85 protein-coding genes, 2 tRNA genes and 2 pseudogenes (2 of these 89 running past the window's edge) are annotated in these 115,343 nt (G+C 64.6%); 45 read left to right on the top strand and 44 right to left on the bottom strand.

Annotated features, from left to right (window positions below; translation table 11 throughout):
• Window positions 1-939, bottom strand: the 5' portion of a protein-coding gene (locus OG203_RS35485) for an oxygenase MpaB family protein (protein ID WP_405161568.1). The gene continues 303 nt to the left of window position 1, outside the view; 939 of the gene's 1,242 nt are visible here — the first part of the coding sequence; its start codon is at window positions 937-939; its stop codon lies beyond the left edge, outside the window.
• Window positions 940-1,328: 389 nt separating this feature from the next.
• Here OG203_RS35485 and OG203_RS35480 point away from each other — a divergent pair, with 389 nt between their 5' ends.
• Window positions 1,329-1,760: a pyridoxamine 5'-phosphate oxidase family protein gene (locus OG203_RS35480; protein WP_405161567.1), complete on the top strand. Its 432-nt coding sequence runs from the start codon at window positions 1,329-1,331 to the stop codon at window positions 1,758-1,760.
• Between the two features lie 51 nt (window positions 1,761-1,811).
• Here the strand turns inward: OG203_RS35480 and OG203_RS35475 are convergent, their stop codons facing one another.
• Entirely contained in the window at window positions 1,812-3,842 is a 2,031-nt protein-coding gene (locus tag OG203_RS35475; protein WP_405161566.1) for an FAD-dependent oxidoreductase, read from the bottom strand.
• 24 nt (window positions 3,843-3,866) lie between these two features.
• Entirely contained in the window at window positions 3,867-4,424 is a 558-nt protein-coding gene (locus tag OG203_RS35470) for a PadR family transcriptional regulator (protein ID WP_405161565.1), read from the bottom strand.
• A 110-nt stretch (window positions 4,425-4,534) separates the two neighbouring features.
• Between OG203_RS35470 and OG203_RS35465 the strand changes: the two genes are divergently transcribed.
• The 5 genes from OG203_RS35465 to OG203_RS35445 all read left to right on the top strand — a co-directional run bounded on the left by OG203_RS35465 (window position 4,535) and on the right by OG203_RS35445 (window position 10,240).
• Window positions 4,535-4,858 (top strand): muconolactone Delta-isomerase family protein, encoded by a 324-nt coding sequence (locus tag OG203_RS35465; RefSeq protein ID WP_405161564.1) that lies wholly within the window; start codon window positions 4,535-4,537, stop codon window positions 4,856-4,858.
• 209 nt (window positions 4,859-5,067) lie between these two features.
• A complete protein-coding gene (locus OG203_RS35460; RefSeq protein WP_405161563.1) occupies window positions 5,068-6,414 on the top strand; it encodes an MFS transporter in 1,347 nt (448 codons plus the stop codon).
• A 71-nt stretch (window positions 6,415-6,485) separates the two neighbouring features.
• Window positions 6,486-7,289, top strand: coding sequence for a mycolate reductase (gene cmrA / locus OG203_RS35455; RefSeq protein WP_405161562.1), 804 nt, complete (start codon window positions 6,486-6,488; stop codon window positions 7,287-7,289).
• Between the two features lie 153 nt (window positions 7,290-7,442).
• Window positions 7,443-8,786, top strand: a complete 1,344-nt coding sequence (gene lysA, locus OG203_RS35450) for a diaminopimelate decarboxylase (RefSeq protein ID WP_405161561.1) — start codon at window positions 7,443-7,445, stop codon at window positions 8,784-8,786.
• A gap of 185 nt (window positions 8,787-8,971) precedes the next feature.
• Window positions 8,972-10,240, top strand: a complete 1,269-nt coding sequence (locus OG203_RS35445) for a diaminopimelate decarboxylase family protein (RefSeq protein ID WP_405161560.1) — start codon at window positions 8,972-8,974, stop codon at window positions 10,238-10,240.
• A 72-nt stretch (window positions 10,241-10,312) separates the two neighbouring features.
• On the opposite strand, the gene OG203_RS35440 is transcribed toward OG203_RS35445, so the two are convergent.
• On the bottom strand, window positions 10,313-12,127 hold the full coding sequence (locus OG203_RS35440) for a helicase HerA-like domain-containing protein (protein ID WP_405161559.1): 1,815 nt from the start codon (window positions 12,125-12,127) through the stop codon (window positions 10,313-10,315).
• A gap of 215 nt (window positions 12,128-12,342) precedes the next feature.
• Here OG203_RS35440 and orn point away from each other — a divergent pair, with 215 nt between their 5' ends.
• Both orn and OG203_RS35430 read left to right on the top strand, forming a co-directional pair.
• A complete protein-coding gene (gene orn / locus OG203_RS35435; RefSeq protein ID WP_405161558.1) occupies window positions 12,343-12,993 on the top strand; it encodes an oligoribonuclease in 651 nt (216 codons plus the stop codon).
• Between the two features lie 55 nt (window positions 12,994-13,048).
• Window positions 13,049-13,121: transfer RNA gene (locus OG203_RS35430), tRNA-His, on the top strand.
• Between the two features lie 324 nt (window positions 13,122-13,445).
• On the opposite strand, the gene OG203_RS35425 is transcribed toward OG203_RS35430, so the two are convergent.
• Window positions 13,446-14,654, bottom strand: coding sequence for an Ig-like domain-containing protein (locus OG203_RS35425; protein ID WP_405161557.1), 1,209 nt, complete (start codon window positions 14,652-14,654; stop codon window positions 13,446-13,448).
• Between the two features lie 305 nt (window positions 14,655-14,959).
• Between OG203_RS35425 and OG203_RS35420 the strand changes: the two genes are divergently transcribed.
• The 3 genes from OG203_RS35420 to OG203_RS35410 all read left to right on the top strand — a co-directional run bounded on the left by OG203_RS35420 (window position 14,960) and on the right by OG203_RS35410 (window position 16,610).
• Window positions 14,960-15,032 (top strand) — tRNA-Lys (locus OG203_RS35420).
• Between the two features lie 229 nt (window positions 15,033-15,261).
• Window positions 15,262-15,588: a hypothetical protein gene (locus OG203_RS35415; protein ID WP_405161556.1), complete on the top strand. Its 327-nt coding sequence runs from the start codon at window positions 15,262-15,264 to the stop codon at window positions 15,586-15,588.
• Window positions 15,585-16,610 (top strand): tyrosine-type recombinase/integrase, encoded by a 1,026-nt coding sequence (locus tag OG203_RS35410; RefSeq protein WP_405161555.1) that lies wholly within the window; start codon window positions 15,585-15,587, stop codon window positions 16,608-16,610. The genes OG203_RS35415 and OG203_RS35410 overlap by 4 nt, the downstream gene beginning before the upstream one ends.
• A gap of 723 nt (window positions 16,611-17,333) precedes the next feature.
• Here OG203_RS35410 and istB (OG203_RS35405) read toward each other — a convergent pair.
• Window positions 17,334-18,089, bottom strand: a complete 756-nt coding sequence (gene istB / locus OG203_RS35405; RefSeq protein WP_405159506.1) for an IS21-like element helper ATPase IstB — start codon at window positions 18,087-18,089, stop codon at window positions 17,334-17,336.
• Between the two features lie 64 nt (window positions 18,090-18,153).
• Window positions 18,154-19,695 (bottom strand): IS21 family transposase, encoded by a 1,542-nt coding sequence (istA, locus tag OG203_RS35400; protein ID WP_405159507.1) that lies wholly within the window; start codon window positions 19,693-19,695, stop codon window positions 18,154-18,156.
• Window positions 19,696-19,991: 296 nt separating this feature from the next.
• Between istA (OG203_RS35400) and OG203_RS35395 the strand changes: the two genes are divergently transcribed.
• Entirely contained in the window at window positions 19,992-21,005 is a 1,014-nt protein-coding gene (locus OG203_RS35395; protein ID WP_405161554.1) for a tyrosine-type recombinase/integrase, read from the top strand.
• Between the two features lie 661 nt (window positions 21,006-21,666).
• Window positions 21,667-25,386 carry a tetratricopeptide repeat protein gene (locus tag OG203_RS35390; protein WP_405161553.1) on the top strand — a complete coding sequence of 1,240 codons (3,720 nt, stop codon included), beginning with the start codon at window positions 21,667-21,669 and terminating at the stop codon, window positions 25,384-25,386.
• 39 nt (window positions 25,387-25,425) lie between these two features.
• On the opposite strand, the gene OG203_RS35385 is transcribed toward OG203_RS35390, so the two are convergent.
• Together OG203_RS35385 and OG203_RS35380 are read right to left on the bottom strand one after the other, a co-directional pair.
• Window positions 25,426-25,857 carry a restriction endonuclease gene (locus OG203_RS35385; RefSeq protein WP_405168111.1) on the bottom strand — a complete coding sequence of 144 codons (432 nt, stop codon included), beginning with the start codon at window positions 25,855-25,857 and terminating at the stop codon, window positions 25,426-25,428.
• A gap of 218 nt (window positions 25,858-26,075) precedes the next feature.
• On the bottom strand, window positions 26,076-26,978 hold the full coding sequence (locus tag OG203_RS35380; protein WP_405161552.1) for a hypothetical protein: 903 nt from the start codon (window positions 26,976-26,978) through the stop codon (window positions 26,076-26,078).
• A gap of 142 nt (window positions 26,979-27,120) precedes the next feature.
• On the opposite strand from OG203_RS35380, the gene OG203_RS35375 reads away from it, so the two are divergent.
• From OG203_RS35375 to OG203_RS35315, 13 genes are all read left to right on the top strand, one after another.
• A complete protein-coding gene (locus OG203_RS35375; protein WP_405161551.1) occupies window positions 27,121-27,327 on the top strand; it encodes a hypothetical protein in 207 nt (68 codons plus the stop codon).
• Between the two features lie 245 nt (window positions 27,328-27,572).
• A complete protein-coding gene (locus OG203_RS35370; RefSeq protein ID WP_405161550.1) occupies window positions 27,573-28,676 on the top strand; it encodes a DUF4192 domain-containing protein in 1,104 nt (367 codons plus the stop codon).
• Entirely contained in the window at window positions 28,673-28,939 is a 267-nt protein-coding gene (locus OG203_RS35365; protein WP_405161549.1) for a hypothetical protein, read from the top strand. Before OG203_RS35370 ends, OG203_RS35365 begins: the two co-directional genes overlap by 4 nt.
• Before the next feature lie 595 nt (window positions 28,940-29,534).
• Window positions 29,535-30,500, top strand: coding sequence for a DNA-processing protein DprA (dprA, locus tag OG203_RS35360; protein ID WP_405161548.1), 966 nt, complete (start codon window positions 29,535-29,537; stop codon window positions 30,498-30,500).
• Window positions 30,497-31,036: a magnesium chelatase domain-containing protein gene (locus OG203_RS35355; protein ID WP_405161547.1), complete on the top strand. Its 540-nt coding sequence runs from the start codon at window positions 30,497-30,499 to the stop codon at window positions 31,034-31,036. The genes dprA and OG203_RS35355 overlap by 4 nt, the downstream gene beginning before the upstream one ends.
• A 781-nt stretch (window positions 31,037-31,817) precedes the next feature.
• The gene (locus OG203_RS35350; protein ID WP_405167826.1) at window positions 31,818-32,897 is read left to right on the top strand and encodes a tyrosine-type recombinase/integrase; all 1,080 of its coding nucleotides are present in this window, start codon (window positions 31,818-31,820) and stop codon (window positions 32,895-32,897) included.
• Window positions 32,894-33,220 (top strand): helix-turn-helix domain-containing protein, encoded by a 327-nt coding sequence (locus OG203_RS35345; protein ID WP_405161546.1) that lies wholly within the window; start codon window positions 32,894-32,896, stop codon window positions 33,218-33,220. Before OG203_RS35350 ends, OG203_RS35345 begins: the two co-directional genes overlap by 4 nt.
• Window positions 33,217-35,496, top strand: a complete 2,280-nt coding sequence (locus tag OG203_RS35340) for an XRE family transcriptional regulator (protein WP_405161545.1) — start codon at window positions 33,217-33,219, stop codon at window positions 35,494-35,496. Before OG203_RS35345 ends, OG203_RS35340 begins: the two co-directional genes overlap by 4 nt.
• 156 nt (window positions 35,497-35,652) lie before the next feature.
• Entirely contained in the window at window positions 35,653-36,336 is a 684-nt protein-coding gene (locus OG203_RS35335) for a hypothetical protein (protein ID WP_405161544.1), read from the top strand.
• 128 nt (window positions 36,337-36,464) lie between these two features.
• Window positions 36,465-38,180 carry a DNA cytosine methyltransferase gene (locus OG203_RS35330; protein WP_405161543.1) on the top strand — a complete coding sequence of 572 codons (1,716 nt, stop codon included), beginning with the start codon at window positions 36,465-36,467 and terminating at the stop codon, window positions 38,178-38,180.
• Between the two features lie 410 nt (window positions 38,181-38,590).
• A complete protein-coding gene (gene ssb, locus OG203_RS35325; protein ID WP_405161542.1) occupies window positions 38,591-39,085 on the top strand; it encodes a single-stranded DNA-binding protein in 495 nt (164 codons plus the stop codon).
• Between the two features lie 87 nt (window positions 39,086-39,172).
• Entirely contained in the window at window positions 39,173-39,481 is a 309-nt protein-coding gene (locus OG203_RS35320) for a hypothetical protein (RefSeq protein ID WP_405161541.1), read from the top strand.
• A gap of 28 nt (window positions 39,482-39,509) precedes the next feature.
• Window positions 39,510-39,821, top strand: coding sequence for a hypothetical protein (locus tag OG203_RS35315; protein ID WP_405161540.1), 312 nt, complete (start codon window positions 39,510-39,512; stop codon window positions 39,819-39,821).
• Between the two features lie 241 nt (window positions 39,822-40,062).
• Here the strand turns inward: OG203_RS35315 and OG203_RS35310 are convergent, their stop codons facing one another.
• Window positions 40,063-40,779, bottom strand: a complete 717-nt coding sequence (locus OG203_RS35310; RefSeq protein WP_405161539.1) for a hypothetical protein — start codon at window positions 40,777-40,779, stop codon at window positions 40,063-40,065.
• Between the two features lie 239 nt (window positions 40,780-41,018).
• On the opposite strand from OG203_RS35310, the gene mobF reads away from it, so the two are divergent.
• The 3 genes from mobF (at window position 41,019) to OG203_RS35295 (ending at window position 48,608) form a co-directional block, all read left to right on the top strand.
• The gene (mobF, locus tag OG203_RS35305; RefSeq protein ID WP_405168110.1) at window positions 41,019-45,668 is read left to right on the top strand and encodes a MobF family relaxase; all 4,650 of its coding nucleotides are present in this window, start codon (window positions 41,019-41,021) and stop codon (window positions 45,666-45,668) included.
• A 109-nt stretch (window positions 45,669-45,777) separates the two neighbouring features.
• Window positions 45,778-46,077, top strand: a complete 300-nt coding sequence (locus OG203_RS35300; protein WP_405161538.1) for a hypothetical protein — start codon at window positions 45,778-45,780, stop codon at window positions 46,075-46,077.
• 251 nt (window positions 46,078-46,328) lie between these two features.
• A complete protein-coding gene (locus OG203_RS35295; RefSeq protein ID WP_405161537.1) occupies window positions 46,329-48,608 on the top strand; it encodes a hypothetical protein in 2,280 nt (759 codons plus the stop codon).
• Between the two features lie 113 nt (window positions 48,609-48,721).
• Here the strand turns inward: OG203_RS35295 and OG203_RS35290 are convergent, their stop codons facing one another.
• The gene (locus tag OG203_RS35290) at window positions 48,722-49,024 is read right to left on the bottom strand and encodes a hypothetical protein (protein ID WP_405161536.1); all 303 of its coding nucleotides are present in this window, start codon (window positions 49,022-49,024) and stop codon (window positions 48,722-48,724) included.
• A 337-nt stretch (window positions 49,025-49,361) separates the two neighbouring features.
• Between OG203_RS35290 and OG203_RS35285 the strand changes: the two genes are divergently transcribed.
• Window positions 49,362-50,282 carry a hypothetical protein gene (locus OG203_RS35285; RefSeq protein ID WP_405161535.1) on the top strand — a complete coding sequence of 307 codons (921 nt, stop codon included), beginning with the start codon at window positions 49,362-49,364 and terminating at the stop codon, window positions 50,280-50,282.
• Between the two features lie 40 nt (window positions 50,283-50,322).
• Here the strand turns inward: OG203_RS35285 and OG203_RS35280 are convergent, their stop codons facing one another.
• The 18 genes from OG203_RS35280 to OG203_RS35195 all read right to left on the bottom strand — a co-directional run bounded on the left by OG203_RS35280 (window position 50,323) and on the right by OG203_RS35195 (window position 74,504).
• A complete protein-coding gene (locus OG203_RS35280) occupies window positions 50,323-51,219 on the bottom strand; it encodes a hypothetical protein (protein WP_405161534.1) in 897 nt (298 codons plus the stop codon).
• 32 nt (window positions 51,220-51,251) lie between these two features.
• Complete coding sequence (locus tag OG203_RS35275) at window positions 51,252-52,631, bottom strand: hypothetical protein (protein WP_405161533.1); 1,380 nt, start codon at window positions 52,629-52,631, stop codon at window positions 51,252-51,254.
• Window positions 52,632-52,729: 98 nt separating this feature from the next.
• The gene (locus tag OG203_RS35270) at window positions 52,730-55,516 is read right to left on the bottom strand and encodes a hypothetical protein (RefSeq protein WP_405161532.1); all 2,787 of its coding nucleotides are present in this window, start codon (window positions 55,514-55,516) and stop codon (window positions 52,730-52,732) included.
• Window positions 55,509-56,777 (bottom strand): DUF1173 family protein, encoded by a 1,269-nt coding sequence (locus tag OG203_RS35265; protein WP_405161531.1) that lies wholly within the window; start codon window positions 56,775-56,777, stop codon window positions 55,509-55,511. The genes OG203_RS35270 and OG203_RS35265 overlap by 8 nt, the downstream gene beginning before the upstream one ends.
• 47 nt (window positions 56,778-56,824) lie before the next feature.
• Complete coding sequence (locus OG203_RS35260) at window positions 56,825-57,502, bottom strand: hypothetical protein (protein ID WP_405161530.1); 678 nt, start codon at window positions 57,500-57,502, stop codon at window positions 56,825-56,827.
• Window positions 57,499-58,893, bottom strand: coding sequence for a type IV secretory system conjugative DNA transfer family protein (locus tag OG203_RS35255; RefSeq protein ID WP_405161529.1), 1,395 nt, complete (start codon window positions 58,891-58,893; stop codon window positions 57,499-57,501). Before OG203_RS35255 ends, OG203_RS35260 begins: the two co-directional genes overlap by 4 nt.
• Window positions 58,893-59,384: a hypothetical protein gene (locus OG203_RS35250; RefSeq protein ID WP_405161528.1), complete on the bottom strand. Its 492-nt coding sequence runs from the start codon at window positions 59,382-59,384 to the stop codon at window positions 58,893-58,895. The genes OG203_RS35255 and OG203_RS35250 overlap by 1 nt, the downstream gene beginning before the upstream one ends.
• A complete protein-coding gene (locus OG203_RS35245; protein ID WP_405161527.1) occupies window positions 59,381-60,754 on the bottom strand; it encodes an ATP/GTP-binding protein in 1,374 nt (457 codons plus the stop codon). The genes OG203_RS35250 and OG203_RS35245 overlap by 4 nt, the downstream gene beginning before the upstream one ends.
• 104 nt (window positions 60,755-60,858) lie before the next feature.
• Window positions 60,859-62,433: an SCO6880 family protein gene (locus OG203_RS35240; RefSeq protein WP_405161526.1), complete on the bottom strand. Its 1,575-nt coding sequence runs from the start codon at window positions 62,431-62,433 to the stop codon at window positions 60,859-60,861.
• Window positions 62,430-64,589 (bottom strand): hypothetical protein, encoded by a 2,160-nt coding sequence (locus tag OG203_RS35235; RefSeq protein ID WP_405161525.1) that lies wholly within the window; start codon window positions 64,587-64,589, stop codon window positions 62,430-62,432. The genes OG203_RS35240 and OG203_RS35235 overlap by 4 nt, the downstream gene beginning before the upstream one ends.
• Before the next feature lie 24 nt (window positions 64,590-64,613).
• Window positions 64,614-65,240, bottom strand: coding sequence for a hypothetical protein (locus tag OG203_RS35230; RefSeq protein WP_405161524.1), 627 nt, complete (start codon window positions 65,238-65,240; stop codon window positions 64,614-64,616).
• Window positions 65,241-65,382: 142 nt separating this feature from the next.
• Entirely contained in the window at window positions 65,383-65,778 is a 396-nt protein-coding gene (locus OG203_RS35225; RefSeq protein WP_405161523.1) for a hypothetical protein, read from the bottom strand.
• A gap of 50 nt (window positions 65,779-65,828) precedes the next feature.
• Entirely contained in the window at window positions 65,829-67,235 is a 1,407-nt protein-coding gene (locus tag OG203_RS35220) for a MinD/ParA family protein (RefSeq protein ID WP_405161522.1), read from the bottom strand.
• A complete protein-coding gene (locus tag OG203_RS35215; protein ID WP_405161521.1) occupies window positions 67,232-68,776 on the bottom strand; it encodes a peptidoglycan DD-metalloendopeptidase family protein in 1,545 nt (514 codons plus the stop codon). The genes OG203_RS35220 and OG203_RS35215 overlap by 4 nt, the downstream gene beginning before the upstream one ends.
• An 11-nt stretch (window positions 68,777-68,787) precedes the next feature.
• Window positions 68,788-70,812: a cutinase family protein gene (locus tag OG203_RS35210; protein ID WP_405161520.1), complete on the bottom strand. Its 2,025-nt coding sequence runs from the start codon at window positions 70,810-70,812 to the stop codon at window positions 68,788-68,790.
• Window positions 70,809-71,576, bottom strand: a complete 768-nt coding sequence (locus OG203_RS35205) for a hypothetical protein (protein WP_405161519.1) — start codon at window positions 71,574-71,576, stop codon at window positions 70,809-70,811. The genes OG203_RS35210 and OG203_RS35205 overlap by 4 nt, the downstream gene beginning before the upstream one ends.
• Complete coding sequence (locus OG203_RS35200; protein WP_405161518.1) at window positions 71,573-72,310, bottom strand: hypothetical protein; 738 nt, start codon at window positions 72,308-72,310, stop codon at window positions 71,573-71,575. Before OG203_RS35200 ends, OG203_RS35205 begins: the two co-directional genes overlap by 4 nt.
• Window positions 72,311-73,925: 1,615 nt before the next feature.
• Window positions 73,926-74,504, bottom strand: coding sequence for a YbaB/EbfC family nucleoid-associated protein (locus OG203_RS35195; protein WP_405161517.1), 579 nt, complete (start codon window positions 74,502-74,504; stop codon window positions 73,926-73,928).
• Window positions 74,505-74,626: 122 nt separating this feature from the next.
• Between OG203_RS35195 and OG203_RS35190 the strand changes: the two genes are divergently transcribed.
• The 7 genes from OG203_RS35190 to OG203_RS35160 all read left to right on the top strand — a co-directional run bounded on the left by OG203_RS35190 (window position 74,627) and on the right by OG203_RS35160 (window position 80,411).
• Window positions 74,627-74,941 (top strand): hypothetical protein, encoded by a 315-nt coding sequence (locus OG203_RS35190; protein WP_405161516.1) that lies wholly within the window; start codon window positions 74,627-74,629, stop codon window positions 74,939-74,941.
• A complete protein-coding gene (locus OG203_RS35185) occupies window positions 74,938-76,725 on the top strand; it encodes an alpha/beta hydrolase (RefSeq protein WP_405161515.1) in 1,788 nt (595 codons plus the stop codon). The genes OG203_RS35190 and OG203_RS35185 overlap by 4 nt, the downstream gene beginning before the upstream one ends.
• Entirely contained in the window at window positions 76,722-77,315 is a 594-nt protein-coding gene (locus tag OG203_RS35180) for an LppA family lipoprotein (RefSeq protein WP_405161514.1), read from the top strand. The genes OG203_RS35185 and OG203_RS35180 overlap by 4 nt, the downstream gene beginning before the upstream one ends.
• Window positions 77,252-77,929, top strand: a complete 678-nt coding sequence (locus OG203_RS35175; RefSeq protein ID WP_405161513.1) for a DUF3558 domain-containing protein — start codon at window positions 77,252-77,254, stop codon at window positions 77,927-77,929. Before OG203_RS35180 ends, OG203_RS35175 begins: the two co-directional genes overlap by 64 nt.
• Before the next feature lie 93 nt (window positions 77,930-78,022).
• Entirely contained in the window at window positions 78,023-78,448 is a 426-nt protein-coding gene (locus OG203_RS35170; protein WP_405161512.1) for a hypothetical protein, read from the top strand.
• Entirely contained in the window at window positions 78,445-79,635 is a 1,191-nt protein-coding gene (locus OG203_RS35165; RefSeq protein WP_405161511.1) for a hypothetical protein, read from the top strand. The genes OG203_RS35170 and OG203_RS35165 overlap by 4 nt, the downstream gene beginning before the upstream one ends.
• Window positions 79,635-80,411, top strand: a complete 777-nt coding sequence (locus tag OG203_RS35160) for an ESX secretion-associated protein EspG (RefSeq protein ID WP_405168109.1) — start codon at window positions 79,635-79,637, stop codon at window positions 80,409-80,411. The genes OG203_RS35165 and OG203_RS35160 overlap by 1 nt, the downstream gene beginning before the upstream one ends.
• Window positions 80,412-80,426: 15 nt before the next feature.
• On the opposite strand, the gene OG203_RS35155 is transcribed toward OG203_RS35160, so the two are convergent.
• The 3 genes from OG203_RS35155 to OG203_RS35145 form a co-directional block, all read right to left on the bottom strand.
• Window positions 80,427-81,419 (bottom strand): pyridoxal-phosphate dependent enzyme, encoded by a 993-nt coding sequence (locus OG203_RS35155; RefSeq protein WP_405161510.1) that lies wholly within the window; start codon window positions 81,417-81,419, stop codon window positions 80,427-80,429.
• Window positions 81,420-81,835: 416 nt separating this feature from the next.
• Complete coding sequence (locus OG203_RS35150; RefSeq protein ID WP_405161509.1) at window positions 81,836-82,171, bottom strand: hypothetical protein; 336 nt, start codon at window positions 82,169-82,171, stop codon at window positions 81,836-81,838.
• Window positions 82,172-82,619: 448 nt separating this feature from the next.
• A complete protein-coding gene (locus tag OG203_RS35145) occupies window positions 82,620-83,021 on the bottom strand; it encodes a hypothetical protein (protein ID WP_405161508.1) in 402 nt (133 codons plus the stop codon).
• Between the two features lie 411 nt (window positions 83,022-83,432).
• Between OG203_RS35145 and OG203_RS35140 the strand changes: the two genes are divergently transcribed.
• The 3 genes and pseudogenes from OG203_RS35140 to OG203_RS35130 form a co-directional block, all read left to right on the top strand.
• Window positions 83,433-84,332 carry a helix-turn-helix domain-containing protein gene (locus OG203_RS35140; RefSeq protein WP_405161507.1) on the top strand — a complete coding sequence of 300 codons (900 nt, stop codon included), beginning with the start codon at window positions 83,433-83,435 and terminating at the stop codon, window positions 84,330-84,332.
• On the top strand, window positions 84,329-84,535 hold the full coding sequence (locus OG203_RS35135; protein ID WP_405161506.1) for a DUF397 domain-containing protein: 207 nt from the start codon (window positions 84,329-84,331) through the stop codon (window positions 84,533-84,535). Before OG203_RS35140 ends, OG203_RS35135 begins: the two co-directional genes overlap by 4 nt.
• Window positions 84,536-84,695: 160 nt before the next feature.
• Window positions 84,696-84,833: pseudogene (locus tag OG203_RS35130) on the top strand (hypothetical protein); the annotation flags it as partial.
• Window positions 84,834-85,458: 625 nt separating this feature from the next.
• Here OG203_RS35130 and OG203_RS35125 read toward each other — a convergent pair.
• Entirely contained in the window at window positions 85,459-86,202 is a 744-nt protein-coding gene (locus tag OG203_RS35125; RefSeq protein ID WP_405161505.1) for an alpha/beta hydrolase, read from the bottom strand.
• A 145-nt stretch (window positions 86,203-86,347) separates the two neighbouring features.
• Between OG203_RS35125 and OG203_RS35120 the strand changes: the two genes are divergently transcribed.
• The 3 genes from OG203_RS35120 to OG203_RS35110 are packed head-to-tail and all read left to right on the top strand — an operon-like array spanning window position 86,348 to window position 88,914.
• A complete protein-coding gene (locus tag OG203_RS35120) occupies window positions 86,348-87,151 on the top strand; it encodes an NRDE family protein (RefSeq protein WP_405161504.1) in 804 nt (267 codons plus the stop codon).
• A 51-nt stretch (window positions 87,152-87,202) separates the two neighbouring features.
• Window positions 87,203-87,790: an inner membrane-spanning protein YciB gene (locus tag OG203_RS35115; protein WP_405161503.1), complete on the top strand. Its 588-nt coding sequence runs from the start codon at window positions 87,203-87,205 to the stop codon at window positions 87,788-87,790.
• Window positions 87,791-87,840: 50 nt separating this feature from the next.
• Window positions 87,841-88,914 (top strand): GAF domain-containing protein, encoded by a 1,074-nt coding sequence (locus OG203_RS35110; protein WP_405161502.1) that lies wholly within the window; start codon window positions 87,841-87,843, stop codon window positions 88,912-88,914.
• Here the strand turns inward: OG203_RS35110 and OG203_RS35105 are convergent.
• Window positions 88,903-89,955 (bottom strand): DUF3068 domain-containing protein, encoded by a 1,053-nt coding sequence (locus OG203_RS35105; protein ID WP_405161501.1) that lies wholly within the window; start codon window positions 89,953-89,955, stop codon window positions 88,903-88,905. The two genes, OG203_RS35110 and OG203_RS35105, sit on opposite strands and share 12 nt — an antisense overlap.
• A gap of 338 nt (window positions 89,956-90,293) precedes the next feature.
• On the opposite strand from OG203_RS35105, the pseudogene OG203_RS35100 reads away from it, so the two are divergent.
• Both OG203_RS35100 and OG203_RS35095 read left to right on the top strand, forming a co-directional pair.
• Window positions 90,294-90,782 (top strand): annotated as a pseudogene (locus tag OG203_RS35100) (GAF domain-containing protein); the annotation flags it as partial.
• 252 nt (window positions 90,783-91,034) lie between these two features.
• Window positions 91,035-91,490: a hypothetical protein gene (locus tag OG203_RS35095; protein ID WP_405168206.1), complete on the top strand. Its 456-nt coding sequence runs from the start codon at window positions 91,035-91,037 to the stop codon at window positions 91,488-91,490.
• Between the two features lie 174 nt (window positions 91,491-91,664).
• Here the strand turns inward: OG203_RS35095 and OG203_RS35090 are convergent, their stop codons facing one another.
• From OG203_RS35090 to OG203_RS35045, 10 genes are all read right to left on the bottom strand, one after another.
• Window positions 91,665-92,273, bottom strand: coding sequence for a hypothetical protein (locus tag OG203_RS35090; protein WP_405161500.1), 609 nt, complete (start codon window positions 92,271-92,273; stop codon window positions 91,665-91,667).
• A gap of 119 nt (window positions 92,274-92,392) precedes the next feature.
• Complete coding sequence (gene istB / locus OG203_RS35085; RefSeq protein WP_405160819.1) at window positions 92,393-93,166, bottom strand: IS21-like element helper ATPase IstB; 774 nt, start codon at window positions 93,164-93,166, stop codon at window positions 92,393-92,395.
• Window positions 93,163-94,635 carry an IS21 family transposase gene (gene istA / locus OG203_RS35080; RefSeq protein ID WP_405167889.1) on the bottom strand — a complete coding sequence of 491 codons (1,473 nt, stop codon included), beginning with the start codon at window positions 94,633-94,635 and terminating at the stop codon, window positions 93,163-93,165. The genes istB (OG203_RS35085) and istA (OG203_RS35080) overlap by 4 nt, the downstream gene beginning before the upstream one ends.
• A gap of 148 nt (window positions 94,636-94,783) precedes the next feature.
• Window positions 94,784-95,260 carry a hypothetical protein gene (locus OG203_RS35075; RefSeq protein ID WP_405161499.1) on the bottom strand — a complete coding sequence of 159 codons (477 nt, stop codon included), beginning with the start codon at window positions 95,258-95,260 and terminating at the stop codon, window positions 94,784-94,786.
• A 1,255-nt stretch (window positions 95,261-96,515) separates the two neighbouring features.
• Window positions 96,516-97,301 (bottom strand): 2-keto-4-pentenoate hydratase, encoded by a 786-nt coding sequence (locus OG203_RS35070; protein ID WP_405168108.1) that lies wholly within the window; start codon window positions 97,299-97,301, stop codon window positions 96,516-96,518.
• Between the two features lie 241 nt (window positions 97,302-97,542).
• On the bottom strand, window positions 97,543-98,607 hold the full coding sequence (gene dmpG, locus OG203_RS35065; RefSeq protein ID WP_405161498.1) for a 4-hydroxy-2-oxovalerate aldolase: 1,065 nt from the start codon (window positions 98,605-98,607) through the stop codon (window positions 97,543-97,545).
• A 2-nt stretch (window positions 98,608-98,609) separates the two neighbouring features.
• On the bottom strand, window positions 98,610-99,503 hold the full coding sequence (locus tag OG203_RS35060) for an acetaldehyde dehydrogenase (acetylating) (protein ID WP_405161497.1): 894 nt from the start codon (window positions 99,501-99,503) through the stop codon (window positions 98,610-98,612).
• A gap of 27 nt (window positions 99,504-99,530) precedes the next feature.
• Window positions 99,531-100,574, bottom strand: a complete 1,044-nt coding sequence (locus tag OG203_RS35055; protein WP_405161496.1) for a methyltransferase — start codon at window positions 100,572-100,574, stop codon at window positions 99,531-99,533.
• Window positions 100,575-100,655: 81 nt separating this feature from the next.
• Window positions 100,656-101,744: a branched-chain amino acid aminotransferase gene (locus OG203_RS35050; protein WP_405161495.1), complete on the bottom strand. Its 1,089-nt coding sequence runs from the start codon at window positions 101,742-101,744 to the stop codon at window positions 100,656-100,658.
• A gap of 133 nt (window positions 101,745-101,877) precedes the next feature.
• On the bottom strand, window positions 101,878-115,343 hold the 3' portion of the coding sequence (locus OG203_RS35045; protein ID WP_405168107.1) for a non-ribosomal peptide synthase/polyketide synthase. The gene runs 6,595 nt beyond the window's last position; 13,466 of the gene's 20,061 nt are visible here — the last part of the coding sequence; its start codon lies off the right edge, out of view; it ends in the stop codon at window positions 101,878-101,880.

Genomic DNA, 115,343 nt, shown 5'->3' with positions numbered 1-115,343 from the left:
GTCGAGGTTCACGCCGAGCCGAAGCAGCCGGTCGGCCAGCGCGACGCCCTCGGGGGTCGGTGCCAGAATCGGGTCGAGGACCTGTGCCGCTTGGGAATTGGCCTCGGCCCACGAGTTGGGGATGTACTCGTCGCGAACGCCGAGCAGGTGCGCGCACACCTGCCACGAATGCAGGAACGCCTCGGATTCGTTGCCGGGGATGGGCACCTGCCATGCGGTCAGCTGCTTCATGACCGTCGTCGGCAGGCTGTGCCAGGTGACCATGAGGTCGTTCTGGCTGATCGGAACGTCCTCCTGGGCGGAGTGCACCCATTGCGGGGACTGTGGCAGCAGGTGCCGCACCGCGGCGTGCACCAGCCGCGTTTTGACGCACGTCACGATCATCTCGCCGTCGGGGGCATAGGCGTTCGCGGTGCCGATGTCGTAGCCGAGTTTCGCGGTCTTGGAGATGCGGTCCTTCAGGTCTTCACCGCCCTTGGAGTAGTAGACCGCCCGCGCCTCCTTGGGAATGACCGTGCTCATCATGCCGCTGGCCAACCCGTACAGCACGCCGAGATACAGGCCACGTTTCTTGTTGAAGTCGACCGCGGCGGCCAGTTTTCCCTGATCGGTCCACGGGGGCAGCTGGCGGGCGTACTCCATGAAATCCCTTAGCTCCGTTGGCAATTCAGCTGGTAGCGGTTGACCATTTCTGGTCCACGTCCGGAGCAGGTCGTTGACCCTCGGCACTTCGCCACGGTCGAGCAGCCCGGCGACCAGAGGGTCCGCTTCGGCGTCCCACACCGTCAACGGGTCGGCCCCCGACCCGCTTCCCGCCACCGAGCCGTTCGGTGACCATGTCCACGGCTCCGCGCGGGCGGGCGTCACCATCGCGAGTGCGCCGAACGCGCCCAATGCGCCGCCTGCCTTCAATGCGTTGCGCCTGCTGAATCCGCCCATGTCGCTACTCCTCGCCGAGCCATGACGCCATCGCGTTGACGCAGGGTCGGCCGGTAGCGCCGATTCGCGCCTTTCGATGGAAGAATAGTCATTAACTTAGCAAGCTGGCCGATGTGCCGCACCGACTTTGAGGAACTGACTCGAAGTTTCTCTCACTGTCCAATCGCCACCTTGGCCATACGGCGGCGATGAGCCGTTGAACAGGTATTTAGCACACACCATCAAGCTTCGTTGCGACCGGAAGGTGGCGGAGATGCGAGCGCCAAGAGGACACCACACATGCCGAGTCCAACTCATAAGCATCGATAACCATTAGTCACTTCAACGTCCCGCCGGCGGTGCTAGCGGGGTGCGGGAATAGCACCGTCGGCAGGAGTGTTGCAGCCCACATGCCGAGACCCTTCACGGAGACCGAAAGTCAGGAATTCCTCACGGGCAAGCACATCGGTGTGCTGTCGGTGGCGGCGAAGGGCGGCCGCCCGCCGTCGTCCGTCCCTATCTGGTACGACTACACCCCCGGCGGAAACATCCGGATCAATACCGGCGCCGAGCGCCGCAAGGCCAGGCTCATCCGCGAGGCCGGGGTGGTGACCCTCACCGTCCAGCGCGAAGAACTGCCGTACCAGTACGTGATCGTCGAGGGCACCGTCATCGACGCCGCGACGCCCTCGCCGCTGGACGCGCGCGAGGCGATCGCCATCCGCTATCTCGGTCCGGAAGAGGGCCGTGCCTTCGCCGAGCGCATGGACGGCAACACGTCCGTCCTGTTCACCATCCGTCCCGACCGCTGGATCAGCCAGGACTACTCGGACGGCGTCTGACTGCTGACTCGGTGTCGTTGCCCGCCAAGGGATAACGACACCGAGCCGACCTCAGAGGCGAGCGGCCAGGCGGGTGCCCTGATCGATGGCGCGCTTGGCGTCCAGCTCGGCGGCGAGCTCGGCGCCACCGATGAGGTAGAGGTTCATGCCCGCGGCACGCAGCTCGTCCTCGAGATCGCGGACCGATTCCTGGCCAGCGCAGATGATCACGTTGTCGACCGGAATCAGTTGCGGCCGTTGGCGTTTCTCACCGAAACTGATGTGCAGACCGTTGTCGTCGATGCGCTCGTAGTTCACGCCGCCGATGTGATCGACGCCCTTGGCCTTCAGCGCCGCGCGGTGCACCCAGCCGGTGGTCTTGCCGAGGTCCTTGCCGAACGGGGTCGTCTTACGTTGCAGGAGCACGACTTCGCGCGCGGCGGGCGACGGCTTCGGCTTGGCGAGCTGACCGCGAACCTGCTCGTCGTCGGCGGTGACGCCCCACTCTTCCTTCCACTCGTCGAGCTTCAGCGTCGGATGCCCTTCGACGGTGAGGAATTCGCTCACGTCATAGCCGATGCCGCCCGCGCCGATGACCGCGACGCGCTTGCCGACCGGCCGCTCCTCACGAACCAATTCGGCGTAGGACAGCACCATCGGGTGGTCGATGCCGGGGATGTTCGGAATGCGCGGCTTCACGCCGGTGGCGAGCACGACCTCGTCATACCGCGCGTCGATCAGCTCGGCCGCGCTCACCCGCTTGTTCAAATGCACTGTCACGCCGGTGATTTCGAGCATCCGCCGGTAGTAGCGGATCGACTCGTTGAACTCTTCCTTGCCCGGAATGCGGCGGGCGATGTCGAACTGGCCGCCGATCTTGTTGTCGGCCTCGAACAGGTCGACGTGATGGCCGCGCTCGGCCAGATTGACCGCGGCGGACAGCCCGGCCGGACCGGCACCGACCACCGCGACGCGCTTGGTGCGCCTGGTCGGCAGCAGCTTCAGCTCGGTCTCGTGTCCGGCCCGCGGGTTCAGCAGGCAGGACACGGTCTTGTGCTGGAAGGCGTGATCGAGGCATGCCTGGTTGCAGGCGATGCAGGTGTTGATCTCGTCGGCGCGATCCTGCTTGGCCTTGTTCACCCACTCGGGGTCGGTGAGGAACGGGCGGGCCAGCGAAACCAGCTGCGCGTCACCGCGAGTCAGGATCTCCTCGGCGATCTCCGGCATGTTGATCCGGTTGGACGCGCAGACCGGAATGTTCACCTGCTTGGTGATTTTCGCGGTGAACTCGACGAAAGCCGCACGCGGCACCGAGGTAACGATGGTCGGCACCCGTGCCTCGTGCCAGCCGATATCGGTGTTCAGGATGTTCGCGCCCGCGGCTTCGAGTTCCTTTGCCAGCGCGATGATTTCGTCGAACGTCTGGCCCTTCTCGACCAGCTCGGCCATAGACAGCCGGAACACGATGATGAAGTCAGGGCCGACCGCGGCGCGGGTGCGGCGCACGATCTCCACCGCGATCCGGCGCCGGTTCTCCGGCGAGCCACCCCACTTGTCGGTGCGCTTGTTGGTGCGCGGCGCGAGGAACTGGTTGATGAAATAGCCTTCACCGCCCATGATTTCGCAGCCGTCGTACCCGGCGAACTTGGCGAGCTTCGCGCAGCGCGCGTAGTCGTCGATGGTCTGCTCGACGCCCTTGGCCGAGAGCTTGCGCGGCCGGAACGGGTTGATCGGCGCCTTGATCGAGGACGCGGAGACGCTGCCTGGCATGTAGGAATAGCGCCCGGCGTGCAGGATCTGGATGGCGATCTTGCCGCCCTCGTTGTGCACCGCCTTGGTGATCGCCCGGTGCCGGTAGGCCTCGGACTTGTTGGTCAGCTTGGCGCCGAACGGCAGCAGCCAACCGGTGCGGTTGGGCGCGTAGCCGCCGGTGATGATCAGACCGACACCGCCGCGGGCACGTTCGGCGAAGTAGGCGGCCAGCTTGTTGGTGTCCCAGGCGCGGTCCTCCAGGCCGGTGTGCATCGACCCCATCACCACGCGATTGCGCAAGGTGGTGAAGCCGAGATCAAGAGGCTCAAAAAGATGGGGGAAGGAGCTCATCGACGAGTCTCACCTTTCTCCGGTTCAATCCGCGCGCGGGGCTGTCGCACGCGGGTGCAGGGCGTTCAGAACTTCGTCGCACCATTCGACGAACCCCGCCTCCACGCGGACACCCGCGCGCAGGACGAGGTACTGGTGCAGAGCGGTACCGGAGAGCTGATCCGGTGCCGGAAAGTCGCGTTTCTCGATGAGGCGATACACCTCGAGGCGTTGGGAGTGTTCGTCGCGGTGGCGGGCGACCTCGGTGCGCAGCGCGCCGATATCGCCGTAGGCGGCGGCGCGGATCTTGACCGCGAGTTCGTTGCGCGGGGTGCCGGTGTCGGAGGGCTCGGCGATCCAGCGGGCCAGCTCGGCGCGGCCCGCGTCACTCACCGCGTACACCTTCTTGTCCGGTCTGCCCTCCTGGGTCACCGACTCACTGTTGAGCCAGCCGGATTCCTCCATACGCTTGAGCACGCGGTAGATCTGCTGATGCGTCGCGCTCCAGAAGTACCCGATGGACTTGTCGAAGCGACGTGCCAGCTCATACCCCGAACCGGCCCGCTCGGTCAGCGATACCAGCAACGCGTGCTCGAGAGCCATCCGGCAAGAATAACCGTGACACCCAGTACTATGCAACTGAGTGCATAAGGTTGGCTTAGGCCCGCGTGCCGGGTATTGCCGACGGACGTTGTGCGGCGCACGATAAGACGGTGTCGGACGCACGCGGCGAACGGAGCACCATCATGCGGGAATTCCTCGTCGAAATCACCACGACGATCCCGGACGGGACGGATCAGGCCGAGGTCGCGCAACGTCGTGCCGCCGAGGCGGTCCGCGCGAAGGAACTCGCCGCCACCGGCCACCTGTTCCGGCTGTGGCGCCCGGTCGGGGAAAAACGCAGCATCGGCGTCTGGCGCGCGGACGATGAAGCCGACCTGCGGGCCAATGTCCTTGGCACACTGCCGCTGCACGGTTGGATGAGCTTCATCATCACCGCGCTCGAACCGCACCCGAACGACCCAGGTACCAGCTGACCCTGCGCGACCGCGCCTCGGACGTGTGCCCACATGTTTATCGGCCACCCGAAGTCGGCTCCGCCGGATAGGCTGCGCGGCAATGAGCGAGCGTAGCGGGCGAACATCGAACACAGTCGGGTCCTCGGTCATGTCGAGCGCCGGTGGGGCGCGGGCATGAGGGACCGAATCATGGTGCGGCGCACCTCGCGCGTGCCGGCGGCGCTGGCATGAACGAGGTGGATGCGCGGGCGACCGTCGGGCAGGCCGCCGGACGCGGGCACGTGCTGGCGTGGGGTTTCTGGGACTGGGGATCGTCGGCGTTCAACGCGGTAATCCTGACGTTCGTGTTCTCGGTATATCTGACCGACAAGGTCGGTGACGATCTGCCGGGCGGGGTTTCGCCGAGCGCGTGGCTCGGGTGGGCGCTCGGACTCGCCGGGCTGGTGGTTGCGGTGACGGCGCCGGTCAGCGGGCAGCGGTTCGACGCGTCCGCGAAACGTAAACGCTCCCTTGCCGTTTTGACCGGGCTCTGCATCGTCTCGATGACGCTGATGTTCTTCGTGCACGACGACTACCACTATCTGTGGCTCGGACTGGCGCTACTCGGGTTCGGCTCGGCGTTCTTCGAACTGGCGAGCGTGCCGTACAGCGCCATGCTCCGGCAGGTATCGACACCGGCGACGGTCGGCCGGGTGTCCGGATTCGGCTGGGCGATGGGCTATTTCGGCGGCATCTTCCTGCTGCTGATCTGCTACTTCGGCTTCATCTCCGGTAGCGGCGACAGTCGCGGGCTGCTCGGCATACCCACCGATGACGGGCTCAATATCCGCCTGGTAGCCATCGTTGCGGCGGTCTGGTTCGCCGCGTTCGCGCTGCCGGTGCTGTTCGCGGTGCCCGAATTGCCGCGCACCGACGCCGATCCCGGCGCGGCGAACGCGGGGTTCTTCGCGTCCTATCGGGTGCTGACGCGGGATCTGCGCGAGCTGTGGGCGACCGACCGGCGCACCGCCGGATTCCTGATCGCCAGCGCGGTATTCCGCGACGGCCTCGCGGGGGTGTTCACCTTCGGCGCGGTGCTCGCGGTCCGGGTGTACGGGATCGCCGACTCCGACGTCCTGCTGTTCGGCATCGCCGCCAATGTGGTTGCGGCACTTGGCGCGATCGTCGCCGGCCGGTTCGACGACCGAGGCGGCCCGAAGATCGTCATCGTGGTCTCGCTCGTCTCGATGATCATCTGCGGCCTCGCCCTGCTCCTAGTCTCGGGCCCGCTGATGTTCTGGATCTTCGGCCTGCTGCTGACCGTTTTCGTCGGCCCCGCCCAATCGGCCGCCCGCTCCTTCCTCACTCGCCTGGCCCCACCCGGTCGCGAGGGCCAACTCTTCGGCCTCTACACGACCACCGGGCGAGCCGTATCCTTCCTCGCCCCAACCCTTTTCGGCATATTCGTGTCGATCTTCGACAGCGACCGCGCTGGCATCATCGGCATCATCCTGGTCCTCGCCATCGGGCTTGCGGCCCTGCTCCCCGTCCGCTCACCGGACCCGGCCGAGATCGCCACCACCCCCTCGCGCTGATCCGAGCGCCCGCCATATAGCCAGCGATGGTGCGCGTCGAGGCGCTGAGCCGTATCGCATAGGCTCCAGTCGTGAGCTTGCCCTCCCCTACCTCTGAGAATCGCGCGGTGGTCACCGGCGCCTCCTCCGGCATCGGCACCGCGCTGGCCGCCGAACTGGCCGCGCGCGGCTATTCGCTGATTCTGGTTGCCCGGCGCGGTGAGGTGCTCACCGAGCTGGCGCAGCGGTTGACACTGGCACACGGGATCGCCGCCGAGGTGCGGGCGGTGGACCTTGCCGACCGGACCAAGCGCGGGGGGCTGGTCGAGGAGTTGTCGGCCCGCAATATCGCGATTCTGTGCAATAACGCGGGTATCGCGACATTCGGCGCCGTCGCCGAGCTCGATCTGAGTTACGAGCGCGCGCAGATGGAGCTGAATGCCGTTGCGGTGCACGACCTTACGCTCGCGGTACTGCCGGGGATGATCGCCCGCGGCAGTGGCGGCATCTTGATAAGCGGGTCGGCGGCGGGGAACATGCCGATTCCGAACAATGCCACTTATGCGGCAAGTAAGGCCTTCGCCAATACCTTCTCCGAGTCGCTGCGCGGCGAGCTGAAGGGATCCGGCGTCAACGTCACGCTGCTCGCGCCGGGTCCGGTGCGCACCGACGTGCCCGATCCGGCCGACGCGTCGATCGTCGACCGGCTGGTTCCCGACTTCATGTGGGTGTCCTCGGAGTACACCGCGAAGGTGTCCATCGACGCGCTTGCCCGCAACAAGATGCGGGTGGTTCCCGGTCTGATCAGCAAGGGAATGAGCGTGGCAGGTCAATACGGTCCGCGCGCGGTCACCGCGCCGATCGCGGGCGCGTTCTACAAGAAGCTCGGCGGTTAGGGAGACCCCCGTCACGGCCGGGTCAGGAATCCGTCAAGATCGGGCCTCCGGTCGTCAAGCACTCGTAAGCTGGACGTTTGCCCAAGAGAAAAGCGGCGTAGTCCTGACAACGGCCCCGCATACGGAATAGCGGGGGCGCACACAGGAGACACCGTGACGCTGCTGGAAATCTTCCCGTCGCTGAAGTCGGGGATGCCCTCACGCCTCGACTCGGCCGTATGGCCGCGCGACACGCATTACGACGACGCGGGCCGGATCACGATCGGCGGGGTCGCCCTCGCCGACATCGCGGATCAGTACGGCACTCCGACCTATGTCCTCGACGAGCGGGAGGTCAGGGAGCGCTGCCGCGCTTACCGCAAGGCCTTCCCCGAGGCCGAAATCATCTACGCGGGTAAGGCATTGATGATCCGCGCGGTTGCCAACTGGGTTTCCCAGGAGGGACTTTCGGTAGACGTGTGCTCGTCTGGCGAGCTCGCCATCGCGCTGGCCGCCGGGGTCGCCCCGCGCCGAATCATCATGCACGGCAACGGAAAATCCTTCGATGAACTGACCGCCGCGATCAAGGCCGGGGTCGGCCGGATCGTGGTCGACTCCCTTGCCGAGATCACGCTGCTCTCGGCGCTGGTCACCGACTCGCAGAACGTGCTGCTGCGGCTGTCCCCCGGCATCGACGTGCACGGACATCCCGCGGTGCGGACCGGTGTCACCGATCAGAAGTTCGGCTTCCCGCTCGGCGGCGACACGGCCGCCGAGGCCGTCGCCCGGATTCTGCGGCAGCCGAAGCTGAACCTGGTCGGCTTCCACTGCCACCTCGGCTCACAGATCAGCGACCCGGACTACTACGGCGAGGCCGTGCGCCGGGTGGTCGCCGAGATGGCGCGGGTCAGGCAGGACCACGGGCACATCCTCACCGAACTCGACCTCGGCGGCGGGCACGCGGTCGCCTACCGCACCGGCGACGCCGAGATGAACCTCGGCGAGCTGGCCGCCATCATCGAGGACGCGCTCGACGCGGCCTGCGCGCGGCAGCACTTCCCGCGCCCGCACATCTCGCTCGAGCCTGGCCGTGCCATCGTCGCGCACGCGGGCGTCACGCTGTACCGGGTGCTGTCGGTCAAGCACATCGAGGGCGGCCACACCTACGTCACCGTGGACGGCGGGATGAGCGATAACCCGCGCGTCGCGCTGTACGGCGCGCGCTACAGCGTCGTCGTCGCGAACCGGCACCCCACCTGCGCGAGCATGACCGCGACCGTGGCAGGCCGGTTCTGTGAGGCGGGCGACATCCTGGCCACCGACGTGCAACTGCCGGTCGATCTGCGGCCCGGTGAGGTGCTCGCGGTGCCGTGCACCGGCGCGTACCACCACAGCCTCGCCTCGTCCTACAACAGCGTCGGCCGTCCGCCGATCGTCGCGGTGCGGCACGGGCAGTGCCGGGAGCTGGTGCGCCGGGAGACCATCGCGGATCTGATGTGCCGCGACGTCGGCTGCTGACCTGAGCAACCCCCCGGACCGCGCGGCATTTCGGGCCGCGCGGCCGGAGCGTCAGCGATCCGTCAAGATCAGGTCGAGGGTGGTCAATGTTGCGCTAAGCGGCCTATGCGCGCCCGTCGCCGCGGCGTAAGTCTTGATAGGCCCCGCAGATAGAGAAAACGGGGGAGCGGATCAGGAGAGCACCCGTGACGCTAGTGGACTTCTTCTCGCCGACGCGGCCGGGACCGGCCGCGCACCTGGATTCCGCGGTATGGCCCTCCGACGCGCGGTATGACGCCGAGGGCAGGATCATGGTGGGTGGCGTCGCGCTCGCCGACATCGCCGAAACCTACGGCACCGCGGCACGGGTGCTCGATGAGCGCGAGGTCAGACAGCGCTGCCGCGCCTATCGCAAGACCTTCCCCGAGGCCGAGATCGCTTACGCCGCAACAGCTCTACTGATCGGCGCGGTGGCCGACTGGGTCACCGGCGAGGGGCTCTCGATAGTGGTTCGCTCGTCCGGCGAGCTGGCCGCGGCACTGGACGCGGGGGTCGACCCGAAGCGAATCATCCTGCACGCCAACGGGTTGCCCCATGAGACGCTGGTGACCGCCGCCGCACGGCGGGTCGGCCGGATCGTAGTCGGCTCACTCGCCGAGATCACCCTGCTTGCCGCCGTCGTCACCCGCCCGCAGCGGGTACTGCTGCGCGTGTGCCCCGGCATCGAACGAGACTCGGCATCCGACCTCGACCAGCCGGGCTTTCCGCTCGGCGAGGTCGACGCCGCCGTGGCGCAAGTGCTCGGCGCGCCGATGCTCGATCTGATCGGCTTCCACTGCCACCTCGGCTCGCAGATCTACAACCCCGATCACTATGGCGAGGCGATTCGTCGGATGGTCGCCGAGATGGCGCAGGTCCGTCACGACCACGACCGCATCCTCACCGATCTCGACCTCGGCGGCGGGCACGCGATCGCCTACCGCAACGGCGACGCGGAAATGAATCTCCCCGAACTGTCCGCGATCATCGAGGACGCCCTCGACGCGGCGTGCGCCCGTCAGCACTATCCACGGCCGAACGTCGCACTCGAACCGGGTCGCGGGATCGTGGCAAGGGCCGGGGTGACCTTGTATCGGGTGTTGTCGGTCAAATACAGCGATGGCGGATATATGTCCGTCGTCATCGACAGCGAGACCCGCACCAAGACAGGCACTTTCGCGGGTATGGCGGTGGCGAATCGGCGGGCGACCGGCCCCATGGTGACCACGACCGTCGCGGGGCGGGCCGGGGATGTCATCCTCGCCACGGACGCCAGGCTCCCCGCCGACCTGCGGCCGGGCGAATTGCTCGCCGTGCCGTGCACCGGCGCCTACCAGCATGGGTCACCGCGCACCCGCGTGATCGCGGTGCGCGAGGGTCACTTCGCGCAACTCGTTCGTCGCGAGCCGACCCTGCTCGACCGCGACGCGAGCTGAATATCGCCGCGTCCCTATCGATTTCCCGCACACTGAGTCGTGGTGTGCGGGAAATCGCGGGTTTGTTGGCCGTCAGCGCTTCCGGGTGCCGAAGATGCTGCGGCTGATCTCGCGGCCGGCGGCGGTGGCCGCGGAACGCAGGAAACTCTTGACCGCAGGGTTTTTCATGATGCGCTCGGCCGTGGAATCGTCGTCGCCCTTCGACGAACGACCAGGCGCCGGAGCGGACTGCGGGCTCTGGTCTGCCGCAGCGACTTTCGCGGCCAGGATCTCGTAGGCCGATTCACGGTCGATGGTCTGGCCGTATTTGCTGTGCAGCGAACTGGACAGTGCGCGCGACTTGATCGCGTCGTCGCCAATGGTGTCCATGAGTGAGCGCGGCGGCTGAATCCTGGTCCACGCCACCGGAGTCGGCGCGCCCTTCTCCGAAAGGACCGTCACCACGGCCTCACCGGTGCCGAGCGAGGTGAGTGCCTTCTCCAGGTCGTAGGTGCTGGTCTTGGGGTAGGTGCGCACCGTCTTCGACAGCGCCTTCTGATCGTCCGGGGTGAAGGCGCGCAGCGCGTGCTGGATGCGCGCACCCAGTTGGGACAGCACCGGATTCGGGATATCGGTGGGCAGCTGGGTGCAGAAGAACACGCCGACACCCTTGGAGCGGATCAGCTTGACGGTCTGTTCCACCTGGTCGAGGAATGCCTTCGACGCGTCCGCGAACAGCAGGTGCGCCTCATCGAAGATGAAGACCAGCTTGGGTTTATCGATATCGCCCACCTCGGGCAGCGTCTGGAACAGGTCGGCGAGCACCCACATCAGGAAGGTGGAGAACATCACCGGGCGCGACGCCTGCGCGCCCAGCTCGAACAGCGTGATGACGCCCTGCCCGCCCGCGACGCGCACCAGATCGCTCGGATCCAGTTCCGGCTCACCGAAGAACGTGTCGCCGCCGTCGCCCTCCAGGTTAACCAGCGACCGCAGGATGACGCCGGCGGTGGCCGCGGAGACACCACCGATGCCCTTGAGATCCTCCTTGCCCTCGGCGCTGGTGAGATGCGTGATGACCGCGCGCAGGTCCTTGAGGTCGAGCAGCGCGAGGCCGTTCTTGTCCGCCCAGTGGAAGATCAGTCCGAGGGTGGATTCCTGAGTCTCGTTGAGCCCGAGCACTTTACTGAGCAATACCGGGCCGAACGAGGTGATGGTCGCGCGGATGGGCACGCCGATGCCGTTGGTGCCGAGCGAGACGAATTCGGTCGGGTAGCCGGTCGGCTGCCAGTCCTCGGCGCCGGTTTCGGCCGCGCGGGCACTGAGCTTGTCGTTGGCCGCGCCCGGCTGCGACAGACCCGACAGGTCGCCCTTGATGTCGGCGAGCACCACGGGAACGCCTGCGCGCGAAAGCTGTTCGGCGATGCCCTGCAGGGTCTTCGTCTTACCGGTACCGGTCGCACCGGCCACCAAGCCGTGCCGGTTCATGGTGCGCATCGGAATGCGCACGCGCGCAGTGGAATCCACCTCGCCGTCGACCACGACGGTGCCTAATTCCAGCGCCACCCCGTCGAACGCGTATCCGGCGGCGATCTCCTGTGCGGCCGCGGCTCCCCCGCTCGCCTTTCCGCCCCCGTCCGCAGTGGCGTCCGCTTTCTTCTGCTCCGCCTTGCTTGCGGCCTCGGCGGCGGCAGCGGCGGTCTGGTCGGCCTTGGCCGCGGCTTTCTCGGCCTTCGCCTTCTGCGCCGCGCTGTCACCGCCCTCCTGCTCGGCCAGCTCGCGTTCTGCGGCCTCCGCGGCAGCCGCCGCCTCTGCCGCGACCCGAGCCGCCTCCTCCGCAGCCTTACGCGCGGCCGCAGCTTTCTCCTGGGGGGTGGGCCCACCCGCCGCCCGACCGCCGCCCCTCATCGAATCGCTTCGCGATCCTGAGTCCATCGCACGTCCTCCGTCTGGTCTGACTCGAACTGCTAACGCAGTGTTTGCTGTCGTACCGAAAACGCCTGTGCCGATCTGCAGAAACTGTATCCCCGTTGGCCCTGCTCGCGGGCTTGCCACCCAGTAAGAGGGCCGTGAACTCGCCGTGCCGCAGACATCGCAAATCAGACAGAGCTAATGTTGCTGCCGTGTCGGACAAATATGTGGTGTGGATGGATTGTGAGATGACAGGCCTGCGCCTGGACAGCGACAAGCTGATCGAGGTGGCCGCGCTCGTCACCGACAGCGATCTCAACATCATGGGCGAGGGCGTCGACGTGGTCATCCACGCCGACGACGCGGCGCTGGCCGCCATGCCCCAGGTGGTCGTCGACATGCACGCGCGCTCCGGACTCACCGAAGAGGTGCGCCGCTCCACCGTCACCATGGCCGAGGCCGAGCAGCAGGTGCTCGACTACATCCGTCAGTACGTGCCGACCGCGGGCACCGTGCCGCTGGCCGGTAACTCGATCGCCACCGACCGCAACTTCATCGCCCGCGACATGCCCGCGCTGGACGCCCACTTGCACTACCGGATGATCGACGTCAGCTCGATCAAGGAGCTGTGCCGCCGCTGGTACCCGCGCATCTACTTCGGTCAGCCGGAGAAGGGCCTCACCCACCGTGCGCTGGCCGACATCAAGGAATCCATCCGCGAGCTGGAGTACTACCGCCGCACCGCCTTCGTCGCGCCCCCCGGACCGTCGACCACGGAGATCGCCTCGGTCGCCGCCGAGATCAGCGGCACCGCGGCACCCCTCGAATCGGCCCAGGTCAACGCCGTGCCGGAAGCCGATTAGGGAGACGACGGGGTAACACGCTAATATCGACGGCGCCGGTGTTCAGCCGGTAATGGTGACCGTAGTTCAGTTGGTAGAGCACCAGGTTGTGATCCTGGCTGTCGCGGGTTCGAGTCCCGTCGGTCACCCGGATAGCCCGGGAGGCTCCGAGAAATCGGACCTCCCGGGCTTTTTCTTTGCCCGAAGTGTGGAAACGGCCCTTCTGCCGATTGCCGGGCGGAGCGCGACGCCCTCTAGACCGCAGCCAACGGGACCTGCCGGACTCCGGCTCCGCGTAGAGCGGGTCGGCAGGTGGCCTCGTCGGCACACCGGCTCCAGGCCTCGCGGGAGACTGGCGGCGCATAGCGACGGGTAACGCGATGGCACTGCGACGCTCATCTCGGTCACAAGACGCTCCCCCGAGACAGCGAACGGGCCACCAGTTCTTACTGGCGGCCCGTTCCCGTTGCCGCTCAACGCGGGTCGGCGTTACCCGCCTTCCACTCCGGCCACGGGATGTTCCAGTCACCCAAACCGTCTACGCCGGAAAGGGTTCCGCCGACGGTGTTCTTGATGATGGTGATATCGCCGCGCTTCGCGTTCTGATACACCCACTGCGCGTTCGCGGGGCTCAGGTTCAGGCAGCCGTGGCTGGTGTTGCTGTAGCCCTGCTGACCGACCGACCACGGCGCGGAGTGAAAGAAGATGCCGCTGTAGGAGATTCGGGTCGCGAAGTCGATCGGCGTCTTGTAGCCGTTCGGGGAGTTCACCGGAACGCCGTACGTCGAGGAATCCATGATGATCTTGTCGAACCGGTCGCTGACGATGTAGACGCCGTTGTCGGTGGGCGTGCTGTCCCTGCCCATCGAGGTCGGCATGGTCCGCACCACCTGACCGTTCTGCTCGACCACCACCTCTTTGGTGTTGTCGTCGGCGGTGAAGATCGTGGCGTCGCCGACGGTGAAGAACGACTGCAGATTGTCCTGGCCGAACAGACCGTTGCCGAGATCACGGCCATACACGTTCACATCGATGGTGACCTTGGTCCCAGGTGCCCAGAAGTGCTCGGGGCGCCACCGGACCTCACGATTGTTCACCCAGTAGAACGCGCCCTCCACCGCGGGCTCTGTAGTGATCTTGATCGCATCCTGGGCCGCTAGGCGATCGGGAATGGTCTCGTCGAACGAGATAGCGACCGGCTGGCCGATGCCGACCACCTCGCCCTCGCCCGGCAACAGATAGGGGTGCGTCTGTTTGTTCGGCGAACTGGTGGTGAAACTCACCGTGGCCGAGCTCGCACCGCCGAGACCGACCACGTCCGCCTGCAACCGGTAGGCCTTGCCGTACCCGAGCACCTCGGTGGTCTCCCACGACTGCCCGTCAGCGGCCAGCCTGCCACCCACCGGGCTGCCCTGCGCGTTCACCAGCGAAACGTTCGTGAACTTGCCGTCCTCGACCCGGAACGCCAGCGGCACGCCCGGCGAAACCCCCATCTCGCCATCCTTGATCGGGGACAACAACTTCGGCTTGATCAGCTCGAGCATCGGATTACGGTCGATGACGACCGACGACGCGTCCGGCTTCTTCGACGAGGAGCACCCCGATAGCACCAGCGCGGCCACCGCGAACACGACGACAGGTCCGCTGATACCTCGTACCCACCGACCACGACCAACGCTCATCACAACCCCGTTTCAAGTCCCGGCGCAACCAGAAGCGCACCGATGGCTTCGGATCCCAACCGCATACAACTCAACCCGCCGTGCCCGCGGAGCGGTCTAGACCACGTTCGGCCATTCTGCCAGTGCGAGGACCTCACACCAACGCGAATGCCGCATCGACACAGGCGTGTTACACGAATAGATCCCCACTGCCGGTTCCCGCGTTAACACCCCAACCGACACGCCCATCACCCCCGGTCAGGAGGCGATTTCACAACTGCCGCCTCGGCCTGTTAAGGTTTGTCCCGCACCGGAACACGGAGCAAGCGCCATTAGCTCAATTGGCAGAGCAGCTGACTCTTAATCAGCGGGTTCGGGGTTCGAGTCCCTGATGGCGCACACTTTCTCTGTCCGCGAACAGAATTCACGTGCTACGTGCTCTAACACACTAGAGCACGGTCCAGATAGCCCCTCTACCGGCGGTTATCTTTCGTCTCCCCAGGGCGTACCTTCCGTGTCGACCGCCTTCGATATCCCACCTTCGTCCGGACCTCTGCGTCTGCGTGGCGGACGGCTGGCGGCGATGCCGTCCACCTCCGACTGTCGAGGTCATACGGTTCTCGGCTCCGTGTTGGTCAACCACAATGGGCGGATCGCCGAACGGTCGGTGCTCGGGGCGCTGAGATGGGTGCCCGGCACCCGGATCGACATCCGATCGGTGACTGAGGGCGTGCTGGAGATCACCGCGGATCCGGGCGGGGCGTACGCGATCGCCCACAACGGCCAACTCCAGATACCCGCGGCGATCCGCCGCCGTGTCCGGCTTCGTATCGGCCACCGCGTACTGCTGGCCGCCCACCCGGATCGCCACCGTTTGATCATCGTCGGCGAGTCCGTCTTGCAGCAGGTCGTCAGCGATGTCGCGGCGTTGATCGACGGAGGTGAGCAGCAATGACGACCTCTGCGCCTGCGGTCACCGACGCCGAAATCGACGCCGCCCGCACCCTGCTGGCCCGCATGGGCATCACCCCCGCCGACCTGCTCGATATCCGCCCCACCGCACCGACATTCGCCCAATACATCCCCGTCATACGCGCCCGGGTGGCCGCACCCGGAACACTGAAGACCTACGACACCCATTGGAAGCGCCTCGAACGCCTGTGGGGCACTCGCCGTATCGACGAACCGACCGTCGCTGAAGTCGCCGAGATGCGCGACGCCGCGCGCCACAACGCCAAATGCGACCGCAACAGCCGCGACGGACGCGGCGCTGCCGAGGCCATGATCAGCGCACTGCGCTTCCTCTACCGCCACGCCGAGAGCGACGGACTCATCCGGCCCGCAGACAACCCGGCACAACGGGTCGCCAAACCACGCCGGGTTCCCTCCACCCGGCGAGGACTGCCACTGACTCAGCTCGCCGAGATCACCCGCGTCGCCGCGACCACCGGCAACGATCCCGAACTCGACACGCTGCTGCTTCGGTTGCATTCGGAAACCGCGTGCCGTCGCGGCGGTGCACTGGCACTACGGCCCGCCGACCTCGACCCCCAGCAATGCCTGATCTTCCTGCAGGAGAAGGGCAAGATATCGCGCTGGCAGCCGGTTTCACCGACGCTGATGGCGAACCTGCTCCACCACGGCCAAACCCGCGGCGCCCGATCTGGCGAGCAGTTGCTCCGCTACCGCCGCGGCAAACCGATCACGCGGCGCCGCTACGACGGACTGTGGACCCGCATCGGTTACGAATTGCCCTGGGTGGAAAAACAGCAGATCACCACCCACTGGATCCGGCACACCACCTTGACCTGGGTGGAGCGAAACTTCGGGTTCGCCGTCGCCCGCGCCTACGCAGGGCACGCCGAGGGCAAGTCCGACGGCTCCACCACCACCTATGTCCGCGCCAGCCTCGAAGAGGTAGCCCTCGCACTGGCGACCCTGACCGGCGAACCACACCCACTCGCAGCCGCAGCCTGAACTCCGTCGTCGCTCGGTTCGCGCTCCGGCACTCGTCACCCTTCGACGGTGCCAGAGCGCGCCCCAGCATTGCCCCGAAGGCGGGCCTCGTTATGGGATATTCCGAACTCGGTGATGGGATATTTCGAACCGGGTCGGTTGATGTTGCGATCGCGGGAACTGCCGGATTACCGTGGTTCTATCCCCGCGCGGGAGCTTCCCGGTAACTGCGACTGCCGAGCCGGATGAATATTCGTTTATCGCTCTGATTCCTGCGAATCAGGAGGTACACAATGCATCCTCCGGTCTCACTCCCTCGGCCCTCGGCCCCCACTTCCCCTGATGCGAATCCCCTCCCTGTTCCCGCATTGAGGCTCCTCGCCCCCACCACCGTGAAGTATCTGTACAGCGTCACCACGATCTGCTGCCACGGCCAACTCAATGACCGTGCCCCCGCCAAACTCCTGCAGTGGCAACCCAGCCGGCGAATTCGCCTGGCAGTCAACGGGCACGCCGTCGTAGCCATCGACGATCCGAACGGTGATGCTCATATCGGACGGGAAGGCCACATCCGGCTCCCGGCAGCTATCCGCCATCAATGTGGCATCGCACCAGGAGACCGGCTGCTCATCGCAGTATCCCTCGCTCGGCTGTCGACCGTCAGGCAATTCCCCCAGGCTGCCGTCACGGAATTCCTCCAGTAGACGTGCCTCGCTGCGAGCGTAGCGAGCCGCTTCGAGGTGGTCAGCTGGCGGGTCGGCCTGGCCGTTTGCGGGGCCGGAACGAGGGTCCGTCCATCAAGACCTGATGGCTGGTGTTGATCAGTCTGTCGAGCAGGCTTTCGGCGACGACCGGGTTCGGGAACAGGGCATACCAGTCCTTCGGAGCGCGGTTGCTGGTCAAGATCAGCGGCTTGGCGCTGAGCGCGCGTTCGCTGATCAACTCGTAGAGGTCATCGGCGTGCAGGGCGGTGTGCTCGCGCATCGCGAAGTCGTCGAGGATCAACACGTGCGGGCGAGTGTATTCACGAATCCTTTTGCCCCAGGACCGATCCGCGTGACCACCGGCCAGATCAGCCAGAACGCGACTGGTCTTCGCGAAGCGGACGTCACCGCCGCGGCGGGCGACGGCATGGCCCAGTGCTTGTGCGACATGGGTTTTCCCGACTCCGACCGGGCCGTAGAGGATGACCGATTCCCCGGAATCGAGCCAGCGCAGCGCGGCCAGGTCGCGGATCATCGCCGAGGGGAGTTTCGGGTTCGCGGCGAAGTCGAAGTCCTCGAAAGTGGCTTGTTCTTCGAACTTCGCTCGCCGGATCCTCCTTGTCAGGGCATTGGTTTCGCGGCGGGCGATCTCGTCTTCGCAGAGGACCTGCAGGAACTCGAGGTGCCCGAGTTTCCCGTCGCGGGTTTGGGCCAGGCGGGCGTCGAGAGTGTCGAGCATGCCGGTGAGTTTCAGCGCGCGTAGAACATCGCGCAGGGCGGGGTCGCTGATGGACATGAGTGTGTATTTCCTTGCTGGAGTGAAGAATTAGGAAAGAATTGTTGGCCGGGTGGCGGGCGGGTCAGTTATTGGCGAACTGGTCGGGACCGCGCAGGAACGCCGGGACCTCGGCGATATCGCTGGTAGCGGTGCCGCCGAATGGGTCTTCGGTCTCGGTGCCGACCGCGAGGATGCCTTTGACGGTGCGGTAGGACGGGTCGCCGACCTCGATCGCGCGTGAGCAGGCCGCTTCGAGGCGGTCGAGACCGTATTTCTCGCGTAGCCGAAGGATGCCTTGCGCGGCGCGTAGATGGTGGATCGCGTTGGGTGACAACAGATCACCGATCACCAGCTCGCAAGCCGGGCCGACATCGATGGCGATCTTGCGGCACCAGGTCGGGCCTTGCAGGTGGAACGCGATGGTCTCGGGCGGATAGTGCTCCATATTCGTCGCCCGCCCCGCCAGGCGGCGGACATGGGTCGCGACGACGTGCTGGTCGCGGAAGATCTGCACGATGTCACCGCTGGTGCGGGCGTGCAGGGTTTGCCCGATCAGCCGCCACGGCACCGAATACAACGCTTTCCCGATCTTGATGTGGGTGTCGAGCCCGACTTTCCCGGTCGACCACACCGACAACACGAACGGCGCCGCCGGCAATGGCATCAGCGCGTCGCGTTCTGTCGCTTCGAACACCGGCAACGGTTGCCCACCGTCGAGCGCCCGCGAATTCCGCAACCCCGCGACGTCGCAGCACCACCGGATGGCTTCACCTTGCATCTGGGCCAGGGTGCTGAATTCCCTTCCACGCCAGAAGGAATCGCGAATGTACTGCATTTGACGTTCGACGCGTGGTTTATCCTTCGGTTTGCGGACCCGAGCCGGGTCGATCAACGTCTGGTAGTGGACGGCGAGTTCGGCGTAGGTGCGGTTGAGTTTCGGGTCGTAGAGATCGGGTTTGTCGACGCCGGTGCGTAGGTTGTCGATCACGAGCCGGGCGGGGACTCCGCCGAAGAACTCGAATGCCGCGACATGGGAAGCGCACCACGATGTTTGATCCATCGACAGCACCGGTTGCAGGAACGGCATCCGCGAGCACGAGAGCACCATCACGAACGCCTGCACCGTCACCCGCCGCCCCGAGGTCGGATCGAACCACGACCCGAGCCGGCCGTAATCGATCTGGGCTTCGCTGCCCGGTGGCACCGGCGGGCGCATCACCGTCACTTTGGCCCGGGCGGCCTCGTCAGCGAAATGTGTTGCTATCCAACGGCGTACAGATGATTCCGATACGTCCACCCCGTGGTCGTCGCGTAAGCGTTGCGCGATCGTGGCGACCGTGACACGGTGACCCAGCCAGGACTTGATCCGCTCAGCGTGCGGGTCGATCAACGACCATGTCACTGCCCGCGCGCCCGGATCATGCAGTGCGGGAAACCATTCCGCGACTCGCTCGGCCCACTGCTCAGCAGAAAGGGGTGGGCTCGCGCCCGGTGTTATGCCAGCGGCAACCGCTGGCGCGACGTACTTCCGGATCGTTTTCCGGTCGATCCCCAGCGATGCCGCCAGTTCGCGTTGTCCGCGACCGGCCTGCCAGTGGGTGTAGAGCTCGACAAGATCGAACATCGAGAAACTCCTCCTCGCCATCTCTTTCTCGCTCTCCTCGCCGGAACAACCGTCGAGGACAAGCGAACATGTGTGCGAGACACGCCGACCGGCGACACACCGCCAGGTGGGGGAATTACGTGACGGCCGGTGGAGGAATTGAGTGACGGACAGTGGGGGAATTCCGTGACGGAACTACCCCTCACCTGGGGGAATTACTTGACGGCTGACACTCGGCGAGCGATGTTCGTCTATCCATTTTCGGTTGTCGACGACAATCTCGCCTCTCTTCACCAACAAACATCACGCATCGCGTCATGACAGCGGCAGCCGAAATCGAGGCGGCGCGACTGCTCCTCGAACGTCTGGGGTTCACCCCCGAACAGCTTCTCCAAGCCACGGCAGCGACCGTACCTACCGTCGGCGAGTACATCGCCACCATCACGTCCTCGATGCCGCACAGCACTCTTCGCGTCTACGGCACCTACTTGCAACGCATCGAAGACGCCTGGGGTGAGCGCGTCCTCACCGAACCCACGGCACCAGAACTCAGGCAGCTCGCTGAACAGACCAAACACAACGCCATCGTCCGCCGCAACTCCCGCGGCGGCCGCAGCGCGGCCGAAACCCTTATCGCCGCCGCACGCTACCTCTACCGCCGGGCCGAAGAAGACCGCTACATCCGCCCCGACAACAACCCCGCGCGCCAAGTAGCCAAACCGCGCCGCCTGGCCAGCACCAGACGAGCGATCTCCCACAGCAAACTCGCCGAGATCGTCCACGTAGCGGCCACAACCGGAAACGACCCACACCTCGACGCACTGTTGCTGCGACTACACATCGAAACAGCCTGTCGCCGCTGCGGAGCCCTCGCCCTACGTCCGAAGGACCTCGACCCCGAGCAATGCCTCATCTTCCTCCGCGAGAAGGGTGAAACAGTGCGGTGGCAGCCCATCTCCCCCACCCTGATGCAGGCATTCCTCAACCATATCGCCGAACGACACCCAACCCCGACCATCAAAACCGGTCCTTTGCTCCGTTACCGCAACGGCCAGCCTGTCACCCGCCGCCGCTACGACTCGCTGTGGAACCGAATCGGTCAACACTTGGAGTGGGTTGCCCGCCAACAGATCAGCACGCACTGGCTACGCCACACCACCCTCACATGGGTAGAACGCCACTACAGTTACGCCGTCGCCCGCGCCTACGCCGGACACACAGAACCCGACAGCCGAAGCGGACAGACAGCTACATACATCCGAGCCAGCGTCCAGGAAGTAGCCGATGCGCTCGCAGCACTCACCAGCGAGCCCCACCCCCTCGCGGCCTGATGAAGTCCGCTGTACGACCTTAGAAAAGCGCCTCGTGCGTCAGTCCAGCCACAAGCCTCCGAAGCAAAGAGGTCGCAGGTTCGATTCCTGCTGGGGGCGCGTATCCCAGCACGGGCCATATGGCAAATATGGCGCCCTACCAGGCGCTTTCCTCCCACGATGAACTTGCCATATGGCCCGTTCTGGGGCCTTATGGCAACCAATGTGGAGAGTAAATGGAGAGCCGTTATGGCAGGTTGTGGCTCATCTGTAGCTGGTAGGCCCGTATCACCCCAGTCGGATCCGGCCGCGGCGCGCGGCCCTGACTGCAACGTCCCTCTCTCTACCCGCAGGGCTCGGACGACAAACCTTCTCAACCACCCCACCGGCGTGTCGCCCCAGCAACACGCCGACAAATCTGTCCGTCAGCATCCCGTCAGCAAATACCCGCTACGTGGCGCACCTGAGTAGGTGAAGCGCCTGGAGCCACAGTCAGGAGACCTCGCCGGTCACTAAACGCGTCGGGTCCGGCATCGACCTCTTAACAAGGTCCAGCGTAGCCCTACTCCGCCCCTGACCGCCAACAGCTCATCAAGCACCATCGAGGGGCCAGGAAGCCGCAGGTCGCAAGCCTTCGCGAGAAGAGCCATCAAGTGTCGGACCACAGTCGTACTCTTGCAGTGTGACGGACACGGGGGAAGGTCTCGCCCAGATTCGCCGTTTGCCGAAAGACCAGGTCAACACTGGTCCACAGACGGAGGACTGGATCCGCTTCGAGAAACATATAGCCGCGCTCGCCCTAGTTCGGGAACTGGTAGCGGGAACCGATATCGAGGGAATCGCGCTCCAGCACTCCGCCGATCTGATCATGCTGTATCACGGTCGCCGACCGAAGCTGGTGTCCATCAAACACAAAGAACCTCATCAGCGCAGCGGGGACAGTGGGTGGAGTCCAGCACAACTGGTAAAGGTGATCGATAGCCTATACAGACAGTGGACCGAGGCTGACCGAAACTGCCAGCCAGCGTTCTGGTCCAACGCCGGCTTCGTCAAAGAGGCACGTGAATATCACGCGCACGTAGTCGCAGGAAGTGACCCTCCACCCTCATTCGTTGACTGGGCAATCAAGAATACGAAAATCCCATCCGCACAGGCCCGTTGCTTCCTTCGGGACCTGGAACTTCTTTCAGAACCGTTGCCACGGAAGAACGAGGCTCTCGCCGTGGGGGCCGAGGCCACTGCCAAACTATTGGAGAAGCATGACCGAGGGGCAAGCCCTCGATTTGCGAAGGAAAGCTTTGAGGCTCTGTGCTCACGAATCATCGAACTGAGCGTGGGATCTCCCCTCGCCCCGGCCCCTGACACACGGCTACAGCTGGTCACCAAACTATTTCCCCGCCTCGACGCTAAGGACGCTGCGGCACTCGCCAGCAGGGTCCTTCCTGCCGCCGAGGCCGAGACTATAGTCCTGCACGAGCACGACCGTCTGATCGCCCGCGACCTTCCCGAAGCTGGATTCAGGTGGGAGGCCGACGATAGATTTGTTGGCCGATCCCAGGCACTGGCCGATCTGACAACGCTGCTCGATCCGGGAGGCGTCAAGCCGGTTGCCCCAGTCAGCATTCGAGGCATGACTGGCGTCGGAAAAACTAGTGTGGCAACACAATTCGCTTCCCAGTGCTCCGACATAATGCAGCCTATATTCGTCAGCGCTAATAGCCGCGCTGACGTCGTAACAGCCCTGCAGCAGCTGAGTCACACCCTCAATAATCCGGACAGCACCGGGCTTGTAGAAGCCCGTGTTCCAGTGACCCCCGCTTTGCCCGCGACCTCGGGAACATTGCTGATCCTTGACGGAGTCACCGACTCCGCGACTTTAGAGGGCTTGATACCCCGGCGAGCGCTGTGCCGCATCTTGATCACCACAACAGTGGCCAATCTTGATATCGGATACCGAGAGCTGGTCCTCGGCGCTTGGAAGCACGGTGAGAGCAAACACTTTCTCGAAGAGCATCTTGCCCACGAACGCACCGATGCTCACGACCAACTCCGCCGGGAGCTGCACGACCATCCCCTGGCGCTGAACCAAGCCGTAGATCATTGCCGTGTGGTGGAACGATCGATCGCCGAGTACATTACGCGGCTCCACGAAGCTCCGACCGAAACCTTACAGCTGGGCCGAGCATCGGGCCATCCGGTGTCAATCATTGAATCCATACGGCTGAACATCGAAGCGGTTGAGGTCAAATCACCTGACTCGATAACCTTGCTTACCCTCATGGCATTTCTCGGGCCGACCCCGATCCCCGAATCAATCTTCGACGCACCCATCACAATTGCGACGATCCAACCCCCTCACCAGACACGCCTCGCCGATAGCCCCAAAAATAGCTCTTGGTGGCATCGCTTGCGGCGCACTCCGTCCCATCCTCCCGAAACTCCCAACCCCTTGGCCGACCCCGCCGCTCGCGAAATGCGAAAGACACTCCGCAACAAAAGTTCTCGTGATCGAGCTATCGAGGGTCTAGCGAGAATGTCATTAATCACGGTGCGGAGAGGCCAACTGTCAATCCACCCCCTCATTGCCCTGGTCGCACAATGTCGTACGCAAGACCCGCGACCGTGGCTTGAGGCAGGAATTGGACTGTTTGTTCCTCAAATACAACCGGATTCGTTCTTTGGCTCCGCGCCCGAGCTCCGCGACTACCTCAGTCCAGCAGCCTACGTAACCTCAGCAGCATTCGACCACGGTTTCGTTGGGTCGGCCCCGATCTTTGTCGCAATGCTACTAGCACAGAGACTTGCGCTCGTGGGGCCGAATGAGGCCGCTACGCCACATGGCTGGACAGCGGTCGACTTCGGGAAGCGTGGAGTGGAATCTGCGATGAAAAACGCAGCCGTCAGCGGAGACCCGATGTGGCTGCTAGTCGCAGCGCAAGTCCGTATACAACTAGTACAAGCATACTCCCTAGGGGGTCAGGTTGACGAAGCTCTAGATGCGATCGCCGAGAACATCGAATTTGGCAAACAGCTCGGCAAGCCACAGCTAGTCGTATCAGCGGTAGCTGCCGCTGAGTCAGTAGCGACGGATCATGGACGCTCAGACATAGCACAGAAGATACTCATACAAGTCGCAGAGTTGTATGATATAAATTTTGAGGACGACTTCCGAGCAGCGCTTTTCATTACTCATGCGAATGTCCTGCGGATGTTGCATCGCCCCGACGATGCAGCCACAGTAATCGAACAGGCGTTGCAAATCGTCGATAACCCCAGGTCGGATATACCGGCTGTTATAAAGGTGAGAGCGTACGGCGCTGCCTCGACTGTTTATCGCGACCAGGGGGACATGCAAGCCTCGCTGAACTATGAGTTGGCCATCGTGGACCTCCAGCGCCGCTCCGATGGAGTCGCAGATATCCCACCCAAAGCACGTATCGCCCATCTCCTGAGCGGCGGCGACGCCGCCATCTCAGCCTATAACCTAGAGCTGGCCCAGGCGTTGGTGACCGAGGCAGAGCAACTTGCGACCGAATGCGAATTCGGTCACACTTCACAGGTATATGCTGATGTATTCGCGATCCGAGGTCGGCTCCACCACGCTCAGGGGCATTACAACGACGCGCGGGCAGACCTGGAAAAGGCAATCACGATATTCCGCATTATGCCGTCGAGCTTCCGCCCTCGACTTCCCGCCCCTCTCCTCCATCTCGCGCAGACCTTGTATGCCTTAGGCGATCAGAAAAAGGCAGCGACCCTCGCGCGGGAGGCGTACAATATAGACTGCGCAATCTTCGGCCCCGACCATATCGAAACCCGAAGAGATGAAGCGATCCTAAACTTTGTTACGGGGGCCCAACCAATGGAAGACCTCGGTACATTACTATCACTATTCGGCTCGAATTACTCCAGCGACACTACCGCACTGACGTCAGAGAATCGACAGTTAGTCGACATCACAAGATTCCTTGGTAACATCCATGAAGGCATGAAAAGGATCGGTGCCGATCCCAATCTCGAATGGGGCATACTGGACTTCGTCTCAGAAGAAGAAATCCTAATAATGTTCCAAAAGCTGTCCCTCGGTCGAACCGTTATTGCTTCGACGTTGGAATCGGCTACATATTTGCTGACCTGTCGATTCGGAGAGGAGCGTCTCGCTCGGCCGATAGGCCCGAGTTTCGACATAAACACGGCTGCACACCTCAGCTTTTCGTACAGTCGTGAAGAGCACGAGCTGGCCCGAACACTGTTGAACGCTGCGCTCGTGGACCGTGTCGAGATTGAATCGGATTCCCAACTCTTCGGTGACCATACGGATTCCAATTCCCTGATTCAGACATGGCTGGTCGTTTTGACCAGCTATTCGTTCATGAACGCTGCCCTTCACGCAGGATTTTAGTTCCCACCGCCACACCGACCCCCCGTCAGTAGCCGCCGTCTACCTGTTTGCCACCGGTCCATCCCCGTCAGTCGTCGTAACAGTCGTAGCACTGGGTCGCGGTGGGACGACGACCGGTATCCCAACAAAAGTCGTGTTCAAGAAGTGCATAACGTACTGGTGGGGTTTGGAATCCGCATCAAGATGCACTTCTACGATACCCTCCTTACCGGCAATCAGCTGCGCGCCCCTTTGAAAACCCAGCGGACTAACAAGGATTCCGCCTGCGGCGCCGAGATCTTTTATCCGGTAGGCAAAACCCCCGACAGTCTCTTGATCGACTCGCTTCGTCGGATATCGCTTGCACTCGACCAGCACGATCCCTTCATCACCGAGCTTTACTCCTTTGGCATCGACTTCCCACTCGGTACCCGCCTCGCCGACCAGATGCTGCTTGCCCTCAACCCGTTCGAGTCCCAACTCGGCAGCCATCTCGTTCAGGAGAAAGCGCGCAACTTCTTCATAGTTTCGCCACCGGCTGCCCTGCTTGCCCATCAGCTTCAATTCCTTCCGTCAGAACCTTGCTAGTAAGGTGTCGCCCACATACCGCCGCACGCCCGGAAGATGCCAGATTCAGCGATAGGTCGCGAGAAGCATCATTGCGGCTCGTACGCTGAACCGGCACGTACGCCCGGATCGTCGAACGCGCATCACCATAGCCTGGTCAGTCCAGACGGCAGCGGAAACGCCGCCTCGACAACGTCACCGGCCAGTGCGATGGTCGTGGCGCTCTCGGTGCGCGTCGTTTCCCGTTGTCCTGTTCCGTTATCGAGGTGCACAGCACGGTTCCGGACTGCAACAAGATCTCTCGTAAAGTTCGCTGGCAACCCGCTATACCCAGTCGCCCTCAAGATCTCAACGCTCGCACCAAGAGTAAGCTCTCGGCGAGTCAGTCGGTCTGCGATTCCTTGGGGCACTGTTACGGACAATTGTGCATTCAGAATATTCTTCACGGCCACTTCTGCTGCACCGCTCGCATCGATCACGGCACGTCGGTATTGGCCCGCCGCATGTAGTGATCGCGCCTCCCTGACAAGGGGCCACGGAAACGCCGGCATCGCACTCGCAGCTGCGAGCGTGAAGCACCGCTGCAGAACTTCCTCTGTCACCAGTGGCATATCTGCCCCAATTGGCAAAACGACTCTACTCACAATCGGGAACGGTTTCGAGAGTGAACCATCCGGCATCACCTGCCACACCGGCGTCTTATTCCCAACTTTTACGACGGGACGCTGGCCCTCTAGCGTCAGGCGTTGTCCGGTAACGATCTCCAACCACGCTTCTGCGGAGGACCACCAAGAGTCCATTGCTGCAACGATACGCTCGACAACAGCTTGTAGTTTTCCTGCCGAGTATGACAGCTCCGCGGTAAGCGCCAGTCGCTCGATCTCCACAAAATACTCGCCCGTCACCGTCTTTCCAACGACGTCTCCCCAGGAATTAGTCGTCGAGATCGTCACATCCACCGGCGGGCGCAAGCCTTCACCCACAGTGACAACGTCGGACGCGGACGGCAAATGAACCATCACGTTCTCACCGGCAACGGTGCTCAAGAATGTCTTCCCAGTCACGCTAGCCAGGCATAGCAGAGCCGAATCCAGCACCCAAAACCACTCAACCCGAACTGTCATGTGATACCTCCTATCACTCGACATTGTCCGACCGACTGGTAGCGCCAGAGTGAGCGTAACCGCAGTGGCGACGACGGTAGCGTCTGGCATCGATTGCGCGGCGGGTGCAGCTGTCAACACGAGCCAGTCTTCTTGGCACGGCTGGCGCGACCAGCACCGCAACCATCCTCCGATCACCGAATCAATCGTTTCTGCCGACGAGGCGGCCCTTTTCTCGCTGTTCGCTGGCGTAATCGCCCAGCAGCGGATTGCAACACTCTCGTCGTCCTGACGCGTTCCCACGAGCCGTTGGGCGGCGGGCGGGCGCACTCTACGCCGGTGGCAACGGGGTCAAGGCGCGAAGAGCGTGCGCCTTGACGCCCGTCAGCGCGCCACCGGCGTAGCTGGAGTGCGCCCACCGCCCAACGACTCATAGCGAGGTCTGGGGTGGGTTGATCGCTCGCCGTCGGCGAGCGGCGACGAACCGATGGTCTCGGTTTGGTCGCTCCAATCCTGTTCTCCAGCAAAGGAGTTCCCGTGTCCTATCTTGATGAGCCCGGCGATCTCGTCGCCGCAGTTCCGGCCATGCTCGGCTTTGTTCCTGAACGGTCCCTGCTTGTGGTGGTGCTGACAGATTCCGCGTGTGAGCCCCAGATTGGTTCAGCATTCGTGTCTGCTGTCCTGCGATTCGACCTTGAACTGCCCGCTGAATTCACCGGCGATCTTGCTGAAATCATTGCTAACGCTGTCATCAGGATCTGTGATTCTGCCGATTCCACCGAGGTCCTGGCGGTCATTGTCGATGACCGAGTTACCACCCCTCCCCCTCCGTGGGTCACAGCTGAGCCTCAAGCAAACGTCGCGCTGATCACTGCCCTCGCCCAGCATCTCGATGATGCTGAGATCGGACTGGTGGGCGGCTGGGCGACAGCGGCGATCGAGTCAGGGCAGCTGTGGTGGAGCGTGCTCGGGGACCGTGACCAGGGCGCGATTCCGGACCCAGAAACCTCGGTGGCCGCGGTCGCCCTGAGCGGCGTGGACAACCAGGTCTTTGCGTCCCGTGCCGAGCTGGTCGCCTTGGTGGAACTGGATCCGGAAAAGGCCGAACAGGTCGGCCGGTCGTTGCCGTCGGCGAGGGCCACAGTCCAGCGCCGCTATGCAGCGAAACTCTTAGACGGAGACCCCGATGGCGGCACCCGGTGGGCACTCAAGCGCGTACTCAAGGTGATCGCCGCACTCGATTCCGGTTGCCTGCCAACGGATTATCGAGCCGCCGAGCTCGCCGTCATACTGGCTGATCGCCGTGTTCGAGATGGATTGTTGGCGACTGCGCTAAGTAACTACGCGCGTCCAGCTGAGGCGTTGTGGACACATCTGACCCGAACGCTGCCTAGTCCCGAACGCGCCGAGGCCGCGACGCTGCTGGCCTACAGCGCCTACGTTCGCGGCAACGGTCCCCTGGCCGGGATCGCCGTGCAGACAGCACTGGATGCCGTTCCCTATCATCACTTCGCACTCTTGCTCGAGGCGTCGCTCGAAATCGGCTTGGACCCACTGACCGTGCGCCGACTCGGTCGATCTGGTGCCGAGGCAATGCGGGGGCTCGGTATCGAGATCGACTTGCCCGAGGCCTCGTCATGAACCCGATACCGACCGACGAGCAGTGGTTGCGGGCGATCGAAAACCGTCAGGCTCAGTTGATGTGCTTCGAAGCAATCGGCTACGCACGAGGGTTTTGCGACGCCGCCGGTATCAGCTCTGGTGACGCGATCGATTTCGGCCGTGCTTACGCGGTCTTGGTCGCCTCGGACACCTCACGCCCCTCGATCGAGGGCGCGTGGCGGAACTGGCAAGCAAGCCTCGACATCGCCAACATGTCGGCCTACGCCGAACCAGAACCCTAAAGTTCCCCCGGGTTCTCCGGAAAGGTTCGACTCCAACATAATTCGCGAGATTGATCAATGACACATTGGCTTCTCGCTGGCTGGCCGGTCGGGGCGGTGGGCGGGCGCACTCTACACCGGCGGCCGCGGAGTCAAGCTCCGCTTTGACCCCGCTACTACGCCGCCGGTGTCGGTTGAGTGCGCCCACCGCCCCACCGGCCCGCACAGCAGCCGATTCGTTTACCGCGCCCCTGCCAGAACGGCATCGTCCAATTCACTTCTACGTCAGCGGTTTTGCCCTATCGCCGCCAGTAGACGTGCAGCGTCCGGTACGCGCACCACCTGTAGGTGTTCGAACGCGTCACGCATCCGCGAAAGCCCGTCAGGTTCATCGACTGATCGGTCCAGGCCCGCCGCCGGGCTACTACATAAGGAGCTACGCCATGAATCAGCTTTTGTTCGTTCATCTTTCGGTGACGGGCCGAATCGGCCTGACACCTACGGTCACCCACCGCATCACACCCGGTCGTCGCCGAGCCAGGCGCAGGCTCGGTGTCTGTTTCGGTGCCGGGCAGCGCTACCGTGCCTGGTTCTCGTTGTGCGGCAGGGCGAGGCGATGAGCGCCGATGCGCGGCGCCGGGCCTGGGCATTGTTGTCGCGTGCGGCATCGGGTCCGTGCCGCCCGCTGCAGAGCCTGATCGCACAGTTGGGTGTCGAGCAGGCCGCTACCGCGGTGGTGGCCGGTGATGTCCCGGTCGCGCTCGACCGTCGTGTTCTCGAACGGGGCCACAGCTTCGACACCGCAGCACGGGACCTGGATCACCTCCATCGCCTCGGCGGCCGTCTGATCACCCCCGACGATAACGAGTGGCCAGCCGATCTCCTCCGCGCATTCGACGCTGACTGCGAGAACCCGGAATTCGTTGCTCCAGTGGCGTTGTGGGCTCGTGGACCACTGTCATTGCGTGTCGCGACCGACCGTGCGATCGCGGTCATCGGTGCTCGCGCGAGCACCGAGTACGGAAACCAAGTCACCTGCGAGATCACCAGCGATTTCGCGGCACGCGGCTGGAGCATCGTTTCCGGTGCCGCGTTCGGTATCGACGCTGTCGCTCATCGTGGTGCGCTCGCCACCAATACCGCGACAATCGCGATCCTTGCGTGCGGGGTCGATCGCGCCTATCCCGCTGCCCATGAGCGGCTCCTTGCCCAGATTGCCGAGTCCGGGTTGATCCTGAGTGAATACCCGCCCGGGACGATCCCGTACAAGGGCCAGTTTCTGGCGCGGAATCGGCTGACCGCGGGGCTTTCGTCTGCGGTGATTGCGGTCGAAGCCGGGTTACGCAGCGGCACCGCCAACACCATCGGCTGGGCCAACCGGCTCCAGCGTCCGACGTGGGCGGTGCCAGGACCGGTCATGTCGGCGGCGTCGGTGGGTTGCCATCGCATGATTGCCGATGGTCGTGCCCGTTTGATGACGTGCGCCGACGATGTCATCGCCGCTCTGCCCGCCCTCTCTTCGACCGCGCATCCATCAGCCACTGTCACCGAAGCTCTGGCTGTAGAGCGGGGTCTGCGATGAACCGGGGAGTGGCGTGGTCGGTCACGTTGGCAGCTCAGCACGCCGAGCCATTGCCGGTGACAGCCACGCTCAGCGTCTGCTCCCCTACCGACGCGCTGTGTACGAACGTGACTCGGGAGTGCCGGGATCGCGTGCGGGCCGCGCTGTTCAACAGCGGCGAGCGGTGGCCTGATGCCATGGTTTGCTTGTCGATTCCCTCTGTGCCACAGCCTGCCGGGATCGCTGATCTGGCGGTAGGTGTATCGGTCCTGGCGGCTAGGGGGGCAGTTCGTTCACCCTGTCTGGACAAGATCCTGTTCGCAGCCGCGCTCGGTCTCGACGGCTCGCTTCGCTCGGTCGAAGGGACCTGGGCGGCGTTCGATCCTGCTCCGGCGCTAGGTATCACCCACGCTGTCGTGCCGGAGCCGCTGCTGCCCGAGTTCGGCGCAAGCACAGGCGTCACTGTTGTGGGCGCACCGACCCTGACTGCCGTGCTGGCCTGGCTACGCGGCACCCACCCACTCCCCTGCGCGGGCACCCACCGGTGGGCCCTATAGACCCCGCGACGGTACTACTCGCCGAAAGTCCGATAACGACATTTCGTTGCCCGGGGCAGCTGAACAGGGTTGCTCCACAACATATTTCGTGCCGTTGAAGTCTGCTCTCAGAAAGGCTTTCTCATGTCGAATCCACAGTTCGTTCGTCATGCCGATTTCGGTGACATGGTCGCCATGCTGCAACAGCAGCAAGCGAGCAAGGTCGATGTCGTCGCACCGGCTACGTCGATGTGTGCCCGTGACGGCATGCTCGAACTCCTCGATGTGCCACCGGTCATCGACGACAACGGCGTCACTGACGTCGCCGGACTCTATCTACCTACCGCTGCGGCTGATTCCCAGATCGGCACGAAACTCAAGATCCCCGTGAGCTATCTGCGCTGGCTGCGCGAGGAAGACCGGCTCGATCTCTACGACACCAACATCAACGGCCTCCTTCACGGCCCCCTCGGCCGTAACGTCGCCCCCGATCCCGATGACAAGCCATTTCTGTTGCGGCTGTTCACTTCCGGGCACCCGAACCGGCCCGGCGTACTGCGTGCCTGCCTGTCGAACCGTTACGGAATCGTCGATAACCTAGACCTACTCAAATGGGCGGAATTGCATTTGATGCAACATATCGCCGAGGGCGTGGATCACCGTATCCGCTGGGTGGGGGCGGTCTGGTCGCCTGGTGTACGAGTGTGGATGGATCTGCTGATCTGGGCTCGTTTCCCTGCCGCATCATTGTTGCGTCTGATACAACAGTCCGGTGACTGGTGCTCCGGGTTCGGTGCAGCTTGTGTTGGCCGACAACGTCGTTCATCTCGATCCGGCTCCGGCGATGTTCGAGGCGATGTTGGAGGGGTGGCGACGGAATCAGTCGGCTCGGTTTCTACGGTCGTCGACGATCGGGTCACGGGTGCGCACGATTCGGCGGTTGGAGCGGTTCACCGGGTTGTATCCGTGGCAGTGGACTCCGGCCGAGGGCGAGGCGTTCATCGATCATTTGCGCGGGTCGACGGTGAAGGCGGTGTCGACGGCGCGGTCCTACGAGGTGACGATCAGTCTGTTCGTGGAGTTTCTGCTCGATCCTCGCTATGGATGGGCCGGGGTGTGTGCCGAGCGGTTCGGGCAGGTTCCGCAGGCGATCTTCCACGAGGGCAACTCGATTGCGCACAAGCTCGACTACGAGGGCGATCCGCGGCGGCGGCCGTTGACCTACGACGAGGTGCAGATGCTGTTCGACGCCGCGGACGCACGTCCGGGCAGGATCGTCGGGCGTGGCGTCAAGGGCGGGTTGTGCGCGGCCCGGGATGCGGCGGTGTTGAAGACGATCTACGCCTTCGGGATGCGGCGGACCGAGACCTCGCGTCTGGATGTGGTGGATTTGCGCCGGAATCGGAAAGCGCCGCAGTTCAAGGATTTCGGGTCGGTGATGGTGCGGTTCGGGAAAGCGCCGAAGGGTTCTCCACCCAAGCGGCGCACGGTGCTGCTGGTGCCGGAGATGGATTGGGTGATCGACACCCTCGAGCAGTGGATCACCGAGTTGCGGCCGCGGTTTCATCCGGGCAGTCATCCGGCGTTGTGGGTCACCGAGCGGGTGGGCAGGCTGTCGCCGCGCTCGATCAACGAGGCGTTCGTCGCTGCCCGCGTCGACGCCGGGCTCGATCCGAGGCTGGATCTGCACTGCTTGCGGCATTCGGCGGTCACGCATTGGATCGAGTTCGGTTATCCGGCACGGTTTGTCCAAGAACAGGTCGGGCATTCACACGCATCGACGACCGCGATCTATACCGGCGTCTCCGACGAATTTCGAAATACGTTGCTGGAGGCGGCATTACGGGATCGTCTCGGCGAGGATTGGGATGGTGGGCGATGATGCGGAAGATGGGGTATCGGTGGCGGCTGCGGGATCTGATGGCCGACCGGCAGATGTTTGCGACCACCGATCTGGTGCCGCTGCTGGCCGAACGGGGGGTGGTGCTCTCGCGTGAGCAGGTGTATCGGCTGGTCACTGCGCCGCCGCAACGGTTGAGCATGGACACCCTGGTCGCGTTGTGTGACATCCTCGACTGCACCCCCAATGATCTGATCGAACCTGCGGTGGTCAGTCAGCAGATCTCTAAACCTGTTGGTGCACAATCGGACCCGGCGCCGATCACGCCGCGCCGGTCGGTGGTGAAACGGCCGGGTAGGCAGTGAAGCGCCGAGGGGAGCGTGCTCACCGTGAACTGGCCCAGACCAGAGCCGCTCTGGTCGCACGGCTGCGCAGTCTCCTCGGCCCGGCGGTCACCGCCGATGCGGCGACGGCGTTGTTGCAGCAGGCTCGTGCGTGGGCTCCCGGATCGGCGCGCAGGCTCGAGAGCTATCTGTCGGCCAATCCGGACGCCTTCACCACCTCGCCGACACATCACCCCGCCTGCCTGGACACGCTCATGCGGCTACTCGATGCCGCCGGTCACGGGCATCTGATCACGCTGCCGGCATGCGTGACCTGCGGTCACCAGGGCCGCCCCTTGCCCTTGGTGACCGATGCGGGCCGCTGCTGCCACCAGTGCCATCTGCGCCGGACCCGCCACCCGTGTGACCGGTGCGGTCGCGTCGGCAATCTGGTGGCGCGCCGACCCGAGGGCCGGATCTGCTCGCGCTGTTACCGGCGTGATCCCGCCACCCAGCGGACGTGCGTGCAATGCGGACGTCGGCGACCAGCACGGCAGCGCCGCGACGACGGCACATACTTGTGCGAGATCTGCGGGCGACCGCGGGAGGAATGCGCCGGCTGCGGCCGGGTCGCGCCGGTCCTGGCGCGAACAATGAACGGGCCGTTGTGTTCTCGATGCCACGACTCCCCGCCACGACGATGCGGGATCTGCGGCAACATCGCCTCGATCCATGCGCGCGCCACCGCGGACCGGCCCGACACCTGCACCAAGTGCTACCGCAACATCGGCCGCTGCGTCGTCTGCGGCCACCAACGCAACGGAGGCCGCTACCGCGGCGGTGAGTTCCACTGCGCGACCTGCTGGCCCCGCACGTCCCGCACCTGCGCCGACTGCGGAAAAGACGCGCCGGTCAAGACGAGCGCCTGGCCGATCGGCCCGGTCTGCGCCGGCTGCTACAACCTGCGCCTGCGTAACCCGAAGCCCTGCACGGGATGCGGGGCGGTGCGCGTGCTCATCGGCACAGACGCGACCGGAAACGGCCTCTGCGGGCCCTGCTCGGGCGTCGACCTGGACTACCTGTGTCCCCGATGCGGCAAGGCCGGAAACATCCACACCACCGGCAGCTGCGCATCATGCGTGGTCGGTGACCGCGTCAACGAATTACTCAGCGGCACAGACGGATACATCAACGAGCAACTGCGGCCACTGGCACGGGTACTCGCCGGCACCGACCGGCCGTTCGAGATGTTGACATGGCTCGCGCGCAGCCGTTCCGCGACGCTGCTGGCACGCCTGGCGCGCCAGCACACCGAGATCACCCACGACAGTCTCGACGAACTCGCCCAGGATCGGGGCACCCGCTACGTTCGCGCGCACTTGGTGGCCACCGGAATCCTGCCCGCCCGCAACGAAAACCTGGCACAGCTGCGGTTATGGGTCGACACGACGCTGACCGGCCTGCCCGCACACCACACCCGCCTGCTGCGGCCCTTCGCCGAATGGCACGTCCTGCGTGATGCCCGACGCCGCGCCGACCGCGGAACCTACACCGAGCACGCCGCCTCCGGCGACCGCACCGATATCCGCGCCGCCATGTTGTTGCTGCAGTGGCTCGATGCGCAGAACCTGACGCTGGCCGATCTCGAGCAAGCCCACCTCGACACCTGGCTGAGCGCGAACCCGACCAAGCAGCGAGCCCTGCGGTCGTTCGCCCGCTGGATCGTCGCCCGAGGAGTCACCGCCAAACTGGAAGTTCCGATCAGAAAGCGGACTGAGCCAACACAATTCGTCGACGACACCGAACTTCGTCGACAACTGCACCGCTGCCTCACCGACGAGAAACTCCCGATTGCGCTCCGAGTTGCCGGCACCTTGATCCGTCTCTACGCCATGCCGGTATCACGCATCGTCGAACTGACCGTCGACCAATACCGACGAGAGGAGAACAACGCCTACCTCACCATCGATCGCCACCCTGTCCTGCTCCCTCCGAAACTGGCCCAGCTCATCGAAACCCTTGCAGCACAACGACCTCGGTCGCTGATCGATCACCCATCCGGGTCGACTCACTACCTGCTGCCCGGCCACATCCCGAACCATCCCCGCCAGGCACTGGCGCTGACCGCGATGCTCCGGCAATACGGTCTGCCCACCATCGCCGCACGCAACACCGCCATGATCGAAGCCGTCACCCAGCTCCCCCCGATCGTGGTCAGCGACCTGTTCGGCCTGAACCCGAACACCGCCACCGCCTGGGCTCGCTACGCCCAGGACAGCTGGGCCGCCTACCTGGCCGCCCGCTCACTTAACGGCTGAACCCGCCAGCCCACTCCACCGCAGCAGACCTCAAGATGGCCGGGAATAGCGCACGATTCAAATATCTGCCGTCCCCCAGGGACCGCCGTTCTCGACGGCATCAACCAGGCAGGCACCCCCGTCACCATCCGCTCCTGTGACCTGACCGACTCCGCGATGCACGTCAAGGTCTACTCACCCGCCGTCGCCCAACTGGCTCCGGCTCTGCTCGCCAACTACCGCAACCCGTTCGCCACATCGCAACTCGCCCACGACCGCACCGCCGTCACCACCCCGCCCGGCCAACCCACGCACGACGCCCTGCCGCCCAGCGATCCGGATCTGCCCGTCATGTTCGCCGGTTTCCGCTTCTCCAACTCCGAGACGGGCCATGGCGCGGTTGTACTGAAACCCGAACTCTACGTCCAGGTATGCGGCAACGGACTGACCCTGCCGATGCTGGCCGTTCGCGACGTACACCTCGGCAGCCGACTCAAGGCCGGCGCTGTCGCCTGGTCCCAGGACACCTACGACAAGCAATTGGCCGTCGTGACGGCCAAAACCCGCGACACGGTCCAGCATTGGCTCTCGCCTGAATTCCTCGCCGAACAGATCGCGCTTCTGGATGCCACCGCGACGACTCCGGTGACCGAACCGGACAAGACGATCACCGTCATCGCCAAACAGATGCGTTTCTCCGATGCAGAACGCACCGGAATTCTCAGCCATTTTATCGCCGGTGGCCAGCTCAATGCAGCGGGGATCGCCAATGCAATTACCAGCTTTTCCCAAACACTCGCCGATCCCACCCGGGCTGACACCCTCGACGACCTGGCCATCGAAGCCATGGCATTGGCATGACCTGATCCGCCGACGGATGAAGAAATTGTCTCGGCATCAGATTTTCGGTCCACCAGCAGCTTTCCGATGCCTATGCGGCGCGGGTCGCCTTCCGTCGTCGTTGTCTTCCGAAAGGACCTGTGATCCCCATGCTCGAATTGATGGATTGGTTCTGTGGCGCCGGTGGCTCCAGTCAAGGCGCGCACGCTGTTCCCGGCGTTCAGGTCACTCGCGCCGCGAATCATTGGGAACTGGCAATCGAGTCGCATTCCAGAAATTTTCCAGCTACCGATCATTATCTCGGTGACATCCGCACCGCGCCGGTGCACCGCTGGCCGGTCGCCGATCTCCTGTGGGCGTCCCCGGAGTGCCCGCAATGGTCCTCCGCGCGCGGAGCACGCCGCGACTTCCACAACAGCATGCAAACCGATCTGCTCGACCTCCCTCGCGACGAGGAGGCCGAACGCTCCCGCGCCCTGATGGAAGAGGTCCCCCAGTACCTGCGCGGTGTCATCGACCGCGGCGGCAGGGTCCGCGCCGGAATAGTGGAAAACGTTGTCGAGGTCAGGGGGTGGGACCAATGGAGTCGCTGGATCGGGGAAATCCGCGCACTGGGCTACAAGACCCGGTTGATCGCGATGAACTCCATGCACGCCCAGCCCGCACGCACCCCGGTCGCCCCACAGTCGCGCGACCGGCTCTATCTGGCCTACTGGGACACCGCGTTGCAGCGGGAACCAGATTGGGACAAGTGGTTGCGGCCTTTGGCGTATTGCGAGGTTTGCGACGAGTGGGTGCAGGCGCTGCAGGTGTTCAAACAGCCCGGCATCGACATGGGCCGCTACCGGCAGCAGTACACCTACCAGTGCCCGCACGTGACCTGCCGGAACTCCGTGCTCGAGCCGCCCGCGTCCCCGGCGGCGACTGCGATCGACTGGAGCTTGGAAGGTACCCGCATCGGTGATCGGGATCGGCCGCTGGCGGAGAAGACGATGCAGCGCATCCGCGTCGGACTCAAGCGCTACGCCACTGTCACGCCGATGATGGTTCCCGCAGGCGGGACCTGGCGCGACGCGGCGATGCCGGTCACCGTGCCGATGAGCGCCCGCACCACCCGCGAAAACGACGGCATCGCCATTCCGGCCCCGTTCCTCGCGTTGCTGCGGTCGGATAGGGCGCGCACCGTCGGATTGCATGAGCCGATGGCCACCGTTGTCGCGGACGGATCCAATCACGGCCTCGTGGTGCCGCCCCTGCTGGTGCCGATGGAGGGCCGCGACGGCAAAGAAGCCGTGCCCGCCACGATCCCGATGCGCACCCAGACCACCCGCGCCGAAACCGCCGTGTGCTTCCTGCCGTTCGTCACCGAATTGCGCGGCGGATCCTCCGATGCCCGGTCCGTGAACGAAGCCCTGGCCACCGTCACCGCCTCCGGGAACCACCACGGCCTGGTTACTCCCCCGGCGACCACGCCGGATGCGTTGTGGGAGTCGATGTTGTTGCCGTACTTCGGCAAGAGCGTCCCGCGTCCGGTCGCCGAGCCCATGGGCACGCTGACCACCCGCGACACCTACGCCCTCGTGGACGTCCTCAGCGAGGAATACATCAACGATGTCCGGTTCAGAATGCTCGAGCCCCACGAAATTTCACGGGCGATGGCATTCGGCACCGAGTACGTCGTGGTCGGCAACAAGCGCCAGCGCGTACGCCAGCTCGGCAACGCCGTCACCCCGCCTGTCGCGGAAGTCCTCATTTCCGCGCTGGTCGAGGCCATCACCGGCGAAGAGATCGACCGCTGGCCTACCAGCCCGGCTCCCCACCAGCGCACCGCGGCGCCGAGCCGCTCCCTACCGCTGGCGGCGTAGACCGGCCTGTACGACGACCTGCTCATCACACGGCACGAGCGTCTTTCACCAACAGCGCCCGTCGCTCCGAACCAAACTCGACACTCACCGGTGCCTACTTCAGGACATTCCCAGCATCCAACCTGGCTGGAAAGCCTTGCGGCATTGTCGCGTCGATGCATTGAAGGTGCGGTCGGTAGGCGGGATCGGTGCCGGGGGGGCTGTCGATCTACCCCAAGGGGATCAGGCCGGGGCAAGGGCGTCAAGCCTGCGGAAAAAGCGCCCCAGGCTTGACGCCCTTGCCGCAGCCCGATGGCGGAGCCATAGATCGACAGCCCCCGGGCACCGATCCAGCTCTTGTCGCTTTCGAGCTGCCAGGGCCGGGGCGGGTCGGTCGTCCTATCCACTCACTTCACCCGAGGAGACTCACCATGTTCGGAGCAATTACTCCCACTATCATCGGCAACCTGACCGCCGACCCCGAACTGTTCTTCAGCAAAAATGGCGAAGCCGGCGTTCACTTCACTGTCGCGTGCAATGACCGCTACTACGACAAGGACGCCGAACGGTACAAGGACCTGCCCGCGGTGTTCATGCGCTGCACCGCGTGGGGTGCGCTGGCAGAGCACATCTCCGACAGCGTCAGCCGCGGCATGACCGTCATCGGCTACGGACGTTTGAAGCAGTCCAGCTACACCGTAAAGGACACGGGCGAGAAGCGCACCGTCATGGAGATGACCGTCGATGTCCTCGGACCATCGTTGCAGTACGCGACCGCGGTGGTCACCAAGGCGTCGCGCGCCGCCACCGTGATCGGCGAGCCGATCGAGGATCCGTGGGGCGCTGCCGCCGACGAGACCCCGGTCTCGGTCGGCGCGGGCGAGCAGTCGGCCCCTGAGAGCGACGACGACAAGCCGCCGTTCTGACACTCATCTCCCATCGCATGTCCCGGTCCCGTACGGCGGGACCGGGACATGCGTTGTTTCCATTCCCTCGTCCTGAAAGGCAAGACGATGACTGTTGTGACTGCGACCGCGCACATCGATGGGTGGGTCGGTGACCTCACCTACGACCCGGACCAGTGGGAACGCATGGAGGGCTCCTGGGCCACCCGCTATCCGACGATCGACCAGCGCGCGCATCAGCTGATGGAAAAGATCGCCCGCAGCGTCTTGGCTCACGATCACGCTGCAGCCCAGGGCCGTCTCGACCGCTATGTCGCGGGGTTGGCTGATCGTGGTGTCCGTGTCGCTGCCGCCGATTTCCGGCGGGCGCAATTCGAGCACTATCACCGTCGTCCGGTAACCCCGCTGCCCGACTGAGTCGGGTGCACCGACGGATGCGTGCGTCATGTCCGAGCCACTCCTACGAGTTGACCTGGAGGCCGAGAATTCTCGGCTACGTGCTCTGGTCGCCGAACTCTCGGACCGCTGTCGCGCTCTCGAAGTAGTCGTCCACGATCTGACCGTGATCGTGGACGACTGTCTCGATCGCGAGTCCGAACAGCTCAACGACGTGCGCCGCGAGCGACTTGCCACCACCGGAATGTCGCGCGTCGCACCCCATCCCGGCAGCTCCTACGGCTGGAGCCTGCCGAATACGCAACCCTCGCCCGGCAACGCGGGCGACATCGCCACCTCCGGCGAGCAGCACGGCATCTGACGGCGGTCAACCGCCGCGCCCGGCGCGGATTGCCAGACCGTGTCGGCACTTGACTCTCCCGCCTATCCCGTAGGTGCGCGGTGACCCGCCGACACGGCCCTGGCAGTCCACGCCGGACCCACAGCGACACTCGCGATCCCTCACATTCCCGTCGGCCCCGGCCGCGCAAGAGAAAGGCTCAGCCGTGGCACTGATCTGGTTGGCTGCCATCGCCGTTGCAGGGTTCCTGATCTTCTGGCCCCTATTTCCCACCCTCGCCAGGCTCGCCGGAATCCTGCTGATATTCGACTCCGTCCTCACGTTGATCCTGTTTCCCGACCGGGCGCCCGCCGCGCATGTCGGCTGGCTGCTGGCTGGCATCGTTCTGTGGCTGGCCGGGCACTTCGTCTTCGCCGTCAAGTACGGCGCGTGGCGTTCGCGCCTCGCCGCGCGGATCGTCCGCGCTTCGGTCCTGCAGCGGTTGCTTCCCTCCGAGCTCCGATAGTCCCGCCGCGTCGTCTCTCGCCGCGACCCGCGACTTCCGGTCGTCATCGCGCGCCGGGCTTGGACGCGCTCGCCTCGACTTGCCGGTGGACGCTGCGTTTCGGGTGCTGCCGAGCAGCTTGCGCAGTTCACCGACCGGCATCTCGGCCCAGATGCCGAGGTCGGCGTCGATGACGCCTCGTTGTTGCATCCGACGCAGCGCGTCGCTCTGCTCCGGCAGCCCGGCGGCCACCACCTTCTCGTAGGTGTCTTTCGCTTTCGCCACAGCTGTCTCGCATCGAGTCATCGCGGAGGCGATAGCCGCGTCGCGGCGCTGGGCTGCCAGCCTCTGGGCGTCGCGGTGGCGGCGGAACAGGTACAGGTCGTCGCCGTTGGCCTTGGCGATCTCGAGCTGGTGCCGCACTGCCTGTGCGGCGATGCGGCGCGCGATCGTCCGTCCTGACGTCGAACGCTTGCGTGGCTGCTGGCTGTCCATGTCGTCCTCCGCTTCCCGGTGTTCTCGCCCCGCCGGTCGCCCCGGTTTCGGGTCCGGCCGGGCGTGGCCGTTCTCTCATTCTGTTTCTTCAGAATTTCAATGTAGCTCTGCCACCACCCCCTTCTGCACACCATTCTTACTTGCGCCATTACAGCCCATTACAGCCCATATGGGCTTACTTTTTCACCACGTCACACCCCTTGCATCGCGATGCGACTTGGGGGACTTTCGAATAGGTGATGACACTTCACCGGCTGCATTCCGGTGACGGCTACGAGTACTTGACCCAGCAGGTCGCCACGGGCGACCGTCTTCGGGATCGCACCCGTGACCTCACCGATTACTACACCGCGCACGGGTGCCCACCGGGTCAGTGGTTCGGGCGCGGAGCCGCCGCGCTCGGTTTATCGGGCGAGGTGACCGAACAGCAGATGCAATTGTTGTTCGGCGAGGGAATGCACCCGGACGCGAACCGTATCATCACCGAAGCCTTGGCCGAAGGAAAGACTATCGCCGAGGCGATCGCCGCCGCTAGTTTGGGTGCTAATTTCTATCAATTCTCCACTTCAACGCCGATATCGGAATTGCTGGATCGGATGGTGGTCGCGTTCACCGAGAAGAACACGCGGCGACCGACCTACGACGAGCGGATGATGCTGCGCACCGAGGCCACCCGCACACACTTGGCAGCCGAACTCGGTGCCGAGCCGTCGACCGAGGCCATCGAGGATGCACTCGCCCAGGAGCAAGAGAAGTCGCGTAAGGCCGTCGCCGGCTTCGACTGTGTCTTCACCCCACAGAAATCGATCGCGGTCCTGTGGGGTTTGGCCGACGACGAGGTGCGCCGCGTCATCTGGGAATGCCACGAGGAAGCGATGCGCGAAACCCTGGAGTGGGCCGAGCACCGGTACGCGGTCGCCCGCCGCGGCCACAACGGTGTTCGGCAGATCGACGCGAACGGGTTCGCCGTCGCGTTGTTCCGTCACTACGACTCGCGCACGGGTGACCCTTTACCGCACACGCACGCCACGATATCGGCCAAAGTTGAAGGCAGCGACGGCAAATGGTCCTCGCTCGACGCTCGCCCTCTCTACGGCGGCGCGGTGGCGCTGTCGTGTCGCTACAACGCGATGATCGTCGGCAAGCTGCGCCGACGTCTCGGGTTGCGGTTCGAGGAACGCTCTCGGGGCCGCGGCAAGCAACCGGTGCTCGAGATCGTCGGCATTTCCGATGCGATGATCGAGTACTTCTCGAGGCGCCGCACAGCGATCATCGTCCGCACCGAACAACTCCTCGCCGCGTACCGGCGAGCACACGGCCACAATCCCGACAAGCGCGCTCAAGCCAAATTGGCGCAACAGGCGACGCTGGAAACCCGGGACGCCAAAGCCGAACCGCACAGCCTGCGCGACATGCTGGCCGGCTGGGATCGCCGAGTTCGCGGTTTCCTCGGCGACGGCCGCGACGCACGACGGTTCGTCACCGATCTCCTCGAACAACACCGGCTCGACAACCATCCGGCCACGTTCGACGCCCGGCGAGTCGCCATCGCCGCGGGCGTGGCCATCGGCGGCGCATCCGAAGTTCTGCGATCCGACGACACACGCCTCAGCGCCGCCATCGAGCACGCCGTGGACGAATGCACCGGCCTGCACATCAGCGACCGCACCCCAGCCATCGCGCAGGTTCGGACACTGCTGCTGTCACGCGACGATGACGAGTTGCTGGCCGACATCGACGAGGCATTCACCGCCACCCAGCGCACTACATACGACCCGAAACGAATCGCCGAAGAAGTCGCGGCCACGGTCGCGCGACGCCGGGCGACCTGGACCGAGGCCAACATCTATTCCGCCGCCGACGAACGAGTCGGTCTGTGCGATTTCGACAGCGACACCGCGCAGCGCGCCGCCGTCGAGGAAATCGTGCAGGCCGTCCGCGACGGACACAGCATCCAGTTGACCATCGACCCGGACCCGGTCCCCGCCGCCATCGCGCGCCGCAACGGGGAAAGCGAATTCACCGTCACCGGCGCGATCCGCTACACCAGCGAAGAAGTCCTCGCCGCCGAGGACCGCCTTCTGGACGCGGCCAACACCGCTACCGAGCACTACCTGCCCCACGCCGCGGTCGACGCGGCCATCGCCGAAGTCGAACGATCCCAACCTCGGCAGGCTCGCCGCCGTCTCAACGCCGCGCAGCAGGCGATCGCGCATCACCTCTGCACGTCAGGGATGGCGTTGACCGCCGCCATCGGACCCGCCGGCAGCGGCAAGACCACCGCGATGAAGGTCGTCTCCCGCGCCTGGCAGGCCAGCGGACGGTCGGTGCTGGCACTCGGTCCGTCGAAGAACGCGGCCCGCGAACTGGGCGACAGTATCGGCGTGCGCGGCTCCACCGTCGCCCGGATCCTGACCCTGGCCAAGTACAGGCTGCCAACCGGAATCACCCCGGGAGCGATGCTGCTCGTGGACGAAGCCGCGATGGCGGCCACCCACGACCTGGACCAGCTGCAACGGCTCGCCCGGCGGCACGGCGCGGTCGTGCGGTGGGTTGGGGACCCGCACCAGCTGTCGGCCGTCGAATCCGGTGGCGCACTGCGTCTGGTCGCCGCCGACACCCGCGCGCCGACGCTGATGACGATCGTCCGATTCAAGACCGCCGCCGAGGCCGCAGCCACACTGGCGGTCCGGGCCGGCGACGCAGAAGCGGCTTGGAAGTTCTACAGCGATGCCGGACGGGTCACCTCCGGGATGGTCGACGAGCTGCGGGAGCGCATCCTGGCCGATCACCTCGCCGACATCGCCGCCGGGAAATCCTCGTTGATGCTCGCCGCCACCCTCGATGACGTCGCCGCACTGAACCTCGCCGCCCAAGCAGCACACACCGTGTCCGGACGTGTCGACACCACGCGCGGCTCGGTCAGATTGTCCGACAGCGCTGACGGTCATGTCGGCGATGTCGTGGTGACTCGTCTCAACGACAACCGGTTGCGGATCACCGGCGGCAAACGCCGCGGCAGCGGCATCGACAACGGCGACCTGTGGCGCATCCGGAAAGTGCACGGCGACGGGTCGATCACCGTTCTCGGTGTCGATCACCGCGGCAGTGTGTGTCTCCCGGCGGACTATGTAGCTGCCAACGTCGAGCTCGGCTACGCGTCCACCGTGCATCGCAGCCAGGGCAGCACTGTCGACCGATGTCGCCTGTTGATCAACGCCACCCTCGGCCGTGCCCTGGCCTACGTCGGGCTCACCCGCGGTGCCGAATCCAACCACATCTACCAGGCCGTCGACGCCCTCGACCCGACCTGCGAGCAGCAGCCCGAAGACCCGATCACCGAACAACAAATGTTCGCAAAAGTCCTCGCCCGCGAGGACGACAATCTCACCGCCACCGAAACCATGCGACTCCAACAGGCCCGCATCGACGATCCGGCGCGGCTGCGTGGCATCTATGACCACATCACCGGACTGCTCGCCGACGCACGCGGCCGTCGCCTGCTCGACAGGGCGCTCCCCGTCGTGCTCTATCGCGACGCCGAAACCTCCGACCAATTCCAAACCCTGCTCGACACGATCGCGCTGGCTGATCACCATCGACTCGACAGCCGTGCCCTCGTCGCCGACATCACCACCAACAACGGCGAGGACCTCGGCGACAGCCTGGCCACCGCCCGCGATGTCGCAGCAGTGCTGTGTGCTCGCGCCGACGACTGGATCGCCCAGCATCTCACGCCCGCGACCACAGCTGTCTCCACCTCGACCGACACGTTGACCGCCGACGCGTCCGGCGACACGACGCTCTATACCGCCGCTGCGGCCGTCAATCGCCGCGAAGTGCTGGCGATACCGGGTCGGTTCAGGGCCCTGCGTGACGCTCCCGTGACCGGCTGTCCACCCGTGCCGAGCCGTCATCCCGGCGTCGACACCGAACTCGCCGATCTTGCCGACGAACTCCGGCGCCGCCTCACCGGCAACCCCGGACCCGCTGCACCGGTAGACACTCCCGATCCCGAGTACGGTCGAGACGACGTCACTCGGTGGATGCGCATCCAACGTCTTGACCGGCTGCGCCTCGACCATGAGCACTACATCAAGCAGCTGTCCAACGAGCGCGGACGGTACCTGCTGAACCGTGCCCTGCCTGTGGTGGTGTACCAAGAAACCGCCCGCTCCCGGCATTTCGCTGCCTTGCTCGACGCGATCGCTCGCGCCGACGCTACTGGCCTGAACAGCAACGCGCTCATCGGTTCGATCACCACCGACGACTTCACCGATTTCGGCACCGGCCTGCTGGACGCGCGAGATCCCGGCGACCTGCTGGCTGGCCGCGCTCAACGGTGGGTCTCCCGCGAGACAGCATCCCGACATACAGCCGCAGCCATCGCGGTCGCCGCGGTGCAACTCGAAACATTGGCGCTCACCGATGACACACCCACCACCAGACTCATCTCAGCAGCAGGCGCGGCAAATCTCCTCACCGAGCACGCCGCACTCACCCCGGCCGGCACGCCACCCCCGACGCTGAGCCCTCCGCCTCCTCGGTTCCCCGGTATCGACCAACGTCTCGTGGATTTCGCGGCCGAGCTTCGACGGCGCATCGCACACGAAGAACGCGCGCTCCGCGACAGCGACCGCGCTGCCGATCACCCTCCAAGCGACACGCCTGTCATCGGCCTGCCGGGGGCGGATCCTCAAAACACCGGCGATGCCATGCCCTCGCGCTCGCTCGACAGCGTCTCAACCCTGCCGTCACCGCGTGGCGACGACACGTCAACTGAGGCGGGATCGGCCCCCGATGACGACGTATCGGATCCCCAGCGTCGTAGGAAACTCCTCCGGCGACAGCGTTCGCTGCCAGTTCGACGTAGCCGTCGATCGCTGTAGCTCGTCGTGGTCGTGTGCCGGTCTGCCATCGCCTCTTGATGCCGATCGGTCTGCGGCGGACAATTTCGGTAGCCACAAGCTCGCTCAACATCGAGAAGGGGCTTCGATCATGGGGCAGACGGGGCTCAGCGTCATCATTGCACTGGTACTTCTCCTGGCCTGGGCGCTATATCCCGGTCTCGCGCGATTCCTCGCCATACTGCTCGTGATCGACTCCATCGCATCCGTCTTCCTGTTTCCGTACAAGGCGCCATTGGCCCATCTCGGCTGGCTCTTCTTCGGCATCGCGCTGTGGCTAGCCAGCCACTGGCGGTTGGCCGCCCGAGATCACCGCTGGCGGTCCGCCCTCGCGAAGCACGCCTATCGACTGCCGATGCTGCGTCGTCTCCGCCCGCGCGCCGTGCGCTGATGCACCTCGCGAACCGTTGCAACCGTCTTTGCGACACTTATGCAGGTGGTGCCGAGGACCCGAAATCAACTCCACCCGTTCGATGCGATCCGCAGCGGGCTCACCCGTCTCAGTTCAGGCTTTGAAGCAGGCCCCCTGGGTCGTGATCAGCACATGGAGCTCGCGCAGAAGGCGAAGATGTCGGTACCTCCGCCTATGGTCGTTCCGTCGGGCGCTAGGCCCGAAGGATTGGCGCATCGAGAAGGGGTGGCGTGGCCGGCACACTCGTCTACAGACTGCGGGTTGAACATATCTTCCAACGCCGCTTCGACTCTGCCGATCTCGGCGTGGCACTACAGTTCAGCAACTGGTATATCATCACCCGCCGGCCTGCCACGAGAATTGCCCCAGACTCGGCCCGCATCGATGACCAAATCCTCACCGCCGACTTCCGCACGCGCACCACCACAGATGATGTCCCTCGCTTATGCACCTGCGGCTCGGACTTCGAAATGCTTGGCGAACTTCGAGATTTCCGGCTGCATGCCGACAGCGCCTACTTCTCGATGTATGTGGGAGATCAGCTCGTTCACGGTGACGCGTGGACGTTGGCATCTCTATTGTCGGGAGCGGATTCAGACCTCGCCGGCCAAGAGGTCATGTACATCGGTAAAGCATTCGGAAAGGACGGCAGCAGCAACGCCTGGCAGCGGATTCGAAATCACGAGAAGCTGCAACGAATCTACGAAGATCACGTTGACAGCGGTTACGAAATCTTCGTGGCTCCACTTACCTTCGAGGAAGGGATGTCGGTAAGCGATGACCATATCGACGATACTGAGGAGGGGCCTAGCCTCGATGCCTATTTGAAAACGTTCTATACCTCTGACGGCAATCCAATCACGAAGACGGCAGTGGACCTCATCGAACACAGTCTCATAGCATACTTCGCTCCCCCGTATAACGAGAAGCTGACAGAGTGGCGGGCAGGCGAGCCGACCGACGCAATGCGTGCCATGCTATCAGCCGGATTTCGTTTGCTGCAGGTCATTCTGGACGGCTGGGGCGGTCTCGCAAGATTCCACTCCACGCAGGCTCCAAACCCGCTACGCAGCCACGTAATCTCGCATGACATTCCGCCCGAGCCTCGCCTCCCAGTAAGTCGCGGCATCGCTGCACTAAAGCTAAGCGAGTGGCGACATGATGCGATTCGGGTACGCGAGGGTCAGGCAATATTTAATGCGCTGACGGAGAAATCCGCCGCAGTGCTGAGGGTGTTCGGAGACGAAGCGCCCCCTGTCCGCCGACCTCCCACTGTACATCTCACCGCCGAACGCGCCGAGAACCCCGGCACCGAATGGCGAAGCCGCAACGCCGATCTGCATAGGTCGATTCGGAATCAAATCGGCTCGGCACGTGCAGCGAAACGTCATGCGAATGAGGCTTGGGTCTACGACGGCGCTCAGACCTACGACCCGTCCAATGGAACTATTATTATCGGCGAGACCATCGACGGCGACCCCGCACCGTTGAAGTGGCGATTGAACAATCCCGACACGGGGGCCGTTTACTCGACACTGGTGATCGGTGGCCCCGAGATGGGAAAGTCCAGCTTCCTACGTCTAGTTATGGTCCAGGCGCTACAGTCAGGGTGCTTCTTCATCTTCCCTTCCGACCCTTCCGGTCGAAACGGGTTCGATGTGACATGGAAGAGCATGTATGACGACGGATTCGTGGCCACAGGATTGGAAGCCACCATAAACCACCTGACGATTGCATGTCGGTTGATCGAATCACGTAGAGCCAGGCGTGATTACAATGCTCCAGGCCAGGATGAGCCAGCCATCTTCGTGGCAATCGACGACGCGGACAACGTGTTGCAGAACCGTCACGGCGCAGCCGCCGTGACTAACATCCTGTCCACCGGCGCCGACGTGGGTGTGGGATTGCTGCTGGTCGTATCGGATATCGCGGGATTGGAATCGAACCCCCAACTCCTAAAGTGCCTGGTCCGACGGACGGAAGTGTCCGCTGTGATGCCGAATGGCAGGTGGGTTATGGCCGATCTCAAAGCCCGGTATATGCGACACCGGCCGACTACCGGTGGCAGCAACGACGCGAATTCAGTTGTCGTACTTCGTGGCCCAGCCGGTTCAGCTGTCGGGATTGTCGCGGCGGTAAGGAATCCGACAGCCTCTCTAGATGCGGCTAAGGAATGGGCAAGGGCGAAGCTGACCGCAAGCAGTATCACCATCGGGGATTGGCGGCCGACCAACAGTCTGTCCACATCATGGCACGCGTACGCCCTCAGCACGATGCACCGTTGGGAATTACGTCGACACACCGACGCCTGGGCGCTCATAAAAATTCTTTCGAATGCTCCGATCACCGACGCTCCGGATGTACTGCACTGGGCATCAGAGGTTATTTCCTTTCGCTTCAACAATGAGCCCATGCACTGGCAGATGGGGCCGTCAACCGTGCACGATGACGTTCTTGCGTATTACGCCGAAATCGTCGACAGCCCCGACCCTACGAGCCAACACCATTGAAATGACCACGGACCAATCTTCCGGAGACTCAACGCCCTAGCAGTTGCACAGATCAGAACAACCGCCGTTGGGTCACCCCACGTGCCGTACCAACAGCAGCCGATATAAGGAACTTACTCGGCCGTGATCCATTCGAGCTCATCAACGATACCGTTGTCGAGCAGATAGCGATCCATCTCAAGATCAAGGATCGTGCCCGGATCGTCGATATCCACTCGGTATTCACGCGCCTGCACGCGCCCGTCTTCAAGTATCCGCACATTCGTGTACCGGCGAACCCCCAGCGGCGTTTCGAACTCGTAGTACATCGTCCACCCATGCTCCGGGGTTTCGCCCCTCAGCTGCGCCATCCCCAGCTCGAACAGCCGTTGCTTCTCACCCGGATCGAGCCCAGCGGTCGGGTCTGTCTCGTCCACTAGCGGCGCCTCTTTCACTGGTCGATGCAGTTCAGTGTCGAACGATGCCGGCGTGTGCGGTTTCGTTTGGCCGAATCGGCCGAGAAGGATGCTCGCCCTGGCCTGGCTGGCTGCAGCGGGAACTCTCCCCGGGCAGCGAAGACATGAACATCCTGACACTACCGGCGACCCGTCGGCTACTCACCGCGTTCGTCCTCGCCCGCCACCATCAGATGCCAGCATGAGTGGGAATGCACGTGGACCTATCGTGCGGCCCACGACGGACCTGGGTGGAACAGGCCGGACGGCTGCGGTCGCAACATCGAACCAGAATCAGTTCGAGGCAGGAGTGTCGGAAATGACCGGTGAGGCCCGACTTGTTGCGCGAATTCCGCGGCGAGGTCACGAAAGAGTGCAATGGTTCGATCAACTGGTCGAGGCGTTGCGGCTAGATGCCCAGGCGCAGCGACGGGATAGCCGTATCAGCGGGATCGAATACATCAGTGGCATACGGCCCGACGACATTGTGGATCCTGCGACGGGACAACTGCGCCCCCTGCTGGAGGATCATCCGCCGGTGTATGTCGGTCGAGACCGTAGTGAAGAGACGATTCGGGAGTCGATTGACCAATATGCTGAGTGGGTCGTCGGTTGTGTCCGGTCGGCATTCGAGACCGAGATGCTCGACGATATCTGGTCCGGACCTGAACTGGTTCTCGTCGACGGTGTCACCTATGCCTGCGGAGTGGATGCAGTCTTCGGCGAGTTCTTCCGCGGCATCGGCTGGCAGGCTGTGTACCACAGGAGCGGCCCGGGAGACCACGCGTACTTCGTGGTCGACGGTCAGGCACCTCTAATCGTGGAGGTCGGAGTTCCGGAGGTGTGGGCACGGATCGAGCAGATCAGTCAACTGGGGTTGTATCGAACTCTGGCGGATAGGCCACGGCTGCATGACGTACTGGTGTTGGGAAGTGAACCGGTGGATCCCGGACGGTCCGTAGCGTGGCCGGAAGACGCGATTCCGGCCGGTGTACTCGGCCAGAGGTGCGAGCCCGACCAGTGCGACGACGTTTCCGACGATCTAGCTCCCCTCGACGCCGGTTGGGTGGGCTGCACCAACTGTGGAAATGTCGCGGTTCATCACTGCGAGCAGAGCTTCCACGCGAGGCCCTGCGGCTGCTATGACTCCGGCGCCAACATCGGCGAACCCGACCGTGAACTCCTCCGCGACGCCTGGAATTCCGCGCTGGACCACGTATTAGACAATACCGAGCCGTAAATCCCGAACGAACGCCCGTACCAGGAGTCGGGGTCTCGACTCACAACCGTGCCTTTCGTTGATCTCGTGCACTTACCGTCTGGCGGCGTCGGTTCCTGCGTTGACCGCGTGTCGTGTCGGCGAGACGAGTACTGATCGCGGCGGTTTCGAGTTCTCCAGCCGCGCTGATAGCTCCGCGTGCCGTGGCGGCCAGGATCTCCGGATGATCGCACGCGCATATCCGGGCCTTCGCCGCTAACGCATCCAGGCGAGCTTGAAACGCACAGAGATCTTCCACGATGTCGGCCGGCACGGTCACCACGGGCAAATGTTGTCCGACCCGCGCGTCGCCGCAGTAGGGGGCGCCGATAGCAAGGTCGCCGAGCATGTCGGTGACGCGTGCGTAGTGCGCGACGCCGACGCGGCCGATTTCGCGGAGTTCGTTGCGGCGCGGGTGGTCTTGCCGGTACTCGACGGTCATCCATTCCCGATCGATCATGCCGACGGTCAGGATTCGGCCGGGTTCAGCGGGATCGGTGAACTGGATGCTGATGCCGCTTGCGAGGGCCTGCTCCAGCGCTTGGGCTGCCTCCGAGGCGGGATCACCGGTGGCAGACCTCGTCAGGGTGGTTCGGGTCAGCTGTTGGGCGGGGCGAGCGGCCGTGATGGCGATCCGGATTGTGTCGGCGACCTCAAGGCCGGTGCCGACACCGAATCGACGTACCGGTGCGAATTCTTCTCCGCTGGCAGATCGGGCGTAGACCGCTGCCGCGGCCAGGGCTGTTCCCGACGCCAACGTGTCGTCGCGTACACAGTCGTGCAGCCACGTCAGCGCCTCGTGCAACGTGTCGAACTCAGCCCTGCGGGGTTGGGGCGTTTCCTGCGGCCGGGCAGGTTCGGCGAGGATTGCGAATGCGGCGAGGTAGGAGCTGGCTCGCCGAGGTTGTCTCGTGGTCATGACGAGTCCTCGATGGATGAGTCGGGTACGACTTACAGGTAGCGGCGCTGGCCGGTCTGCCGGGCCGCGGATTGGGTTCGCCAAAGTCGTTGGCGCCGTTGTTCTGAAGTGATGACCGCGGCGGGTTGCCGTGTGCGCTCGACGCGTTCGCTTCGGTTGCGTACCTCCCCTGTTTTGAGCAGCCTGCTGGGTGGCGCAGTCGAGGCGGGACGGCAGTCGAGGCAGTGTCCGTCGGTCACTTGGCGGAACTCACTGCAGTCCTCGCACCATCCGTTGCCGACGTTGACGGACTCGGTGCTAGCGGTCGATGTGCTGCGCGGCTTCGGCTGTGTTGGTGTCTGCGGTAGTTCGGGGTGGTCGCGGACCCAGGTTTCGATGGCGCGGTATCCGACGTCACCGATGTCTCTGCAAAGGCGCCATTCCTGCCGAAGGACGCTGCGCGCGGCCGGACCGCTGTGTTCGGCGATGAATTCGCATCGAGCGTGGATAGCGTCGATCCTGCTGTGTTCCAGTGGAAGTTCCCGGATTCCGGTCATGCCGTCGATCCGGCACGGGTTGCACAGTCCGTCGTCGCCGCGTCCGGATCGGATGCGTTCGTTGTAGGGCAGCCCGTAGGGCGAGGTGCTGCTGTCGAGTGCCGCGCGTTCGAGGCGGCAGCTCACGCACGGCAGTCCGCGCAGGGTTGGCGCGGCGTCTTCTTTGTCCTGGTCTCGGTCGTAGTCCTCGACCTCTTTATAGCGGTCGTCGTCGTAGTCGCTGTCGTGCTGAATATCCAGTGATGCGAAGGGTTTTCGACTGTCGCGAGCGTACGGCTTGTTGTCGTCGACACCTGCCCGCCCATCCGGCAACTCGTTTACCACTTCGGTGTCGTCGATCGTGTCGTCACCCGCGCGCTTGCGGCGACGGAATTCCGCGGCGCGCGTCTGCTGGTCGGCGGCGGTGTCGCCGAAGTAGGCGTCGACGACGGCGTGTTCCTCGCGGTTGGACGGCCGGCTCGGGCCGGTCCGCAGCGCCGGGTCCACCTCACGGCGGGCGTCGCGGGGTGGGCGGTGGGAATCGCTGCCGTTGCTCGTTGCGCTCGCTCGGATGTGCCGTCCTCCGGCCGGTCGTGCGGGCAGCGGGTTGCCTGATGCCTCGTGCACGTGGGGATCGGTTGGCGGTACCAGCTTTTCGATGAGGGCGCGCTGTGCCGGGTTGTTGTGCCACAGCTGTCTCATCTCGGCTTTGGCCTCCTCGTACGGGTGGCGCTCCCAGATCGAGACACACTGCCAAATCATGCCGAGCCGCTCAGCGTCGATTGTCTTGGCCAGTTCGCGTACCTGCTGTTTGGCGCGACGCAGATCACCGGAGTTCACTAGCGCGGCAACGGCGGAGACGGCGTCGATGTCGCGGTCGATCAGCGGATCAGCCACGGCCCTTGCTCCTGCCACTCGCCAGCGCAGTGCGCTGCGATCCTGGTTGTGAACGGTGTTGTCATCGCGTGCCTCCTTTGCTGCGGGTTACGCGGAGTTCAGATGCGGCGGCGCGGGTGCGCCGCTGGGGGTTTCGACAGGCCGCTGCGTATGCGTTGCGCCCACGACGTGGTGGAGTCAGGGTTTTTCGCTTCGGCGCGCTGTGCTGAGCTGTCTTGGGCGTGATCACCGCCTCGCGCCCGATCACTGGAGCCGTCCAAGGCTCTGACCCCGTGATCGGTCGGGTTGGGTGGCCTCAGCCAGTCGCTGATGCTTTCGGTTGCGCGAGCCGACGATTCGCGGACGGCATCGGAAGTCGCGGTCCGGCCGCCGAATTCGTCCAGCAATTGTTGGGCGGCGTGCGTCCACTCGGTGCTGTGCCCGGCTTCGTTGATCGCGCCGGCGAGTTCTTGGTGCGCGGCACGATAACCTGCTGTTTCCCGTGCTATGTCCAGCCCGGCGGCGAGCTCGGCGACGTCGGTTACGTATGTCCACAACTGTGCTCGTGCCGTGTCGGGAGGGTGAACCGCTGGACGCGGAATCGCTTCTCCTGTCTGGGCGTGGATGAGGACGGGCCTGCTTTCCAGCCCATCGAGGAACTCGCCGAGCCACGGGTGCACTCCGGAGTCGACCAGGTAGTCACCGACGTACGCGGTGAGGTCGTGGTCCTCGTGGTGTTCGTGACGATATTCGCGGGCTTGCCACTGCCCGGCATCGCTGTTGTAGCGGATCGAGACGCGTCGTCCGGGGTTGCCGTCCGCCGGTGCGGCGAATTCGACATAGACTCCGCGGGTTTCGGCGTCGTGGAGTGCTTTCCACTGCGGGTATGCCGGGTCGAACCGCTGTCGGACGGCGGTCTCGATCTGATCGGCGATCTGTGCCAATCTGGTGTCGGCGAAATCGACGAGGCCGGTACTCGGTGAATCCAGATAGTGGCTCCACGGGTCGGGATCGACGTATCCCGTCGCCTTTTCATCCAAAGGCTCGAGACCGTTCAGGACCCGCCCGATCCTCCCGTCGAGCTCGGCCTGCAGCATCTCGCACTCCCAGTAAATCTCCGGGTGCGTATCCCCGAGTCGCATGACGCCCATTTCGCTGCTCACGGCCTGATGAGCTGCAAGTAGTGCGTCCAAAGTGCCCTTTTCCTGAACTCGACCGAGGTGGTTGTCCAGATCGGTCAGGAACTCGAGAAGAGTCGCTTCATGCACCGCCGGCACCAAGACGGGCTCGCGGCGGGTCGGCGCCTTGCCGTTGAGTGTTGGTCCTCTTTTGAGTTGGCCTATCACCGCTGCCAGATGTTCCGTGTCGTCCAAGCGGTAGTTGCCGATCGGACGCAAGGGCACGCCGTCGAGATACATGGGCGCGGGTGCTGATAGCGCGGGCAACCACTCGGGATCTGCGGCCAGTTCTCGGGCGGCGAAGTCATGGAGTTCGGTGAAGGTGATCTGCACGACGCGGTACGGCTGTGTCTCGGTCGCAGCGGCGAACATGACGTTCACCCCTCGGTCGCGCAACTTTTCCAGTTCGACGTACGCCTGGTGCTGCGGATCGAAGCGCTCACGTAGCCGCTCGCGATGCGCGCCGTGCGTCGCGTCGGGCTGCTGAGGTTCCGGGGCCAGCTCCGGAACCGCTCCGCTGGGCTGGTCGAGGTTGGTTGTGTAGGCGAGATCGTCTGGCAGGACGATGATGTCGAATTCGTGTAGCTCGAGTTTCGCCTCGCCCAATGGTCCCTCGACAAGGGCCGTGTATCGGCGATCGGTTGGGCCGCTCGACCGATCCTGCAGTTCCGCTTCGCCGAGGATACGGCCAGGGAGTATGCCAATGGGCTCGTCGCCTCCGTCGGCAGCGAACGCGTTGAGCCACAGAATCCGCTGGCCCGCAGTTACGTCGGCGTCGCCTCCGCCGCGTTCCAGTGCCGTGACCGCGAGTGCTGCACGGTCGAGCCGACGCTTGGCTGTCTCATGTCCTTCCCCTAGGACGTCTGCTGCTTCGCACTCCTGGTGTGCCATCTCCATTTCATGCGTGACGAGCACCCTGTTTTGCTCGCTCACCGCAGCGGTACGTGCTTTGTGCGTTGTCGGCAGTACCTGGGCGTCGGATCGCCGGTGCATGCGCTCGTCCAGCGACGCCATTAAGGTCCGGTATCCGTCTCGGGTGATGTCGTAGAGGGCGATGTCGCTATCGGATGCACCGCCGTGCAGGTCCGGTGCGGACGCCTCGTGGCGCTGCAGTTCTGCAGCGACCTGTTCCCGTACCGCCGCAAGCGCTGCCGGACTGCGGGCGATGCGTACTGCATCACGAACGGTGTTGATCCGGCTTTGGTGTTGTTGCAGGATCGTTCGTTCCTTCTCCGGCACGAGGACGGGCGGTCGTCCGGTTGTCCGGTCGGTCAAGGAACTGTCGTCGTGGAGTACCGGTTCAGCGGCCAGGTACTCCAGCAGCCGCGCGAGCGATTCGCTCTGGATTCGATATTCGCCAACGACTCGTAGGTCTGTCGGTTCGTGCGGACTGATTCCGGTCGAGTCGATTTCGGGCCGTCGGCCTGCTTGCGTTTCCAGCTCGAGTGCCGTCCATCCGTGGTGGGACGTGATCTGAATGATCCGGTTCTCGGCGTCGGGCGCCGATGCGACGAAGGTGACCGAGAACGGCGAGTCGAGCACGTCCCACAGATTGGCGTGCGCTCGCATCTCCGGGTCGAATCGCTCGTCGAGGTCCCGTCGAACCCGGTCGGCGATCCGTTGGACGCCGCCTTCGCTGTCGCTCTCCCATTCGGTCGCGGAGTAGACCACGCCGTCGACCACAAGGTCGTCGCCGATGACGTCGCGCCAGAAATCGAACTCACTCATCGCCGTGACTCCCTTCAGGCAGGTCTGGGAGTTCAATGTCGAGGGTGGGCTGGCCGGGTTCGTCGTGAGATCGGCGATCACGCCATGCCGACGCTGGTGGTGTTGTTTCGCTGGCGGTGTCGAAGATCCATGAGTCCAGCTGCGATGTCGAAATGAGTGAGTCGAAGCCACTGCGCTGCCGGTCGCTGTCGTCGGGGCCGATGATGTAGCACGCCGTGGCCGGCGAGGTGTCGATGAGGGTGAGCGCCGCCATGGGGGTGTCCGGGCCCAGGTTGTATCGAAGCGATTTCACGAACCGTCGTTGATCGTCGGTGAGTCGGTCGACGAGGTGCTTTTCGGTTGGTGTGGTGATGGGGATCCAGTGCTGCGTCACCGTCATGACCGCGATTTGGTCGACATCGGCGGTGCCCTTGTTTGATTCACCGAAGGTGAGGATTCCGATCAGATGCGTGTCGGGATTGTCGGCTCGCAGCGAGAGTTCGGTGCCGAACGTCGCGATCATCCGCGCGTTTGTCTCGTGCGTAAGATGCAGCGGGAGGTCTGGTACGTGCTTGAACAGCAGCGCGGCACCGGTTGTGGTCGGGGTGATGCGTTTGATCTCGCCAACGGCGATCATGAGCCGTCGGCGAGATCCGTTGCCGGTGAGGCATGACATGGCAACTGTGCGCCGGGCGATGATCTCGGCCTTACGCTCGGAGTTGAACGTTTCGGGTATCCAGAGCCGATTCACCAGCGGTGTCCGGTTGGTCGTCTTGTCTTCCGCGGCGGAGAGTAAATACTTGCGGATTGTGGCCCAGTTGCGTTTGCCGAGCATTCCTGGTGTCCATCGGGTGAATCCGGCGTCGTCCCACAGCAGGTGCAGCAGACCGCGCAACGTCAGCTTGGTGAAGTCGCTGGCGCTGTCATCGGTCTCGGTGGCCGCGGCTGTGGTGGCGACGCGGAGTCCGTGGTGGGTCAGAGGGAATCCGAGGGTGATCCGGGTGGCTTCGGGTTGCTCTTTCACCGCCTTTCCCAGTAGGTGTGCCAGTCCCGACACTTCCGGTGGCGGTGCGTAGGAGGCGCACATCGGGTCGTGGGTCGATCCGGTGCCGGGCATTCGTTTGATCAGGTATCGGCCGCTGACCTTGGCGATGTACATGTCGGCGCCGTCGCCGTCTTGGCACGTGCAGCGTGGCCGGGTTCCGGTCATGTGTGCTGTAGCGAGCACCGCTTGGGCGTTGCCCGGGTCACCGTCGATGAGCTGTCCGTTGATGACATACATTGGCTGTCACCGCCTTTCGCGATTGTCGGGATGTGGTCGGTTCGTGGTCATGGCCCGCGCCTGCTGCCGCGTTCGGGGATCCAGCCGTCGGCGATCCGCGAGTACACCCACACGCGGCCGTCGTAGTGGACCGCGACGGTGCGTCCGGCTACTTGGATCGATTGCGCGGATTGGGTTGCGATCAGTTCGGCCATGTCCTCGTCGCCGACAAGTTCCGCTCTCGTGGTCTCCTCCGGCGCCGCGTGGTGCAGCGCGGGTTCGGGTCGGTCGGCGAGATCGTTGTGGACGAAGTCGTCGAATCCGGGATCTGTGAGTTGGGGTTGAGTGCGGTAGCCGCAGCGCCCCGGCCCGCAGCCGGAGAAGTCGCTGGTGCGGGTGAGTTGTTCGACTGCTGGCCAGAGCCATTGCTGGTGCCAGGCGATGAGGTCTTCTCGGGGTGTGTCGTGTTGGTCGGGTCCGGGTAGATAGGCGGCGTGGTGTGCGGCCATGAGCGCGGTGAGCGTTTCCACGGCGCTGCCGTGCCGGTACCAGCAGGTGGGGACCCGGCTGCCGAGTTGGTAGCGATGCCGCAGCCAGTCGACCCAGTCGGCGAGTTCGCGCCACAGTTGGGCGGCGGTGTCGGTGTCTAGGTCGGCCCAGCTGAACCGGCAGGCGCCGTCGCGACCCGTGCTCCGATGCGGTCGGTCGAGCGTCGTGTCCTGCGGTGCGTACGGTTCGATGGTCATCCCCGCCTCACTTCCGGTGCGTCGTGGCGCAGGTGTGGTGGGACTTCGCCTGTGGCGACGATGGTTTCGAAGGTCTCCAGCGCGGCCCGGACCTGGCGTTGGGTGTGGGGGTCGTCCCATACGCTGGGCAGTCGCAGCACGGCGGCGGGTGCGTGGCGGTAGATCAGCAGCCCTTGGTCTTGGTCCAGTTCGCGTATTTCGTCGGCGCGCAAGACCGGTTCGTCGCGTTGGGAGTAGCTGCGACCCATGGACCGCGACAGGCTGGCTTCCCATTGTTTGCGTTGCCCCAGCAGCCTGGAGACGGCTTCGAGTTCGTCGCCGCGCAATCCGGGCAGCAGCAGCATGGCCGGTGGTGATTGGCCGAGCATGCGGCCGCCGATCTGGCCCCATCGCAGTTCGTTCTGGGATTGGTTGTGCGCGAACGCCCAGACGGTGATGCCTTTGCCGCCGCTGTCGGTCATGATGCTGGGCAGTTCCGGGATGGGCGCGACGTTGTTGACTTCGTCGAGCACCAGCCGCACAGGCGGGTCGAGCCGTTTGCCGGGCCGTTTCTGTGAGGCGCGGTCGGCGACGTGGTGGACCTCGGCGGCCAGGGCGGCGACAAACGGGGCCATGCTCTGCGACGTGCCTTTGGACAGCAGGTAGAGGGTGTTAGCGTGCGTGGTGTCCAGGACGAACGGCTCGACATCGAAGGACTCCGCGCCGGGAACGTCCACCGCGGCGAGCATCTTCGGTGAGGCGAGGGGTTCGAGCAGGCGTGCGGCGGCGGCTAGTACGTCATCGCTGGATTCGGAGCTGGAGCCCAGGATCTGGTCGAGTTCGGCGGCCCAGTCGGGTAGGTGGGCGCCGAGGATGTGGACGGCGGTGCGGTTGGTGCGGCTGGGCACCCAGACGCGAACGTCGCGGATCGATCGGTCCTCGAGGGCGGCGGCGTGCAGGTAGCAGCGCAGCAGGGTGGCGGCTTTGGATTCGAAGTAGCCGCCGTTCTTGGTGCCTTCCAGCGGCATCGCTTTGGTGAGCGCTTCGGCGCGGCGGATCGCGACGTCGGGGTCCGCGCAGCCGGACAGCAGTGACCATCGGATTTTCCCGGGCCATCCCGAGAGGTCTTCGGGGTCGAACACCGCGATGCGGCCCTGTGCGGCGCGGTCGAGGAACGTCGACGCCATCAGATCGGTTTTGGTCGAGGTAGCGGCGACGAATCCGGGTGCGTCACACACACGCTGATACGCCAGCCGCCAGGTCTTGCCGGATCCGGTGGGGCCGTAGACGATGACGCCGTCGCGAGGTGACAGGCATACCCACGATCGGGGGTCGGTGGCCAGGACCCCGACCCGCACGGTCAGCCGGTCCGGCGCTGCCGGCGGTCGACGGAGTCGATTCCAGAGGTTCATCACCGCCACCTCCATCGATGACGCCGCGGCTCGCGTCGTGCTTGTTCGGGAAATTCGGCGGCGGATTTGCGGGCGGCCGTGTGCGGGTCGAGTCCGATTCGGCGCAGGTCACCACGGGTTGCCAGCCCGACACGGCGACGGCGGTGACGGCGGCGGGAGTCGATTTCGGCGCCGACGATCGCCACCGCGCTGCACCAGGCGATGGCGACGAGGATCATGCAGGTCCAGGTCAGCCAGGCGGGGCCGGGTCGCGGGTCGGCTGGCCACGCGGCGGCGGGATCACTCCAGTGTTCGGTCAGCCGAGCCAGCGTGGGGGTGAGCCCATGCCAGCCGGGAGCGGCAGGGCCGCGCAGACACAGCAACGCGGACAGGGCCCCGCCGCCGAACACGGCGACGAATCCGCCGCAGACGATGTGCAGGCCCAGCACGACCCCGGCCGGAAGGACCGGTTCCATGCGGATGGGATTGGGCAGCGGTCGTTGGGCGCTCATGCTGCGGAAACCCCCTTCACAGCGCGGTCGGTGTCGGTGAGTTCGGCCTCCAGCGGGGATCGGATGTGCTGCAAGAGAAATGGGTCGCGGCGCCCGATCTTGACCAGGGCTTGGCCGCGGCCCAGGCGCATCAGGGTTTCCTCGGTGCCCGGTGGGAGCCGGTACATGCGGCAGGTTTCGCGAACGTCGTCTTCGCGGCCTTGCCCCATGAGCACGACGATCGAGGCTTCCTGCATCAATGCCCTCGCCGGTGAGTCGACCGGCAGATCGCTGATGTGGTGGAACGCCGACACCGTGCACAGACCCAACCCGCGTGAGAGTTTCATATTCGTCTGGAACACTTCGCCGGTGCTGCCTTGGGCGACGTGCCAGCCTTCTTCGACCACGAGAATCGTTTGGGCGAAGCGCGAGGAGCGGGCGGCGAGCCGGTTAGCCAGCCAGGTGTTGATCACGGTCATGACAACCCGCAGTGCGGGCCCGTCGGTCGGCAGGGCGGACAGGTCGAAATGGACCAGGGGGTGGGTATCGAGGCTGTCGCGGATTTCCTGGCTGGTTTCGGCATCGACCAGTCCTTTGAGGTCTCGGTCGGCCAGCCGCAGCAGGGCCAGGCCCGGCTCGAGGCCCCATTCGAGACCGCGCTCGGCCCATCGACCGCCGACGGTGTCGAAATCGTCTGTGCGCGGATCGAGCAGTCGCATCGCCAGGTCACGGATCACCGGGGCGCGCCCCTGGTTGCGAGCGTCGGCGTTGACGAGCTCGAGCGCGAGCCCGACAGCGGATTTCTCTCGTTCGTCGAGTTCGCGTCCCATACTGTCGGCCAGCACCGCCAGCACGAGCGCTTCTTGGCCAGCAGGCACGATGCCCGACAGTCCACCAGTGTGTTCGCCGCCGGTGCTGATCGCCGGGTCGAGCAGGTTGACGCATGCTCCGCCACCGCCGGCTCGGAACCGGATCGACGCCGCCCCGAGCGTTCGGGCGATCGGTGTGTACTCGCCGCACCCGGATTGCGGTTTCTTGTCCAGGACGACGACTTGCCGGTCGGCGACGAGTTGGCGTAGCCCAAACGCGGTTTTGATCAGCGCGGATTTTCCCTGGCCGATATCGCCGATGACGCAGACGTTGATGCCGGAGATCGCGTCGCCGTAGAGGGCGAACGGGTCGAGGATCTCGAGTTCGCCGGAGACGATGTTCAGTCCGGCGACCACGCCTTCGTGCCGCGAAGAGCGGCGGCTGGTGGCCAAGTTGAGCGCCTCGGCTTGGCGGGTCGTGGTCCACGCCCCTTCCGGGCGGTGCTCGTACCAGCCGTACCTGTCGAGCATCCGACGCCGCTTCGGCACCCCACGCCGATACTGCTCAACGTCCTCGGCCACCGCGCTGGCCCTGTGAGCCCGGCGTGCGCACCACGGAACTCTTCGGCTGAATCTCGGCTCGCCACTGGTCTTGTCGGAGTGCTTGACACGGTTCCGTTTGCGGGTCATCGGGTGTGCCTCGTTTCGGCCAGGCCGCGCCCGAGGGGCAGCGCGGAAAACAGAGCGACGTCGTGATCGCCTGAACACCAACGGATTTCGGCGAGGGCGGACTCTGTTGCGGCTTCGGTGACGCGCAGGCAGGCTCGGTCGAGGTCGTCGGCGTCGCGGCCGGTCACCGCGACCGTGATGGCGTAGACCGCGCCGTGGTGCCCAGACCCGGGCATCAAGTCCTGCCGACGGCGGTCGGATGCGGAGGCGAGCACTTCGGCGGAGCCGTCGCTGATCTTGCCTTTGGCGCGCTCCTTCTGTTTTCGGGCTTCATCGGCGGTGAAGTCGCCTTTGGCCGCGGCACGGGCCTTGTGCGAGGCGACGAAGTCGATGCGCACCGACACCGTGCGAATGGTCGGCATCGGTGGCGTTTCGTCGTCGCCAGGATCGGCGTCCACACCGGTCAACAGCGGTGAGAGCCACAGCGGGCCGAGTGGGACCGGTTCGATGGCGCTCGGCGGGATCAACCCGACGCGGGTGCGCCAGGCGCCCGCGGCGCCGATCGCCACGCAGTCGTTTCCCCCGATGTAGCTGGGCCAGCATGTGTCCCATTCGGAGTCGGCGTGCCGACCCAGCCGGTAGTCGGGATCGATACAGCCGCGCAGCACCGCGCAGGCGCGTTTACGTCCGTAGACCTCGACGCGGCCCATCCCGGATAACGCCAGCAGGCGTGCGGTGCGTTCGACCTCGTCGCGGATGACCGCGGCGATGCCGCCTTCGATCGGCGCGTTCTTCGCTCGCGCCGCCCGTGCGGTGGCGGCCATGAACTCGTCGGTTTGCGGGATGCGCAGCACGACGAAGACTCGATGCTCTTCGGCGAGCGGGGTGAGCACGTCGATGAGGGCGCCGTAGGACTCGACCGCGGGCAGCAACCGGCGGTCGCCGAGCCTGCCGACCTGCTCTTCGGCCCACCGTTGGTGTGGGGTCATGTCCAGTGGCACCGACCGGTGGACCAGTTGCATCCCTCGGATGAAGCTGCCCGGTCGGGCCAGCTGTGCCTGGAAGCTGCCGAACGCCGCCGAAGTCGCCGCATAGGCGGCATCGCCGCGCAGTCCGCCTGCCACACCTTCCACGGCCAGCATCACGGTGAAGAAGGTCCGCTCCCCTGGGTTCGCCGTGCGCAGGATGAACATCTCGTCCAGGCCGGTTCCGGCCACATCCAACGGGCTGGTGTTCGCCAACGGCGGCGGCACCGCCCAGCCAGGGTCGCGGCTGGGCCGACCGTAGGCAGGGTCGGCGGGATTGCGGTAGACGTGTTCGCCGCGGCGGCGACGCGTCCAGGTCCGCAGCTCGTGCAGCCACCGCGATGCCCAGGATCGTTTACCTCCGAATTCCATGGTCGCGGCGAACACCGCGGCCAGCCCGACCGCGACGACGACGATCGACCAGGTCGCTCCACCGCCGATCACATACAGCGCGATCGCGGCGATGATCGAGCATCCCCAAGTGGCCAGCACGGGCTGTGACAGTCCGAGCCAGGAGCGGCGAGCGATCTCGCCGCCGAGCATGTAGGTGCGTTGCTGGTCGGTCATTCCTCGGCCTCCCCGGGTGCGGCTTCGGCGGCGGCACGGCCCTTCTCCAGAGCTGCGGCTGCTCCGGCCGCCGCGACGGGAATCGCCACCGCCCCCGCAGTGCCGACGATCGCCGCGCCCTTGCCGAGGCTGCTGCCGAGTCCGGACGCGAGCTTGCTTCCGATGCCGCCGCTGCTGCTGTGACGATCACCGGTTTTCGTGTGGGAGGTCGCGTCGTTTCGGCGGCTGCCCATCGTGGCGCCCAGATGTGCCTCGGTCGGGCTCCGGCCGTCATCCCGGTCGGCGGTCCGCCAGCTCGGATCACCGCCGTCGGTGCCGCCTCCCCGGTCCTTCTGTCCCGTCGACCCCTTCGCCGTGTCGCTGTCCGATGTCGAGGAGCCGTGCTGAGACCGTCGTCGCGACAGGGCATTCGCGCCGACTCCGCCCATGGCGCCAGCGAGCAGGGAGCTGGAATGCCCGCCGAATCCGTTGGCATCACTGCGCGAAGGCAGCAGAGGCGCGTATCGCAACAGTGACCACGGGGCGAGACCGACGACGATGAAGGCGACAACGACCAGGCACAGTTGCCCGAGCGTGCCGAGGGCGCCCTGCCCGGCGGGCTGGCCGGTCAATGCGGCGTTGACCACGGAGGTTTCCACCGCCAGCAGCAGGAACAGCAGGGGTTTGGAGGCCACGAGGCCGATGAACAGCAGCACTGGGCGCAGAGCCTTGGTGCGCCATTTCGGGTGGACCCACATGCCGAACCCGATACCGGACGCGATCGCCAAGGCGGGCAAGGCGACCGCGTGCATCAACAGGCCGAAGAACACGGCGAGCGAACCCGCGATGAGCAGCAGGAACAGGATGAATCCGACAACGACACCGCCGGGCAGCGCGGGCGCGGTGAGCGTGCCACTGAAGTGTTCCAGGTTCGTCACCATTTCGCCCATGTCCGGACCGGAGATGTGGACGATGCTCTCGGACATGGCGTTCGCCGCGCCGACGATCAGCTGCGCGAGGAACGGTGCGAACAGCATGAGCAGGACGCCTGCCGGGAGGTAACCGAACAGGTCAGCGGCGATGGTTTTCGCGGTTTCACCCTTGGATGCCGCTCGCCACAACGCAAGCAAGGTCATCAGACCCATAACGGCGATGCCGATGCCGGTGGACAGCGCATACCAGCGCAGAAACCATCCTTGGGAGGGGTCGAAGACGCCCACGGCTACGAGGCCACGCAGAACCTTGCTGCTCAGGTCGACGGCCGAGGATTTGGTGGCGTTGGCCCAGTCGTCGATCACGGACTGCGGGTCGGCAACGAATTTGACTACGTTGGGAATCGCGGTGCCGAATACCCAGCTGAACGCACTCACGATCGCGTTGCCAGCCGCGTAGACACCCGCGTCGCGCAATGTCTCGTCGATCCGGTCGGACAGCGATTTGTTCTGGTCGATCCAGTTCGCAGTGCCATCGAACAAGCGCGCCACCCGAGTGTTCCATGCGACGCAGTTGCGCTGGTCTCCACTCGGCGCGTCCGCCTGGTCACAATTCACGAAAAACGCGTGGGTACAGTAGTTTCCGGGAAGACCGCCGCCGCATGGCGCGGTCCACGCCTTATCGGGCACCGTATCCGCGCCACTCGTCTTGCGCATCTCGGTCAAGGACTGTTTGTCCGGGGCGGGCGACCAGACGAAACCCCACGTATTCCATTGGGGATTCGCCCATCGCTTCAGGTCGTCCGCACATGCCGGCTGCGGCAACGCGTAAGCGGGGTCGCCTGACGGGAATACTCTGGGCAGCAACTCATTCGGCGGTTCTCGCCCCGCCTCGACGTCGGCTTCCAGTCGAGGGTCCATCCGGCCGGGGCCAAGCATCCTGACCGCGCCGATGTCGAGCAGGCTCTTCTTCTGTTCGTCGGTCATCGACCAGTAGATGAGGCGGTCCTCGTTTGCCATCGCGGCGTTGATGTAGGAGCCGATGTCACCGCCCCGGTCCTTGCACGTCCCTGTGAACCACGCCGCTTTGAATTCGGGGGTGTTGCCGATGAACTTGCGCAGGTCCGCCGGGAATCCATTCGGCAGTGACCCCTGCGGGGCGACCTGGCCGGGCTCGGGGTCGGCCCCTGCTGTGCCAGCGCCGGCCAGTGTCAGCGCTGACAGCGCCGTGACGATCAAGAGCATCAGAACTCTCCGCATCATGGGCCCCTAGTCGACGTAGAAGGTGTAGTAGCCGCCCTGCAGTGGGAGGGTCAGCGGTGATCCGGGGCCGGGGGCCACGACTTCGTCCGGGGTCGGTCCGCTGCGGGTGGCGAGGTCTTTGGCTTTCCAGTCGCCGTGTTCCCAGACCACCGACACGGTGGTGCTCGACCACAGCGTCATCACCGAGACCGGGTCGCGGGGGGTGATCGAGTCTCGTGACACCGCGACGGTCCAGACCGCGACCTGTGCGGTGTCGGGGTTCAGCGACTCAACGGTGACCGCCGCCGGCAGCACGTTGAGGACATTGCTGTCGTGCTCACGTCCGGACGCGATGTCCATCGATTTCGTCAATCCCGGTCCGGGATCCGACGCGGCCAACGCCGACCGCACCGCGGTCGCGCTCACGCGGCCTTGCCCGGCCTGGGTCAGCGCCTGCACGATATTGACCGCTGCGGTGGCCGCGCCTGCCCGGTCCCGGGTATAGCCGGTGGGCACCCCGGCGGTCACGGTGGTCGGTCCGTGCCCCGCGCGGACTTGCCCGCCGCCCGCACTGGTATCGCTGCAGCCGTGCATCGACAACGCGGCCACCACGAGGAGCAGACCGGCGGCGCCCGCGGCCAGCAGCCACCGCATCGAGACTCGTGGCGCGAGCCGGCGTCGGCGCGAGCCAGGCGTTCCCGGGCGTGCTGGTGCTGTGGACGGCGGCTCGGCGTCGGGCGAGAGTGATCCGAATCCTTTGGCGCTCATATGGTTTCCCTTCGGTGTGCGGCCCGGGTCAGCCGCCGACCACGAACAGGACGGTGCCGATCATTGGTGAGGCCAGCGCGACGAGACCGAGGGCAATCAGGGCGTCTTGTAGCTCTTCTGAGCCTTCGGCCAGGTCGTTGGTGTAGCCGCGGGATTTGGCGCGGCGCACCTTGAAGGCGCCGACGATCACTCGAACGACGCAGCCGATCAGCACCAGGGCCCAGATGAACGCGACCAGCCGTTTCCAGGTGGAGTCCATGGCCTGTCCGAACAATCCGAAATCGGGGGCGACGCCGCCGAGTGGGTTGGGGATCGCCGCGTCGGCCGTCGCGGCGCTGATCGTGACGATCAGCCATGCTGCGGCGCCGCTTACCGCCGTTCGCCAGGCGGCGCGCAGCCGTTGCAACCGGGTGATCGTTGTCATGGGTGTGACCTCTCTGCGTGACGATGGGTGCCGTTGGGTTCTCATGGCGTTCACCGCCGTTGGCCGTAAGGCTGGCCGTGGTGGGGGACCGCGACGCTCGCGCTCGGACAGCCTGATCCGCACCGCGCGCCGATGTGCGTGTCATCGGGGGTGCAGCGGCGGCAGCGCTGCACGTCGCGGCTGCTCGGGGTCCGGTAACTATCGGGCAAATAGGCCGCTTCCAGCGGTGCCGGCATGCGCGTCAACGCTTCGGCGAGCCCGTCGGCGACCGACGCGGCCACCTGTGTCCACGCCCGTACTGACGGGGCCGTCAGCCGCGACCACACGATGCGCTCGCCTCCGGCCAACACCGGGTCGTGCGGCACATCCACGATTCGGGTGATGCCCGCGTGTTCGAGCGCGCCGACAATCGCCTCGCGTGCGGCCGATTCGGTCCCGGACTGCGCGGCGAGGGTGACCACCGCTCCGGTCACCAGGTCCCGGCGGCCGTGCGCGACGATCGTGTCTAGCATTTTCAGCGCCATATAGGCGGCGTCGCGGCGGCATACCAGTGGCACGACCAGTTGGGTGGCGTTGTCGACCGACCAGGAGAACGGTTCTGCTCGGTCGTTGTCGCCGCTGTCGATCACCACCATGGACCGGTGCCGTCTCAGCACCGCCATGATCGCCGCGCACTCGTTGCGCCCGATCACCTCGAGGCGGCCGGAGTGATCCGAGGCCAAGACTTCGTCCAAGCTCGGTTGCAGCCGCAGGTACCGCGCCAGGCTCGAGGCGTCGGCGGCCGGGGAGCACAACGCTCGCGCGTTGGCCAGCACGTCGACCACGGTTGGCTCGGTGTCTGTGCTCACCGCGGCGCGTGCGGCGAGGGTGCCGCGGGATTCGTTGGCGTCCCAGGCCACCACGCTGCCGCCGCGGTGCACGCCGAAGATGTTGGACAGCACGATCGTCACCGGGGTGACTCCGATGCCGCCCTTGGGGTTGGCGACCAGGATCACCGGGGTGCCCGGCAATGGTTGCCGGATCCGTTCGACCGCGCGCCGGTAGGCGACCTCGCTGCCGTCGCGAGGCGGACGCAGCTGGGCCCCGAACGCGTTGACCCGGCCGCGCCAGCCCCATTCGGCCGGGTCGGTGTCTACGCCGTCGGCCTTTTTGAGCACGACCGGACGGGCCTGGTACCCATCGTCTCCGGGAATGGTGTCGGGCCGCAGGTTGTGTTGCCCGACCCCGTACGGGTCCGAGATTGACTTCTCCGGGTCGCCGATCCCGTCGCCGGGATCGTCGACGGCGCTGTCGGGTTCCGACGGCGCGCCCTGTGCCGGGCTTGGCCGCAGGCGCTGGCGGCGCAGGTCTACGATCGCCTCGGCGTCGTATTCCGTTGTGCCGCTCTGGAAGTAGTCCCGTTCGGTGTGCGCCGACATGTCGTCCGGCTGAGGTTGCTGCTGGTGTTCGGTGCTCATCCGAATCTCCTGACTGACGGGTTGGAGCCGACAACGCTCATGGGGGCGGTCTTGATGAAGTCGCCTGTTTGCGGGGCGTGCACGACGGTCCCTTCGCCCACGTAGACGGCGACGTGGCCCGGCGCGGGTCCGGCGGGGAAGACCAGGTCTCCTGGTTGGATCGCCGATTCCGGTACGGGAGTCCCGCGCGGGTCGTCGACTTGTTCCTGGCTGGTGCGCGGCAGGATGATCCGGCCTCCGGTGGCGACGGCCACCGCGCGGCTGGTGAGCCCGGAGCAGTCGAATCCGGGCGCTCCGCCTTGGGCTGCGGTCGGTCCGTCCGGCCCACCGCCGCCCCACACGTAAGGGTGTCCGCGCCAGCGCATCGCCTCGGCGACAATGGCCGCGCCGACCGAGGAACTGACCGATTCACTGCTTGTGAACTCACGCGCGGCGGCCGGGATGGCGCGCACGTAGTTGCGGGTCTCGCCGTTCTGGCAGACCTGTCCCTGCCGTAGGGTCTCGTCGGCGCCGCAGTTGTACATCGACAGCCACAGTTCAGTGAGGTCGCCGCGCAATGTGCCTTCTGCCAGGCCGCGTTTCGCGGTGCCGGCCAGCTCGCAGTCGTAGCGGCCCTGGCTGATGACCGCGTCGGGGATGCTGCGGGGATCCTTACGGCCATCGCCATCGCCGTCGACCCCGTGCGCGTTCCACGTCCCGGGCATGAACTGAGCGGGCCCGACCGCGCCTGCCGGGCTGTGCGCGTCGACGCTGAACCCGGACTCCTGCTGCAGCTGGGCGGCCAGCAACGGCGCGGTCACCTCAGGGCACAGTGCGGCGGCGCGGGCGATCCACGGCTCGAACGCCTCCGGCACCGAGCCCGCCTTCAGTCGCGCGGCGCCCGGCGAAGGGCCGCACCCGCTGCCGTAACCGGATCGCCCGATCAACCCGCTGCGGTTCGCGACTAGGACGGCGGCGTCCGTCGCGGTCCCGCCCGCGCCGTGGGCGGTGAGCCACTGCATCGGATCGGTCTGTGTGCCGCCGGACAGCCGTCCCCCGGGCACGACTTCGAAATGCAGGTGCGGCCCGGACGATTCGCCCTCGCTGCCGACATCGGCGACGTGTTGGCCTGCGCGCACGGTGTCGCCTGTGTGGACGAGCACGCCCGCGGCGGACATGTGCCCGTAGACCGTCGACACGATCCGGCCATCACTGTCGGTGGTGTCGATGACGATCCAGTTCCCGAACCCGTCGGCAGGCCCGGCCGCCACCACCGTGCCGTCGATGGCCGAGTAGATCGGGGTGCCCGCCGCGGCAGCAAAATCCTGTCCGCGATGGAACTTTCCTTCCCGGGGTCCGTACGGCGAACTCGGGACGAAAGTGCCTGCCGCCATCGGCATCACGACGCGAGCGGTCCCACGAGATGTCCCGCCCCGGGGCATGTCGGGAAGACAGTTGGGGTCGGTGTGTCGGGATCGACCGGAGACGATGATCAGCATGACGACCGCCACGACGGCCAGCCCGATGATCATGATCGCTTTGCCGCCGGAGGTCACGGTCATGTCCGCGCTCATCACACGGCTCCGACCTGCCGGATACGCCCGGCGAACCAGTCCGTCAGCCACGTGACAGCGGTGCGCCCGGACTCATCGACGACGAATCGGTCGTACCCCTGATGTGCGCCCGACGCGAAGAACGATGCCGCCGAGACGCCGTCGGCGACCAGCTGCCCGAGGTCAGCCGCGCCTTGCGATGAGCTGTTGACCAATGACTCGGCCAGGCTCGCCAGGTTCGACGCGCCGCCCATTGAGACTGTCGGTTCACCCGACCGCGGGGTGTCGAGCGCGGTGGTGGGGGTCTTGGCGGCTGCGGTCAGTGTGTTCACCGCGGTCGTGGCGAACCCGAGCAGCGTCGGGATCAGGCCGACGAGCCGGGCGCCGATATCGACGAGGTTGCCGCCGCCGGTGATCGCTTTGGCGATGCCCCACAGTTGTTCTTGGAGCCCGCCGACCTGCAATGCGAGCTTGACGACGTCCAGGTTCCCCAGGATTCCGACGATCACCGACGCGATCTGGGCGACGCCCTGCGGGTCGGGGATCATGGCCAGCAGCTTCGACACCGTGTGCAGGTCGACTCCGGCGGCCATTTTCACCAGAGGGTTGCACAGGTTGTTCAAGGTGCCGAACTGCTCGTGCAGGCCACGGACTTTCGCGGGCACGTCGATGCCGCCGTCCGCGACGATGGTCACGATCTGGCGCAGGGTGTCCAGCATCTTCGGGATGTTGGTGGCGAAGCCGAGGGTGTTGGTCGCGACGTTGACCACCTGCTCGAACACCGTCGACGGTTTCAGGATCGACAACACAGTCGTGGCCTGCGACAAGGTGTCCGCAGGCATCGCGGTCAGCAACGCCGTCGAGGACGCCAATGCGTTCGCCGATCCGGCCACATCGGGCGCGAGACCTCCGCCGGCACCGCCCGCTTGTGAGGCGATCGCGGCCAAGGAATCCAGGGCCGTGCCGAGGTCGCTGTTCTTCGCGGCGGCCAGCACCTGGCTCGCCTGGTGTTCGGGCGAGTCGGCCGGTGCGTGTGCCAGCCGTTCGGTCGCCGATGGATTGCTGCCTGTCCAGCCCAGCAGATCAGTCAGAGACCGCAGTGTGTCCTGCACCGCCGTAACCGCGCCCGAGTCGATTCTTCCGGACAGGGCCTGTGACACAACGGTATTGAGATCGGCAGCCAGCTTCGGCAGATCGCCTCCCCCGAAATCGGACATCAGCGACTGGGTCAGTGCCTGCAGCTGCACCGCATCGGCACCGGGCGCACCCGCCTGGTCGGTGTTGCCTGTCGGGTTGTCGCCAGCGGGCGGCGCGCCGTCCGGTTCGGCCGCGGCGGGTTCGTCGCTTCCGCCGGTGAGGATGCGGCCCAGGCCGGCCAGGATCGGGTTGGTCGCGGCGTTCGTGTTGCAGTATTTGTCCCGTGGATCGCATATCTGCGCGGTCACGGCCGACAGCTGGCAGAACCCGCCAGGGCGCGGTCCGGCGATACCGTGCCCATCCAGTGCAGGGCCGACGACTTTGCCGCCCGCCGTGCCTTGATGCGGGTCGGCGATCAACCCCACTGCGATCACACGGTCCGGGGAGATCGCTCCTTTGCCGCAGCCGATGCTCGCGGCGAGGTCGCCGATGACGTCGGCGCCCTGGCTGTAACCGGCCAGCACGAACTTCGCTGCGCTGCAGCGTCGGGCGATCTCGGTGATCTCCGCGGTCGCGGCCGTGACGCCGGTCGTCTCACTGGCGCCGTAGCTCATCCCGCGGTCCCACGCCGAGGCGCTGTAGCCGGGGAATCGGGCCAGGAACCGGTCACCGAACCGGTCGGCTAATCCGGTGGCGACCGGAGCGAGCAGCCCGATCGGGCGTGCAGGGTCGGCGTCCGGGTTGGTTTCCCACGTGCCGGGCACAAAGATCCCCGCCACCGCGGGGCATCCCGATCCGCTCGGGTATGCCGGGGCAGGAGCGGCGACGGTGGGCGTCGTGCCGGCAAGCATTGCGGTCGCGGCGAGTGCCGCGATCCAGATTGCGGGGGTAGCGATCGGTCGCTTCACAGGCCGACTCCCATCACGATATCGGCGTAAGCCGTGGTGGTTGAGGAATGCAGCTGGTCGACGCTGATAGCGACCCCGCCCGCGAGATGCGGGTCGTAGGGGACCTCGAACACGTCGCGCACCCAGCCATTCAGGCTTCGGCGGATCTCGTCGGCAAGTGAGCCCGTTCGCTGATCCTGGTGCGTCACAACAACTGTGGTGTCGGCGACGACGTCGCCGCCGAGGTTCTGGTCCAGCCATTTCAGACTCGCGAACAACCGGTTCGCGGTGCCGCGTCGGGCCGGAGTCGCGAGGATCAGGCTGGTGTGGCCGTCGCAGATCAGCGGCAGCAGCCGCCCCGCCGACACGTGCCCGCCGCCGTCATAAATGCCCAGATACCCCGAGATCCTCAGCAGTCGCGCGGTCGTGCCGATGGTGGCTCGTGCGGGCAACGCTGTGTCGTCTCGCCACAGCAATCCTGCGCCGATGCTTGACGACTGCAGCAGTTCGCGCGTGATCGACGTTGCGCCGTCGGCGATTTCGGTCAGCCACGATTGCAGCGACATCGGCCGCGTCAGCTCGTCTGCCCCGCGCACGCCGAGATCGCCGCCGGAGGTGGTCGCATCGACGGCGACCGCGTCCCAGTCCGTGGTGGCGCCAATGGCCGCCGCCAGTCCCAACGCGGTGGTGGTCGCGCCTGCGCCGCCGCCAGCCCCGACGACGAGGACCGCAGGAGCGATCTGCAGCGGGAAAGCCACCCCTTCGAGTTCGAATGCGGTGCTCATCGCGGCGTGATCCCCGTGATCAGAACCCGACCGTCCACGACGGTGGTGGTCACGGTCTGCCGATAGACGACCGGCGCACGACCCGGGCGGGTCTCGGTGAGGTCGACCTGCCAGGAGTTCGGTCCCGCCGGGTCGACAACGACGCAGAACCGGGTGCCCACCGGGATGGTGTCGATGCCGGCTTGGATGGTCTCTGCCGCAGGCACATTCGCATCAGGGGTAGTCACCGCGCGTGCGGCGATCCCGGACCGCGTCACGTAGTAGGCGGTCTCGAACGCCATCACGACGCCAGGCCCCGACTCGGTGCCGCCGGTCCCCGAGCCGCGGACTGTGCCTCCCGCGACCACCGGCGTCGCAGGACAGTCGCCGCCAGCCTGCGCGGCAGGACCCTGCCCCAAGTTCTGCAAGCTGGCGGCAATTGGGCCGCGGATAGGCACAGCGCTTCGGTCGGCGTAATGCAGGAATACGCCCATGGCGACCGCGCCTGTCACCACGCAGACGCTCACGGCAGTCAGCGTGAGTCTGCGACGACGAGTTCTAGCGGCACCGTCGCGGGCTCGCCCGGACTCGACCCGCGTCCAACGAGCGTCGAAGTCCTCAGCCAAATCGGTCGGGTCCGAAACTCCGCCACCAGGCGTGTCGGCGTCAGCGAGGTGACGCAGCTCAGACGCAGCGCCGCGGTCCAGATCCAGCACAGTGAGGAACCGATCCAGGTGTCGTTGCGTGCTGGTCATCGCCGAGCCACCCATCGGTGCTGCGACGCGGGTCGGCCCAGTAGTGCACCTAGCTGTTGCCACGCGGGTTCGACGGCCTGGCGGACCAACGCCGCGGCGGCATCTACTAGCCACTGAACGTGCGGTGTCACCTGCGCGAACTGTCGCGCGACCTCGGCGACCGTTCCACGGACCTGACTCACCACGGGCTCAGCGCCGGACACTGTCCCGCCACCCGGTGTGACGGGACTTGTCGCACCCGATGGATCAGGCGTGACGCCAACCTGCCCGGAATCGGCGACCGCGAGACCGCCGCACGTTACGGCGACAGCCAGCGGCAACACACTGGCAATAGCGACTCGACGACAACAACGTTGATCGCCACTGGACTTCCGCATCGGCGGACCCACTTCCACAGTGACCCGTCGGCAACCGCGAAAACCGCAGGCGATCAACGCCGTTCGCGGCACACGATGCTCGAACAGGATCAAGGCGAATGCGCACCGACCAGCGGCCTCGACGCAACAGCGCCGATCACCTCACATGTCGGGAAGCCACAGCACAACCACGCGTTCACCGCGCTGTTCGTGCCCTTGTGGCGCTACATCCGGATCCGCTGCCAGCGATCACCGGGAAACCCTCAAGAAGAGGGCGCACATCCAATGTAAGACGAATCACACAACCGCGCAACCCGACAGCAAATAGCCAGGTCAGCCTCCTTCCACATTCCGAATTGTCCTGGCTCAAGGTATCTGGCCAAAACTCACGGTATATGGCGAGTCTGCCGGGCTACCTGGCCAATGCCTCACTGAATCTGCCCAACAAAGTCGTGACCTGCACCTTCCCGGAACGGCGACCCGGGGCTTCATTCTGCATTCGCCAGGTACATCGATCCATCATCCGCAACGGCGGCTCATGGTATCTGGCAACCCGCAGGTCGCGACGTTCGCGATTGTCCAGATACACCGCGCCCGGACACGAATTCGATGCGGCGAACTCGTCGCGGTGGACTTCGACAGCACCCAGCGGACCGTGAAGACGTCCAGCACACCGATCCCGGGGAAGAAGTCCTACCGGGGCTGGCGACCGTGGCCCAGTGCGAGGGCCATAAACAAGGTAACGGGGTAAACTAACGTCCGGGGGTCAAGTTGTTTGAGTCGACATAGCCTCTGACGCCTGTCCGCAGGTCGGTGCCATAGTCCCAGGTACGGCCCGTTCGGGTCGCCAGTCAGGAAACCATCTCCTGGATTGCCTTCGCCCAGGACCGGCGCGTTGCCGGCAGGTCCCAAGTGAATCCTCACACCTGATGCCGTGAAGTCCAGCCGCTGCGGTTTCTGGGACTTCAGCCGGTTCGGCGTCGGCCACTGTGATCTCTCCGTCGAGATATGCGACGCCCAGATCGACGACGCGGTCGGCGGAATTTGTTGTGCTGCCGACGGTCCGGCCGCAGCCGCTACTGCAATAAGCGCGGAGGGAACAATCGTCGCGATTTCCTGATCATCTCGATCTTCTTCCCCGCGAGCTTTCTACCGTAATCCGTTCTCGCACAAGCCATGCCACCACCAATCACGCGCAGTGGGGGGCAGGTCGGGTCGTCCCGGCATCTGATTCGGATAGCCGTGGACCATCTCCCCGCTTATCGGTTGTCTGGGCGGTTCGATCGGGGGCGATAGTCGTCTACTTGGGTGATGCTGAAATTGCGGTAGTACTCGTCCTCATCTTCGTCGTCGTAGCTGACGACATCGGCTGATCGCCCCGGCACACGCGACAGGGCAGCCGCCGCACCTGCTGACTGAGAGGCGGCCGTCGGCCCCGGCACCGGCGTTGGCGACAAGGATGGGTGGGCGACACCTTTCCCCACTGACAAGCCATCTGACTCTGGGCCCGTCTCCACCGCACGGGTTCTTCCCGCTGAATTTCCTCCTTCACCCGTCCCTGCTATTGGCGCGGGCCCGGGGCTGGCGTCAACGAATCCCGCGACGATATCCTTGACGGCCTGCTGGGCTTCGGCTGTTGCTCTGGTGTGGAGCTGTTTGATCATCGCGGCGAGTCGCTCGGCGGGGATCTGTCGGCCGGCGTCGGAAAGTCGGATCGAGTGAATTGCACCGTCGGCGGTGACTTCGACGGTGACCGAACGGGTCGGATCCGAGGCTGTGGTTCGCCGCTCGCTGAGCGCGAAGGTGAGCATCTCGACCGTGTTCATGTTCGCCGTCATCGACATCCTCCCCTGTTCGGATGACCAGAATATGGCAGAATCACCAGGACGCGGCGTATGCCGCTCGAACAGGATATCCCCAGCGTTCCTGTTGGGGCAGGGGCAGCGAGGGGGTGCCGTTCATGGGGGTCAACGACAAACTCGATCTCGATCCAGTACGCGTACGCGCATTGGCAAACGAGCTGGCCGATGCGGCCAGTGACGTCGGCGCTATCCAGGTTCAGCGCACGCATCAGCAGGTAAAAGCCGACATGGCCGGATCAGTCGCGGCGGCGATGTGCGAGCCTGCCGCCGACGTCGCACACCACGCCGCTCACCTGGTCTCGCAGGCTTTGTACGAAATGGGTATCAACACCACTGCGGCGTTGAGCACCTACACCGGTACCGACGAACGCTTCGCCGACCAGGTGGAGGCAGTCGCGGAAGGTGTCCGGTGAGCCCGGACCCCACGCCGTTGACAGCTCTCACCGTCTCTCAGGTCAAGAACTGGAAACCCAATGCGTTCGACCAGCAGGCCCTCGAATGGCAGCTGGCCGCTCAAGACCTGCGCACCCGAATGACTGCCACGGTGTCGACGGTGGACGGATCACACGACTACTGGATCGGCGAGGGCGGCGATGCCATGCGCGCACGGTTCGCACAGGTCAACAACGACGCCACCAAGGTCATCGACGCGCTGACCAACGGTGCGGGCGCGGCCCGCGGCGGCGCAGGCAACATCTCCTCACACCGGCTCGTGGTGGTCAACAAGGCCACCGACGCCGAAGCCAACAAATACACCGTCGCCGACGACGGCACCGTCAGCGTCTCCCCGCAGCAGTGGACCACCCTGGTCGCCAGCGTCGGCGTCGTCAAGGCCAACCAGATGCTGTCGCTGCTCGAGAACGACGCCAAACTCCGCACCGACGAGCTCAAGAACGCCCTCGCCGACCTCCGAACCGCCGACGTGCGCGCCGAATCCGCGATCCAGGAAGCGTTCAAAGACCTACCGACACCTCCGGACTTCGGCCCACCACGTTGGGTCAAGCCGACACCGAAGCCGCCCGCCAAGGACGCCTCGGTCGACGAGAACCGGCACTGGTGGAACTCGCTGACCGCTGAGCAGCAACACGACTTCATCACCAACCACCCCGGTGACATCGGCAACCGCGACGGCATCCCCGCCTCGGCCCGCGACCAAGCCAACCGCAACCAGATCCCCCAAATCCGTGCCACCCTCGAGCAAGCCATCACGACCGCTCAGGCCGCGGGCGCGGACCCCAAGGACTACAAAGAGATCACCAACCGCCTCAACGACCTCAACGCCGTCGACAAAGCGGTCGACGGCAAGCCCGACCGCAAACTCCTACTCCTGGACATGTATTCAGGGCGGCAGGGCCGAGCCGCTATCGCGGTCGGTGACCCGGATAAGGCCGACCACATTTCCGTCACCGCCCCTGGGTTGAACACCACCGTGCGAGACTCGATCGGCGGTATGTCCAACGAAGCGACCAACTTGCGCGACGAAGCGCAGAAGCAGCTCGACGACAAGGGACGAAAGAACGAAACGGTGTCCACTATCGCGTGGATCGGATACGACCCGCCCCAAATACCAGGCTGGCCTGACCCCAACAGTCTCGTCGGCGGCAACGAAGTCGCACGCGATGACGTAGCGCGCGCCGGTGCTGTCGACTTGTCGCGGTTCTACAACGGCCTAGAGGCCGCCAACTCCGGTGACAAGCCACCCCACATCACCGCCGTCGGACACTCCTACGGCTCGCTGACCACAGGCCTGGCGTTGCAGCAGCCTGGCGGCCATCCGGTCACCGACATGGTCGTCTATGGCTCGCCTGGCATCGAAGCCAACACCCCTGCCGACCTCGGCCTGCAGTCGGGACATGGCTATGTGATGCGTGCGGAAGACGATCCGATCAAATGGACTCAAGACGGTCCCGCGATCGCGAAGGTGCCCCTACCGGGCGCGTTCCCCATTGCCATCCCTGGCGCCGCGTACGCGGGCGAGGCCGCAGGGTACGGAGACTTCGGTCCCGATCCGGCCAAGAACACCAACTTCACCCAGCTCGACACCCACGCTGGCTTCACCGCGGATGGCCGATGGCTCGATGGAGCCTCCGGGCACAGCGAATACCCCCAACAAAGCAATAACCAGCCCCGCATCACCGGCTATAACGTCGCTGCCATCATTGCCGGTCTGCCCGAGAACGTGGTGCCCGCACGATGACCACCGTCGCGCGAACACACAACTGGTGGCGTCTCGCACCCATGATCGCGCTGATCGCGTTCACTGCCGGATGCGGACTGACCGACAAGCCGTATGGCGAACCAACCCCACCCGATGACACGACCAAAGCAGCCGAGACCCTCAAAACGCTTCCGTCGCTAGAAGATACCGAAGCGCGACTGAAGCAAGCAGTGGAGCAGATCGGTACCGCTGCCACCGCGATCAACCCGGCATTGCGATGGGCGTGGAATCGTGATCGAGCAACGCTGGGGTGCGACAAACCCTACGACCAGACCAACGGCCAACGCGCGATTCTCCAGCACTACGTTTCCGACACTGCGATCTCTGAACAAGACTGGCCCCGCATCGAGGAAGCCACCCGGACCGCCGCAGCCACGTTCGAAGCCACACAGGTCCAGATCCTTCAGAACAAACCCGGACACCACGACGTCCGGTTCTCCAGCGACGATGGAACCACCTTCGGGATCAGCACACAGCAAGCAGCCGTGATCACCGCCAGAACCGGATGTCGGCTGCCGAAGGCCGGGCCAGAGTCGACATCATCGACACCAGCACGGCCGACCCAGTGAGTTCCGGCAGGAAGCGAGCGGATGTGATAGACGTTGCAAGCCAGGCCATTTCAGCGTCACGGCCTCGTCGCGCTGCGATCGCAGCTTCAGCGGTGTGCGCGATTGCTCTGGTGGTAACGGGCTGCACAAGCACCGACGGCGACAATGCGCCGACGCCCTCGGCATCGTCGGCGCCCTCCTCACCCGTCGAATCCGCGAAGTTCGACCCCTGCACCGACATCCCGCAAAGCGTGCTCAGTGCCGAAGGGCTCGAGAACCGCGGTCCGGACAACAGCCAGAACGAGTCGACCACGTGGACCGGGTGCGGGTACCAGGTCAGCGGCGGCTACGACGTGCGGATCGTCACCACGAACCTGACGTTGGACCAGATCAAGACAAAGTTCCCGGATTCCTACCGAGAGCAGAACTTCGGAGGGCGCCGCGCCGCGTTCTATACGCTGTTTCCGTCACTGGGCGCCGCAAGTTGCGTCGTCAATGTCGAGATGGCGTCTGGCACACTAGAATTCGACCTCGCGAATCAGAAGTCGCGACCGAAGACGGGGCAGCTGGACAGCTGTAGTTTGCTAACCAATCTCGTGCAGCAGACGGTCGCCGCGATACCTCCAGGCGCGTGAGAAGCCAACGCGCGGGCAAGCTCGATGGAACCACGCCACCCCGCAGTGCGTCGAACTATATGAGGCGAGAGTGGAAGCCAGAAAGGGGCGAACATGGAGGATGAAGGGCACCCGGTGTTCGGCCCCCTGATCGAACAGGCCAAAGCCGGTTCTCTATCGCTCAAGGCCGATCCAGCTGCGTTCATCGCCCTCGAGAAGGCATGCCAGGACCATCTTGATGAGATCGGCGATATCCAGCGGGTGATCCGCAAGATCTACGAGCAGCAGGAATGGGGAATCGGCGAGAGATCTGACCTATTGACTTCCGCGCAGACCATGGTGCGACGGTTCCGGGAGAAGGCGATGACCGGCCCGAACAACGCTTACGACACACTCGAAGATCACTACCGGGTCGCCACAGAACTTCAAGCTCTGTTCCAGTCGATCCGTGAGCGTTACGAACAGACAGACGCCGAGTTCGCCGCTCGTTTCAAGGAATTGAAGTTTGCGCAGAGACCTGAGCACGGGGGTGGACGATGACCGACTACGACCCGCCTGCGATCACCAATCCCGAGAACGTCGACGCGCTGACGCACCAGCAGATCAAGGACGCGTTCGACCTGATCCAGAACGCTACCCACGACATGGTGACGAACTGGGGTCATGCGCGTGCGATGTGGCGTGATTCCACCACCGCGCTAGTCCACGCTGTGCGTTCCGCAGTCGACGGGAAGTGGACCGGTGCGGCTGCCGACAGCGCGGCCACAGCCGTGAGCCGGTACGGCAGCACCGCGGAAGAGCTCGTCGCCCTGTTCGACCAGACCGCATCAGTCGTCGTGAACACCGCCACCACGGCGGTGATGACGAAGTCGTTCCTTCCTCCGGTGGTTCAGGTGACCGCAGATCAGAAGGCCGACCCGGTCGAATATGACCGCCAGACACGGAAAGCCGATACCGCGCAGGCCGAAGCTCGGCGAATCATGCAGGAACGCTACGTCGTTGGGTTCATGGACCAGGACGCCAAGCTGCCCACGTATCCACCCGCGGTCTCACCCGTCAACGATGGCCCAGCTCCGAGCCCAGCGACCGGCCCCACTCCATCCGCGGCTCTCACCGAACCGGATGAGACCAACCACGACAGCGCACCTGTCGCCGGGCAACCGAGCGACGCAGCGGCACCGAGTGCCGATGTGCCAGCACAGAATTCACCTGACCACACGCAGGCTGCGGCGACGGAAGGGCAGCCGCCGACCACCACGACCCAGTCGGCCTCGGACAGCAGTCGGTCGGATTCGCCACGCACACCCTCGAGTGTTCCGGCAGCGCCAGCTCAAACGCCCAGTCCCGCAATCACTCCGGGTGTCACGTCCGTTGTCACGCCGCCGGGCGATCCCGCCTACCCCGGTGGGCGGCCCAATCTCGGTTCCGTTGTAGGGCCCAACAATCGTGTCCCGTCGAGCACCGGGAGTCCGGCTGGGCCCGGTGTGTCGCGCCCTGCGGTGCCAACCACGCCGCCCGGACTCACGCCTGCTGCTGCGTCGGGTACCTCGGCAAGTGGTACGCCGGGCAAGCCAGGCGGTGCGCCCGGCATGACGGCGGCCGGCGCCGCGCGCGGCAAGAACGAGGAGCGGGAGAAGAAAGACAAGAAGGTCGATCTGACCCACGAGTCCAACACCATCGAGCTGCTTGGCAAGAACAAGTACGTGCCGCCCACCATCGGTTCGTGATGGCCACCTGGTCCTTCGATGACGAGGAATTCGCTGCCCTATGGTTCGGCCCGGCCAATGATCGGATGCTGTACCCGCTGGACTATTTGAGCCGGTTCACCCACGTCAACGAACGAGACGAGCATTGGACTCGGGTGCGCCACGATTGGTCCGAGCATGGCCGTTTGGGGTGGGAAGAAGCCGATCTACTCCGGCGGGCATTCGCGGTGTTGACCGATCCGGAGGCATGGGTGGAAATCCACGGGTTCTACGACGCCGTCGGCCCGGTTCGTGTGGCCGCTGCCCGCCATTACCGCCATGCCGCACTAGCGGTCCAGTTCACTAAACGCGCGCGGATCAAGGTGTCAGTAACCTCGGCCGAGAAGCTGCCCGCCGTACTGGCAAAGTTGCTGCCCAAACACCAGCCAGGTCGACTGCCCGCGGAGACGTTCCAGGCCGCCGACTTGAGGCCAGAGGCTGAGCCGATAGTCCGCTACACCAACGAGTCAACCCCTCGGGCCAGGTATCAGCGGCTGCTTGGTGGCGACGCTGTCGGTGCGGGACTGATCACGGTGTTTCGCGGTCCCCGGCACAACGGCCCGGCACCGGCACGCAAGATCGGCACCGTCCGCTGGTACGACCTCAAGGAGGGCCGCTACATGGAGACCGGCACGCGAACCCTGACGGTGCGGCCCGCCGACAACACAGTGCTGCGTGGCGTTATCGCGAGACTGCTCGACCATGCCATCACCGAATACCGTGAGTACATCGAGGAACTCGGCGAATTCGCGCATTGAACCCGATCACCGCAGTCACGGATAGTCCGGCTGCCTGAACGGGGGTGACCATTGGCCGATGTTCGCGCCGCTCAACACCACGCAGACCTTCTCGCCGGGCTCCGGTGTGTAGGCACCGGTCAACAGCCCTGCGAGCGCGGTCGCGCCAGCGGGCTCCACCATCAAGCGCCGGTGCTCCCACAGTGCGCGCTGCGCGGCGGCAATGTTGTTGTCGCTGACCAGGATCGAGCGCACGTCGAAGCGCTGGACGGCATCCAGCGCCATCGCCGAGACCCTGTGCGCATCGAGCGTGCCCGCAGCGATCGAGTCGATGCCGATCTCAAGGACCCGTCTCGACTTGAGCGCTGCGTGTAGTCCTCGACGATCCTGATGTTCCACAGCCACGATGCGCACGCCGAAATGGTTTGCTGCCGTGGCGACCCCGGCGAATAGGCCACCGCTGACGGCGGCGACGACGACTGTGTCGAGATCCGGTATCTGCTGGTGGATCTCAACCATCAGCGTTCCCATGCCCGCCGCGAACAATCGATCCTGCGAGGCGTCGACCAGCAATGCACCGGACGAGGCGGCGTAGTCGCGGCATGCGGCCTCAGCCTCGGCCTGGACCAGGCCCGCACGGCGCACATCGGCGTCAAGGGCCTGAAGCGCGTCGATTCGTCGCGTCGGCGTCGTGGCGGGTACGAAGATGGCCGCGCGTGTGCCGGTTGCCTTGGCTGCCCATGCACACGCGAGCCCAGCGTTACCAGCGCAGGCGATCGTCAACCCCGCTGCGGGCAGCGTGGCGTCCGCACGGTGGGTCGAGACGAGATTCTGTGCGCCGCGCAGCTTCACCGAGCCGGAGAACTGCATGAATTCCAGCGCCAGCCACGCCTGGCACTGTCCGACACCGCTGCTGGGGATCGCGCCGGGGTCGACCGCTGCCAGTGTGACCGGACGTACTGCTCCAGCGATGCTGTCCACTGCGTCGCGAATGTCGTTGTAGCTCAAGGCTTGGGGTGTGCGGGCCATCAACGTTCTCCTGCGATCCCGCGTTCGGCTTCGACACCGCGCATCGCGGCGACCAGATCGCGGCTGGTCGGGATTGCCGCGCGCCCCAGGCGGACATAGGTCATCAGTTCTTCTTCCTCGCCGACTCGCGATATCAGCGATCTCTGCGGGCATGGACGGCCAGTCCGAGACAGGATGCGACCCAGGTCGATACGTCGTGGTCGCTGGATCGGGGGTGCACCATAAGGCCGGCGGCGACGCTGTCGACCACTGCCCCTTGTTAGATCCGCTACCAGCACGTCATACCGTTTGCCGCACTCCATGAACGGATCGCATAGAGCGCAGGTGATGAAGCCGGAACCTTCCTCTACGTTGAACCACTTCACGGAACCGTCAGGCACGGCTCACCGCCTCCCCTGACCTCGCACAGACTGATGTCACCAGCTACCCCTGCCGTGGCCAGCCTTCAGCTGCTGGTGGGCTTCGTCGTATTCCTCTTGGATCCTGTCCCACAACGGATTCCATTCCGTTCCGAAATTGTCGCGAAGGTCTTTCAAGGTCGGTCGGTTGCTGAGGTCGAAGCAGATTTGCCCCGACACACCGATCACGTCGCGGGAGCGGTCATTCCATCGGAACGGAGGATGAGGGTCGCCAGGGTTGCAAATTGAGCTCACCTTGATGCCGTCGTCGGCATGGCCTACCCACTTTGCCCAGCGCCCTGCCGATTTGGTTTTGAACAGCCAATTGCCCTCGGCACCAAAGGATTCGATCATTCGTCATGCTCCTGCTGCGCGTCTTCCGGAGCTGTGCCCCTTGGGCAGCGGCGGAGGCGGCCGTCGCGGTCGGGGTGCGTGGGACGGTGTCGCCAGCCGGGCAGACCGTCAACCCACACGACCGGAGCAGGGATGGAGCCGTCGCGGATGCCGTGCCACAAATTCCACACCCCGACCCGATATGTCCTGGCCATGGTTCGGAGGCCGACGAACGGTACACACTCGGGTCTGCGGAATGGGGCGTGCTCGAGCTGTTTCCAGTGCTGTGCACACGGCAGTGACCAGCCCGGTCGGCGGTCGACCATGATGTCGGGTGAGGGTACCCAGACCGGGCCGTGGTTTCGCCACCGGATCAGTACCGTGTAGGGGATCTCGGTCACTGCGGACATTTGCCGGGCACTGAGGTAGGAGCGAACACCGGCGTCTCGCACGTGCGGCCACGGGCGCGTCACGCCGAACGCCTTATGTTCCAGGCGGTTTCGCGAATTTCTGCGACTGTCCATCGGTCGGTTGTGTAGTCCAAGGCTTCTGGATTGAGCTGTTCGAGGCGCGAATGTTCGAGTGGTTCAACCTCATCCCAGTAGGCGTTCTCGACCGCTTCCCAGAGGTCGCGGTGTGCGGGAAATCGTTCCTCTACGAATGGCAGCTCCGGGCGCTCCGAATCCTCACCAAAGTAGACGAGTCCTGTTGGGCCATTTGGTATTTCGACAGTCGAGCCGTCCATTCTTAACCGATAGGCGGGGTCGAGGGCATGGTCGTCGCGGCAGTCGCGAAAAGACTCCATCCAAAGCCGTTTGTGCTCAATCCGCCAGGTGGCCTCGCCATGTTTAGTAGAGGTGATGTGCAACATGATTGGTCCCTTTCCTATCGGCTGGACGGGGCCGGGAACTGGGCCCGGCCTCGGTCGGTGATTTGATAGCCGCGCCGACCCGACATGCCGCCGTAGGAAACGAGTCCAGTCGATTTGAGGTGAAGCACCGCGCGGCGGGCAGCTACCCCGGTAAGTCCGGCTGAACGCGCCAGCGATTCGACGGGCAGGATTCCGCCCGGCCTCAACACCGCCAATGCGGAAGTCTCCGCCTTGCTAAACCGAGTAGCTCTAGCCATGAAGCAAGGGTCTGTCAAGTGGCAAAGTTCGGGAGTAACCCCGGCAAACTTCATGAAACCGTTTCAAATCACCAGGTCACGGTCTGGACCGGGCTATATGATCGGTCCATTCTGAAACAAGACGTGGACTCGGAATGGAACGAGAGGGGAGACCGTGACGGACGAGGACGGAGCAGAGGAAACAGGTAGCACCCTGCCGCGCAGGCAGTTGGGCAGGTTCCTGCGCGAAGCGCGCGAGGGAGCGGGCCTCACTCTCGAAAAATCTGCAACCCTGATGGAGTGGGGCAAGGCCACCTTGCAACGCATCGAGAAGGGCACGACCGAAAAGGTAAGAGTCCGCGATGTTTTGAGTTTGTGCGAAATCTATGGACTAAGCCAGAGCAAGTCAGCGATCGCCAAGGGACTTGCAGAGCAGGCCCCCGTGAAGTCGTGGTGGCAGACCTACAGCGGTTCGATCGCTACTTGGTTCAACCTGTACGTCGGACTAGAAGCTGGCGCAAAGGATTTGGCGCAGTTCCAGCCGTTGATCATGCCTGGTCTGCTCCAAACAGCTGGTTATGCGAGGGCTGTCGACCGCCTGTACTTCTCCGACGAATCCGAAGAAGAGTTAGACCGACGCGCTGAGGTGCGGGCGCAGCGGCAGAACATCCTCACACGGTCGCGCAATCCGACTACCGCCGCATTCGTGCTGCACGAGTCGATGTTGCGAACAGTGGTCGGAGACCACCGTGTGATGGCCGCGCAGTACAGACACATTGCGGACCTCAGCACGCACGACAACATCGACGTACGAGTGATGCCGTTCCGTGCAGGGTTGCCGCTCGGCACCGCTCTACCGCCGTTCATCATCCTGGACTTCGGACGCGACGTGCGAGGCAAACTGGAGGAGCCGCCAGTGGTCTACTGCGAGAGCTACGCAGGAAGCGTCTACCTTGAAGTGCAGTCGGATGTGGTGAGGTTCCGCCGAGCGTTCAAGATTGCTCAAGGGGCGAGCTTGGACCCCCGCTCGAGCCGTGACCTGCTGAGAGAGATAGCAAAGGGAGTACGAGAGTGACCGTTGACCTAACCGGAGCCAAGTGGTTCAAGTCAAGCCTCAGCCAGGGCGGTGATGCCTGCGTTGAGGTCGCATTTGTCGATGGTGAGCACGTTGGAGTGCGCGATTCCAAGAACCCCACCGGCCCAGCCCTTGTGTTCACCCCCGGTGCGTGGGACGCGTTCACCGCTGGTATAGCGGACGGCGAGTTCCGCCGCTCATAGCTGGTCCCGCTCGGCGCGGGACGTCGAGCCCGGCCCTAGATCCGCTGCGGGCCGGGCTCGAGCTACCCGATCAACAAGTGACTGGACGATCGGTCTCAAAGTCGCCCCGCTGCTCAACGTCGAACCCGTCGAGTAATCACTCGGCCCGGAGAATCGTGTCGAGGTAGCCCCGACCGCGGAGTACGTCTACGTCAGACACAGCAAACACCGCGCAGCAGGCACCATCGCGATCGACCAAAGCACCTGGAGCAGCGTGGTTGCCGCCGCTCGGTACCAGTACGTGGGGCCAAATCGGTGAACTTACCCTTGCATCCGCTGACAGTGGCGCCCTGATGAAGTCCGCAGCTCAGGACATCGCGTTACATTTCGATGACGGCGAATGGGCCGCTTTCATCCGCGGCGCGGACGACGGGGAGTTCAACTTCTAGGCTCCTGCCGATCAGAGGCTGCTGCGACATCCGGTGCATGACCCACGCGCTGATCGACCGCCAGATCAGCGAGCACCGGATCGTTGCTGGACTGCTCACCGCCGACCGACTCCCCCACGACCGTGCCCGCCGCCGAGCTGTACCGGCAGTGAAGTCCCTGCTGCCGATCACCTGGGGCGGAGCTGTACCCCGGGTGATCTCCTATGATTGGCATTACGTGCTGTGCCGAAAGCCGTACTGGCACAGTATTATCGACAATTCCGACTATCCCCTCCAGAAGATCCTCGGCCGCCACCTCTACGCGCTCTTCACTGACGAAAGCTGGGGGCCGCGAATGAGTTTCAGCCCTACAAAATTCTCGACCCGGACCACTCGCATCCAGTCATCTCTCCCGGCAGCTCACGGTGCTACCTCATCTACTGCCGCCACGTCGACTCAGCGAATCCTGGGGCCGTGCAGATCATTCCGAAAACCGCAGTGCGCCTTACACATCCGCTAGTTCAGGAAGGTGAGCGCTGCTGTCCATCCGATCATCCGGGATCGATCGAGGTTGAGCACGTGCCCGCTATCGGGAACGATGACCACGGTCAGGCCCGGCCACGTGGTGAGATACCCGGGATCGAGTCCCTGACCGCGGAATCGGCGCTCCATCGCCGCGGGCCACATGGTGACCGGCGAAGCCGCCAACGCAATATTGGCCAGCCATGAGTGCCCAGTGCTGGTGACGATCAGTGCGTCGACCAGTCCGGGTGTGGAGGCGACCGCGGACGCGACGGCAGAGCCGTAACTGTGCCCTACGAGCACGACCGATGTCACGTTCGGTGCGATCGTCCCGGCGCGAATGGCCTGGATCACCTGTTGCACCGTGCTGACGTGCGCCGCGAAAGTGACTCTCCCGCTTGGTGGATGCCACGACTGGCCGGTGCCGAGGCGATCGATGGCCAGCGTCGCCTCACCGTGCTGGGCCATGTACTGCACGTAGGAGTACTCGGGATCGGGGAAATCGAAGTATGTGCGGTTGTAGGTCAGCCCGGGGACGAGCACCTGGATTCGTGTCGTCGCCTCACCGGCCGGCATGCACAGCGTGCCCGCGATCCAGCCGGGTGACTCGCCGAGCACCACCGGCACGGTGATCTCCTGGCATGGCACCGGGTCGGCTCCGGCAGCAACGACCGGCGCCGCGAAACTCGCGATCCCCGCCGCCGCTACTACAACGGCGGCACGACGGTTGTACTTCATCCGCCAACCTTTCCACGGTTATCGATCGGCTAACGAGTTTTCGATGTCCGTGTCTGATCACGTCCCCGTTTAGCCCTCGTGTCGATACGCTCGATAGACCGGCGGCATTGTCGCAGCACATCGAGGTGAAGGCAGGAGCGCGGTCATGTGTCTGGTGTTGATGGGGTGGCGTACCCATCCGATCTACGCCGTGGTTGTCGCGGCGAACCGTGACGAACTCTATCGATTCGCTGCCGCTCCGCTGGCCTGGCGAACGATGTGCGGCGCGCCGTTGCTGGCCGGTCTGGACGTTCCCAGCGGCGGAACCTGGATGGGGGTCAACACCGCCGGCCGGTTCGGCGTGGTCACGAATGTCCGCGACCGCGCCCCGCTCGCCGTGCGCCCGACAGTGTCCCGCGGTGTCCTGGTCCCTGAGTTCGCGGCATCGACCCAGACACCGGCGAATTTCACCGCCGCACTGGCACCCGAGCAGGCCCGCTACGGCGGGTTCAACCTGCTGGTCGGCGATGTCGGTGCCGGTGAGCTGTGGTGGGCCTCGAACCGCACCGAACGACCGAACGAGGCAGTGACGCCAGGGATTCACACACTCAGCAACGCCGAACTCGACACCCGCTGGCCTAAAACGGTGGGCGGCAGCGCCGAGTTCGAGCGGGTGATGTCCGCCGATGACGGCGGCCGCGGCTGGATCGAGGCCTACCTCGATGTTCTCGCCGATCGGCGGATGGCACCGTGGCGTGCGCTACCGCCCGCCCCGGTCTCCCCGCTGCTCGGTAAACCGCTCTCGGCGCGGTTCGTGCGGCTCGGGATCTACGGCACCAGAGCGTCGACGGTGCTGCGGATCCGGCACGACGGCGGATTCGATGTCACCGAGCGACGTTTCAACCGCCTCGGCCAGAAGATCGGACAGACCAGTGAGGCCGGCCAGATCGTCGGCGCCGAGCTGGGCTGAGACCGGGAGTTCGCGACAACAGGAACCGAGCACACGCGGGAGGTCGATGTGGTGGCGGTCAGGCTTATCTACAACGGCGCGCTGCTGGTGGCGTTCGTCGCGAGCTATCTGGTGTGGAACATCTTCGTGGCGACGGTCGTCCTGATGGCCGGAGTCACCCTCGAGGTGCTGACCACCCTGGTGATGCGACGGCGCCCGACACGAATCCAATGGATCGGCCTGGCCCTGGTGCTGGTACTCGGTGGCGCCACGCTGCTGTTCCGCGACCCGCTGTTCATCAAATGGCGGCCCAGCGCGTTCTACTGGACATGCGCGGCCGCATTGATCGGTACCCAAGTGGGATTGGGCACCAACGCAATCCACGCCGCCCTGGGCCGCTGGCTGAGTTTGCCCGCGCCGACATGGACACGGCTGCAATGGATCTGGGTGTCGTTTTTGATTTTCCTCGGATTCGCGAATCTGTTTGTCGCCTACAATTTTTCGACCGACGTGTGGGTGCTCTGCCGGCTGTTCGGCGCTCCCGGCATGATCGGCGCCCTGGCGCTCGCGATGGCGGTGTGGCTGCGCCGCGACGTGCGGCACGCCTGGAAAACCCGCACCGGCCGCGCCGCTCCCGTTACGGCCAGACCCCTGCTCTAAGCTTGTGACCAGCGAAAACAGCTGGACACGACTGCGAGGCGGTGATCGGGATGGCGTCGGATCAATTGGCTGGACAGTGGTTGCTCGTCGAGACGATGGGAGATGATCCCACCGTCATCGCCGAGGGTGATCGTCCGCGCGATATGCGCAAGATCAGCAGCATGTTCCGCGGCCCAGTGAAAGACACGGTCAGCGGTGTCATCGAGGAAGCGATCTCGGCCCGGGAACCGGTGACGCGGCCGGTACCGCCGGCTGCGGTGGAAACCCTCGGCGGGCGGTTCGGGTTCGCGGCGCCGACCATTGGACCAACAGGGTCGGTCGTGGCCGTCCAATGCTGGTTCGGATCCGCCGAGGACAACCCCGGCCCACCGGATCCGATCGGCGTCTGGGAGTGGGAGCTGGGACTCGAGGATCGCCCGCCCCGGTTGCAGTTGACCACCTCCGCGCTGGACCTGCTTGGTATCGACCAAAAATTTCGCGATCGAAGCACCTACGGTCCGGCCGACTATTTCACCCGGATCGAGCGGGTGAGTGACTTGATCGACCTGGACACCAAGATCAAGACCGCCGCGCCGGGCGATCACTCGCACGGCACGGTGATCGTATGCCCTGACGGGGGGTCACTTCGCCGCCTGCAATACGCGCAGCGCTACGTGACCACACCGGTCGGGCCCCGGCTGCAAGGGGTCTGCCGCGACATCACCCAGTTCGACGACCCGGCCAAGCAGCGAGTCGACCTGATCGAGCACACACTGCTCCAGGTGTTGTTGGAAGAAGTGGGCGTCTACGCGGTCATCGGGGATATCACCTGGCCGACCGCCCCCTACGTCATGCGATGGCTGACCCCGCATCCACCCGGCGCTGGGCACGGCGTGAGCACCGGCCAGACTCCCGGCATCCACCCGGACGATTTACCCCAGGTCATCGGTTGGATCTATCAGATCGTCGCGACCGGGCAGCCGGTGCGCGGGCGGGCCCGCACCCGCGCGGCGGGCGGGGGATGGATGGCCGGAAACTTCCTCGGTATGCTGCTGGATCCCGTCGTTTCGAAAACGATCGGCGTCGGCATCGTCTACCCAGATTCGATCACCATCGAGGGCGCCGAGGACACCTCACGGGGCTGAGGTGTCCTGCGGGCCTGCTTCTGTTCGTCGCCGCTGCCGTGAAGCGCTGACACCGAGCACGATTCCGGCCACGATCAGCACGGCCCCGGCCGCGCCCAGCAGGATCGGCCCATAGCGGCCCGCCCACAGCAGCTGGGTGCGCGCGTCGCGGGCCAGCTTGGCGGTGTGATCGAGGGTGGCCTGGTCGAAGGTGGTGCGCGCGTCCAGTGTGGTCAGCGCGTGCGGATCATCGACGCTGCGCGCGAGGAACCGGTGCAGATGTTCCTGCACGGCGACCATCGCACCCGAGAGCGGCTCGACCCATACGTCGCGCTCGATCTCGAAGTACAGATCGAAGGTGACCTGCTGGTCCGCGGGCACGTCCGGCAGGCCCCACGCGGCCGCGGACAGGGTGAGCTTGGCCTCGGGCTGGCCGGGGCGCAGGTTGATCGGTGCCAGCCGCTGATGGAAGTGCCGCAGCCGCATTCCGTCGATCACGCGATCGTCGTCGACGTAATCGATGGGATGTGTTGTACGGCTGGTCATGTCGAAGAACGGATAGCTTCGCCGCTGTACGTCGAACGGGAACTTGTACTGGATCCCGGCGCGGTCCGGTGTGAGATCCGGCGGCCGGGTGGTCACCACCGCCACCTGACTGGGCGGGTCCGCGACTGGCATCGCGGTGACCCGATCGAGGGTGACCCGATCCACCGAGGCGCTGATGAATGGCTGATCGGCGGGCTTGTCCGTGCGGGTCATCGAGGTCGCCGCTTGCACGGTGACCAGGTGGGCGTCCGAAGGTTCTTCTATGGTGACGTACACGCGGAAACGCAGCGGCACACCGGTTTCGGTGCGTGCGTGTCCGCTGGCTGTGGCGGCCGCGTCGACCAGCTGGGACTCGGGTGCTTCGGAGACGGTGTTGGCCGAGACATCGAGCGGGATCTTGCGTAGCTGCGGTACCGCGTAGGTCGGTAGCAGGATCGCCACCGTCCCCGCCAGTGCCCCGATGCCGATCAGCGCGCACGCAACGAGCGTGCGTCGACGCGATGGTGCCTGCCTCATATCTGTGGTGATCCGCCCCGTCATGTTCGTGACAATAGCGACCCGATTGCACAAGATTCTGGTCAATGCCGAAAAAGCAAGCATTTCGCAAGAAAGTGTTCGACATCACAGATGGTTCGGAGTAATAATTACAGGTGAGCCAGCAGCTCCCACTCCACCCGGAGTGGTGCGAGACGCCCCTTCGGCGCTTGCCCGGCGGCTGCTCATGCGTACCTCACCGAGGTTCGACACGCGCCCCTTTGTCGCGTGTCCCGCGCAATCGCTCCGTAGCGCACGGGGTTCACCCTCCGGTGCCGCGCGGATCGATCCGTGGAATCGAACCCAGGAGGAGGCCCGCGATGACCACCAACCCACACCCCGACGCCAATCCCACCAATCACCTTCCGCGTCGGGCCGTCCGCACCACGCCATCGCCAAGGACCCACGAAGACCAGCGGGCCGTAACCGCCGAGCACTGCCCTTCACCGGCACGACTGCCACGTCGACGTGCGGCAGTCCCAAGTCAGGACACTGCGGCACCTGCACTCGAGCCCCAGCCTCAGTTGCTGGGTTGGGTTCTCGCCGAAACGTTGGCCGACAATGGCGAGGCAGTTGTAGTCGCCGAAGGTGGAAACCTCAAATCCCTTGGGAGACTCGACCGTACGCGGATCGCCCAGAGCAGGCGGGCATCGACCGCAATGCCGGCACTTGTGCATCAATGCCTCCTCACACGGAGACGTCAGTACCGCGACATCCCGGGCACCCACCCGTTGACCATCCACGTCGTTCCTGCCGTTGGCCCATCAGGCGCGGTTCATGCCGTCCAACTCTGGACCGGCACGCCGACCCAGAAGCCGCCCCTGCGGGCACCCGTTGGCACAGTCGAGTGGGACGCCACAACCGGTGTCGCCGAACTCAAAACGACGCTGGAACGACAGCTCGGGATCCCCACGCAATTGTCCCGACCGCAGTACACATTGCCCGATCTCCTGAGTCACATCGACGGGTTCGACGACTTTCTCGGCTTCCTCGATCTATTCGATCGAGCGTCCACAGCGGATCGATGGATAGGAACGGTAACGACTCCGGGCCGATTCAGCATGATCCGCCGCCATCTGCGCATCGTGGCCCGAGTCCATATCGAGCCCGGCAAGCGCCGCGTGCGCGCCATCGTCCACGACATCACGACCCTGCAGCCACCACCGCCGCCGCATGTGGACTCGGTCACACTCGCCGGCTACCCCGGCCCGACGACTCACGCGATCGCGCGCGTCGATCTCGGAACCTGCCTCATCAATCGCTGGATCTGTCTCGGTCCAGGCCCTCTCGAGCCATGGAGTCACCAGAATCCCCAGATCGACAACGACAGCGCCGCCGCCATTGCTCGATGCTGCGCGGAGCTGCACCGCGGTGCCACCGGCGCCACCGCCGAATTGAAAGTCAGGTTCACGCCCTCACGCCCATGGATTCCAGTCCACGCCGAGTGGACAGCCCTAGTCGGCGCGCGACGCCCCCAGGCCATCGTCATTCTCACACCACATGAGCCATCACCATGACTGCACATCCGCTGCCCATGAAGAATCGTCGAACCCCGCAACACTCCGCACCGCCATCACCGAGCACCGGCGAGCCGCGCGCTAGCCTGGTTGCTGGCCACTCAGGCACCGAATCGCACGATCCAGCAAACCTGATCCAATTTTCGGAGGCCGAGTGTCGGTCCGGAGAACCGGCTACTGTCCAGTGCCAGTCTGTCCGGTGCGGCGGCGTGCTCGGATCTCCATCACCTCCTGGCCCTTGCGCGGCAGACGGCGGATCGAGAACTCCTTGGTCGCGGCAAGCAGTTTCAGTTCGGACCTATAGCCCCAGCGCGCCGGCGTCCAGTCACGGTCGGCGTGTTCAAGTGCGACCGAAACGGCAGACATCGGGGACCAGCTATTATGCTGTGCCGTTGCGGCTACCGACGCGTGCGACAGCTGCATCAGCACTTCGTCGGAAACCAGTTCGGCGGCACTGCGGCGGCCTACAGTGATGGCGAGGATTCGCTGGTTGATGTCACGACGGGCCGCATCCGAGCTCGGGTGCAATATCTCCTCCACCAGCACCGCCGCAATCCGGCATGCTTTGCGCTGCTCAGGATCTCGGACACAGCCGAGTACGCGACCGAGCAGAACACCGAGCTGCACCCACACCGACTTGTTCGCCAGCGCGACGCTCTGCGTGCGGAACAGAAGCAGCTGGCGAGCCTTCTCCGTCGGATCCGCGTCGCAGACCACTCCGTCGTAGCCGTCCGGCTGGTACGGCTCGTAGACCTGCGGCGCTACGTCCGGGGACGTCAACATCGTTACCCGCCCGTGTGTCAACGGGCAGCGGGACCTCCGGGCGGGTGGACTTGACGGGTCCGGTTGGGTGGACAGCAGATCTTCGGGCCGGTGGACATCAGTTCTCCGGCTGAATCAGGTCAGGTCAGTGGCGTCACCCCCTTGCCGGCGAATGCTTCGGCCAGCCGGTGGGAATCACCTTTCGTCAGCACCAGGTGCGCATGATGCAGGAGCCGATCGACGGTCGCGGTGGCCAAAGTTTTGGGCATGATCGAATCGAATCCGCTGGGGTGGATATTGCTGGTCACCGCGATAGAACGCCGCTCGTAGGCGGCGTCGATGACACGGTAGAACGCTTCGGCGGCGTCAGCGCCAACCGGCAACATGCCAATGTCATCAACCACGATCAGATCGCAAGAGCAGATGCGGGCAACCGCGCGAGCGATCGAGCCGTCGACCTTGGCCTTGCCGATCATGGTGGCCAGGGATTCGAGGGTGAACCACGACACCCGCAGATCTTTCTCGATCGCCGAATGCGCGAGGGCTTCGACGAAGTGACTCTTGCCCGTGCCGGAGGGGCCAGCGACAGCTAAATTCTCATGTCGCCCAACCCATTCCAGAGTGGAAAGCGCATTCTGCGTTGCTTCGGAGATCGTTGACTCCTCCGGCAGCCACGACGAAAACGTCTTGCCAGTGGGGAAATTCGCGCGTTTGCGGCGTTGGCGGCGGGTGGCGGAGTTGCGTCCGGTGACCTCCTCGTTGAGTAGTACCCGAACTACCTCTGCGGGGTCCCAGCGTTGGGCGCGGGCGGTGGCCAGGACATCGGGTGCGGCCTTGCGCAGATACGGCAGCCGCATCCGGCGGCAGATCGCTTCCAGTTCGTCGGGCAGCGCCGGGGCTTTCGGGTGGCTCATGCTCCGAACCTCCCCCAGCCCGCGGTCCCGGGTTGGACCGAATGCGCCTCGTCGGCGCGCACGACGTCGGCGAGGCTGGAGAACTTGGCGAGGTGATCGAGGATGGCGGCGGTGTCGCCGTCGTCGAACCGTCCGGCGACCGCAGCGGCACCGAGAGCTTCGTCGACCGCATCGGCCCCGGTGATAGCGGCGAGCTCGAGAGCCCGGGTCATCTTCGCCCGGATCCGCGACACCCCGGTGGCCGAGGCTTCGGTGAGCCAGCGGCGGGCGCCTTCACCGAGGTCGAGAAACGCGATCTCCTCAACCGTCCGAGGCCGCAATTTCCGCACCCGCGGTAGATCCCCGCCCGCGTGATGGGGATAGTGCTCGTCGAGGATGCGCGGATTACCGGGCGTCGAAAGCTGGTGGCGGGCAATCTCGGCCAGCCCGTGCGGGGTTCGGGCGGTGATGACCAACTCCTCACCGGCGACGCGGCACCACACCTTGGCGCCCTGGTGCCCGTCCGGGGTCGAATACCGCACCGACCCCCATCGAACAGTCTGGTCGTCACCGACGAGGCGTTCCTCACCCAGAGCGATCGCATGCGGTTCGCCCGGCAGCACATGCAGATGCTGACGCTCGATCCCCAGGCGAGCGATCGGCGCGACACCGGTCTCGCGATGCGGGCGGGCGTTGATGCGTTCACACCACGCCCAGCACGCATCCGCCAGCTCGGTGAACGAGGAATACTCGGGCAGCAGATTCGCCGTGGTCGGCACCAGATCGGCTTTCGCGATCTTCACCGTGTGTTCCGCGCCGCCCTTGGACTCCGGATCGAAGGGCTCGCATGTTTCCACCTTGCAGCCGTAATGCCTTCCGGCCGCGACCATTTCCGGATGCCGCACCGGCAGCCCTGCGATCCGGTCCACCGTCACCGTTCTCGGGTTGTCGGTGAGCAAATACGTTGGGGCGCCACCGATCCGGCGCAACGTCACATCAATGCCCAGCACCAGCGAACCCAGGGTTTGATCCCACGACGGGATCACCACCCGATATCGTGACCACGCCAGCCAGGCGCAGAACAACTGGGTCCGCCGACCAGCCACCTTCGGGCCCTCACCCCAGTCGAATTGCAGCCACATGCCCGGCTCGGGCAGCCACGGCCGATATTTTCTGCGGTGGCCGGCCTTCCACGCCGTCTTCGCCTCGGCGACCGCGCGGCGCGTCGAGCGGTCGGTGCCGGTGAACCCCATCGCCTGCAGTCGTTGATGCACCACATCAGCGCGCACCTTGCCCTGGGACTTGTCGACCCACTCCTCGATCTTGCCCACGAACGGGTCGATCGACTTCGGCCGCGGCAGTTTCACCAGCGGATCGCGGCCCGCGTCGCGGATCGCGACATACCGGGCCACCGTCTTCTCATCCACCCCCGACAACGCTGCCGCCGAATGCGCGCAGCGTGTCAAATCGAACGCTTCCAGAATCTCCATGATCTCCCTGTCAGACTTGGTCAACGGGATCCCTTCGACGCAGTTGGCGAGCGATCACACACCACTCAGCCAACCCGCCCGAAGAGATCCCGTTTCGCATTTACTCAGGCGTGTCCCGGAGACCCAGACGTCCGCCCATCCGGAGAAATCATGTCCGCCAGCCCGGACCCATATGTCCATCCACCCGGATTATCCGGCGTCCGCTGGCACCGTGCGGCGGTATCGAGGCGGGAAGCGCGGACCCGAGCCCTTTCACGGCCCGATCCAGGTACTGCCGCCGCGCATCGGCGAGGAAGTTCTCCCCGGGCCAGTACACCTCGCCGAATTCCAGCAGGGCTTCGTGGATCAGTGTGTTCGCGGTGGCGGTGAGCGACAGCGCTTCGTAGATGATTGCTACCGCAGCAGTCGCATCGGCGGGGTCGATCGCTTTCACTCGCTCTACGGCGGTGTGCAAGGCATCCAGCGCGGTCGGCCCGATCTGGGTCGGCGTCTCACCACCGTCGTCCTGCTCCGGTTCACGGTCACCGGTACTGCTATGCCGCAACGCTTCGGTGTAGCGCGAGTTCTGCTCGATCGCCAGGCGCCGGGCGCGGCGCTTGCTTCGGGAGCTGCCGTTCTTCGGCATCGTCGTCCGTTTCCGGCAAGGCGGCCCACGCCGCCCTGCCCGTGACGATTGGTGCCAACGGGGGAAGGAAACGATCAGCGCGGGCCCCTGGGAGGACCTTGGTTCATCGACGTCGCCACCAGCGTGGGCGGGGCAACAGAACGGTGAGCGTGCGCGGCCTGCTCACCCGCGAGCATAGCCGCACCACAAGGCATGGGGTCACCACGTGTCGACGTGTCGTGATCTGTGGTGAAACCGGGCAGACATACTCGGTCAAGCTGGACACACATGTCCTGTCTCGTTGATGCCAGCCCGTGCGCGTTCTTTGACTGACTTCGTGAAGATCTTGTTTGCTCGTCAGCGACGGGCATCGGCATGTCGCTGCGATGGCGTATTTGGCGACGAGCCATTCGACGCGTCGGTGGTCAGTGGTGTGCCATGCCGTGTAGGGAACAGTGGCGGGTCGCGCTCGCCAGGCTGAGCCCGTAGCCACCCCGCAGGACAGCGACGGTATGGGAGGTCAGCGGCGTGTACCGTTGTTTGCGGCCAACAATGCGATGCACGCGATCTTGAAGCACCCATACGCAGCCTGTCGCGCGGGTGCCGCCCATGTCACCGCGACGTCGATGACCTGCTGGTAGCCGGTGGCTCGTTCTGGCTGTCGCCCCTTGGTGTACCCACCGACCGGAACGGCTGCTCCTCTGCGTCCCCTATCTGCCTCCACAGCTTCTCGATCCGCCCGAGCCGCCGCCTCTCCCGAGTTGGGTCAATTTAGTGCGCACATAGATGTCGTAGGCAGCCGCCGTGGAAGGGCGCGTTGCCCAAATACTCACTCCGGGCGTGCAATTCACTTCCACCTCCCGCGTGTCGACTTGACATCCCGGAGGTCGTCTAGCTGAGCTCTGGCATTTCGCTAGAGTTCCCACCCAAGCAGGCACTCTTCGATACCCCAGCGGGGTTCACTCAATACCCCGGCGGGGTGCACGAGATACCGGCTACGGGTATTTGAATGCCCTGTCTGGGAGATCACCAGTCCTGGGGTTGTAGGCGATCACGCGGTGTCGAATGGCATTGATTAGTGCGCGAATTCCGGCCGCCCCCACGACGAAACTGCAGATCACGGCCCTGCGGACCTGTCCAAGATCAAGATCTGACCCAAGTCAGGTATCTGCCTCCACAGCTTCTCGATCCGCCCGAGCCGCCGCCTCTCGCCGCCGACTATCTTCCGCTCCCCGGAAGGTATTCACCGAAACCCGAACCGCCTACGTGCGAGGCACTACTCGAATTCCAAACGGACGGAACCGAGTCCGGTGAATTCCGCGTTGAAGACGTCACCCGGGCGGGCGTCGACGGCGCAGGTGCACGAGCCGGGCAGCACGATGTCTCCCGCCCTCAACCGCACGCCGAAGGAGGCGACCTTGCGGGCCAGCCAGGCGACCGCGATGGTCGGGTCGCCGAGCACAGCGTCACTGCGGCCCTCGGCGACTACTTCGCCGTTTCGAGTAAGTTGAGCATCGATTTTCTTGATGTCTAAGAGATCTGGCCGCGCTCGCCCCAGGCCGAGCACCCATCCCGCCGAGGACGCGTTGTCGGCGATCGTGTCGCACAGCGCAATGTTCCAGTCCTCGATGCGGCTATCGATGAGCTCGATCGCGGGCGCGTAGGCGACAGTCGCGGCGAGCACATCCGCCTCGGTACACCTCTCCCCCGGCAGATCCGCGCCCAGCACAAACCCGACCTCCACCTCGACCCGCGGACACAGATACCGCGAGGTATCGACCGCGACATCCTCGTAGACCTGCATCTCCGCCAGCAAATGCCCGTGATCCGGCTCGTCGACGCCCATCATCTGCTGCATCGCCTTCGACGACAGCCCGACCTTGTGACCGACGATCCGCGCACCGCCCTCGGTACGGAAGCGGATGTTGATCAGCTGGATCTCATAGGCATCGACCACGTCGATCTCCCGATACCGCGCGACCAACGGCTCGGTCGGCACCCGGTCACGCTCGGCGGCCGCGAGCTGAGCGGCCAGTTCACGCCGTACCGCGTCCGACAGCACACCCAATTCCTTCCACTGATGCCCGGTCGACAGCCGCGACGAATATCGAAACAAATTCCGGCAAAGCCGGTTGTATTCGAGAAATGTCGTCCTTCCTTTCATATTGATGCGCATGCTGGTCGCTGCTCTGCGTGAGGGCAGGAATGCTCAGGCCCAGCTCGTACTGAGCCGCCAAAACCGTCCTTGGTGCCGAGCACCATCACCGTCAGCGACTTACCCTCATCGAACACAGTGCTGGTGGTCACGACCGTGAGTGTGCCGAAGATTGGCGCCGATCCGTGCGGTTACGCAGTTCCTCGACTACATCGGCGATGAGGTCTTCCTGCCCCGCGATGGCCTGCCGTCTGCCGAGTTCGAAGAAGACATCGCGCGGATCGACCTCCGCGCGGGCGGCCAGTTCGAGTACTCGAGGCTTGAACCCCGAGAACACCCCCGCCAGCCCACTCACGATGCTGAGCGAGCCGGAGAACGGTGGAGCGGACATCAGGTCTCGCTCCGCGAGGTCGGCAGCATCAAGCAACGCGTAGAGATCGATGCCGGTGCGTAAACCAAGTCGTTCCAGTACCGGTACAAGGACCTCAAGCTGCGTATTGCCGGCTCCCGCACCGAAGCCTCGCGCGCAGCCGTCGATGATTCGTGCTCCCGCCTGGACGGCAGCGACCGAATTTGCGACGGCCATTCCGAGATTGTTGTGTCCGTGAAAGATGACGGGTACGTCGACCGCTGCCGCGATCGCACCGATTCGCTCGGTGACTTCGGATGGCAGGAGATGACCCGCGGAGTCGAGAATGCCGACCGCTTGAGCGCCGTACTGCACGAGCAAGGTGCATTGTTCGGCCAGCTGCTCCGAGGTGGCCATGTGGCTCATCAGGAGTACGCCCTGTGCTTCGGTGCGGGCGTCGTGTAGGAATCCGAGATAGCGTTCGGCTGCAGTAGCCTCGGTGCAATGGATGCCGATGCGCACGACATCGACGCCGTGTGCCAGGGCCTTGCGCAGGTCACCAGTGGTACCCCAACCGGGCAGCATGAACACTCCCATTCGACTGTGCCGTAACGCTTCTCGCACAGTCGACAACATTTCATCATCGGTGAGAGCAGCCCGACCGACCTGGAGGGAGGAAGCGCCGAGTCCGTTTCCATGTCCCACCTCGACCACAGGGATCCTGGCCTTGTCACATGCCTGAGCATAGCGGCGGAGTTGACCGGCGCTGAGTTGGTGCCGAACCGCGTGATGTCCGTCACGCAGTGTCGAATCGTGAATCACGATCTCGGGCTCACGCGCGGTGTTATTGTCAACAATATTCATCATTAGCCCATCTGAGACGCGGCAGCCGAATTCTGCATAGCCGCATATTGTTCGGCCACCAGGATGGCGGCCGCGTTGATGATGTCGAGGTTGCCGGCGTACCGGGGCATGAACTCGCTCGTAGCGGTCACCTCGACCACGACGGAGACCCGCTCGTCGGTGACCGTGCACGCAGTGACGGCGTATCCGGGCGCGAACGCACGAACCTCCTCGGCCGCCGCGGCCACTGCAGCATGCACTGTCGCTGCGTTCGCTCCAAGAATCTCCGCTGAGAGGGCGACCCGGAAGATCGTGGGCGGAACAGCGGCGCTGATGTTGACCATCGCCTTGGTGTCGCGCACTCCGCTGAAGACACTGACTGCATGTTGAGTGGTCTCGACATATTCATCGAGATTGAGCCGGGTTGCGCGGCCGACGATACTGCTTGCCGCCGTGGTGACTACCTCGATATACCGTGCCGAGAATTGTCGGCCGAGTGCATGTGCGATGGGGACGGATGCCTGGCCGCCACAACTGATGAGACTGAGATTGCGGCGATTCGGTATGCGGGTTCCGGTCACGGTCGGAACCACCATCTCCCCCAGTCTGCTGGGAGTCAGATCGATCACCAACGTGCCCAGAGGTTCCAATAGATTCCAATGTTCCAGGTGGGAGTGCGCATTGGTGGCGTCGAAGACCACATCGAATGGGCGCGCGGCTGCGACCACGACATCAATTCCATCGGAGCTGGTCCGATAACCGAGTCCGGCGGCATACTGCAAACCCTCGGACCCCGGGTTGCGTCCGGCAACCAGCCCGCACTCCAGTAGGGGCGACCGATGGATCTTGCTGATCAGATCCATGCCGATCATCCCGGTGCCGATGACGGCAACCAGAATCGGCTTCAGGTTGGCCATGTAGAGTCTCCTTGCTGTCTATCCGTCTCACACAACTATTTTTTTCCCGACGAACAGACGACCCGTCGGAAGCCGATGTCGAATGCATTCGACATCGGAAAAACCTGCATCGGTCAGCTTCTTCATCCATTCTTCTTCGGGCAATAGTTGGCGACCCATGAATTGTTGATGGTAGTAGGTGAAAAGTGCGCTGAACCGACGTTCACCGGGATCCGGAGCGTATGGCACGGCATCCGTGATGGCCATCAAGCCGCCTGGCCGGAGTGACTCACGGCAACTGGCAAGCACGCCGTCCGCAACCGTCGCTTCCTCTGGAAACATATCGTGGAAAACAAACCCCCCGTGTATTGCATCCGCACCTACCAGCGGTGCCGGATCGATAGCTACCGATTGAACGGAACGCTGTATCACTTCCAGCCGGTCGGCGACTCCTGCCCGGTTAGCAGCGTTAGCCGCTTCCCGGCATGCCCCTGCATCGACGTCGACCGCCACCGCAGTCGCATCTTTCAACCGAAGCAGGATGTCAATAAGCAGACGGGCCGTACCACACCCCAGGTCCACCAGGTGTTTCGGCCGTGCGTCGACCAACGTCTCAAGGGTTGCCGGATAGAAGCCCTTCGAACCAACCCATTGAGTGCTCACCGCAACTTGACGTCCGTCACGTCGGTGTCGTATACCCGCGTCGGAAGCCGACTGCAGGAATTCCACTGCATTTTCTATAAACGGCCGGTTGGCAGTCAGCGCCCAGGACAAGTATCCCGCTTCGTACAGTATCGTGGGAAAGGTCGGAACTACTTGAAATCGTCCCGGGTCGTCGACCGATTCCGTCATTATGCCTGCGGCAGCCATCGTGGCCAGGTAGTTGGTGATACCACTAGCCGGCAATTCGGTCCTCGTCGCGAGTTCGTCGCCGGTTACCCACTGCCCCTTGTCGAGATACGGCAGCAACCCCAGACGATCACCGATCTCCAGCAACGCCGCGGCGGCGGCCAGGTCTGCCGCGGTTTCGCTGAATTCTGTCGCGGATTCTCGGGAAAATTCTACGCTCAACGCACTCTGCTCCAATCCCATTACCGTCCGACTTCAGCGCCGAACGAAATCGTACTTACCAGATAGTGGCTCGATCTCCGACTGTTCGCACCGCTTCCACCACTACCAACGAAACGGAAACATCCAGCCTTCGGTATCAGCCGCGCGACCGTATTGAATATCCGTCAACACTTTTCGCAGTCGCGTTGTCACCGGGCCGCCACCGATCGACAAATCGCCGTCGGTCGTTGCAATGCGGCCGATTGGTGCTATCACGGCGGCGGTGCCGCATGCGAATACCTCCGTTATTTTCCCGGCTGCGACACGCTGACAGAACTCCCCGAGCGAGACCCGGCGCTGCTCGACTGGAATTCCCATGCGCGCGGCCAGGGCGAGGATTGAATCACGGGTAATGCCACGCAGCAAAGTACCACTCAGAGGAGGGGTCACGAGAGCGCCTGCATCCATCCAAAAGACATTCATCCCGCCCATCTCTTCAATCCATCGCTTCTCGGCAGCATCAAGCCACAGAACCTGCTGACAATCGTGCGCAAGCGCCTGTTGCTGAGCAATGAAACCAGCGGCATAATTGCCGGCGCATTTCGCTTCACCTGTCCCGCCGGGCGCAGCGCGTGAATAGTCTGTTGTCGCCCACACAGCGATCGACCCGGCCTTCTGGCCGAAGAATGCCGACGTGGGGAATGCGAGCAGCAGATAGGTGCAGGTTCGCGCTGGGCGCAGCGCCAAAGTCGACTCCGTGCCGAAGATCGTTGGACGCACATACAGGCTGCGGTCCTCGCCATTGGGAATCCATCGCTCGTCGACCTGTAAAAGTTCGCTGATAGAAGCAATGAACAGATCCTCAGGAAGCGCCGGCAAAGCAAGCCGGTGCGCCGAGGCAGCCAATCGTCGGCTGTGGTCGACAACACGGAAACCAGCCAGTCCGCCGTCGGACTGCCGGAACACCTTGAGCCCTTCGAACACGACCTGCCCATTGTGCAAACCCGACATCACAGGATTGATCGTCAGGTCACCAAATGGGCAAACGATCCCATCGTGCCAACCTTGCTCGGCCGACCAATTCAGCATGACCATATGCTCGGTGACCGTTGTGCCGAAATCAGCGGACTCTGACAACTGCCGAACCTGCTCAGTAGGCAATCTGCCAACAGGTGCCAGCATGTCTCTGGTCCACAAATCCGACGCACTCATCCAATAATCCTGGAAAATCTTTGCCTACTACTCAACATGCAGCGGACAGGATTCCATCTCTCCCAAATATAGAATTTAGTCATTCGCAAATACCTTTCGTCGCATAAATTTTTTAGCATGCCTCACCTACCCCTTAAAACACTCGCGATGCACAGGATTCAAGGAGGCTATTCATAATGCGGCCGATCAAGGCCATCGGTTCGGCCCGGTCCAAGTCCCCGTGCGCATATTCTACTGCAAACGTTTGAATGGAACCACTGATATGTGGCCGCCAGACCTGCTCCAGCCTGTCCACCGCATCAGGGATCAAATTCCCCTCAGAGTCGATACTAGCACAGAACAGTGCGACATTACCCAAAAAGAATGAGGAAGCATAATTATAGAGCAACTCTCCATTGTTGATGAACATCCTTGCAGACCGCTCTAAAATTTGACCTACCGAATGTTCTTCCAACGGTTTGACCGATCGCTCGTCCATCCATCGCATGAGCGCATCTTTGATTTCATTATGAGTAATTTCAGGGCGCGTAGAGCCACCCAATGCCGGCTGGCTGTCCATCATTCCCAGAAAGCCGATTTGGAATCCTCGTCGCGAGAGTTCGGATGCCATTGCGTGTGCCACCGTGCCACCGTACGACCATCCCAGCAGGAAGAATGGCCCCTCGTTCTGGACGGTCAGGATTTGTTCAATATAGTCGTCAACCATTTCCTGGAACGATTCTGCCATGGGCCCGCCATCGAATCCGCGAGCCTGTATGGCATAAACCGGCCTGTTGGGTAGATGCAGACCTAACGTCCGATAGACCCAACCCACACCTCCGGCCGGAGGCAGACACCACACCGGCTTCTGCAATCCTGAACTCTTCAGCACCAGTATTCTGTCGATGTCATGCAAGGCTGCATCGTCACCTAGGCGTTCGGCCAGTTCTGCCGGTGCCGGTGCCTCGAACAGCACCCGGATCGGGACCTCGACCCCCAACACCGCCCGGATCCTGCTCACCAGCCGGGTAGCCAGCAGCGAATGTCCACCCAGATCGAAGAAGTTGTCGTCGATACCGACCCGCGCCAGGCCCAGCACCTCGGCGAACAAACCGGCCAGCACCTGTTCCTGCTCGGTACGCGGAGCCCGATACTCGACCCCCGACACGAACTGCGGATCCGGCAACGCCGCCCGGTCCAGCTTCCCATTCGGTGTCAGCGGAAACCGCTCCACCACCACAACCGCCGCCGGCACCATGTACTCCGGCACCCGCGACGACACAAACCGCCGCAACCGCGCCACCAGCTCACTGCCACCGCCACCGGCCTCGACGGCGTCGGCAGCGGGGTCAGCGGGCACCACATATCCCACCAACTGCTTACCCAGCTCACCCGCATCGCGGGCCACCACCACCGCCTGCGCTACCAGCGGATGCGACGCCAACACCGCCTCGACCTCACCCGGCTCGACCCGGAACCCCCGCACCTTCACCTGATCATCGACACGACCCACGAACACCAACACCCCGTCTGCCCGCCACCGCACCAAATCCCCCGTGCGATACAACCGCGACCCCGCAGGACCATACGGATCGGCCACAAACCGCGCCGCGGTCAACCCCGCCCGACCGTGATACCCCCGCCCCACCTGCGCACCACCCACATACAACTCACCCACAACCCCCACCGGAACCGGACACAACCCCGAATCCAACACAAACACACACACATTCGACAACGGCGACCCAATCGGCACCGCCTCACCCACATCGTCTCCGATATCAACCGTGAAGTGGGTCGCGAACACCGTCGTCTCCGTCGGGCCGTACCCATTTACCACCTCAACACGCCCGTGGGCGGTTTTGAGAGCCCGGACCGCCGCGGGGACCAGCACGGCGCCACCGGCGATTATCTGCTGCAGGCTTTCCAGCGGATTGTCCTGCCGGTGTTCTACATATTCCACGAGCTCTGGCAGCAGCGCGGATGTGGCGAGCGTCTTCGTCACCCGATGGGACTGGATCAGTCGTGCCATCTCCCCGACGTCGGATCGCTGCTGGCTGCTGAGGACTAGCGCCCCGCCACCGACGAGGGTCGGCCAGATCTCGTAAGTGGAGGCATCGAACGCCATCGACGAATGCACCAGGATCCGATCGCCGCACTCGATCGACCACGCCTGGCAGACGAGATTGACCAGGTTGTGGTGGGTGATAGCGACGCCTTTGGGGGTGCCGGTAGAGCCGGAGGTGTAAATCAGATAGGCCAGGTTCGCAGGACGTAGCCAGCCGCGCCGATCACTGTCGGTCGGATTCCGCTGTTCCGCGTTTGCGGCGGCATCGGGATCGTCGATGGTGTCGGCGAAGAACCGTGGGATACCGGTATCGGGCAGCAGTTCGCCGGTGTTCTGGTCAGTGACCACGATCACCGGTGCAGCGTCGATGAGCATGAACGCCACCCGATCCGAGGGGTAGTCGGGATCGACGGGCAGATAGGAACCGCCAGCCTTCCATACCGCCAGCAAAGCCACGATCAGCTCCGCCGACCGGGGAAGAGCCACCGCGACGATGCTGTCGGGCCCCACGCCGACAGATATCAACCTGTGCGCCATCCTGTTGGCGCGAGTGTTCACCTCGCGATAGGTCAACTCCCGTTCCCCGGAGATCACCGCGACCGCCTCCGGCGTGACTGCGACCCGATCCTCGACCAATCCCACCACCGTCACAGTGGGATCGGCCACGACCGCGGTATCATTCCAGGCCCGCAGGACCTGGTGGCGTTCGGTCTCGTCGAGAACATCCACCGACCCGATCGCATCATCCGGATGAGTAATCGCCTGCTGCAGCACCCGCACGAACCGCGCCGTCAGCATCTTGACGGTTTCTCGGTCGAACAGGTCGGTCGCGTACTCGACGAACCCACCCCACCCACTGCTGGATCCGTTGCCGGTAGGTGTGTCGGTGATGTTGAAGAACAGATCGAACCGCGACGTGCCGGTCGGGGCCGCGATCCATTCGATCTGTGCCTGCGGGAACCGCAGATCGGGCAGGGTGTTGTTCTGGAAGGCCAGCGACACCTGAAACAACGGGTGGTGCGCGGGAGACCGGACCGGGTTGAGTAGTTCGACCAGCAACTCGAACGGTGCGTCCTGATTGTCGTAGGCGGCCAACGCTTTCCGTTTGACCTGCGTCAGGACCTCGGCAAACGACATCGCCGGGGTCAAGGTCGTGCGCAGCACCCATGTATTGACGAAAAACCCGACCAGATCGTTCAACGCCTCGTCGGTACGACCGGCGATCGGGGACCCGATCGCGATGTCGTCCCCGCCCCCCAGCCGCGACAGCAACACCGCCAACCCCGCCTGCAACACCATCGATACCGTGGCGTTGTGTCGCCGCGCCAGTTCTTCCACCGCTGCCCGGGTCCGGACATCGATCTCGAACGCCACCAGGTCTCCCCGATACGAGGCCACCGGCGGGCGCGGCCGATCGGTCGGCAACGCCAGCACCTCGGGCAGTCCTGCCAGCTCATCTCGCCAGTAATCGAACTGTTGGGACAGCAGCGACTCCGGATCGTGACGGTCACCCAACAACTCCCGCTGCCACAGCGTGTAATCGACATACTGCACCGGCAACGGCTCCCACCCCGGCGCCACACCCTGCCGCCGCGCCACATACGCCTGGACCAGGTCCCGCATCAACGGCGACAGAGACCACCCGTCACCGGCGATGTGATGCACCAAAAGCAACACCACGCACTCGTCGGGCCCGCACCGCAACACCGCGACCCGCACCGGCACCTCGACGGCCAGGTCGAACTCGTACCGCCCCGCCTGCACCAGTGTCGTTTCCATATCCGCCGGGTCGACGTCGACCACCGACATCGGCACCGCGGTATCGGTATCGGTATCGGTATCGGTATCGGTATCGGTATCGGTATCGAGGATCTGCTGTACCGGCACCCCGTCGTTCTCGACGAAGATCGTGCGCAGTGCCTCGTGCCGGGCGACCACATCTCCCACCGCCGCCCGTAGCGCCGATACATCCATCACGCCGGTCACCCGCAACGCCATAGGCATGTTGTAGGTCGCCGACACGTCTTCCAACCGATGCAGGAACCACAACCGCCGCTGAGCAAACGACAACGGAATCCGTTCCGGCCGTTGCCGAACCGACAGTGCCGGACGCACCCGAACGCCGGTGTCGAGGCGTTCGGCCAGTTCTGCCGGTGCCGGTGCCTCGAACAGCACCCGGATCGGGACCTCGACCCCCAACACCGCCCGGATCCTGCTCACCAGCCGGGTAGCCAGCAGCGAATGTCCACCCAGATCGAAGAAGTTGTCGTCGATACCGACCCGCGCCAGGCCCAGCACCTCGGCGAACAAACCGGCCAGCACCTGTTCCTGCTCGGTACGCGGAGCCCGATACTCGACCCCCGACACGAACTGCGGATCCGGCAACGCCGCCCGGTCCAGCTTCCCATTCGGTGTCAGCGGAAACCGCTCCACCACCACAACCGCCGCCGGCACCATGTACTCCGGCACCCGCGACGACACAAACCGCCGCAACCGCGCCACCAGCTCACTGCCACCGCCACCGGCCTCGACGGCGTCGGCAGCGGGGTCAGCGGGCACCACATATCCCACCAACTGCTTACCCAGCTCACCCGCATCGCGGGCCACCACCACCGCCTGCGCTACCAGCGGATGCGACGCCAACACCGCCTCGACCTCACCCGGCTCGACCCGGAACCCCCGCACCTTCACCTGATCATCGACACGACCCACGAACACCAACACCCCGTCTGCCCGCCACCGCACCAAATCCCCCGTGCGATACAACCGCGACCCCGCAGGACCATACGGATCGGCCACAAACCGCGCCGCGGTCAACCCCGCCCGACCGTGATACCCCCGCCCCACCTGCGCACCACCCACATACAACTCACCCACAACCCCCACCGGAACCGGACACAACCCCGAATCCAACACAAACACACACACATTCGACAACGGCGACCCAATCGGCACCGCCTCACCCACATCGTCTCCGATATCAACCGTGAAGTGGGTCGCGAACACCGTCGTCTCCGTCGGGCCGTACCCATTGATGACCCGAACAGCCGGGATGAAGGCCCGTGTACGTTCGACCGTCGTCCGGGTCAACGGCTCACCGATAAAGACAACCGTATCGGCAGTAATCGTCACGCCAGTATGGTTCAGGACTTCCCCAAAAGCCGAAGGCACCGTACTAATGACACCCCCACACCATTCACGCCATTCCGACAGAACCAGAACATCTCGGACCACCTCCACGCTGCCGCCCAAGCACAGCGTGGAGAAAATCTCGAAAACCGAAACATCGAACGCTGTCGAAGTACTAGCCAACATCCGAGATGAGGTGCCCTCGCCCAACAGAACCGTGGTCGCCACAATGTTGTTGGCCAGGTTGTGGTGGGTGATAGCGACGCCTTTGGGGGTGCCGGTAGAGCCGGAGGTGTAAATCAGATAGGCCAGGTTCGCAGGACGTAGCCAGCCGCGCCGATCACTGTCGGTCGGATTCCGCTGTTCCGCGTTTGCGGCGGCATCGGGATCGTCGATGGTGTCGGCGAAGAACCGTGGGATACCGGTATCGGGCAGCAGTTCGCCGGTGTTCTGGTCAGTGACCACGATCACCGGTGCAGCGTCGATGAGCATGAACGCCACCCGATCCGAGGGGTAGTCGGGATCGACGGGCAGATAGGAACCGCCAGCCTTCCATACCGCCAGCAAAGCCACGATCAGCTCCGCCGACCGGGGAAGAGCCACCGCGACGATGCTGTCGGGCCCCACGCCGACAGATATCAACCTGTGCGCCATCCTGTTGGCGCGAGTGTTCACCTCGCGATAGGTCAACTCCCGTTCCCCGGAGATCACCGCGACCGCCTCCGGCGTGACTGCGACCCGATCCTCGACCAATCCCACCACCGTCACAGTGGGATCGGCCACGACCGCGGTATCATTCCAGGCCCGCAGGACCTGGTGGCGTTCGGTCTCGTCGAGAACATCCACCGACCCGATCGCATCATCCGGATGAGTAATCGCCTGCTGCAGCACCCGCACGAACCGCGCCGTCAGCATCTTGACGGTTTCTCGGTCGAACAGGTCGGTCGCGTACTCGACGAACCCACCCCACCCACTGCTGGATCCGTTGCCGGTAGGTGTGTCGGTGATGTTGAAGAACAGATCGAACCGCGACGTGCCGGTCGGGGCCGCGATCCATTCGATCTGTGCCTGCGGGAACCGCAGATCGGGCAGGGTGTTGTTCTGGAAGGCCAGCGACACCTGAAACAACGGGTGGTGCGCGGGAGACCGGACCGGGTTGAGTAGTTCGACCAGCAACTCGAACGGTGCGTCCTGATTGTCGTAGGCGGCCAACGCTTTCCGTTTGACCTGCGTCAGGACCTCGGCAAACGACATCGCCGGGGTCAAGGTCGTGCGCAGCACCCATGTATTGACGAAAAACCCGACCAGATCGTTCAACGCCTCGTCGGTACGACCGGCGATCGGGGACCCGATCGCGATGTCGTCCCCGCCCCCCAGCCGCGACAGCAACACCGCCAACCCCGCCTGCAACACCATCGATACCGTGGCGTTGTGTCGCCGCGCCAGTTCTTCCACCGCTGCCCGGGTCCGGACATCGATCTCGAACGCCACCAGGTCTCCCCGATACGAGGCCACCGGCGGGCGCGGCCGATCGGTCGGCAACGCCAGCACCTCGGGCAGTCCTGCCAGCTCATCTCGCCAGTAATCGAACTGTTGGGACAGCAGCGACTCCGGATCGTGACGGTCACCCAACAACTCCCGCTGCCACAGCGTGTAATCGACATACTGCACCGGCAACGGCTCCCACCCCGGCGCCACACCCTGCCGCCGCGCCACATACGCCTGGACCAGGTCCCGCATCAACGGCGACAGAGACCACCCGTCACCGGCGATGTGATGCACCAAAAGCAACACCACGCACTCGTCGGGCCCGCACCGCAACACCGCGACCCGCACCGGCACCTCGACGGCCAGGTCGAACTCGTACCGCCCCGCCTGCACCAGTGTCGTTTCCATATCCGCCGGGTCGACGTCGACCACCGACATCGACGGATCGATCTCCTCGATCGGAAGGATCTGTTGCATCGGTACCCCATCCACCTCCGGGAACACCGTGCGCAATGTCTCGTGCCGGGCGACCACATCTCCCACCGCCGCCCGTAGCGCCGATACATCCATCACGCCGGTCACCCGCAACGCCATAGGCATGTTGTAGGTCGCCGACACGTCTTCCAACCGATGCAGGAACCACAACCGCCGCTGAGCAAACGACAACGGAATCCGTTCCGGCCGTTGCCGAACCGACAGTGCCGGACGCACCCGAACGCCGGTGTCGAGGCGTTCGGCCAGTTCTGCCGGTGCCGGTGCCTCGAACAGCACCCGGATCGGGACCTCGACCCCCAACACCGCCCGGATCCTGCTCACCAGCCGGGTAGCCAGCAGCGAATGTCCACCCAGATCGAAGAAGTTGTCGTCGATACCGACCCGCGCCAGGCCCAGCACCTCGGCGAACAAACCGGCCAGCACCTGTTCCTGCTCGGTACGCGGAGCCCGATACTCGACCCCCGACACGAACTGCGGATCCGGCAACGCCGCCCGGTCCAGCTTCCCATTCGGTGTCAGCGGAAACCGCTCCACCACCACAACCGCCGCCGGCACCATGTACTCCGGCACCCGCGACGACACAAACCGCCGCAACCGCGCCACCAGCTCACTGCCACCGCCACCGGCCTCGACGGCGTCGGCAGCGGGGTCAGCGGGCACCACATATCCCACCAACTGCTTACCCAGCTCACCCGCATCGCGGGCCACCACCACCGCCTGCGCTACCAGCGGATGCGACGCCAACACCGCCTCGACCTCACCCGGCTCGACCCGGAACCCCCGCACCTTCACCTGATCATCGACACGACCCACGAACACCAACACCCCGTCTGCCCGCCACCGCACCAAATCCCCCGTGCGATACAACCGCGACCCCGCAGGACCATACGGATCGGCCACAAACCGCGCCGCGGTCAACCCCGCCCGACCGTGATACCCCCGCCCCACCTGCGCACCACCCACATACAACTCACCCACAACCCCCACCGGAACCGGACACAACCCCGAATCCAACACAAACACACACACATTCGACAACGGACCACCGATCGGGCTGTCGCTGCGGGCAAAGTCGTCTACGGTCAGTTCCCGTTTCGTCGCGTGCACCGTGATCTCGGTGATGCCGTACATGTTCACCAGAACAGGACCGGTGAACGAAGCAGACGAATACCAGCGGCGCAGCCTGAACGGATCCAAAGCTTCGCCACCGAATATCACCATGCGCAGCGCAGACTGGTTGATTGCGGTTTCGTCGAGTGTTTCGGTCAGTGCATAGAAGGCAGACGGGGTTTGATTCAGGATGGTCACGCCCTGCGCGACGACAAGCTTCCACAGGTCGATGACCGACCGCACGGTGTCTCGCGGTACTACCACGAGCTTGCTCCCGTGCAGGAGCGCACCCCAGATCTCCCAGGTCGAGAAATCGAACGCCGCGGAATGACACCACGCCCACACATCCTCCGGCCCCGACCACCGAGCCGTCCCTTCGAACAACGACACCAGGTTGTGGTGGGTGATAGCGACGCCTTTGGGGGTGCCGGTAGAGCCGGAGGTGTAAATCAGATAGGCCAGATTATGCAGGGACAACCCGGTACGGGTGTCGACCTCGACACGGTCTTGACCGCTATCGTGGTCACCGCCAACGTGGAATCGGTCGAGGAGTAGCCGGGGAGTGTCGGTATCGGGCAGTGTTGTTACCGTGGCCTGGTCGGTGAGCACGACAACCGGTACGGCGTCGGTGAGCATGAACTCGAGCCGTTCGACCGGATACTCCGGATCCAACGGCAGGTAGGCCCCACCGGCCTTCCACACCGCCAGCAACGCCACGACCAACTCCACCGACCGCGGCAACGCCACCGCCACGATGCTGTCGGGACCCACCCCGTGCCCAATCAGCTCACCGGCCAAACGGTTCGCCCGGGCATCGAGTTGCCGATAACTCAACCGCGCCCCACCGGAGATCACCGCGACCGCGTCCGGTATCCGCCGGGCCTGCGCCTCGAACAGATCCGGAATCGTCACCGCCGGCAACAACACCACGGTGTCGTTCCAAACCCGCAGGATCCGGTCACGCTCCTCAGCATCGAGCAGATCGACACTTCCGACCACACCCGCCGGATCGGTAGTGATCTGAGACAACACTCGCACGAACCGGGCCACCAGTGTCTGGATAGTTTCTCGGTCGAACAGGTCGGTCGCGTACTCGACGAACCCACCCCACCCACTGCTGGATCCGTTGCCGGTAGGTGTGTCGGTGATGTTGAAGAACAGATCGAACCGCGACGTGCCGGTCGGGGCCGCGATCCATTCGATCTGTGCCTGCGGGAACCGCAGATCGGGCAGGGTGTTGTTCTGGAAGGCCAGCGACACCTGAAACAACGGGTGGTGCGCGGGAGACCGGACCGGGTTGAGTAGTTCGACCAGCAACTCGAACGGTGCGTCCTGATTGTCGTAGGCGGCCAACGCTTTCCGTTTGACCTGCGTCAGGACCTCGGCAAACGACATCGCCGGGGTCAAGGTCGTGCGCAGCACCCATGTATTGACGAAAAACCCGACCAGATCGTTCAACGCCTCGTCGGTACGACCGGCGATCGGGGACCCGATCGCGATGTCGTCCCCGCCCCCCAGCCGCGACAGCAACACCGCCAACCCCGCCTGCAACACCATCGATACCGTGGCGTTGTGTCGCCGCGCCAGTTCTTCCACCGCTGCCCGGGTCCGGACATCGATCTCGAACGCCACCAGGTCTCCCCGATACGAGGCCACCGGCGGGCGCGGCCGATCGGTCGGCAACGCCAGCACCTCGGGCAGTCCTGCCAGCTCATCTCGCCAGTAATCGAACTGTTGGGACAGCAGCGACTCCGGATCGTGACGGTCACCCAACAACTCCCGCTGCCACAGCGTGTAATCGACATACTGCACCGGCAACGGCTCCCACCCCGGCGCCACACCCTGCCGCCGCGCCACATACGCCTGGACCAGGTCCCGCATCAACGGCGACAGAGACCACCCGTCACCGGCGATGTGATGCACCAAAAGCAACACCACGCACTCGTCGGGCCCGCACCGCAACACCGCGACCCGCACCGGCACCTCGACGGCCAGGTCGAACTCGTACCGCCCCGCCTGCACCAGTGTCGTTTCCATATCCGCCGGGTCGACGTCGACCACCGACATCGACGGATCGATCTCCTCGATCGGAAGGATCTGTTGCATCGGTACCCCATCCACCTCCGGGAACACCGTGCGCAATGTCTCGTGCCGGGCGACCACATCTCCCACCGCCGCCCGTAGCGCCGATACATCCATCACGCCGGTCACCCGCAACGCCATAGGCATGTTGTAGGTCGCCGACACGTCTTCCAACCGATGCAGGAACCACAACCGCCGCTGAGCAAACGACAACGGAATCCGTTCCGGCCGTTGCCGAACCGACAGTGCCGGACGCACCCGAACGCCGGTGTCGAGGCGTTCGGCCAGTTCTGCCGGTGCCGGTGCCTCGAACAGCACCCGGATCGGGACCTCGACCCCCAACACCGCCCGGATCCTGCTCACCAGCCGGGTAGCCAGCAGCGAATGTCCACCCAGATCGAAGAAGTTGTCGTCGATACCGACCCGCGCCAGGCCCAGCACCTCGGCGAACAAACCGGCCAGCACCTGTTCCTGCTCGGTACGCGGAGCCCGATACTCGACCCCCGACACGAACTGCGGATCCGGCAACGCCGCCCGGTCCAGCTTCCCATTCGGTGTCAGCGGAAACCGCTCCACCACCACAACCGCCGCCGGCACCATGTACTCCGGCACCCGCGACGACACAAACCGCCGCAACCGCGCCACCAACAGACCGGTGTGCGGGTTGTTGGTGTATCGGTCTGGTTCAGCCGGCGGCGCCGGTGCCGTGAACACGTCGGTGACCTGTTTGCCGCTGGCGATCGAGGAATCGACGAACACCGCGTCCACACGATCCGGGTACTCAGACCAGGTGACCCCGGTAGCGAACCCGAGCCGGCGGCCTATCGTGTGCAGATCCTCCGGCAGCAACCCGTCGCCGCGCCGGTCTGCTGATTCGGGCAGAATCGACTCGGTGCCGAGCCGACCAGCACCAGCGATCACCGACCGGCCAGCCCGGATACGATGCGCGGCCGCAACCTGGTCGATCAGCCCAGCGTGCGGGATAGCGGTGACGCGCACCGATCCGCCGTGGTGGGCGCGCAACGCCGACTCCAGCCAGGCGCGGTCGACGAATTCCACTTGTGGTGCGTCGGCTACCGACAATACCCGCGCCGGGGTTTTGCGGACGACGACGTCGTAGCGATAGCGGGTCAACTCGTTGACCGACAAGCCGCGTTTGAGCTCGATGTCCACCGCCACTGTCTCCTCCAGGGCAGCAGCCAACACCGCGAAGTATTCCGGCGCGACGAGCAGTTCCTGCTCGGCGGAGACACTGCGACGCGCCCGTTCGCGCACCGCGGCAGGATCACCACCACCGCCGCGGGCGATCGCGGTTTCCATGGCGAATTCCTCGACAAGCGCCAGGTTCCTGATATCGCCCAGAAACAGGGCACCGCCGGGGGCCAGTAACCCCAGCGCCTGTGTGATAACCCGGCGCAGGTACCCCTCGCTGGGGAAGTACTGCACCACCGAGTTCACTACCACCGTGTCGAAATAGTCTTTGGGTAAGCCGGTGACATCGTCGGCGGCCTGAACACGTACAAAGACCCGATCAACCCAGTCGGCCCCGGACTGGCGCAGCCCCTGCTCAAGTTCGTCGATCGCCGCTGCAGAGAAGTCGGTGGCCCAATACTCCTCGCATTCGGGCGCCAGCTGCGATAGCAACAACCCCGACCCGACACCGATCTCGAGCACACGCCTCACACCCAAGCTCTGGATCCGTCGCACCGTGACCGATCGCCATTCCCGCATCTGCTCTACCGGGATTGCCGACCCCGAATAGCTGCTGTTCCAGCCGCTGAAGTCGTCACCGAAACCGGCCCGCTGCGCGGGCCCGCCGTACTCGGCACCGGAGTACAGGTCCTCATACACCCGCCGCCACTGCCCCACCAGCTCACTGCCACCGCCACCGGCCTCGACGGCGTCGGCAGCGGGGTCAGCGGGCACCACATATCCCACCAACTGCTTACCCAGCTCACCCGCATCGCGGGCCACCACCACCGCCTGCGCTACCAGCGGATGCGACGCCAACACCGCCTCGACCTCACCCGGCTCGACCCGGAACCCCCGCACCTTCACCTGATCATCGACACGACCCACGAACACCAACACCCCGTCTGCCCGCCACCGCACCAAATCCCCCGTGCGATACAACCGCGACCCCGCAGGACCATACGGATCGGCCACAAACCGCGCCGCGGTCAACCCCGCCCGACCGTGATACCCCCGCCCCACCTGCGCACCACCCACATACAACTCACCCACAACCCCCACCGGAACCGGACACAACCCCGAATCCAACACAAACACACACACATTCGACAACGGCGACCCAATCGGCACCGCCTCACCCACATCGTCTCCGATATCAACCGTGAAGTGGGTCGCGAACACCGTCGTCTCCGTCGGGCCGTACCCATTTACCACCTCAACACGCCCGTGGGCGGTTTTGAGAGCCCGGACCGCCGCGGGGACCAGCACGGCGCCACCGGCGATTATCTGCTGCAGGCTTTCCAGCGGATTGTCCTGCCGGTGTTCTACATATTCCACGAGCTCTGGCAGCAGCGCGGATGTGGCGAACATCTTCGTCACCCGATGGGACTGGATCAGTCGTGCCATCTCCCCGACGTCGGATCGCTGCTGGCTGCTGAGGACTAGCGCCCCGCCACCGACGAGGGTCGGCCAGATCTCGTAAGTGGAGGCATCGAACGCCATCGACGAATGCACCAGGATCCGATCGCCGCACTCGATCGACCACGCCTGGCAGACGAGATTGACCAGGTTGTGGTGGGTGATAGCGACGCCTTTGGGGGTGCCGGTAGAGCCGGAGGTGTAAATCAGATAGGCCAGATTATGCAGGGACAACCCGGTACGGGTGTCGACCTCGACACGGTCTTGACCGCTATCGTGGTCACCGCCAACGTGGAATCGGTCGAGGAGTAGCCGGGGAGTGTCGGTATCGGGCAGTGTTGTTACCGTGGCCTGGTCGGTGAGCACGACAACCGGTACGGCGTCGGTGAGCATGAACTCGAGCCGTTCGACCGGATACTCCGGATCCAACGGCAGGTAGGCCCCACCGGCCTTCCACACCGCCAGCAACGCCACGACCAACTCCACCGACCGCGGCAACGCCACCGCCACGATGCTGTCGGGACCCACCCCGTGCCCAATCAGCTCACCGGCCAAACGGTTCGCCCGGGCATCGAGTTGCCGATAACTCAACCGCGCCCCACCGGAGATCACCGCGACCGCGTCCGGTATCCGCCGGG

Source organism: Nocardia sp. NBC_01499 (genome assembly GCF_045040275.1).
Classification (GTDB): Bacteria; Actinomycetota; Actinomycetes; order Mycobacteriales; family Mycobacteriaceae; genus Nocardia.
This window is presented reverse-complemented; position numbering and strand designations above follow the sequence as displayed.

Excerpts from the sequence above, each read along its gene's own strand:
- OG203_RS35480 (WP_405161567.1), top strand. The coding sequence starts at position 1,329 with ATGCCGAGACCCTTCACGGAGACCGAAAGTCAGGAATTCCTCACGGGC.
- OG203_RS35475 (WP_405161566.1), bottom strand. The coding sequence starts at position 3,842 with ATGAGCTCCTTCCCCCATCTTTTTGAGCCTCTTGATCTCGGCTTCACC.
- OG203_RS35470 (WP_405161565.1), bottom strand. The coding sequence starts at position 4,424 with ATGGCTCTCGAGCACGCGTTGCTGGTATCGCTGACCGAGCGGGCCGGT.
- OG203_RS35460 (WP_405161563.1), top strand. The coding sequence starts at position 5,068 with ATGAACGAGGTGGATGCGCGGGCGACCGTCGGGCAGGCCGCCGGACGC.
- OG203_RS35440 (WP_405161559.1), bottom strand. The coding sequence starts at position 12,127 with ATGAGGGGCGGCGGTCGGGCGGCGGGTGGGCCCACCCCCCAGGAGAAA.
- OG203_RS35425 (WP_405161557.1), bottom strand. The coding sequence starts at position 14,654 with ATGAGCGTTGGTCGTGGTCGGTGGGTACGAGGTATCAGCGGACCTGTC.
- OG203_RS35410 (WP_405161555.1), top strand. The coding sequence starts at position 15,585 with ATGACGACCTCTGCGCCTGCGGTCACCGACGCCGAAATCGACGCCGCC.
- istB (WP_405159506.1), bottom strand. The coding sequence starts at position 18,089 with ATGTCCATCAGCGACCCCGCCCTGCGCGATGTTCTACGCGCGCTGAAA.
- istA (WP_405159507.1), bottom strand. The coding sequence starts at position 19,695 with ATGTTCGATCTTGTCGAGCTCTACACCCACTGGCAGGCCGGTCGCGGA.
- OG203_RS35395 (WP_405161554.1), top strand. The coding sequence starts at position 19,992 with ATGACAGCGGCAGCCGAAATCGAGGCGGCGCGACTGCTCCTCGAACGT.
- OG203_RS35385 (WP_405168111.1), bottom strand. The coding sequence starts at position 25,857 with ATGGCTGCCGAGTTGGGACTCGAACGGGTTGAGGGCAAGCAGCATCTG.
- OG203_RS35365 (WP_405161549.1), top strand. The coding sequence starts at position 28,673 with ATGAACCCGATACCGACCGACGAGCAGTGGTTGCGGGCGATCGAAAAC.
- dprA (WP_405161548.1), top strand. The coding sequence starts at position 29,535 with ATGAGCGCCGATGCGCGGCGCCGGGCCTGGGCATTGTTGTCGCGTGCG.
- OG203_RS35355 (WP_405161547.1), top strand. The coding sequence starts at position 30,497 with ATGAACCGGGGAGTGGCGTGGTCGGTCACGTTGGCAGCTCAGCACGCC.
- OG203_RS35345 (WP_405161546.1), top strand. The coding sequence starts at position 32,894 with ATGATGCGGAAGATGGGGTATCGGTGGCGGCTGCGGGATCTGATGGCC.
- OG203_RS35335 (WP_405161544.1), top strand. The coding sequence starts at position 35,653 with ATGCACGTCAAGGTCTACTCACCCGCCGTCGCCCAACTGGCTCCGGCT.
- OG203_RS35330 (WP_405161543.1), top strand. The coding sequence starts at position 36,465 with ATGCTCGAATTGATGGATTGGTTCTGTGGCGCCGGTGGCTCCAGTCAA.
- ssb (WP_405161542.1), top strand. The coding sequence starts at position 38,591 with ATGTTCGGAGCAATTACTCCCACTATCATCGGCAACCTGACCGCCGAC.
- OG203_RS35320 (WP_405161541.1), top strand. The coding sequence starts at position 39,173 with ATGACTGTTGTGACTGCGACCGCGCACATCGATGGGTGGGTCGGTGAC.
- OG203_RS35315 (WP_405161540.1), top strand. The coding sequence starts at position 39,510 with ATGTCCGAGCCACTCCTACGAGTTGACCTGGAGGCCGAGAATTCTCGG.
- OG203_RS35310 (WP_405161539.1), bottom strand. The coding sequence starts at position 40,779 with ATGGACAGCCAGCAGCCACGCAAGCGTTCGACGTCAGGACGGACGATC.
- mobF (WP_405168110.1), top strand. The coding sequence starts at position 41,019 with ATGACACTTCACCGGCTGCATTCCGGTGACGGCTACGAGTACTTGACC.
- OG203_RS35300 (WP_405161538.1), top strand. The coding sequence starts at position 45,778 with ATGGGGCAGACGGGGCTCAGCGTCATCATTGCACTGGTACTTCTCCTG.
- OG203_RS35285 (WP_405161535.1), top strand. The coding sequence starts at position 49,362 with ATGACCGGTGAGGCCCGACTTGTTGCGCGAATTCCGCGGCGAGGTCAC.
- OG203_RS35280 (WP_405161534.1), bottom strand. The coding sequence starts at position 51,219 with ATGACCACGAGACAACCTCGGCGAGCCAGCTCCTACCTCGCCGCATTC.
- OG203_RS35270 (WP_405161532.1), bottom strand. The coding sequence starts at position 55,516 with ATGAGTGAGTTCGATTTCTGGCGCGACGTCATCGGCGACGACCTTGTG.
- OG203_RS35265 (WP_405161531.1), bottom strand. The coding sequence starts at position 56,777 with ATGTATGTCATCAACGGACAGCTCATCGACGGTGACCCGGGCAACGCC.
- OG203_RS35260 (WP_405161530.1), bottom strand. The coding sequence starts at position 57,502 with ATGACCATCGAACCGTACGCACCGCAGGACACGACGCTCGACCGACCG.
- OG203_RS35255 (WP_405161529.1), bottom strand. The coding sequence starts at position 58,893 with ATGAACCTCTGGAATCGACTCCGTCGACCGCCGGCAGCGCCGGACCGG.
- OG203_RS35250 (WP_405161528.1), bottom strand. The coding sequence starts at position 59,384 with ATGAGCGCCCAACGACCGCTGCCCAATCCCATCCGCATGGAACCGGTC.
- OG203_RS35240 (WP_405161526.1), bottom strand. The coding sequence starts at position 62,433 with ATGACCGACCAGCAACGCACCTACATGCTCGGCGGCGAGATCGCTCGC.
- OG203_RS35235 (WP_405161525.1), bottom strand. The coding sequence starts at position 64,589 with ATGCTCTTGATCGTCACGGCGCTGTCAGCGCTGACACTGGCCGGCGCT.
- OG203_RS35230 (WP_405161524.1), bottom strand. The coding sequence starts at position 65,240 with ATGCGGTGGCTGCTGGCCGCGGGCGCCGCCGGTCTGCTCCTCGTGGTG.
- OG203_RS35225 (WP_405161523.1), bottom strand. The coding sequence starts at position 65,778 with ATGACAACGATCACCCGGTTGCAACGGCTGCGCGCCGCCTGGCGAACG.
- OG203_RS35220 (WP_405161522.1), bottom strand. The coding sequence starts at position 67,235 with ATGAGCACCGAACACCAGCAGCAACCTCAGCCGGACGACATGTCGGCG.
- OG203_RS35215 (WP_405161521.1), bottom strand. The coding sequence starts at position 68,776 with ATGACCGTGACCTCCGGCGGCAAAGCGATCATGATCATCGGGCTGGCC.
- OG203_RS35205 (WP_405161519.1), bottom strand. The coding sequence starts at position 71,576 with ATGAGCACCGCATTCGAACTCGAAGGGGTGGCTTTCCCGCTGCAGATC.
- OG203_RS35200 (WP_405161518.1), bottom strand. The coding sequence starts at position 72,310 with ATGACCAGCACGCAACGACACCTGGATCGGTTCCTCACTGTGCTGGAT.
- OG203_RS35195 (WP_405161517.1), bottom strand. The coding sequence starts at position 74,504 with ATGACGGCGAACATGAACACGGTCGAGATGCTCACCTTCGCGCTCAGC.
- OG203_RS35190 (WP_405161516.1), top strand. The coding sequence starts at position 74,627 with ATGGGGGTCAACGACAAACTCGATCTCGATCCAGTACGCGTACGCGCA.
- OG203_RS35180 (WP_405161514.1), top strand. The coding sequence starts at position 76,722 with ATGACCACCGTCGCGCGAACACACAACTGGTGGCGTCTCGCACCCATG.
- OG203_RS35175 (WP_405161513.1), top strand. The coding sequence starts at position 77,252 with ATGTCGGCTGCCGAAGGCCGGGCCAGAGTCGACATCATCGACACCAGC.
- OG203_RS35170 (WP_405161512.1), top strand. The coding sequence starts at position 78,023 with ATGGAGGATGAAGGGCACCCGGTGTTCGGCCCCCTGATCGAACAGGCC.
- OG203_RS35165 (WP_405161511.1), top strand. The coding sequence starts at position 78,445 with ATGACCGACTACGACCCGCCTGCGATCACCAATCCCGAGAACGTCGAC.
- OG203_RS35160 (WP_405168109.1), top strand. The coding sequence starts at position 79,635 with ATGGCCACCTGGTCCTTCGATGACGAGGAATTCGCTGCCCTATGGTTC.
- OG203_RS35155 (WP_405161510.1), bottom strand. The coding sequence starts at position 81,419 with ATGGCCCGCACACCCCAAGCCTTGAGCTACAACGACATTCGCGACGCA.
- OG203_RS35150 (WP_405161509.1), bottom strand. The coding sequence starts at position 82,171 with ATGATCGAATCCTTTGGTGCCGAGGGCAATTGGCTGTTCAAAACCAAA.
- OG203_RS35145 (WP_405161508.1), bottom strand. The coding sequence starts at position 83,021 with ATGTTGCACATCACCTCTACTAAACATGGCGAGGCCACCTGGCGGATT.
- OG203_RS35125 (WP_405161505.1), bottom strand. The coding sequence starts at position 86,202 with ATGAAGTACAACCGTCGTGCCGCCGTTGTAGTAGCGGCGGCGGGGATC.
- OG203_RS35120 (WP_405161504.1), top strand. The coding sequence starts at position 86,348 with ATGTGTCTGGTGTTGATGGGGTGGCGTACCCATCCGATCTACGCCGTG.
- OG203_RS35110 (WP_405161502.1), top strand. The coding sequence starts at position 87,841 with ATGGCGTCGGATCAATTGGCTGGACAGTGGTTGCTCGTCGAGACGATG.
- OG203_RS35105 (WP_405161501.1), bottom strand. The coding sequence starts at position 89,955 with ATGAGGCAGGCACCATCGCGTCGACGCACGCTCGTTGCGTGCGCGCTG.
- OG203_RS35095 (WP_405168206.1), top strand. The coding sequence starts at position 91,035 with ATGATCCGCCGCCATCTGCGCATCGTGGCCCGAGTCCATATCGAGCCC.
- OG203_RS35090 (WP_405161500.1), bottom strand. The coding sequence starts at position 92,273 with ATGTTGACGTCCCCGGACGTAGCGCCGCAGGTCTACGAGCCGTACCAG.
- istB (WP_405160819.1), bottom strand. The coding sequence starts at position 93,166 with ATGAGCCACCCGAAAGCCCCGGCGCTGCCCGACGAACTGGAAGCGATC.
- istA (WP_405167889.1), bottom strand. The coding sequence starts at position 94,635 with ATGGAGATTCTGGAAGCGTTCGATTTGACACGCTGCGCGCATTCGGCG.
- OG203_RS35075 (WP_405161499.1), bottom strand. The coding sequence starts at position 95,260 with ATGCCGAAGAACGGCAGCTCCCGAAGCAAGCGCCGCGCCCGGCGCCTG.
- dmpG (WP_405161498.1), bottom strand. The coding sequence starts at position 98,607 with ATGAATATTGTTGACAATAACACCGCGCGTGAGCCCGAGATCGTGATT.
- OG203_RS35060 (WP_405161497.1), bottom strand. The coding sequence starts at position 99,503 with ATGGCCAACCTGAAGCCGATTCTGGTTGCCGTCATCGGCACCGGGATG.
- OG203_RS35055 (WP_405161496.1), bottom strand. The coding sequence starts at position 100,574 with ATGGGATTGGAGCAGAGTGCGTTGAGCGTAGAATTTTCCCGAGAATCC.
- OG203_RS35050 (WP_405161495.1), bottom strand. The coding sequence starts at position 101,744 with ATGAGTGCGTCGGATTTGTGGACCAGAGACATGCTGGCACCTGTTGGC.